Source organism: Sphingomonas trueperi (assembly GCF_011927635.1).
In the GTDB taxonomy this organism is placed as follows: domain Bacteria; phylum Pseudomonadota; class Alphaproteobacteria; order Sphingomonadales; family Sphingomonadaceae; genus Sphingomonas; species Sphingomonas trueperi.
In genome coordinates, this window is record NZ_JAATJB010000003.1 from 112022 (window position 1) to 226110 (window position 114089).

At 67.6% G+C, this 114089-nt stretch carries 100 protein-coding genes and 1 tRNA gene (2 of these 101 running past the window's edge); 57 read left to right on the forward strand and 44 right to left on the reverse strand.

From position 1 onward, the window contains the following. The 6 genes from GGR89_RS06350 to GGR89_RS06380 form a co-directional block, all read right to left on the reverse strand. Positions 1-108, reverse strand: the start of a protein-coding gene (locus GGR89_RS06350; protein ID WP_125973457.1) for a dihydroorotase. 1113 nt of this gene lie to the left of the window's left edge; the window shows 108 of its 1221 coding nt (coding positions 1-108); its start codon is at positions 106-108; its stop codon lies off the left edge, out of view. Beyond that, on the reverse strand, positions 105-1094 hold the full coding sequence (locus GGR89_RS06355) for an aspartate carbamoyltransferase catalytic subunit (protein WP_084581839.1): 990 nt from the start codon (positions 1092-1094) through the stop codon (positions 105-107). Before GGR89_RS06355 ends, GGR89_RS06350 begins: the two co-directional genes overlap by 4 nt. A 61-nt stretch (positions 1095-1155) precedes the next feature. Further along, the gene (locus GGR89_RS22615; protein WP_277600089.1) at positions 1156-2388 is read right to left on the reverse strand and encodes a flagellin; all 1233 of its coding nucleotides are present in this window, start codon (positions 2386-2388) and stop codon (positions 1156-1158) included. Between the two features lie 15 nt (positions 2389-2403). Continuing rightward, positions 2404-2544, reverse strand: coding sequence for a flagellin N-terminal helical domain-containing protein (locus tag GGR89_RS22945; protein WP_164542621.1), 141 nt, complete (start codon positions 2542-2544; stop codon positions 2404-2406). An 87-nt stretch (positions 2545-2631) separates the two neighbouring features. Further along, on the reverse strand, positions 2632-3093 hold the full coding sequence (gene ruvX / locus GGR89_RS06375) for a Holliday junction resolvase RuvX (RefSeq protein ID WP_125973453.1): 462 nt from the start codon (positions 3091-3093) through the stop codon (positions 2632-2634). A gap of 55 nt (positions 3094-3148) precedes the next feature. Continuing rightward, positions 3149-4252 (reverse strand): DUF3089 domain-containing protein, encoded by a 1104-nt coding sequence (locus GGR89_RS06380; protein ID WP_125973451.1) that lies wholly within the window; start codon positions 4250-4252, stop codon positions 3149-3151. A 148-nt stretch (positions 4253-4400) separates the two neighbouring features. On the opposite strand from GGR89_RS06380, the gene gatC reads away from it, so the two are divergent. Together gatC and gatA are read left to right on the forward strand one after the other, a co-directional pair. Continuing rightward, positions 4401-4688, forward strand: a complete 288-nt coding sequence (gene gatC, locus GGR89_RS06385; protein WP_093292944.1) for an Asp-tRNA(Asn)/Glu-tRNA(Gln) amidotransferase subunit GatC — start codon at positions 4401-4403, stop codon at positions 4686-4688. Next, positions 4685-6166 carry an Asp-tRNA(Asn)/Glu-tRNA(Gln) amidotransferase subunit GatA gene (gene gatA / locus GGR89_RS06390; protein ID WP_125973449.1) on the forward strand — a complete coding sequence of 494 codons (1482 nt, stop codon included), beginning with the start codon at positions 4685-4687 and terminating at the stop codon, positions 6164-6166. The genes gatC and gatA overlap by 4 nt, the downstream gene beginning before the upstream one ends. 149 nt (positions 6167-6315) lie before the next feature. On the opposite strand, the gene GGR89_RS06395 is transcribed toward gatA, so the two are convergent. Further along, complete coding sequence (locus tag GGR89_RS06395; protein ID WP_125973447.1) at positions 6316-7272, reverse strand: glycosyltransferase family 2 protein; 957 nt, start codon at positions 7270-7272, stop codon at positions 6316-6318. Between the two features lie 130 nt (positions 7273-7402). Here GGR89_RS06395 and gatB point away from each other — a divergent pair, with 130 nt between their 5' ends. Both gatB and GGR89_RS06405 read left to right on the forward strand, forming a co-directional pair. Further along, on the forward strand, positions 7403-8914 hold the full coding sequence (gene gatB / locus GGR89_RS06400) for an Asp-tRNA(Asn)/Glu-tRNA(Gln) amidotransferase subunit GatB (RefSeq protein ID WP_125973445.1): 1512 nt from the start codon (positions 7403-7405) through the stop codon (positions 8912-8914). Between the two features lie 13 nt (positions 8915-8927). After that, entirely contained in the window at positions 8928-9545 is a 618-nt protein-coding gene (locus GGR89_RS06405; RefSeq protein WP_125973443.1) for a peptidylprolyl isomerase, read from the forward strand. Between the two features lie 6 nt (positions 9546-9551). On the opposite strand, the gene GGR89_RS06410 is transcribed toward GGR89_RS06405, so the two are convergent. The 3 genes from GGR89_RS06410 to GGR89_RS06420 form a co-directional block, all read right to left on the reverse strand. After that, complete coding sequence (locus tag GGR89_RS06410; protein ID WP_125973441.1) at positions 9552-10271, reverse strand: Crp/Fnr family transcriptional regulator; 720 nt, start codon at positions 10269-10271, stop codon at positions 9552-9554. A gap of 81 nt (positions 10272-10352) precedes the next feature. Then, positions 10353-10541, reverse strand: coding sequence for a hypothetical protein (locus GGR89_RS06415; protein WP_125973439.1), 189 nt, complete (start codon positions 10539-10541; stop codon positions 10353-10355). A gap of 16 nt (positions 10542-10557) precedes the next feature. Continuing rightward, on the reverse strand, positions 10558-10740 hold the full coding sequence (locus tag GGR89_RS06420) for a hypothetical protein (RefSeq protein WP_125973437.1): 183 nt from the start codon (positions 10738-10740) through the stop codon (positions 10558-10560). 112 nt (positions 10741-10852) lie between these two features. Between GGR89_RS06420 and GGR89_RS06425 the strand changes: the two genes are divergently transcribed. After that, a tRNA-Leu gene (locus tag GGR89_RS06425) sits at positions 10853-10937 on the forward strand. A gap of 58 nt (positions 10938-10995) precedes the next feature. Beyond that, a complete protein-coding gene (gene tig / locus GGR89_RS06430; RefSeq protein WP_125973554.1) occupies positions 10996-12609 on the forward strand; it encodes a trigger factor in 1614 nt (537 codons plus the stop codon). Positions 12610-12709: 100 nt separating this feature from the next. Here the strand turns inward: tig and GGR89_RS06435 are convergent, their stop codons facing one another. The 3 genes from GGR89_RS06435 to GGR89_RS06445 all read right to left on the reverse strand — a co-directional run bounded on the left by GGR89_RS06435 (position 12710) and on the right by GGR89_RS06445 (position 16329). Beyond that, positions 12710-14194, reverse strand: coding sequence for a glycoside hydrolase family 30 protein (locus tag GGR89_RS06435; protein WP_125973435.1), 1485 nt, complete (start codon positions 14192-14194; stop codon positions 12710-12712). After that, positions 14191-15558 carry a glycoside hydrolase family 27 protein gene (locus GGR89_RS06440; RefSeq protein WP_125973433.1) on the reverse strand — a complete coding sequence of 456 codons (1368 nt, stop codon included), beginning with the start codon at positions 15556-15558 and terminating at the stop codon, positions 14191-14193. Before GGR89_RS06440 ends, GGR89_RS06435 begins: the two co-directional genes overlap by 4 nt. A gap of 63 nt (positions 15559-15621) precedes the next feature. Then, on the reverse strand, positions 15622-16329 hold the full coding sequence (locus GGR89_RS06445) for a FadR/GntR family transcriptional regulator (RefSeq protein WP_125973431.1): 708 nt from the start codon (positions 16327-16329) through the stop codon (positions 15622-15624). A 184-nt stretch (positions 16330-16513) separates the two neighbouring features. Between GGR89_RS06445 and GGR89_RS06450 the strand changes: the two genes are divergently transcribed. The 6 genes from GGR89_RS06450 to GGR89_RS06475 all read left to right on the forward strand — a co-directional run bounded on the left by GGR89_RS06450 (position 16514) and on the right by GGR89_RS06475 (position 27858). After that, complete coding sequence (locus tag GGR89_RS06450; protein WP_245201599.1) at positions 16514-19300, forward strand: TonB-dependent receptor; 2787 nt, start codon at positions 16514-16516, stop codon at positions 19298-19300. A gap of 103 nt (positions 19301-19403) precedes the next feature. Beyond that, positions 19404-20909, forward strand: a complete 1506-nt coding sequence (locus GGR89_RS06455; RefSeq protein ID WP_125973427.1) for a tryptophan halogenase family protein — start codon at positions 19404-19406, stop codon at positions 20907-20909. Positions 20910-20990: 81 nt separating this feature from the next. Beyond that, positions 20991-24242, forward strand: coding sequence for a glycoside hydrolase family 2 TIM barrel-domain containing protein (locus GGR89_RS06460; RefSeq protein ID WP_125973424.1), 3252 nt, complete (start codon positions 20991-20993; stop codon positions 24240-24242). Continuing rightward, a complete protein-coding gene (locus GGR89_RS06465; RefSeq protein ID WP_125973552.1) occupies positions 24242-25780 on the forward strand; it encodes an alpha-N-arabinofuranosidase in 1539 nt (512 codons plus the stop codon). The genes GGR89_RS06460 and GGR89_RS06465 overlap by 1 nt, the downstream gene beginning before the upstream one ends. Then, positions 25777-27132, forward strand: a complete 1356-nt coding sequence (locus GGR89_RS06470; RefSeq protein WP_241217828.1) for a family 43 glycosylhydrolase — start codon at positions 25777-25779, stop codon at positions 27130-27132. The genes GGR89_RS06465 and GGR89_RS06470 overlap by 4 nt, the downstream gene beginning before the upstream one ends. 102 nt (positions 27133-27234) lie before the next feature. Then, positions 27235-27858, forward strand: coding sequence for a superoxide dismutase (locus GGR89_RS06475; RefSeq protein ID WP_125973422.1), 624 nt, complete (start codon positions 27235-27237; stop codon positions 27856-27858). Positions 27859-27897: 39 nt separating this feature from the next. Here the strand turns inward: GGR89_RS06475 and GGR89_RS06480 are convergent, their stop codons facing one another. The 4 genes from GGR89_RS06480 to mtaB are packed head-to-tail and all read right to left on the reverse strand — an operon-like array spanning position 27898 to position 32407. Then, entirely contained in the window at positions 27898-29655 is a 1758-nt protein-coding gene (locus GGR89_RS06480; protein WP_125973420.1) for a chloride channel protein, read from the reverse strand. Positions 29656-29662: 7 nt separating this feature from the next. Continuing rightward, positions 29663-30286, reverse strand: coding sequence for a septation protein A (locus GGR89_RS06485; protein ID WP_125973418.1), 624 nt, complete (start codon positions 30284-30286; stop codon positions 29663-29665). Further along, the gene (gene ftsY / locus GGR89_RS06490) at positions 30279-31214 is read right to left on the reverse strand and encodes a signal recognition particle-docking protein FtsY (RefSeq protein WP_125973416.1); all 936 of its coding nucleotides are present in this window, start codon (positions 31212-31214) and stop codon (positions 30279-30281) included. The genes GGR89_RS06485 and ftsY overlap by 8 nt, the downstream gene beginning before the upstream one ends. Next, positions 31211-32407: a tRNA (N(6)-L-threonylcarbamoyladenosine(37)-C(2))-methylthiotransferase MtaB gene (gene mtaB / locus GGR89_RS06495; RefSeq protein WP_425338743.1), complete on the reverse strand. Its 1197-nt coding sequence runs from the start codon at positions 32405-32407 to the stop codon at positions 31211-31213. Before mtaB ends, ftsY begins: the two co-directional genes overlap by 4 nt. 29 nt (positions 32408-32436) lie before the next feature. Between mtaB and GGR89_RS06500 the strand changes: the two genes are divergently transcribed. Then, positions 32437-33015, forward strand: coding sequence for a DUF924 family protein (locus GGR89_RS06500; RefSeq protein ID WP_125973412.1), 579 nt, complete (start codon positions 32437-32439; stop codon positions 33013-33015). On the opposite strand, the gene GGR89_RS06505 is transcribed toward GGR89_RS06500, so the two are convergent. Continuing rightward, entirely contained in the window at positions 32990-34588 is a 1599-nt protein-coding gene (locus tag GGR89_RS06505; RefSeq protein ID WP_125973410.1) for a putative bifunctional diguanylate cyclase/phosphodiesterase, read from the reverse strand. The two genes, GGR89_RS06500 and GGR89_RS06505, sit on opposite strands and share 26 nt — an antisense overlap. 236 nt (positions 34589-34824) lie before the next feature. Between GGR89_RS06505 and ffh the strand changes: the two genes are divergently transcribed. The 3 genes from ffh (at position 34825) to rimM (ending at position 37308) form a co-directional block, all read left to right on the forward strand. Beyond that, positions 34825-36306, forward strand: coding sequence for a signal recognition particle protein (ffh, locus tag GGR89_RS06510; protein WP_125973408.1), 1482 nt, complete (start codon positions 34825-34827; stop codon positions 36304-36306). Positions 36307-36354: 48 nt separating this feature from the next. Next, the gene (gene rpsP, locus GGR89_RS06515; RefSeq protein ID WP_206431099.1) at positions 36355-36741 is read left to right on the forward strand and encodes a 30S ribosomal protein S16; all 387 of its coding nucleotides are present in this window, start codon (positions 36355-36357) and stop codon (positions 36739-36741) included. A 63-nt stretch (positions 36742-36804) separates the two neighbouring features. Then, positions 36805-37308, forward strand: a complete 504-nt coding sequence (gene rimM, locus GGR89_RS06520) for a ribosome maturation factor RimM (protein ID WP_125973406.1) — start codon at positions 36805-36807, stop codon at positions 37306-37308. Between the two features lie 27 nt (positions 37309-37335). Here the strand turns inward: rimM and GGR89_RS06525 are convergent, their stop codons facing one another. Together GGR89_RS06525 and GGR89_RS06530 are read right to left on the reverse strand one after the other, a co-directional pair. Continuing rightward, entirely contained in the window at positions 37336-37935 is a 600-nt protein-coding gene (locus GGR89_RS06525; protein ID WP_125973404.1) for a hypothetical protein, read from the reverse strand. Positions 37936-38005: 70 nt separating this feature from the next. After that, positions 38006-38908: an NAD(P)/FAD-dependent oxidoreductase gene (locus GGR89_RS06530; RefSeq protein ID WP_125973402.1), complete on the reverse strand. Its 903-nt coding sequence runs from the start codon at positions 38906-38908 to the stop codon at positions 38006-38008. Positions 38909-38963: 55 nt separating this feature from the next. Here GGR89_RS06530 and GGR89_RS06535 point away from each other — a divergent pair, with 55 nt between their 5' ends. From GGR89_RS06535 to rplS, 5 genes are read left to right on the forward strand one after another with little or no spacing between them, the layout of a single operon-like run. Continuing rightward, complete coding sequence (locus tag GGR89_RS06535) at positions 38964-39332, forward strand: type II toxin-antitoxin system VapC family toxin (protein WP_125973400.1); 369 nt, start codon at positions 38964-38966, stop codon at positions 39330-39332. Positions 39333-39388: 56 nt separating this feature from the next. Next, the gene (locus GGR89_RS06540) at positions 39389-39661 is read left to right on the forward strand and encodes an AbrB/MazE/SpoVT family DNA-binding domain-containing protein (protein ID WP_125973398.1); all 273 of its coding nucleotides are present in this window, start codon (positions 39389-39391) and stop codon (positions 39659-39661) included. After that, positions 39654-40037 carry a type II toxin-antitoxin system VapC family toxin gene (locus GGR89_RS06545; RefSeq protein WP_125973396.1) on the forward strand — a complete coding sequence of 128 codons (384 nt, stop codon included), beginning with the start codon at positions 39654-39656 and terminating at the stop codon, positions 40035-40037. Before GGR89_RS06540 ends, GGR89_RS06545 begins: the two co-directional genes overlap by 8 nt. After that, positions 40034-40768, forward strand: a complete 735-nt coding sequence (trmD, locus tag GGR89_RS06550) for a tRNA (guanosine(37)-N1)-methyltransferase TrmD (protein ID WP_125973394.1) — start codon at positions 40034-40036, stop codon at positions 40766-40768. The genes GGR89_RS06545 and trmD overlap by 4 nt, the downstream gene beginning before the upstream one ends. A 1-nt stretch (position 40769) precedes the next feature. Continuing rightward, on the forward strand, positions 40770-41156 hold the full coding sequence (gene rplS / locus GGR89_RS06555) for a 50S ribosomal protein L19 (RefSeq protein WP_064309669.1): 387 nt from the start codon (positions 40770-40772) through the stop codon (positions 41154-41156). Positions 41157-41326: 170 nt separating this feature from the next. Here rplS and GGR89_RS06560 read toward each other — a convergent pair whose 3' ends face one another. Then, positions 41327-41635, reverse strand: coding sequence for a hypothetical protein (locus GGR89_RS06560; protein WP_241217827.1), 309 nt, complete (start codon positions 41633-41635; stop codon positions 41327-41329). Positions 41636-42023: 388 nt separating this feature from the next. Between GGR89_RS06560 and GGR89_RS06565 the strand changes: the two genes are divergently transcribed. Further along, positions 42024-42416, forward strand: coding sequence for a GAF domain-containing protein (locus tag GGR89_RS06565; protein ID WP_125973390.1), 393 nt, complete (start codon positions 42024-42026; stop codon positions 42414-42416). 45 nt (positions 42417-42461) lie between these two features. Here the strand turns inward: GGR89_RS06565 and GGR89_RS06570 are convergent, their stop codons facing one another. Then, complete coding sequence (locus GGR89_RS06570) at positions 42462-42755, reverse strand: hypothetical protein (protein ID WP_125973388.1); 294 nt, start codon at positions 42753-42755, stop codon at positions 42462-42464. A gap of 322 nt (positions 42756-43077) precedes the next feature. Here GGR89_RS06570 and GGR89_RS06575 point away from each other — a divergent pair, with 322 nt between their 5' ends. The 4 genes from GGR89_RS06575 to GGR89_RS06590 all read left to right on the forward strand — a co-directional run bounded on the left by GGR89_RS06575 (position 43078) and on the right by GGR89_RS06590 (position 49975). Then, complete coding sequence (locus GGR89_RS06575; protein WP_125973386.1) at positions 43078-45309, forward strand: S9 family peptidase; 2232 nt, start codon at positions 43078-43080, stop codon at positions 45307-45309. Positions 45310-45432: 123 nt separating this feature from the next. Continuing rightward, positions 45433-47301 (forward strand): methyl-accepting chemotaxis protein, encoded by a 1869-nt coding sequence (locus GGR89_RS06580; protein WP_125973384.1) that lies wholly within the window; start codon positions 45433-45435, stop codon positions 47299-47301. A gap of 74 nt (positions 47302-47375) precedes the next feature. Beyond that, positions 47376-48725: a DUF418 domain-containing protein gene (locus GGR89_RS06585; protein ID WP_125973382.1), complete on the forward strand. Its 1350-nt coding sequence runs from the start codon at positions 47376-47378 to the stop codon at positions 48723-48725. 224 nt (positions 48726-48949) lie between these two features. Then, a complete protein-coding gene (locus GGR89_RS06590) occupies positions 48950-49975 on the forward strand; it encodes an aspartate-semialdehyde dehydrogenase (RefSeq protein ID WP_125973380.1) in 1026 nt (341 codons plus the stop codon). Positions 49976-50022: 47 nt separating this feature from the next. Here the strand turns inward: GGR89_RS06590 and dcd are convergent, their stop codons facing one another. Further along, positions 50023-50577: a dCTP deaminase gene (gene dcd, locus GGR89_RS06595; RefSeq protein ID WP_010543264.1), complete on the reverse strand. Its 555-nt coding sequence runs from the start codon at positions 50575-50577 to the stop codon at positions 50023-50025. A gap of 95 nt (positions 50578-50672) precedes the next feature. After that, positions 50673-51155, reverse strand: a complete 483-nt coding sequence (locus tag GGR89_RS06600; protein ID WP_125973378.1) for a peroxiredoxin — start codon at positions 51153-51155, stop codon at positions 50673-50675. A 114-nt stretch (positions 51156-51269) separates the two neighbouring features. Between GGR89_RS06600 and GGR89_RS06605 the strand changes: the two genes are divergently transcribed. The 7 genes from GGR89_RS06605 to GGR89_RS06635 all read left to right on the forward strand — a co-directional run bounded on the left by GGR89_RS06605 (position 51270) and on the right by GGR89_RS06635 (position 61280). After that, positions 51270-51830 (forward strand): YqgE/AlgH family protein, encoded by a 561-nt coding sequence (locus GGR89_RS06605; protein ID WP_125973376.1) that lies wholly within the window; start codon positions 51270-51272, stop codon positions 51828-51830. 120 nt (positions 51831-51950) lie between these two features. Beyond that, complete coding sequence (gene ahcY, locus GGR89_RS06610) at positions 51951-53369, forward strand: adenosylhomocysteinase (protein ID WP_125973374.1); 1419 nt, start codon at positions 51951-51953, stop codon at positions 53367-53369. Positions 53370-53629: 260 nt separating this feature from the next. Beyond that, on the forward strand, positions 53630-56659 hold the full coding sequence (locus GGR89_RS06615) for a TonB-dependent receptor plug domain-containing protein (protein WP_125973372.1): 3030 nt from the start codon (positions 53630-53632) through the stop codon (positions 56657-56659). 109 nt (positions 56660-56768) lie between these two features. Continuing rightward, positions 56769-59108, forward strand: coding sequence for a sensor histidine kinase (locus GGR89_RS06620; protein WP_125973370.1), 2340 nt, complete (start codon positions 56769-56771; stop codon positions 59106-59108). Further along, entirely contained in the window at positions 59105-59563 is a 459-nt protein-coding gene (gene tsaE / locus GGR89_RS06625; protein ID WP_125973368.1) for a tRNA (adenosine(37)-N6)-threonylcarbamoyltransferase complex ATPase subunit type 1 TsaE, read from the forward strand. Before GGR89_RS06620 ends, tsaE begins: the two co-directional genes overlap by 4 nt. Continuing rightward, positions 59560-60531 carry an aminoglycoside phosphotransferase family protein gene (locus tag GGR89_RS06630; RefSeq protein ID WP_206431098.1) on the forward strand — a complete coding sequence of 324 codons (972 nt, stop codon included), beginning with the start codon at positions 59560-59562 and terminating at the stop codon, positions 60529-60531. The genes tsaE and GGR89_RS06630 overlap by 4 nt, the downstream gene beginning before the upstream one ends. Then, positions 60528-61280: a nucleotidyltransferase family protein gene (locus GGR89_RS06635; RefSeq protein WP_125973364.1), complete on the forward strand. Its 753-nt coding sequence runs from the start codon at positions 60528-60530 to the stop codon at positions 61278-61280. Before GGR89_RS06630 ends, GGR89_RS06635 begins: the two co-directional genes overlap by 4 nt. A gap of 73 nt (positions 61281-61353) precedes the next feature. On the opposite strand, the gene GGR89_RS06640 is transcribed toward GGR89_RS06635, so the two are convergent. Continuing rightward, entirely contained in the window at positions 61354-62718 is a 1365-nt protein-coding gene (locus tag GGR89_RS06640) for an MFS transporter (RefSeq protein ID WP_241213279.1), read from the reverse strand. A 131-nt stretch (positions 62719-62849) separates the two neighbouring features. Between GGR89_RS06640 and GGR89_RS06645 the strand changes: the two genes are divergently transcribed. Together GGR89_RS06645 and GGR89_RS06650 are read left to right on the forward strand one after the other, a co-directional pair. Next, complete coding sequence (locus GGR89_RS06645; RefSeq protein ID WP_125973362.1) at positions 62850-63983, forward strand: glycosyltransferase; 1134 nt, start codon at positions 62850-62852, stop codon at positions 63981-63983. 79 nt (positions 63984-64062) lie between these two features. Next, positions 64063-65466, forward strand: a complete 1404-nt coding sequence (locus GGR89_RS06650; RefSeq protein WP_125973360.1) for an NAD(P)H-dependent flavin oxidoreductase — start codon at positions 64063-64065, stop codon at positions 65464-65466. Positions 65467-65595: 129 nt separating this feature from the next. Here the strand turns inward: GGR89_RS06650 and GGR89_RS06655 are convergent, their stop codons facing one another. Beyond that, positions 65596-66594: a 2-hydroxyacid dehydrogenase gene (locus GGR89_RS06655; RefSeq protein ID WP_125973358.1), complete on the reverse strand. Its 999-nt coding sequence runs from the start codon at positions 66592-66594 to the stop codon at positions 65596-65598. Between the two features lie 73 nt (positions 66595-66667). Here GGR89_RS06655 and GGR89_RS06660 point away from each other — a divergent pair, with 73 nt between their 5' ends. Next, positions 66668-67150, forward strand: coding sequence for an SH3 domain-containing protein (locus GGR89_RS06660; protein WP_125973356.1), 483 nt, complete (start codon positions 66668-66670; stop codon positions 67148-67150). A 136-nt stretch (positions 67151-67286) separates the two neighbouring features. Here GGR89_RS06660 and GGR89_RS06665 read toward each other — a convergent pair whose 3' ends face one another. Further along, complete coding sequence (locus GGR89_RS06665; protein ID WP_125973354.1) at positions 67287-68474, reverse strand: acetyl-CoA C-acyltransferase; 1188 nt, start codon at positions 68472-68474, stop codon at positions 67287-67289. A gap of 145 nt (positions 68475-68619) precedes the next feature. Here GGR89_RS06665 and GGR89_RS06670 point away from each other — a divergent pair, with 145 nt between their 5' ends. The 6 genes from GGR89_RS06670 (at position 68620) to GGR89_RS06695 (ending at position 80237) form a co-directional block, all read left to right on the forward strand. Further along, positions 68620-69432, forward strand: a complete 813-nt coding sequence (locus GGR89_RS06670; protein WP_206434264.1) for a prepilin peptidase — start codon at positions 68620-68622, stop codon at positions 69430-69432. 204 nt (positions 69433-69636) lie between these two features. Further along, positions 69637-70083 carry a MarR family winged helix-turn-helix transcriptional regulator gene (locus GGR89_RS06675; protein ID WP_125973352.1) on the forward strand — a complete coding sequence of 149 codons (447 nt, stop codon included), beginning with the start codon at positions 69637-69639 and terminating at the stop codon, positions 70081-70083. 162 nt (positions 70084-70245) lie between these two features. Continuing rightward, positions 70246-72201, forward strand: coding sequence for a malate synthase G (locus tag GGR89_RS06680; RefSeq protein ID WP_425338748.1), 1956 nt, complete (start codon positions 70246-70248; stop codon positions 72199-72201). A 103-nt stretch (positions 72202-72304) separates the two neighbouring features. Then, on the forward strand, positions 72305-74500 hold the full coding sequence (locus GGR89_RS06685; protein WP_241217826.1) for an autotransporter assembly complex protein TamA: 2196 nt from the start codon (positions 72305-72307) through the stop codon (positions 74498-74500). Continuing rightward, positions 74500-78717 carry a translocation/assembly module TamB domain-containing protein gene (locus GGR89_RS06690; protein WP_125973348.1) on the forward strand — a complete coding sequence of 1406 codons (4218 nt, stop codon included), beginning with the start codon at positions 74500-74502 and terminating at the stop codon, positions 78715-78717. Before GGR89_RS06685 ends, GGR89_RS06690 begins: the two co-directional genes overlap by 1 nt. A gap of 53 nt (positions 78718-78770) precedes the next feature. Next, on the forward strand, positions 78771-80237 hold the full coding sequence (locus tag GGR89_RS06695; RefSeq protein ID WP_125973346.1) for a flavin-containing monooxygenase: 1467 nt from the start codon (positions 78771-78773) through the stop codon (positions 80235-80237). Here GGR89_RS06695 and GGR89_RS06700 read toward each other — a convergent pair. The 17 genes from GGR89_RS06700 to GGR89_RS06780 all read right to left on the reverse strand — a co-directional run bounded on the left by GGR89_RS06700 (position 80234) and on the right by GGR89_RS06780 (position 99096). After that, on the reverse strand, positions 80234-81436 hold the full coding sequence (locus tag GGR89_RS06700) for a flavin monoamine oxidase family protein (RefSeq protein WP_277600088.1): 1203 nt from the start codon (positions 81434-81436) through the stop codon (positions 80234-80236). The two genes, GGR89_RS06695 and GGR89_RS06700, sit on opposite strands and share 4 nt — an antisense overlap. 32 nt (positions 81437-81468) lie before the next feature. Next, a complete protein-coding gene (locus GGR89_RS06705; RefSeq protein ID WP_125973344.1) occupies positions 81469-81918 on the reverse strand; it encodes a MaoC family dehydratase in 450 nt (149 codons plus the stop codon). Continuing rightward, positions 81919-82383: a GNAT family N-acetyltransferase gene (locus GGR89_RS06710; protein ID WP_125973342.1), complete on the reverse strand. Its 465-nt coding sequence runs from the start codon at positions 82381-82383 to the stop codon at positions 81919-81921. It abuts the gene before it with no gap. Further along, entirely contained in the window at positions 82380-84317 is a 1938-nt protein-coding gene (locus tag GGR89_RS06715; protein ID WP_125973340.1) for an acetyl/propionyl/methylcrotonyl-CoA carboxylase subunit alpha, read from the reverse strand. The genes GGR89_RS06710 and GGR89_RS06715 overlap by 4 nt, the downstream gene beginning before the upstream one ends. A 126-nt stretch (positions 84318-84443) precedes the next feature. After that, positions 84444-84755: a DUF3088 family protein gene (locus GGR89_RS06720; RefSeq protein WP_164542620.1), complete on the reverse strand. Its 312-nt coding sequence runs from the start codon at positions 84753-84755 to the stop codon at positions 84444-84446. After that, complete coding sequence (locus tag GGR89_RS06725; RefSeq protein ID WP_125973336.1) at positions 84752-85279, reverse strand: nuclear transport factor 2 family protein; 528 nt, start codon at positions 85277-85279, stop codon at positions 84752-84754. The genes GGR89_RS06720 and GGR89_RS06725 overlap by 4 nt, the downstream gene beginning before the upstream one ends. Before the next feature lie 11 nt (positions 85280-85290). Next, complete coding sequence (locus GGR89_RS06730) at positions 85291-85680, reverse strand: endonuclease domain-containing protein (protein ID WP_342449834.1); 390 nt, start codon at positions 85678-85680, stop codon at positions 85291-85293. Between the two features lie 110 nt (positions 85681-85790). After that, complete coding sequence (locus GGR89_RS06735; protein ID WP_125973332.1) at positions 85791-87392, reverse strand: carboxyl transferase domain-containing protein; 1602 nt, start codon at positions 87390-87392, stop codon at positions 85791-85793. A gap of 196 nt (positions 87393-87588) precedes the next feature. Then, entirely contained in the window at positions 87589-88746 is a 1158-nt protein-coding gene (locus tag GGR89_RS06740) for an isovaleryl-CoA dehydrogenase (protein WP_125973330.1), read from the reverse strand. Continuing rightward, positions 88743-89114: a Rieske (2Fe-2S) protein gene (locus GGR89_RS06745; protein ID WP_125973328.1), complete on the reverse strand. Its 372-nt coding sequence runs from the start codon at positions 89112-89114 to the stop codon at positions 88743-88745. The genes GGR89_RS06740 and GGR89_RS06745 overlap by 4 nt, the downstream gene beginning before the upstream one ends. Before the next feature lie 157 nt (positions 89115-89271). Then, entirely contained in the window at positions 89272-90549 is a 1278-nt protein-coding gene (hmgA, locus tag GGR89_RS06750; protein WP_125973326.1) for a homogentisate 1,2-dioxygenase, read from the reverse strand. Between the two features lie 266 nt (positions 90550-90815). Further along, positions 90816-91856, reverse strand: a complete 1041-nt coding sequence (gene hppD / locus GGR89_RS06755; RefSeq protein WP_125973324.1) for a 4-hydroxyphenylpyruvate dioxygenase — start codon at positions 91854-91856, stop codon at positions 90816-90818. A gap of 51 nt (positions 91857-91907) precedes the next feature. Beyond that, the gene (locus GGR89_RS06760; RefSeq protein WP_125973322.1) at positions 91908-93257 is read right to left on the reverse strand and encodes an FAD/NAD(P)-binding protein; all 1350 of its coding nucleotides are present in this window, start codon (positions 93255-93257) and stop codon (positions 91908-91910) included. A 146-nt stretch (positions 93258-93403) separates the two neighbouring features. Further along, complete coding sequence (locus tag GGR89_RS06765) at positions 93404-94273, reverse strand: NAD(P)-dependent oxidoreductase (RefSeq protein WP_125973320.1); 870 nt, start codon at positions 94271-94273, stop codon at positions 93404-93406. A gap of 57 nt (positions 94274-94330) precedes the next feature. Beyond that, positions 94331-96922 carry a bifunctional lysylphosphatidylglycerol flippase/synthetase MprF gene (gene mprF, locus GGR89_RS06770; RefSeq protein WP_125973318.1) on the reverse strand — a complete coding sequence of 864 codons (2592 nt, stop codon included), beginning with the start codon at positions 96920-96922 and terminating at the stop codon, positions 94331-94333. An 81-nt stretch (positions 96923-97003) separates the two neighbouring features. Continuing rightward, a complete protein-coding gene (locus tag GGR89_RS06775) occupies positions 97004-97771 on the reverse strand; it encodes an AcvB/VirJ family lysyl-phosphatidylglycerol hydrolase (RefSeq protein WP_245201602.1) in 768 nt (255 codons plus the stop codon). 242 nt (positions 97772-98013) lie between these two features. Further along, positions 98014-99096, reverse strand: coding sequence for a potassium channel family protein (locus GGR89_RS06780; RefSeq protein WP_125977015.1), 1083 nt, complete (start codon positions 99094-99096; stop codon positions 98014-98016). Between the two features lie 116 nt (positions 99097-99212). Between GGR89_RS06780 and GGR89_RS06785 the strand changes: the two genes are divergently transcribed. The 15 genes from GGR89_RS06785 to nuoH all read left to right on the forward strand — a co-directional run. Beyond that, the gene (locus GGR89_RS06785; protein ID WP_125977016.1) at positions 99213-100205 is read left to right on the forward strand and encodes a L,D-transpeptidase family protein; all 993 of its coding nucleotides are present in this window, start codon (positions 99213-99215) and stop codon (positions 100203-100205) included. 183 nt (positions 100206-100388) lie between these two features. Continuing rightward, positions 100389-100967, forward strand: a complete 579-nt coding sequence (locus GGR89_RS06790; protein ID WP_125977017.1) for a M23 family metallopeptidase — start codon at positions 100389-100391, stop codon at positions 100965-100967. Positions 100968-101007: 40 nt separating this feature from the next. Beyond that, positions 101008-101571, forward strand: coding sequence for an elongation factor P (gene efp / locus GGR89_RS06795; protein WP_125977018.1), 564 nt, complete (start codon positions 101008-101010; stop codon positions 101569-101571). A 119-nt stretch (positions 101572-101690) separates the two neighbouring features. Continuing rightward, on the forward strand, positions 101691-102506 hold the full coding sequence (locus GGR89_RS06800) for an inositol monophosphatase family protein (protein WP_125977019.1): 816 nt from the start codon (positions 101691-101693) through the stop codon (positions 102504-102506). Between the two features lie 128 nt (positions 102507-102634). Next, positions 102635-105103 carry a methyl-accepting chemotaxis protein gene (locus tag GGR89_RS06805; protein ID WP_125977020.1) on the forward strand — a complete coding sequence of 823 codons (2469 nt, stop codon included), beginning with the start codon at positions 102635-102637 and terminating at the stop codon, positions 105101-105103. 2 nt (positions 105104-105105) lie between these two features. Next, entirely contained in the window at positions 105106-106512 is a 1407-nt protein-coding gene (locus GGR89_RS06810; protein ID WP_125977021.1) for a chemotaxis protein CheW, read from the forward strand. 129 nt (positions 106513-106641) lie between these two features. Beyond that, the gene (locus tag GGR89_RS06815; protein WP_125977022.1) at positions 106642-107016 is read left to right on the forward strand and encodes an NADH-quinone oxidoreductase subunit A; all 375 of its coding nucleotides are present in this window, start codon (positions 106642-106644) and stop codon (positions 107014-107016) included. Next, a complete protein-coding gene (locus tag GGR89_RS06820) occupies positions 107007-107546 on the forward strand; it encodes a NuoB/complex I 20 kDa subunit family protein (RefSeq protein WP_019367962.1) in 540 nt (179 codons plus the stop codon). Before GGR89_RS06815 ends, GGR89_RS06820 begins: the two co-directional genes overlap by 10 nt. Then, complete coding sequence (locus GGR89_RS06825) at positions 107543-108379, forward strand: NADH-quinone oxidoreductase subunit C (protein WP_125977023.1); 837 nt, start codon at positions 107543-107545, stop codon at positions 108377-108379. Before GGR89_RS06820 ends, GGR89_RS06825 begins: the two co-directional genes overlap by 4 nt. Further along, positions 108376-109605: an NADH-quinone oxidoreductase subunit D gene (locus GGR89_RS06830; RefSeq protein WP_125977024.1), complete on the forward strand. Its 1230-nt coding sequence runs from the start codon at positions 108376-108378 to the stop codon at positions 109603-109605. The genes GGR89_RS06825 and GGR89_RS06830 overlap by 4 nt, the downstream gene beginning before the upstream one ends. Beyond that, positions 109605-110273: a complex I 24 kDa subunit family protein gene (locus GGR89_RS06835; RefSeq protein ID WP_125977025.1), complete on the forward strand. Its 669-nt coding sequence runs from the start codon at positions 109605-109607 to the stop codon at positions 110271-110273. Before GGR89_RS06830 ends, GGR89_RS06835 begins: the two co-directional genes overlap by 1 nt. Further along, entirely contained in the window at positions 110273-110440 is a 168-nt protein-coding gene (locus tag GGR89_RS06840; RefSeq protein WP_157084547.1) for a hypothetical protein, read from the forward strand. Before GGR89_RS06835 ends, GGR89_RS06840 begins: the two co-directional genes overlap by 1 nt. A 1-nt stretch (position 110441) precedes the next feature. Then, positions 110442-111746 (forward strand): NADH-quinone oxidoreductase subunit NuoF, encoded by a 1305-nt coding sequence (nuoF, locus tag GGR89_RS06845; protein WP_125977026.1) that lies wholly within the window; start codon positions 110442-110444, stop codon positions 111744-111746. Continuing rightward, positions 111746-113764: an NADH-quinone oxidoreductase subunit NuoG gene (nuoG, locus tag GGR89_RS06850; protein WP_125977027.1), complete on the forward strand. Its 2019-nt coding sequence runs from the start codon at positions 111746-111748 to the stop codon at positions 113762-113764. The genes nuoF and nuoG overlap by 1 nt, the downstream gene beginning before the upstream one ends. Next, on the forward strand, positions 113761-114089 hold the 5' end (the start) of the coding sequence (gene nuoH / locus GGR89_RS06855) for an NADH-quinone oxidoreductase subunit NuoH (protein WP_125977028.1). 721 nt of this gene lie beyond the right edge of the window; the window shows 329 of its 1050 coding nt (coding positions 1-329); the start codon lies at positions 113761-113763; its stop codon lies beyond the right edge, outside the window. The genes nuoG and nuoH overlap by 4 nt, the downstream gene beginning before the upstream one ends.

The window sequence follows — 114089 nt, forward strand, 5'->3', positions numbered from 1 at the left end:
GACCTGACCCACGGCCGCGATCGTATCGCCCTGGACGAGCAGGTCGCCTCCGGAGATCCCGCCCTCGGGGCAGACCAGCTTGGCATTGCGGAAGAGGATGCTGCTCATGCCCAGCCCTCCACCCCGCGCGACCGCCTTGTGAGCACGTCGAGGCAGGCCATGCGCACCGCCACGCCCATTTCCACCTGCTCGGTGATCGCGCTGCGCTCGGGATGGTCGGCGACGATCGAGTCGATCTCCACCCCGCGGTTCATCGGGCCCGGGTGCATCACCAGCGCGTCGGGCTTGGCCCGGGCGAGGCGTTCGGGGGTGAGGCCGTAGCGCATGTGGAACTCGCGAGTCGAAGGGATGTAGCCGCCGGCCATGCGCTCGTTCTGGACGCGGAGCATCATCACCACGTCAGCTCCTTCCAGCGCGGCATCGAAATCGGTGAAGGGGGTGACGAACATCCGGTCCATCGCCGGCGGCATCAACGTCGAGGGCGCGACCACGCGCACCTCGGCTGCCAGCGCGGTAAGGGCGAGGATGTTCGAGCGGGCGACTCGGCTGTGGAGAATGTCGCCGCAAATCACCACGCGTTGACCTGCCACCGATCCGCGGCGACGGCGGATGGTGAGCGCGTCGAGCAGCGCCTGGGTGGGATGCTCGTGCCAGCCGTCGCCGGCGTTGAGCACCGGGCAGTCGACCTTGTCCGCGATCAGCCGCACCGCGCCCGAGCTCGCATGGCGGATCACGATCACGTCGGCGCGCATCGCGTTGAGCGTGACGGCAGTGTCGATCAGCGTCTCGCCCTTCTTCACGCTGCTCTGCGCGGCGTGCATGTTGACGACATCGGCACCCAGCCGCTTGCCCGCGATCTCGAACGACAGCAGCGTGCGCGTCGAATTTTCGAAGAAGGCGTTGATCTGGGTGAGGCCTTCCAGCCTTTTGTCGCTCTTGGCGCGGCTGCGATTGGCCTCGACCCATTGTTCCGCCTCGTCGAGCAGGAACATGATCTCGTGGGGCTGGAGTCCCGAAATGCCGGTGAGGTGCCGGTGCGGGAAAACGGCGCTGCCCTGTATCTGGGCACCGGGGCGATGATCGGAGGTGTGCATTAAAGCCGCCGCCTAGAGCGGGGGCGGGCCGGGCGCAAGGCCGCGACTCCGCCCGCCCGCGTTATGCGGCCTTCTTGTCGAACAGCGACAGCAGGATCTTGGGCTGATCGTTGGCGATCGACAGGGCCTTGGCGGCGAGCTGCTGCTTGATCTGCGCCGACTGAAGCTTGGCCGATTCGACGCCAAGATCGGCATCGACGATGTTGCCCACCGCGATATCGAGCACGCCGCCGAGCTTGGTGTTGAACAGGCTGGCGATGTCGAACGAGCGCGCCTTGGTGCCGAAATGGCTGAGCGCTTCGTTGACGCGCCCCTTGGCGCCGTCGACTACGCCGATCGCGCTGCCAAGTGCGCCGAGCCAGTCGACCGAATCGAGCCCCAGACCCGTGGTGGAGAGGTCGCGCGAGCCGATGCTGATCTTCTCGCCCTTGAGACCGACCGAGACGTCATAGTTGAACGGCACGGTGCCCCTTGCCTGGCTCGTCGTGGCGCTGGTGGAAACGCTGGCGATCGGCGCCGTCTTGTCGTTGAACGCGACGCCGGTCACTGCCCATGCGGTGCCCGAGTCGGCGCCGTTTGGGTTGAAGCGGAAGCTGAGATCGCCCTTGCTCGGGTCATAGTCGAAGCTGACGATATTCTCGCCGCTCACCGCCTTGCCCGCCGAAACCGCGCCGCCGCCCGCGGCATAGCTTTGCCCGGTGGCGGCGATGCGGGTGCCGTTCTGCCAGACTTCCATCACGTCGCCGTCGCCGAACGCGTTGAACGCGACGTCCATGCGGCCGGCCTGTTGGCCGCCGGGGACGGTGTAGCTGGCGCTGGCATTCTCCGGCGGCGTGCCGAGCGCCTTGGCGGCGCGTTCGGGGTCGCCCGCGTTTGCGCTCGGGGCGTCGGTGGTGACGGTCTGGAGCGTGCTGCCGGTGCCGTTGCTGGTCAGCGTCGATGCCGGCGGCAACGCGGCCATGGTCGGCAACGTTGGCGGGGGGTAGGCGGACGGCGACAGCGTCGTCACCGTCTTGGTGGTGGTCACCGTCGCCGGACGGCCGGTCAGCAGGTTGATGCCGTTGAGATTGCTGTTCCTGGCGATCGTGTTGATCTGGTCGACCAGCGCTTTGACGTCGCGGGAGATTGAGTCCTTCGAGCCGGCGTCGTTGCCGGTGAGGCTCAGCGCCTTTTCGCGGATGCTGTTGAGGATGTTGCTGATCTGCTCCGCACCGGCAGTGGCGACATCGCGCACCGACCCGGCATTCGCCATGCTCTTGCCGATCGCGCGGCGCCCGTCGGCGTCGCTGCGCAGTTGCTGGGCGGTAGTTTATTCGGCTCTGTCGTCCTTGGTGCTGTTGACGCGCTTGCCGGTCGCGATCCGCTCCTGGTGGACCTGCACTTCGGCGGTGGCAGCGTTGAGCGCGCGGACCGCATCCGCAGCACCGGTGTTGGTCAAGATCGACAGCATCTTTCAACGTCCCCATGTTGATGGGAGGAGGTGTATCCTAGTCAGGGTGAAAGGATCGTGTCTTTCAGGCTTCGCCCGAAGAAAAAGTCACGTGTTTACCAAGCCATCGATGGCACCTTGCAGAATATAGGCGGCCGCCATCTTGTCGATCAGCTCGGCGCGTTTGGCACGGCTGGCATCCTGTTCGATCAGCGCGCGCTCGACCGCGACGGTCGACCAGCGCTCGTCCCACATCAGGATCGGAAAGCCCAAGTCCTCGAGATTGCGGGCAAAAGCGCGCGTCGACTGGGTGCGGGGGCTGTCGGTGCCGTCGAGGTTGAGCGGCAGGCCGATCACCATTCCGCGGACCTGCTGGGCGGTGATCAGCTCGACCAGCGCCGCCTTGTCCTTGGTGAACTTGCTTCGCCGGATCAGCTGGGCCGGGCTTGCGAAGCTCCAGCCGGCGTCGCACAGCGCGGTGCCGATCGTCTTGGTGCCGACGTCGAGGCCGATCAGGCGGCCGCCTTCCGGCAGCACTGCACGGAAATCGCTGGGAACGGTGGTGATCACCGCGCGGCTATAGGGGAGGCGGGGCGGGGCTGCAAAGGCCTCCCCGTCGCCATCCTCAGGGCTTGTAGGCTGCCAGCCGGCGCGCGGCATCGGCGCGGATGTTCGCCCAGAACAGGCTGTAGTCGAACACGTGATAGTTGTTCCCCGGCAGCACGTACTGGCCGAAGTCGGGCGGGGTCGCGCCGATCTTGAGGATGCCGCGCCCGTCGCAGCGCGCCGGCACCCGGCCGGCCTCGAGATGCGCCGACTGCAGGTTGAGGTCCGGGATCAGCGAGCCGAGATTGGCGCTGGCGGGTGCCGAGTCGTTCGGCTTGCCGGTCAATGGGTTGGTGCAGAGCATCCTGGTGCCCGCGCGCGGCTTGCCGGTGAAGCCGTTGCTCGCGTCGAAGGTATCGATGATCAGCGCCGGATCGGCGGGCTCGGCGAAGCTCTGCCAGGAGAGGATGCAGCCGGCCTGGTTCGGCCCGGTACAGGCGGGCAGGCCCATCTTCGGCAGGTCGGCGGTGAGCGACACGGGCCACCCCACCACATAGGCTGCAACGACCCGCTTCGCGATCGGAGTACCCGCGACTCGCTCGGCGAGTAGGCGGGAGAGGTGCAGTGCGCCTTGGCTGTGCCCCGCGAGGATGATCGGGCGGTCACCGGCCTCGTGCAGGAACTCCTCGAACGCCGCCGACACGTCGCGATAGGCATGGTCGAGCGCCTTTTGTGCCTGCGCCTTGCTGGTGAGGAAGGCGCCGAAGGTCGCCTGACGATAGCGCGGCGCCCAGATCGCGGCGCTTTCGTTGAACGCGCTCGCCTGGCCGCGCAGGAACAGCTCAGCGCGGGCATTAGCGTCCGGGTTGTCGAGCGGGGCGTTCCACTGCTTGGTGTCGAGGAACGAGGTTGGGTGGATGAAGAACAGCGCCGCGCGCGGATTGGCCGCGGGGGTGTGCCCGGCGGGGGTCCACAGCGCCGGGTTGCCCGGCTTGTCCGGCCGCGCGATCCACATCTCCGCCCTGGCATAGTCGCGCGGGGAGACCGGCGGCAGCTCCGCGGCGTCTCCGGCAGGCACCATGAACTGGCGCATCAATTGGATGCCGTAGAGCCGATAGGCGAACATGGATGCAACGCCGAGCATGATCAGGATCGCAACCGCATAAAGAAACTTTCGGGCCAATCGGCCTCTCCATTGTGCAATGCAGCATAAACGGGCGGCGACGCAATCGCGTTCCGGCCAGTGTTGCGTGCGAAGGATGCAACCGCAAGTGCCGATCGGGCGACGCAGGCGCTTGAAGGGGCGCGGCTCGGCTGATAGGCGCAGGCGCATGTCCGTAGACACCGCAACCGTGAAGAAAGTGGCGAGCCTGGCGCGTATCGCGATCAGCGACGCCGACGCCGAGCGCCTGGCGCCCGAACTCAACAACATCCTCGGCTGGATCGAGCAGCTCGGCGAGGTCGACACGAAGGATGTCGCGCCGATGACCGCCGTGATCCCGAACACACTGCGCCTGCGCGCCGACGTGATCACCGAGGGCAACCAGCGCGAAGCGGTGCTGGCGAACGCGCCGCAGGGCGAATTTGGCTTCTTCACGGTTCCGAAGGTGGTGGAATGAGCACGCTGACCGATCTGGGCGTCGCCGCTATCCGCAACGGCGTGCGCGACGGCGAATTCTCCGCGCGTGAGGTCGCCGAGGCGTTCAACGCCGCGGTGGCCGGTGCCGACGCGCTCAATGCCTTCATCGTCAAGACGCCTGAGCATGCGCTCGCCGCCGCCGATGCCGCCGACAAGGCGCGCGCCGCGGGCGAGACGCTCAAGCCGCTGGCCGGCGTGCCGATCGGCATGAAGGACCTGTTCGCCACCAAGGGCGTGCAGACCACCGCTGCCAGCCACATCCTCGAAGGCTTCAAGCCGGAGTATGAATCGACCGTTTCGCACCGGCTGTGGGAGGCCGGCGCCGGCATGCTCGGCAAGCTCAACCTCGACCAGTTCGCGATGGGCTCGTCGAACGAGACCAGCTATTTCGGCAACGTGATCTCGCCGTGGCGGCGGGGCGAGGGCGACACCACGCCGCTCGCGCCCGGCGGCTCCTCGGGCGGCAGCTCGGCGGCGATCGCGGCGCGGCTCTGCCCGGCGGCGACCGGCACCGACACCGGCGGCTCGATCCGCCAGCCCGCCGCCTTCACCGGCATCTCGGGCATCAAGCCGACCTATGGCCGCTGCTCGCGCTGGGGCGTGGTGGCGTTCGCCTCCTCGCTCGACCAGGCGGGCCCGATGGCGCGCGACGTGCGCGACTGCGCGATTATGCTTGAGGCGATGGCCGGATTCGACGTGAAGGACTCGACCTCGCTCGACATGCCGGTGCCGCACTGGGAGGCTGGCCTCTCCGCCGATCTGCGCGGCAAGCGTGTCGGCATCCCGGCCGAGTACCGGATGGACGGCACCCCGGCCGAGATCGAGGCGCTGTGGCAGCAGGGCATCGCCTGGCTGAAGGATGCAGGCGCCGAAATCGTCGAGGTCAGCCTGCCGCACACCAAATATGCGCTGCCGGCCTATTACATCATCGCGCCGGCCGAGGCCTCGTCGAACCTCGCCCGCTATGACGGCGTGCGCTACGGCCTGCGCGAGCTGGCCGAGGGCCAGAACCTGCAGGAGATGTACGCCGCCACCCGCGCCGCCGGCTTCGGCGACGAGGTGAAGCGCCGCATCCTGATCGGCACCTATGTGCTCTCGGCAGGCTTCTACGACGCCTATTATACCCAGGCGCAGAAGGTCCGCACGCTGATCGCGCGCGACTTCGACAATGCCTGGAGCCAGTGCGACCTGCTGCTCACCCCCACCGCGCCGAGCGCAGCATTCGGGCTGGGCGAGAAGGTCGATCCGCTGGCGATGTACCTCAACGACGTGTTCACCGTGCCGGCCAGCTTGGCAGGCGTGCCCGCGATGAGCGTGCCGGGCGGGCTGGATGCGGCGGGGCTGCCGCTCGGCCTGCAGATCATCGGCAAGCCGTTCGACGAGCAGGGCGTGCTCAACGCCGGGCTGGCGATCGAGCAGCGCGCGGGCTTCACCGCTCGGCCCAACGCCTGGTGGTAATCTACCAATCCTCCCCGGAACGGGGAGGTGGCAGGCCGACGGCCTGACGGAGGGGTGTCCCCGCTGGTAGGGCGGGGCGCCCCTTCGCCGTTTTCACCCCCTCTGTCGTTGCGCGATACCCCCGCCCTTTTTTGCAGGGGAGGATTTGGTCACCCCTGCACGATCGGCACGGCCAGATACGCCAGCCGTCGCACTTCGCGCCGGCCGCGCACCACCGTGTCGAGGATCAGCCCGGTAAAGAAGCTCAGGGTCGCGACGATCGACAGGCCGGTCACCAGTACCGCGGTCGGCAGGCGCGGGACCTGGCCCGTGTGCCAGTAGGTGATCCCCAGCGGCACGGCGAGCAGCACGGCGAGCAGCGCCAGCACCCCGGCGATGCTGCCGAAGAACAGGATCGGTCGCTCGATGCGGAACAGCGTCACGATCGTCCGCAGGATCCGCCAGCCGTCGCGATAGGTGGACAGCTTCGAGGTCGAGCCATCGGGCCGCGCCGCGTAGGCGGTGACGATCTCCGCCACCGGCATGCGAAGCTCCAGCGCGTGGATGCTGATCTCGGTCTCGATCTCGAACCCGGCGGAAAGCACCGGAAAGCTCTTAACGAACCGCCGCGAGAACACCCGGTACCCCGACAGAATGTCGCTGAAGCTGCGGCCGAAGAGCCGGGCGAGCATGCCGGTGAGCATCCGGTTGCCGAACCGGTGCCCGCGCCGATAGGCCAGCTCCACCTCGGACTTGCGTGCGCCCACCACCATGTCGAGCTGTTCGTCGAGCAGCCGCTCGATCAACGTCGGCGCGGCAGCGGCATCATAGGTGAGGTCGCCGTCGGAGAGGACGTACACGTCCGCCTCGATATCGGCGAACATGCGGCGGACGACATTGCCCTTGCCTTGCATCCGCTCGCTGCGCACCACTGCGCCGGCCGCTGCCGCGACTTCCATCGTCCGGTCGCGGCTGTTGTTGTCGTACACATAGACCGTGGCGCCGGGCAGGCTGGCGCGGAACGCCTCGACGGTGCGGGCGATCGCCACCTCTTCGTTGTAGCAGGGCAGCAGCACCGCCACCCGCAGACCCGCCACCCGTTCCTGAAATCCTGCCTTCACCGCCATGGTCCCCGACGCTTCCCGATCGGCGGCGCCTAATCGACTCGGGAGCGGGGCGCAATTGCCCGCTGGACCTGAACGCTGCGACGCGCGATAGGCGGAGGCACGCATATTTCCATTACCTTGTGAAGAGCACATGGCGACCAAGACTGCATCGAGCTACCGAATCCAGGGCGAGACCGGCGAATGGGAGGTCGTGATTGGCCTCGAAGTCCATGCGCAGGTGACGTCGAACGCCAAGCTGTTCTCCGGCGCGGCGACGGCGTTCGGCGCGGATCCGAACAGCCAGGTGAGCCTGATCGACGCGGCGATGCCCGGCATGCTGCCTACGCCCAACCGCGAGTGCATCCGCCAGGCGGTGCGCACCGGCATGGCGATCGGCGCGGTGATCAACAAATGGTCGCGCTTCGACCGCAAGAACTATTTCTACGCCGATCTGCCGCAGGGCTATCAGATCAGCCAGCTCTTCCACCCGCTGGTGGGTGAGGGCGAAGTGACGATCAGCCTCGACGACAAGGATCCCGAAGCCGAGGTGAAGACGATCGGCGTCGAGCGCATCCATGTCGAGCAGGATGCCGGCAAGCTGATCCACGATCAGCATCCGAATCGCTCCTATGTCGATCTCAACCGCGCTGGCGTGGCGCTGATGGAGATCGTCTCGAAGCCGGACATGCGCTCGCCAGCGGAGGCGGGGGCGTATCTGTCCAAGCTGCGCGCGATCCTGCGCTATGTCGGCAGCTGCGACGGCAATATGGACCAAGGCTCGATGCGTGCCGACGTCAACGTGTCGGTGCGCAAGCCCGGCGAGCCGTTCGGCACGCGCACGGAGACCAAGAACGTCAACTCGGTCCGCTTCGTGATGCAGGCGATCGAAGTCGAGGCGCGCCGCCAGGTCGAGGTGCTGGAGAGCGGCGGCCGCATCGTCCAGGAAACCCGCCTGTTCGATCCGGACCGCGCCGAAACGCGCTCGATGCGCTCGAAGGAAGACGCGCATGATTACCGCTACTTCCCCGATCCCGACCTGCTGCCGCTCGAACTCGACGACAGCTTCCTGGAAGAGTGCCGCCAGAGCCTGCCCGAGCTGCCCGACGCCAAGCGCCGCCGCTATGAGGAATCGCTGGGCCTGACCCCGTATAATGCCGCGGTGCTGACCGCCGAGGCGGAGACGGCGCGCTGGTTCGAGGCGCTGCTCGCCGAGAGCGCGCGGATCCAGAAGAAGGGCGAGCAGGAAGTCGCGCGTTCCGCGGCCAACTGGCTGCTCTCGGACCTGTACGGGGCGCTCAATCGCCTCGGCAAGGGCATCGAGGAAAGCCCGGTCAGCCCCGAGGCGGGCGCCGAGCTGCTCTCGCTGATCGCCGACGGGACGATCTCCAACACGCTGGGCAAGCAGGTGTTCGAGATCATGCTCGAGACCGGCGAGGCGCCGGGCAAGATCGTCGAAGAACGCGGCATGAAGCAGACCAGCGACACCGGCGCGATCGAGGCGGTGATCGCCGAGGTCCTGGCCAAGAACCCGAACCAGCTGGAGCAGTATCGCGGCGGCAAGGAAGCGCTGTTTGGCTTCTTCGTCGGCCAGACGATGAAGGCGATGGCCGGCAAGGCCAACCCGGCGGTGGTCAACGAGCTGCTCAAGAAGGCGCTGAGCTAAGGGAGGCGCGGGGATGCTGCGTAGACTGGTCGTCCTGGCCTTGTGCCTGGTTCCTCTGGCCGCCTCGGCGCAGACCGCGCCGGCGCTGGTGTCCCCGCCTGCCAACCCCAAGGTTGCGCTCGAGACCAGCGCCGGGCCTATGGTGGTCGAGGTGTATCTCGACAAGGCGCCGGTCTCCGCGCGCAACTTCCTGCGCTATGTCGACGCCAAGCGGCTCGACGGCGTGGTGTTCTACCGCACCGTCAAGCCGGCGGAGAATTTCGGCTTCGTCCAGTTCGGCATCCAGAACGCAGCGGCGAAGATGTACCCGCCGATCAAGCATGAGCCGACGACCGAAACAGGCATCAAGCATCTCGACGGCACGCTTTCCCTGCCGCGCCTGGCGCCGGGCAGCGCGCGCGGGGAATTTACCATCATGGTCGGCGACCAGCCCTCCTTCGATGCGGATCCGAGCAAGCCGGGCGACAATCTCGGCTACGCCGCCTTCGGTCGCGTGATCGAAGGCCGCGATGTGCTGCTCAAGATCTTCGACGCGCCCACGTCGCCGACCAAGACGATCATGGGAAGCTTCAAGGGCGAAGTGCCCGAGGCGCCGGTGAAGATCGTCACGGCACGCCGGATCGCCGGCTGATCCGCTTCAGAGCGGCTGCGGCGTCAGGTAGAGATAGCCTGGATCGAATTCGGCGAGTCGTCGAAGCGCCGGCAGGTCCTGGAACGAGACACGTCCGTTACGGAATTCGACGAGGCTGCGCTCGCGAAGTTCGCGGAGCACGCGGTTCACATGCACGGGTGTCAGGCCCAGACATTCGGCCAGTTCGGCCTGGCTGATCGCAAGCCCGTATCCATTCTCGTCCGCGAGCCCGACGACTCCCAGCCGAACGTGGAGTTCGCAGAACAGATGGGCGGCCCGCTGGATCGCCGAGCGGCGGCCGAGCGAAACCTCCCATTCGCGGTGGATCGCCGCGTCGACATTGGTGGAATACCACATCATCCGCGTCAGATGCGGCAGCGTCTCGGTGATCTCGCGCAGTCGCGTGTGGGATGCGCGTGCAATGGTACACGGCGTCAGCGCGAGCAGGGAGTGATCAAGTCGCTTGAGCGTGAAGCCGTGGAGGTCGGCAAAGTCTCCAGCGACATGCACATGCGTGATCTGTCGCTGGCCGTTCTTCAGATCCTTGTAACGGCCGACCAGCCCGTCGAGCAGCAGCGTGGAATAGTTCAGTTCCTCCCCGGCGCGCACGATGGTGCGGCCCGCAGCGTGTACGACGGTGTCGACGATCGTACCCCGCAGCGCAGCCTCTTCTGCCGCGTCGATCTTGTCGCGGAGCCGGAGCTTGAGCAGATGGCGTTCGATCATCGCGATGGTAATCTCCAACAGATGACAGCGGCTCTACCATGTTGGGGTGGGGCCGCTGCCATCGCAGGTTAGGGGAGGGACTTATTGCTGGTTTAGGTCCTGGTTCTTCACGACCCCGTCGGCGCCGTTTTCGCCGCCAGCGCCCAGCGGCACTGCCTTAGTTAGCGGCGTGCCTTGCTCGGCCGCGGCATCTGCGGCGTCGGAGCGGGCTTCGACCGCCTGCTGGATGTCGGGGCGGGGATCGTCGCGATCGTTGATGACGTTCGGCATGAAATGCTCTCCTGGTTCAGGCGACCGGCTGGCCGGGGGTGATGCCGGGATCGATGCTCGGCGTGGTCTCGGGTGCCGGCACGTCGATGTCGGGGCCCGGCGGATCGATCTCCGGCGGCGGGCCACCGGGCTGGCCGGGATTGGGCGCGGGCGCTTCGGGCGGCGGCGTGGTGGGCTGGATGGGGGGCTCTACCGGCATGGGACATCTCCTGATTGTTGCAGCCCCAACGCCTTGCGACACCCAATCGTTGCTTCGTGCTTGCCCCGAACCCCATGACTGCTATAGAGCCCGCCGACCGGCGGTGTCCCCTGCGGGCGTGGCGGAACTGGTAGACGCGCTGGATTTAGGTTCCAGTATCGAAAGATGTGGGGGTTCGACTCCCTTCGCCCGCACCAGTCCCTCGCGGCTGTTGTGTGGTACACCGCAATTCCGATTCTTTGAGAAAGCGTGAGAATGCAGACTGTCGAGACGTTGAACGAGGGCCTGAAGCGCGCCTTCACGCTGAAGATCACCGCCCAGGACATCGACTCGAAGGTCGATGCCGAGGTCAAGCGGGTCGCTCCGCAGATTCGCATGCCCGGGTTCCGCCCCGGCAAGGTGCCGATCAACCTGGTCCGCAAGATGCACGGCGAGGCGCTGACCCAGGACGCGCTCAACAGCTCGATCCAGGAAGGCATCCAGCAGCTGATCGCCGATCACAAGCTGCGCCCGGCGATGCAGCCGTCGGTGAGCCTCGAGGGCGAATATGCCGTCGGCGGCGACGCGGAAGTGAAGGTCGAGCTGGAAGTGCTCCCGGACGTTCCGACCCCGTCGATCGATGGCCTGAAGCTCGAGCGCCTGACCGTGCCGGTGCAGGATTCGGAAGTGCAGGAGCAGCTGAAGCAGCTCGCCGACCAGCAGAAGCGCTGGGACGACGCGGCCGAGGGCCATGCCGCGACCACGGGTGACCAGGTCGTGATGGACTTCGTCGGCAAGGTCGACGGCGTCGCCTTCGAGGGCGGCACCGGCGAGGGCATGGCCGTCGAGCTCGGCTCGGGCCGCCTGATCCCGGGCTTCGAGGAGCAGCTCGAAGGCGTGAAGGTCGGCGACGAGAAGCAGCTCAACGTCACCTTCCCGGACGATTACGGCGCCAAGGACCTGGCCGGAAAGGCCGCGACCTTCGACGTCAAGATCACCGCAGTGCAGACCGCCGGCGAGACCAAGATCGACGACGACATGGCGAAGGCGTTCGGTCTCCAGGACCTGGAGCAGCTGACCGGCCTGCTGAAGGGCCAGATCGAGCAGCAGCTCAATGGCCTGACGCGCACCCACATGAAGCGCAAGCTGCTCGACCAGCTCGCCGCCGGCCACGACTTCCCGGTGCCGCCGTCGATGGTGGAGGCCGAGTTCGACCAGATCTGGCACCAGCTGGTCCACGAGACCGAGCATGAGGAAGATCCGGCCGCAGCGCTTGCCGAGCTCGAGAGCGAGCGTGACGAATATCGTGCGATCGCCGAGCGCCGCGTGCGCCTGGGCCTGCTGCTCAGCGAGATCGGCACCGCCAACGGTGTCGAAGTGACCGCGCAGGAAATGAACCGCCTGATCGCGCAGGCCGCGCAGCAGTACGGCCCGCAGGATCGCCAGCGCTTCATCCAGTATGTCCAGCAGGAGCCGATGGCGGCTGCCCAGCTGCGCGCGCCGCTGTTCGAGGACAAGGTCGTCGACTTCCTGTTCGACAAGGCCGAGATCACCGATCGCGAAGTGACCAAGGAAGAGCTGGAAGCCGCGATCGAGAGCGACGACGGCTTCTCCTCGGGCACCCACGTCCACGATCACGACAACCACAAGCCGAAGAAGAAGGCCGCCAAGAAGGCCGACGCTTCGGACGAGGCCGGTGAAGAGAAGCCCGCCAAGAAGCCGGCTGCGAAGAAGGCCAAGCCCGAAGACGCCGAGCCGGCCGCCGAGGGCGATGCCGAGCCGGTGAAGAAGCCGGCGGCCAAGAAGGCGGCGAAGGCCGAAGGCGAGGGCGAAGACGCCGCGCCGAAGCCGAAAAAGGCAGCGGCCAAGAAGAAGGCCGACGCTGAGTGATTTGAGAAGGGGCCGGAACGAACGTTCCGGCCCCGTTTTCTTTCTGATCCCCCTCCCGCAGGCGGAAGGGGGGCGCAGGCGTCGGCCGCAGTAGTGGGTTTCAGCGCAGCGCGACGAGCAGCGTGGTGACCGCCTTGGGTTCCGCCAGCGCCTCCGCCGACATCGCCGCCGCATCGCGCGTGGCATCGGTGACGATCCGCTCCACCACGCGCGCGCCCGGCACGCCGATCGTCACCCGCCGCGGCACCACGCCGCCATTGACGTGCACCAGCACCAGCCGTTTGCCGTCCGGCGAGACCGCGCCGACCGTGTCTTCATCGTCCACCGGCACCAGCCGATAGCCCGGCCGGATGTAGCGGCTGAACTGCGCCATCGCCCAATATTTGCGGGTCACGTGGATCGGATGCTCGGCGGCGGTGGCAGGCGTGTAGGCCATCTTGACGATGCCCCAGTTGCTGCCACCGGCGCTGCCGTCGCCCTTGTCGCTGCTCTGGCGCTCCACCGCCTGCCAGAACACCCAGGCGACGGGCTCAAGGCGCTTGAGATCGTGGACGACATGCTCGGCAAAGGCGAGCGGGCTCGCCATGCCGTCGAAGCTTTCCGGATCCTTGTCGAGCGGGGTGTCGTTCTCGCTCATCCACAGGCGAATGCCGTGCGCGCGGGCGATGTCGCGGACCGCGGTCTGGTGCACCGTGCCATAGCTATGGACGTTGAGCTGGCCGATCCGCGCGCGCGTCGCCGCCGGATAGCCTTCCCAATCGCGCACGAAGAGGTGCGCGTTGGTCTCGTCGGGCGCGGCGATCACCGTCTTGAGGCCGTGCGCCTTGAGCGCGCGGTCGGACGCGTCGATCATGAGCGCCTGCCGCGCGGGGCTCCAATGGGCACCTTCCTGCGTGTTCTTGGCGAACCAGTAATCGGTGTTCGGCTCGTTGACCGGCGACAACGTGCGAAAGGTGATGCCGTGCGCCTGTTGCAGCTTGTCCACCACGATCGCCAGATACTCGGCGAAGCGCGCCTCCTGGTCGGGGCGGAGATTGTCGTCGGTGCCCTTCTCGGCGCCCGAGACCTTGCCGCTGACGGTCATGAACCAGGGCGGCGAGTTGGAGAAGGCCTCGAAGATCGGCGCCTTCACCCTGCGCTTGATCGCATCGAGCCACCAGCGCTGGTTGGCATCGGCGGACCAGTCCCACATCGCCGGATCGGCCGGGTTCCACCAGTCGGTGCCGGTCGCGCCTGCCGGGCGACGCCAGAAGCCGGGCACGTCGGCGCCGGGGCGGAGATAGGGCTTGGTCTCGGGCGCGTCGCCGCCGCCGATATTGTAGCGCGCGATCGTCCAGCCGAGCCCCCCGGGCCCGTAGAACAGGTCGGCGAGCTTCTCGCGCACGGGATCGGGATAGCCGCCGGTGACGTGCGCGAACCAGGCGAGCGCGGTGCCCCAGCCCTCGAAGGGTTGCCCGGGCCGCTGGAGATCGGGCCGCAGCGTCAGCGTCACCGCCGGCTCGGTTGCGGAGGGCGGCGCGCTGGTCTGGGCTAGCGCGGCGGGGGAGGCTGCGAGCAGCAGCGACAAGGCAAAAGTGCGGATCATGCGGGGATCACTCGGTAAAGGGCGGCGCCGTGCGGCGGCAGCGGGCGGGCGAGGCGGAGCGGGCTGGGGCCTTCGTCCTTGCCCGCCCACAGGTTCCGGACCTGCACACTGCCCGACAGGCCGAGCAGCCGCAGGTCGAACGCTGTCTCGCCCGGCTTGTCGCCGGTATTGAACAGCGCGACATAGTGGCCGCCCTTGGCCGCGCGCGCGGTCCAGATCCGGCGATCGTCGGCGACGAACCAGGGGCGGTTCTCGCTGCTCGCCTGGTTGACCGCGATCACCTCGTGGTTGGTGAGCAGCGCGCGGGTGGGCGCATCGAGGTGGCGCAGGTCGCCGCCCATGATCAGCGGCGAGCGGGCGATCGACCAGAGCGTCATCAGCGTGCGCTGCTCGTCGGGGGTGAACTTGGTGTCGCGCTGGCCGAGCGCGAGGCGGCCGAGCGGCAGCATGTCGGCATCGGGCCAGGCACCGGGGCGGGCGTGCGGGCTCCAATTCTCCAGCCGGGTGAACTGCGCCTCCAGCATCTTCCAGTCGTCCCAGAAATCGTCCGAGATGCGCCACATCTGCGCGTGGGCCGCGACATGGTCGGCGCGCGGCACCGGGGTTTCGCCTGGCGAGAGGCTCAGCAGGATCGGGCGGCTAGTGGCTCGGATCGCCTTTGCCGCGGCCTCGATCTCCGGGGCGTGGGCGTCATAGGGGCGGCTCATGTCGTCCATCTTGACGAAGTCGACGCCCCAGGAAGCGAGCAGCGCGAAGACGCTGTCATAATATGCCTGGGCGCCGGGCTTGCGCATGTCGACGCCGTACATGTCGGGGTTCCACGGGCAGATGCTCGCCGTGTCGGCGATGTCGGCGGCGCGGATGCCGTTGGTGCCGAGGACCGGCAGGTTGCGCTCCACCGCCAGCCGGGGAATGCCACGCATCAGGTGCACGCCGAACTTCATGCCGAGCGCATGGACCTTCGCCGCGATCGGCGCGAAGCCCTTGCCGTTCGCGGCCGAAGGAAAGCGGTTGGGCGCGGGGAGCAGGCGGCCATGTCCGTCCAGCGTCGGCACCGGCTTGGCGTTGTAGGTGTAGCTGCTCGCCTCGGGCTCGTACCATTGGATGTCGATGGTGAAGACGTCATAGCCGAAGGGCAGCAGCTCGCGCGCCTGGATCGCGGCGGTTTCCAGCGCCTGCGCCTCGGTGATCGTCGTGGCGAAGCTGTTCCAGCTGTTCCAGCCCATCGGCGGGGTAGGGGCGAGAAGCGGCGCCTTTGCCGCGGCGCCGGCGCGAGGGGCTGCCGCGAGGCCGCCGACGAGCGCGGCGCCCTTCAGCACGCTACGCCGGCCGATCCCTCCCTCTTGTGCGATCGTGTCAGGCATCGGCGTCTCCCTATTGTTTTGTCTGACTATAAATGAGCTGAGGATGACGTCAACGCCGGCCGCTCATGCCTTGAGCGACGACTCCGTGTCTTCCTGTGCCTGGAGAATCAGCGTGATCGTGGCGGCGCGGGCGGCCGCCGGATCGCCGTCGGTGATTGCCGCGAACAGGTCGCGATGCAGCGGGATCGAATCGCGCAGCTGTTTGGCCTTGCGGTGCTTGAACAAGGTGGTCGCGCGCACCGCCGCGCCGATACTGCCCGACAGGCTGATCAGCAGATCATTGGCCGTCGCCTCCAGGATGATGTTGTGGAATTGCTGGTCCGCCGCCTGGCCCTCGGGGCTCGACAGCCCGGCTTCCTCCATCACCTCCAGCGCATGGCCCATGCGGCCGACATGCCGGCTCGAGCGCAGACGTGCCGCCAGTTCGGCAGCAGCTGGCTCTACGATCATACGGAGTTGAAACAGACTTTCGACGAACGCCATGGGCGGCTCGCCTTCGAACATCCAGGCGAGCAGGTCTGGGTCGAGCAGGTTCCAGTCGGCGCGTGCCCGCACCCGCGTGCCGGCCTTGGGACGGCTCTCGATCAGCCCCTTGGCGGCTAGCATCCGCAATGCTTCGCGGACCACGCTGCGCGACACGCCGCGCGATTCGGCAAGATCGAGTTCGCCCGGCAGAATTGTGCCCGGCAGATATCGGCCCGTCGCAATCGCGACCCCGATCTCGCGTGCAATCGATTGGTGCGCTGGGTTGCGCTTTCGCTGTTCGGTCAATGCTTTGCCCCCATGTGGTGAGGCGATTTTGGAGCGAGTTCAGGCGCTGCGCCAGCCCCAATCACGCGCCACGAAAAGCACTTGTCTTACAAATACGACAGGATATGTTGTCGGACAACTGGTCGGCACCGCACGGAGATGCGGCATTTCCGGGCCAGCGGATTTGGGGAGGTTTGTCATGAGAATGCACCATCATACTTCGTTGCTCGGCGTCTCGGCGCTCGCGCTGGCGATTGCCGGCGGGGTCGCGCCCGCCTTCGCCCAGCAGGACGGCGCACCGGCGGGCAGCAGCGGGGACGATATCGTCGTCACCGGCGTGCGCGAGAGCTTGCGCTCTGCCGCGGCGCTGAAGCGTAACGCCGATCAGATCGTCGACTCGGTCCAGGCGCAGGACATCGGCAAGCTGCCCGACGCCAATACCACCGAAGCGCTGCAGCGGATCACCGGCGTGCAGATCCAGCGCCGCTACGGCGAAGGCGCCACCGATTTCGACCATCGCACCCAGCCGGCGATCACCGTGCGCGGCCTCACCCAGGTGCAGAATTTCCTCGACGGCCGCGCGGTCTATTCGGCTTCGGGCGGGCGTGCGTTCGACCTGGAAGGCGTGCCGCCGGAACTGCTCTCGGGCATCGATGTCTACAAGAACGCGCCGGCCAACATCATCGAGGGCGGCGTGGGCGGTGCGGTGAACCTGCGCACCCGCAAGCCGTTCGATTCCCCCGGCCAGGTGATCAGCGCCACGATCCGCGGCAATTATTACGACCGCATCGACAAGCCGGGCTATGCCGTGTCGGGCCTGTACAGCAACCGCTTCCAGGCGGGCGAGGGCGAGATCGGCGTGCTGATCAACGCGGTCTATTCCAAGAGCCAGTATCGCCAGGACGGCCTGCTCGCGGGGCCGTTCGACACGGTGGCGCCGGGCTCGATCGCGGGTGCGCCGGCCAATGCCCAGGTGCCGTACGGCTTCGAGATCTACGACGACAAGGGCGACCGCAAGCGCCTCGGCGTCGCGGGCGCGGTCCAGTGGAAGCCGAGCGACGCGCTGCTGGTCACCGCGCAGGCCCAGGTCACCAAATACTGGTTCAATCGTACCGGCGCCTATTATTACGACTACAACAATCGCTCGAACGTTCGCGATGAAACCGGCAAGGTCATCAAGTACGGTACGGCGCCGGCGCCCGGCGCGGCGTTCACCTTCAACAACGAAGGCTATGCGACCAGCGGGACGCTGTACCCGCAGACCTTCGAGACCGGCCGCTACGACCAGCAGCTGTGGAGCGCGAGCAAGAACTTCACGCTGAACGCTGCCTGGAAGCCGACCGATCGGCTGAAGGTGAATTTCGACGCCCAGTATCTGACGTCCTATTACAATGCCGATCGCAACGGCCATGTGCTGTCGCTGTACGATCGCTCCGGCCAGGACGCGCTGAGCGCACCCCACAAGCTGAGCGTCGATTTCGACCTGCGCGGCAAATATCCGCGCTGGGACGTGCGCGAGCAGGGGGTGCTCAACAATCCGGCCAACTACACCACGCCCTATGTCGCGGATGCGCTGCAGCGGAACGACGCGGACACCTATGCCCTGGCCTCGGACATCGAATATGAGGTCGAGGGCGACTTCCTGAAGAAGCTGCGCGCCGGCGTGCGCTATGCCGACAACAGCATCGACCTGCGCGGCACGTGGCACGGCGTGTGCATCACTGCGCTGGGCGCCGATCCGGGCTGCAACGCGCCGGCGGGCACCCCGCTGGTGCCGCTCAGCAAGAACCCGCAGTTGGCGATGCCGGGGCCGTCCAAGAACTGGTTCGACGGCAACACGGTCAAGGGCGGCCTGCTCTATCCGGCGTTCCCGGCAGGTGATGGTGTGTGGGCGCAGACCAAGGCGCTCTACGCGCTGCTCGGCGCGACGACGCAGGACAGCTTCAAGCCCGGCGACCTCAACAGCCAGACCGAGAAGACCTATACCGGCTGGGCGATCGCCGATTACGGCTTCGAGCTGGGCGGCATCGCGTTTGACGGCGGCGTCGGCGTCCGCGTGGTGAAGACCAAGACGACCTCGGTCGGTACCCAGTTCAACAATGACGGCACCTCATCGCCGATCAGCGTGAGCAAGGATTATACCAAGGCGCTGCCGAGCTTTAACCTTCGGGCGAAGCTTACCGACACGTTCCAGATGCGCTTCGCCTATTCGAAGGGGCTGGCGCGGCCGAACTTCGACCAGCTTTCGACCAATCTGACGCTCAACAACCCGAACCAGATCAACCCGGTCACCGGCCATCCCAGCGCCAGCTCGGGCAACCCGCTGCTCAACCCGATCCGCTCGGACAATTTCGATGTGACGGCCGAGTGGTACTTCGGGCCCACCAGCTCGCTGACTGGCGGCCTGTTCTACAAGAAGGTCAACGGCTTCCTGGCGGGCGGCATCGTCACCGGCGTGTACAACGGCGTCACCTACGACATCAGCACCCAGGTGAATTCGGGCAACGGCACGGTGAAGGGTGCCGAGATCGGCTACAACCAGTTCTTCGACTTCCTGCCCGGGCCGCTCAGCGGGCTCGGCCTGCAGGCCAACTACACCTATGTCGACTCCAGCGTAAGCAACCCGTTCGCCTCGACCGATCCGAACAGCCCGCGGCAGCTGCCGCTCGAGAAGCTGTCGAAGCACAGCTACAACATCGTCGGCCTGTACGAGAAGGGCCCGGTCACCGCGCGCGTGGCGTGGACCTGGCGGTCGAGCTATCTCGACCAGACCCAGGGCAGCGGCGCCAATGGCATCCCGCAATATGCCGCGCCCTATGCCTCGCTCGATGCCTCGATCAGCGTGAACCTGACCCAGCAGGTGGCGATCTCGGCGGACGTGGTGAACCTCAACAACCGGATGAACCGGATCTACATCGGCACGCCGGCCGCACCGCTGCGCTACGAGCTCAACGACCGGCGCTTCGGCCTGTCGCTGCGGGCGACCTATTGACCCTGTCGGCCGGGGCAAGCGACTGCTCCGGCCATGTCTTATTGGAGGGGCGGCGTAGCGTGACGGCTTTCCATCCTTTTGGTTTCCCGAAGCGGCGTGCGGCATGAGCGCGCCGCTTTCGCATGTCGCGATCATCGGCGGCGGCACCGCGGGCTGGATGGCGGCAGCCGCGCTGGGGCGGGTGCTCGATACGCGCGCGATCGCCATCACCCTGGTCGAGTCCGAGGCGATCGGCACGGTCGGCGTGGGCGAGGCGACGATCCCGCCGATCCAGGCGTTCAACGCGCTGCTCGGCATCGACGAGGGCGAGTTCCTCCGCGCGACCAAGGGCACGGCCAAGCTCGGCATCGAGTTCGTCGACTGGCGCGCGAAGGGTACGCGCTATTTCCACCCCTTCGGCATTCACGGAATCGATTTCGGCGGGATCCCGTTCGAGGCGCTGTGGCAGCGCGCGCGGCTGGCGGGCGTGGCGGCGCCGCTCGAGGCCTATTCGATCTGCGCCGAGGCGGCGCGGCTGGGCCGCTTCCAGCGCCCGGCGACCAGCGGCAAAAACCCGCTGACCCATCTCGGCTATGCCTATCATTTCGATGCGGCGCTCTATGCCGGTTTCCTTCGCGAGAAGGCCGAGCAATGGGGCGTGCGGCGGCAGGAAGGCCGGATCGTCACCGTCGAGCGGGGCGAGGACGGCGCCATCGCGGGCGTGGTGCTGGAGGACGGCACCCGCATCGCCGCCGACTTCTACATCGACTGTTCCGGCTTCCGTTCGTTGCTGCTCGGCGAGGCGCTGGGCGTAGCGTTCGAGGATTGGGCGCAGTGGCTGCCCAACGACCGCGCCGTCGCGGTGCCGTGCGCGCTCGGCCCCGAGGGGCGCTCGCCCTTCACCCGCTCGACCGCGCGCGGGGCAGGGTGGCAATGGCGCATCCCCCTCCAGCACCGGGTCGGCAACGGGCTGGTCTATGCGAGCGCGCATTGCTCGGATGCCGAGGCCGAGGCGGTGCTGCTCGGCAGCCTCGAAGGCACGCCGCTCGCCGAGCCGCGCCTGCTCCGCTTCCAGGCGGGGCGCCGCGCACGCTTCTGGGAGAAGAACTGCGTCGCGCTGGGGCTCGCCAGCGGCTTTCTCGAACCACTGGAGTCGACGAGCATCCATCTCGTCCAGGCGGGCATCGCGCGGCTGCTGGAAATGCTGCCGGTCGGCGGCGGCACGCCCGCCGACATCCGCCGCTACAACCGGCTGATGGCCACCGAGTTCGAGACGATCCGCGACTTCCTGATCCTCCACTTCCACGCCACCGCGCGTGACGACACCGACTATTGGCGGCACCTGCGCAGCATGGAACTGCCCGATACGCTGGCGGAGCGCATCGCCATCTACCGCGCCAGCGGCCGGCTCTACCGCGAGGCGGACGAGCTGTTCTCCAAGACCAGTTGGCTGGCGGTGCTGCATGGGCAGGGGATCGACCCCAGCGGCTATGACCCGATCGCCGACGGCATGCCGCGCGACGAAGCCGCCGCGCGGCTGGCGCGGATCGCCGAGGTGACCGCGCTGGCAGCGGCGCGGATGCCCACGCACGAGGCGTTCCTGCAGGAGAGCGGGGCGCTGCAACGATAAATTACACGGAAATTACTCCGAGAAATTTGACCGAAACAATCAGCCTTTGCAGTATGCCCCAATGGGGCGGGAGGAATCAGCGTGAACAAGTACGGGTTGCTGGCGGCGGTGGGGACGGTTGCGCTCGCCTCCGGCATGGGGATGGCGCAGGACGGGCCGAAGATCGGCGACGCGCCGCAGGTCCAGCCGGTACAGGTCGATCCGCGCCGCCCCGACTGGGAAAACCCGGCGGTGTTCGCGCGCGGCAAGATGCCGGCCAGCGCCACGCATTTCCCGTATGAGAGCCGCGCCGCCGCGCTCGCGGGTGATCCCGCCAGGTCGAGCCGCTACCTGCTGCTCGACGGCCAATGGTCGTTCCACTTCTCGCCCTCCTCGGACGCGGTGCCGAGCGGCTTCGAGAAGCCGGACTATGACGTCGCCAAGTGGAAGCGCATCAAGGTTCCCGCCGACTGGCAGACCGAGGGCTATGACCAGGCACGCTACAACAACATCACCTATCCGTTCCCGGCCAACCGCCCGCTGATCCCGCACGCGACCAACCCGGTCGGCTCGTACCGGCGCGACGTGCAGCTGCCGGCGAACTGGTCCGGGCAGGACGTGATCCTGCATATCGGCGCGGCGGGTTCGGCCTATCAGGTGTGGGTGAACGGCGTCGAGGCGGGCTACTCGCAGGATTCCAAGCTGCCTTCCGAGTTCGACGTGACCAGGCTGGTCCATGCCGGGCGCAACACCATCGCGATCCAGATCCATCGCTGGTCGGACGGCAGCTATCTCGAGGACCAGGATTTCTGGCGCGTCTCGGGCATCGAGCGCTCGGTCTATCTCGCGGCGGCACCCAAGGCGCGGATGGCCGACCTGTTCGTCCATGCGGGGCTCGACGCCGCGTACAAGGACGGCAAGCTCTCGACCGAGCTGACGCTGACCGATCGCACCGAGCCGCTTACCGCGCGGATGACGCTGCTCGATGGCGACAAGCAGGTGCTGGTGCGGGAGGCGCAGCTTCCTGCAGGGTCTGCGCAGAAGCTGACGCTCGCTGCCGACGTGCCGGGCGTCCGCCCCTGGACCGCCGAGACGCCCAATCTCTACACGCTGCTCGTCGAGCTGGTCGATGCCGAGGGCAAGGTGGTGCAGGCAACGCCGCAGCGGATCGGCTTCCGCACCGTCGAGATCAGGAACGGGCTGGTCAGCGTCAACGGCAAGCCGATCACGATCCGCGGCGTCAACCGCCACGAGCATGATCCGGAGACCTTCCACGTCGTCAGCCATGCGTCGATGGAGCACGACATCCAGCTGATGAAGCGTGCGAACATCAACGCGATCCGCACCTCGCACTATCCGAACGACCCGTATCTGTACGAGCTCGCCGATCGCTACGGCCTCTATGTGATGGACGAAGCGAATATCGAGAGCCATGCGTATATGGATTATGCCAACAAGCATGGCGAACTCCGCTCGCAGTTCCAGGTCGGCTTCGATCCCGCGTGGAAGGACGCGCATGTCAGCCGCGTCGTCAACATGGTCCAGCGCGACAAGAATCATCCCTCGGTGATCTTCTGGTCGCTGGGCAACGAGGCGGGCATCGGGCCGAACTTCGAGGCGGCGGCCGCGGCGGCCAAGGCGGTCGATCCGGGCCGGCTGGTCTCCTATCTCGGCTGGGGTACCTGGGACGGGATCCAGGACCACCGGCCGAACTATTATGCCGACATCTACGCGCCGATGTACGATCCGGCGGTGAAGCTGGAGGATTACGCCACCAACTGGAACTTCAAGCAGCCGGTGATCCAGTGCGAATATGCCCATATGATGGGCAATTCGGGCGGCAACCTGAAGGAATATTGGGACACCATCTACGCCCATCCGGACAAGCTGCAGGGCGGTTTCGCTTGGGACTGGGTCGACCAGTCGATGTATCGCTATACCAAGGACGGGCGGCGTTATTGGGGCGATGGCGGCGAGTACGGCCCGAACCCGGGCGGCGACATCGAGTTCGGCGACGGACTGCTCCAGGCGGATCGCACGCCCAACCCGCAGCTCTACGAGCTCCGCAAGGTCTATGCGCCGGTCCAGTTCGACGGCTTCGATGCCGCGGGCGGCACGGTGACGGTGCGCAACCGCCACGACTTCCGCGACCTGTCCGGCTTCACCTTCGACTGGGAAGTGCAGGAGAATGGCGTCGCGGTGGCCAATGGCACGCTGGCGGCGCCGGACGTGGCGGCGCACGGCGCGGGCACGATCGCGCTGCCGCTGGCGGGCATCGCGCGCAAGCCGGGTGCCGAGTATTTCGTCACGATCCGCGCCCGCGCCAAGGCCGATGCGGTGCCGCTGGTGCCCGGCGGCACGGTCATCGGCTGGGAGCAGTTCGCGCTCGATCCGGCCTATCGCATGGGCGAGGTCGCGGCGCCCAAGGGCAAGGTGACGACGCAGGACGGGCAGGGGGCGATCACCCTCTCGGCCGGCGGCGCCACGCTGGTGGTCAACCGCGCGACCGGCCTGGTCGATCGCTATGCCGCCAAGGGCCAGACGCTGCTCAGCGGCGGCGCCCCGCATTTCTGGCGCGCGGTGACCGATAACGACATCGGCATCAGCACCGACAAGCAACTCGCCGCCTGGAAGGGGATGAGCGAGACGCGCACCGTCTCCTCGGTGCAGGTGCAGGATCTGGGCGCGGACGGTGCCGAGGTGCGTGTCGTCTACACCATGGGCGCGGGTGCGGTGCGGTTCACCAGCGTGTACCGGATGGCGAGCGACGGATCGGTGGCGGTCGACGGCAAGTTCGAGCCGGTCTCGGGCCAGCTGCCGCCGCCGTTCCGCATCGGTCTGGCGTTCACCACGCCGGGCAGCCTCAAGACCGTCGAATGGTATGGCCGCGGGCCGCACGAAAGCTATGTCGACCGCAAGACCTCGGCGCCGATCGGGCTGTGGCGCGGCGCGATCGCCGAGCAGAACCATGATTACATCCGCCCGCAGGAGACCGGCAACAAGGTCGATGTCCGCTGGATGGAACTGATCGGCGGCGGCGCGGGCCTGCGCGTGGCGGGCGATACGCCGCTGATGATGAACGCGCTCGCCTTCCCCTATGCCGATCTCGACCGGCACGAACCTGGCACCTGGAAGAGCACCGATGTGGTGCCCAAGGCCCAGGGCACGCTGCTGATCGACGCTGCGCAATGGGGCGTCGGCGGCGACACCCAGTGGAGCGAGTTCGGCAAGCCGCTTCCGAAGTACCGCACCCAGTTGGTGCCGACGAGCCTGCGTTTCCGCCTTACGCCCTTCCGGGGCGAAGGCACTACACCAGCAAAAGCGCGCCCCGCGCGTGCAACGGAGAGAGAATGATGCGGACCCTTATCAGCGCGATCGCGCTTGTCGCGGCGATGCCGGCCATGGCGCAGACCGGCGGCGATGCCGTGACGGTGCATGGCGACAAGCCCGGCGCGAAATATGACCGCCGCCTGTTCGGCCAGTTCGCCGAGCATCTCGGCACCGGCATCTATGGCGGCCTCTACGTCGGCGCGGACAGCAAGATCCCGAACGTGAAGGGCTTCCGCCGCGACGTGATCGACGCGCTCAAGGCGATCAAGGTGCCGGTGATCCGCTGGCCCGGCGGCTGCTTCGCCGATGAATATCACTGGCGGGAAGGCATCGGGCCGAAGTCCAAGCGCCTGGTGAAGGTCAACACCAACTGGGGCGGCGTGACCGAGGACAATGCCGTCGGCACCAACGAGTTCATGGACTTCACCGAGGTGGTGGGCGCCGAGGCCTATGTCTCGGGCAATGTCGGCACCGCCAATCCGAGCGAGATGGCCGAGTGGGTCGAGTATATGACCTCACCCACCCAGTCCACCATCGCCAACCAGCGCCGTGCCAATGGCCGCGACAAGCCGTGGAAGCTGCCCATGTTCGGCATCGGCAACGAGCTGTGGGGCTGTGGCGGCGACATGCTGCCGGAGTACGCCGCCGACGTGACCCGTCGCTACGCCACCTTCCTCAAGGTGCCCGAGGGGCAGAAGCTGATGAAGATCGCCAGCGGCGCCAATTCGGCCGATTACAACTGGACCGACGTGATGATGCGCAAGGCCGGCGACAAGATCGACGGCATCGGCGTGCATTATTACACGGTGCCCGGGCCCTGGGAGAAGAAGGGCGCGGCGACCGGCTTCGACGAGGAAAGCTGGGCGCGCACGCTCTCCAAGACGCTCAAGATGGAAGAGCTGCTCACCGAGCACGGCAAGATCATGGACAAGTACGATCCCAAGAAGCGGGTCGCGCTGCTCGTCGATGAATGGGGCACCTGGTACGATGTCGAGCCGGGCACCAACCCGGGCTTCCTGTATCAGCAGAACAGCCTGCGCGACGCGATGGTCGCCGCGCTCAACTTCAACATCTTCGCGGCGCATGCCGACCGCGTGCGCGGCGCCAATATCGCGCAGATGGTCAATGTGCTGCAGGCGATGCTGCTGACCGACGGCGCCAGGATGGTGAAGACGCCGACCTATTGGGCGTTCGACCTGTACAAGGACTATATGGACGGCACGGTGCTGCCGGTCGACGTCCAGTCCCGCTGGTACAACAAGGACCAGTGGACGATGCGCGCGGTGAGCGCCAGCGCGGTGCGGGGTACCGACGGCGTGGTCCATGTCGGCCTGGTCAATGTCGATCCCAACCAGCCGGCGAGCGTCAGCGTGAAGCTCGACGGCGTGACCGGCACGCAGGTGACGGGGCGTATCCTCACCGGCGCGGCGATGGACGCGCATAACGACTTCAAGGCGCCCGACGTCGTGAAGCCGGCGGCGTTCACTGGCGCGACGCTTTCGGGCGGCACCCTGACGGTGCAGGTGCCGGCCAAGGCGATCGTGATGCTCGACATCAAGTGAGCAAGGCGGTCCTTCTGATGGTGGCGGCGGGCTTGCTCGCCGCCGCCGACGCGCCCGCGCCGCGCTGGGACGCGGCCGGCGACGGCAACCCGCTGCTCCCCGGCTATTTCGCCGATCCCTCGATCGTGCGCGATGGCGGGAAGTGGTACATCTATGCCACCATCGATCCCTGGGGCGCCGACACGCTGGGGATGTGGACCTCCGCCAACGGCCGCGACTGGACCTTCTCCACGCCGGCTTGGCCGACCAAGGCGGCGGCGACCAGCCCGACCTCGGGGGACTCCAAGGTCTGGGCGCCGTCGGTCGTCAAGGCGAAGAACGGGCGCTGGTACATGTATGTGTCAGTGGGGTCGGAGGTGTGGGTGGGCAGCGCCCCGTCGCCGGCCGGGCCCTGGGCCGATGCGCATGGCGGCAAGCCGCTGATCGCCAAGGGTTTCGCCCCCGCCTATCACATGATCGACGCCGAAGCGTTCGTCGACGACGACGGCACCGCCTACCTCTACTGGGGCTCGGGCCTCAACTGGACCAACGGCCACTGCTTCGTCGTCAAGCTCAAGCCGGACATGGTCAGCTTCGACGGCGAGCCCAAGGACGTCACCCCCGCCAATTACTTCGAGGGCCCGTTCCTCGTGAAGGCGGGGCGGCACTATGTCCTCACCTACAGCGACGGCAAGACGACCGAGGACACCTACAAGGTCCGCTACGCCATCGGCGACACGCCCCTCGGGCCGTTCCGCGAGGGGCCGGACAGCCCGATCCTGTCCACCGACAAGACCCGCGACGTGATCAGCCCCGGCCATCACGCGATCTTCCGCGTCGGGAGCCAGCCCTATATCCTCTACCATCGCCAGTCGCTGCCCTGGCCGCGGCCGGGCGACGATGCGACGCTGCGCCAGATCGCCGTCGATCCGCTGACGATCCATGAGGACGGCAGCATTGCGAAGGTGACGCCGAGCCATGGCAGCGCGGTGACGGGCTTCGTTGCTCGCCGCACGCGCGGCCTGCCGGTTACGCTCAAGGGCGCGGCCGTGGATGTGGTGCATGCGGCCGAACGGGCAGGGGACGACAACTATGCGACGCTCTGGCGCCCGGCGCCCGGCGCAGCGCCGTTGCTGGTCGCCGATCTCGGCAAGGTGCGCACGGTCCGCACGACACAGCTACGGATGGAATATGCCCACCGCAGCTACGACGTCGCGATTGAGGCCTCGGTCGATGGCACGCATTGGCGCCAGGTGGCGGCCAAGCCCGACGCGAGCGGCTCGCCCATCGCGCTGCCGCTGAACGTGTCCGCCCGTTATCTCCGCCTGCGCGTGCCCGCAGGTGCCGGCGTGTGGGAGTGGCAGCTCTTCTGATCGGCAGCATCGATCAGGGGCGAAACAAAAAATGTTGCGGCGCGAGGCCGTCCCATGCGTTAGGCGGGCGGACAAGCTTTCCAATTCCAAGAGGAGCATGACATGGCCTTCGAACTTCCCGAACTGCCGTACGCCAAGGACGCGCTCGCGCCGCACATGTCGGCCGAGACCTTCGACTATCACCATGGCAAGCATCACAAGGCCTATGTCGACAACTGCAACAAGCTGGTTGCCGATATTCCCGAGCTGGCCGGCGCCAAGCTCACCGACGTGATCGCCTATGCCAAGGAGAAGGGCAACAAGGGCCTGTTCAACAACAGCTCGCAGATCTGGAACCACAGCTTCTTCTGGCAGTGCCTGACGCCCAACTATGCGGCGCCCACCGGCAAGCTGGCCGAGATGATCACCCGCGACTTCGGCAGCCAGGAAGCGCTGGTCGAGAAGCTGAAGGCGGAATCGGTCGGCCACTTCGCCAGCGGCTGGGGCTGGCTGGTGCTCGACGGCGACACGCTGAAGGTCACCTCGTTCCATGACGGCGATTCGCCCGTCGCGCACGGCGTGAAGCCGCTGTTCACGATCGACGTGTGGGAACACGCCTATTACATCGACTATCGCAACGCGCGCCCGTCGTTCGTCGATACCATCCTGACCAAGCTGGCGAACTGGGAGTTCGTCGCGCAGAACCTCGACGGCGAAGGCGCCGCCCGCGCCGACCAGCAGGGCTGAGGCCTTCCGGTCCTTCCGCCCGGTATCCGGGCGGAGGGATCAACTTTCCCCGTACAAGTCGCGCTGGGCCTTTTCCAGCTCCTCGGCATAGCGGCGGCGTGCATGGCTTTCGGTGATGAGCCCCAGCACCTGCCCGTCGCTTGCAAGCACCGCCAGATCGTCCGCCACGCTCGCGTCGAAGGCTTCGAGCACTTCCGCGATCGTCATGTCCGGCGACAATGCGCGATCCGCGAACTTCGCCATGCTGCCGACGCGCTCCGCCTGATCCGCGGAGGGGCTCCACACGGCGGCGGTCTCGGCGATCCCGGCATAATGACCTTGGGCATCGAGCAGCACGACGCGCTTGGTCGAGCCCAGCGGGAAGCGCGCGCGGAAGCTCGCGATGTCGGTGTCGGCAGCGATGGTCGCCACGTCGCGGCGCATCATCCGCGCGGCGCTGAGCGCGCGGACCCAGCCCACGTCGCGGCCGCTGCGCAGCGTCTCGCCGCGCAGGTGCAGCCGCCAGGTCGAGAAGCTGTAGCCGAACAGCTCGCGCACGATCGTGCTGGCGATCAGAGTCGCGGCGATGGTGACCCCGGTGATGCTGAAGTCGTGGGTCACTTCCAGCACCAGCAGCGACATCGTCATCGGCCCCCCGACCACAGCCACCGCGAGCGCCGCCATGCCGACCACCGCCGCATCGTCAGGCGCGAGATGGTGGAGGCCGGGAATCTCGGCCAGCGTCAGCTGGTAGAAGCGCCCGATCAGCGCGCCGAGGAACAGCGAGGCGAAGAACAGCCCGCCGCGAAAGCCGAAGCCGAGCGACACCGCCGAACCGAGCAGCTTGAGCAGGATCACCACGCCGAGCGAAGCGAGCGTCGCAGATGCGGCGAGGTTGATGTCCAGCGCGCCGTGGCCGCTCGACAGCACCTGCGGGGATAGCAGGGCGAGCGGCATCATTAGCACGCCGCCGATCAGCGGCGTCCAAGGCGGCGTGATCGGGCTGCGGCGCACCGCCGCCTCGACCAGCGATACCAGCCGCATCAGCGCGATGCCGAAGCCGGCGCAGAGTACCCCGAGCACCGCGTAGAGCAGATAGTCGGCGGTGCCGATCGCATGCGCCCCGCCCGCGCTGATCACATATGGGTGGATGCCAAGCGTGCGCGCGATGGTCGCGGCGGTCAGCGAGGCGAGTACCACCGGCGCGACGATCGCAGGCGTGTAGGCGCCCAGCACGATCTCGAAGGCATAGAAGGCGCCGGTGAGCGGCGCGCCGAACGCCGCGCCCAGGCCTGCGCCCGCGCCGGCTGCCATCAGCGTGCGCAGGTCCGCGCGGCGCAGTTTCAGCCGCTGGCCAAGCAGCGAGGCGAGCCCGCCGCCCGCCTGCGCATAGGCCGCCTCCAGCCCCACCGAGGCGCCGAAGCCGTTGGAGAGCAACGTTTGGCCCACAACGGTGGCCGTATCCCGCGCCGGGATGCGGCCGCCGTGCAGCGCATTGGCCTCGACCACGTCGATGGTCTTGCGACGACGAAGCAGCCACAGCGTTAGGCCGAGCAGTGCACCGCCGATGGGCAGTGCCAGCAACCGCAAGGGCGCGATATGGCTCGCGGCGCTCAGATGCTCGCCGAGCGCCAGCCCGAACAGCACGCGCTGCATCCCGCGCGCGCTTTGTCCGATTGCAATGGCGGCAAGGCTCGCCGCCGCGCCGACGCCGATCGCCAGCAGCAGGAACAGCAGCGTGTTCGAGCGGATCTGCCGGCGCAGTCCGTTCGCCGCGCGCACCGCGTGGAAGGTGGCCGGGTGGCGCGGCAGGCCCATCGCGCGATCAGCCTTCCGGCGGGACGGGCGCGTCCTCGGGCTTCTCCAGCTGCAGGCCGTGGCGGAGCAGCATCGGAATATTGGCGATGGCGAACACCAGCGTCAGCGGGATCACCACCCAGGTCTTGAAGGTCACCCAGCGGTCCCAGTCGAGCATGTGGCGCATGACTTCGTTGAGCACGGCCATCGCGACGAAGAAGATCGTCCAGTTGATCGTCAGCAGCCGCCAGCCCTTGGCGCTGAGCCCCGGATAGGCGGATTCGAGCATCGTCTGGAGCAGCGGCTTGTTGGTGATCAGGCCATAGCCGAGGATCACCGCGAACATCGCATAGACGATGGTCGGCTTGACCTGGATGAAGGTCTGGTCGTGATAATAGAGGGTCAGCCCGCCGAACACGAGCACCAGCACGCCGGTGATCCACAGCATCGGCGAGACGTGGCGGGTCTTCCACCACGACACCGCGATTGCCGCCGCCATCGCGATCATGAAGGCGAGGGTGGCGGTGAAGATGCGCTGGAGCTGGACGCCCGGCGCGAGGCTGTTGACCGCGAAGAACACGATCAGCGGGCCGTAATCCAGCGCCATGCGCAGGCCGGCAGAGGCCTTGGGGCGGGCGGCTGAATCAGCCATGGGTCAGTTCCTCCACGCCGGCGATGATGCGGGCGACCTCGACCGGATCGAAGCCGCGCAAATCGTCGACCTTCTCGCCGACTCCGATCGCGTGGATCGGCAGGCCGTATTTCTCCGCCGCCGCGACGAGCACGCCGCCGCGCGCGGTGCCGTCGAGCTTGGTCATGACCAGGCCGGTGACGCCCGCCACTTCCTTGAACACCTCGATCTGGTTGAGCGCGTTCTGGCCGGTGGTGGCGTCGAGCACCAGCACCACGTCGTGCGGCGCAGCTGGATTGAGGCGGCCGAGCACGCGGCGGACCTTGGCCAGCTCGTCCATCAGCTCGCGCTTGTTCTGCAGGCGGCCGGCGGTGTCGACGATCAGCACGTCGGTGCCGATCTCGGTCGCGCGCTTGACCGCCTCGAACACGATGCCCGCCGCATCGCCGCCCTCTGCGCCCGAGACGATCGGCACGCCGATCCGATCGGCCCAGGTCTTGAGCTGGCCGATCGCGGCGGCGCGGAAGGTGTCGCCGGCCGCGACCATCACGCTGTAATCCTGCTCGAGCAACTGGTTGGCGAGCTTGGCGATCGTCGTCGTCTTGCCCGAACCGTTGACGCCGATGACGAGGATCACCTGCGGGCGCGGGAACGCCTCGATCTCCAGCGGCTTGGCGACCGGCTCCAGCACCTTGGCGACTTCCTCGGCGACGATCACGCGGATGCCGAGTTCTTCGAGGTTGCGCTCGAACTGCCCCTCGGCAAGCCGCGCGCGCACCTTGGCGGCGGTGGCGGGGCCGAGATCCGAGGCGATCAGCGCCTCCTCGATCTCGTCCAGCGTTGCCTCGTCCAGCCGGGCGAGCGACAGGCCGGCGAGGTTGCCGAGCAGCCGATCCGACGTCTTGCGAAAGCCGCCGAGCAGCTTTTCATGCCAGCCGGGCCCGCTCATGCGACCAGCTTTCCGTCTTCGACGCGTGCAATCGTCACGTTCACCGTTTCTCCAGTCTGCCGAGGGGCGGTCAGCCGCACCTCGGCGAAATTCTCTGCATGGCCGCGGTCGCCCGGGCGCTCGACCAGCACCTGCTGGCGGCTGCCGACCAGGGTTTCCAGCCAGCTTGCCCGCTGCTCGGCCGCCGCCGCGCGCAGCCGGGCGGCGCGGTCGCGGATCGTGGCGGGGGCCACCTGCGGCATGCGCGCGGCGGGCGTGCCGGCGCGCGGGCTATAGGGGAAGATGTGTGCATGCACCACGCCGCAATCGCCAATAAGGGCGAGGGTGTTGGCGAACATTGTCTCGTCTTCGGTCGGAAAACCTGCGATCAGATCGGCGCCGATGGCGATCTCGGGCCGTGCGGCGCGGAGACGTTCGGCCAGCACCACCGACTGCGCCCGGGCATGGCGGCGCTTCATCCGCTTGAGGATCATGTCGTCGCCCGCCTGGAGCGAGAGATGGACGTGCGGCATCACGCGCGGTTCCTGGGTAAGAAGCGCGAACAGCCGGTCGTCGACTTCGATTCCGTCGAGCGAGGAGAGCCGCAGCCGCTGAAGGCGGGGTACGTGGCGGAGGATGCGCTCGACCAGCGAGCCCAGCGTCGGGCTGCCCGGCAGGTCGTGGCCGTAGCTGGTGAGATCGACGCCGGTCAGCACGACTTCGCCATGCGCCTCGGCGAGCATCGCGATCCGGTCGATCACCGCGCCCGCCGGCACCGAGCGGCTGTTCCCGCGACCATAGGGGATCGCGCAGAAGGTGCAGCGATGGTCGCAGCCATTCTGCACCTCCACGAAGGCGCGCGCATGGGTGGAGAAGCTGGCGGCGAGGTGCGGCGCGGTCTCGCGCACGGCGAGGATATCCTGCACCTGCACCTTCGCCTCGGACGCCCAGGCTTGCGGAAGCAGCTTCTCGGCATTGCCGATCACCCGGTCCACCTCGGGCATCGCCGCAAAGGCTGCGGGGTCGATCTGCGCCGCGCAGCCGGTGACGACCAGTTCCGCCTCGGGGCGTTCGCGGCGCGCGCGGCGGATCGCCTGGCGGGTCTGCTTCACCGCTTCGTTGGTCACGGCGCAGCTGTTCACCACGATCGCGTCTCGCCCCGTCAGCAGGGCACGGATCGACTCACCTTCGGCTAGGTTCAGCCGGCAACCCATGTTAAGGATGAGAGGCGAGGAGAGGGACATTGGCCAGCGATCTAAGGACGCCGACCGCAGAAGTCCAACACCAGGCGGGCCAAGTGCTGGCCTTCTGGTTCGATGCGCTGCTGCCCGAACAATGGTTCCTGAAGTCCGAGGGCGTGGACCGCGAGATCGCCGACTTGTTCGGAGATCTTCGCGATCGCGTGCTGGCGAGCGACGCGGCGGGCTGGGGCGAGGATCCCGAAACGCTGCTCGCCGCCACCCTTCTGCTCGACCAGTTCTCGCGCAACATCCACCGCGGGCAGGCCGAGGCGTTCGCGGGCGATCCGCTCGCGCAGCAGCTGGCGTCGTCGGCGGTCGAACGCGGTTGGGATCGCCGCATGACCAAGGAGCAGCGCCAGTTCCTGTACCTGCCGTTCGAGCATGCCGAGGATGCCGAGCTCCAGGAACTCAGCCTGCGCTGCTTCGCCAGCCTCGAAGACGACACACTGATGGCCTATGCCCGCGATCATGCCGAGGTCTTTCACCGCTTCGGCCGCTTCCCGGGCCGCAACGAGGCGCTGGGGCGGATCTCCACGCCCGATGAGCTCGACTATCTCAGCCAGCCTGGAGCTGGCTGGTAGCATCGCCGCCCTCCAGCCGCGGGCCGGGCTGGAGGATCAGCCGCCGCTCGGCGAGCAGGCGGCGCGCCCCCGCGATCGACAGCGGCTTGCCGTACAGCCAGCCCTGCGCCTTGGCGCAGCCGATCGCACGCAGCCGCTCCTCGATCGCGGCGTCTTCCACCCCCTCGGCCGTAATCGGCAGGTTCAGGCTCTCGCCCAGCCGGAGGATCGTGTTGACGATCGCGGCGGAGTCCGCGCTCTGGTTGAGCGAGAGGACGAAGCTCTTGTCGATCTTGATCCGGTCGAAGGGTAGGGCGCGGAGATGGGCGAGCGAGGAATAGCCGGTGCCGAAATCGTCGAGCGCCAGCCGCACTCCCTGGTTCTTGAGGCTGCCGACGATCGACTGGGCGAGCGCGAGATTGTCGAACAGCGCGCTTTCGGTGATCTCCACTTCGAGCCGGTGGGCGGGGAAGCCGGTCTCGGTGAGCACCTTGATGATCTTCTGCGCCAGCCAGGCGTCGCGCAGCTGCACCGGCGAGATGTTGACCGAGAGGCTGAGCCCCGGATCCCAATCACGCGCGCCGTGGAAGGCCTGGCGCATGATCGACAGTGACAGGTCGCCGATCAGGCCGGCGTCCTCGGCGACGGGAATGAACCGGTCGGGCGGGATCATGCCGTGGGTCGGATGCTCCCAGCGCGCCAGCACCTCGAAGCCGTGGAGCCGGCCGCTGGCGAGATCGACCTGCTGCTCGAAATAGGGGGTGATCTCCTCGCGCGGGATCGCGACGCGCAACCCGCTTTCGAGCGCGCTGCGCACCTGTAGCGCGCGCTCCATCGCCGGATCGAACCAGGCGAAGCGGTTCTTCCCCGCCTTCTGCGCCTGGTGCATCGCGATGTCCGCAGTGCGGAGCAGCGCGTCGATGCTCGGGCAATCGAAGTCCGAGCGGGCGATGCCGAGCGAGCAGCTGATGTGCAGCACATGGCCCTCCACCTCGAAGGGCTGGGCGAGACGGGTGACGATGCGCTCGGCGATGCGCTCAACCATGGCCGCCTCGCGCGGGTCGAAGGCGAAGGCGCAGGCAAACTCGTCGACGCCCAGCCGCCCGGACAGCGCCATCTGCGGCAGCGCCTGGGCGACTTCCTGCGCCACGGTGCGGATCAGCGCGTCGCCCATGGCATGGCCGTGCAGGTCGTTGATTGCCTTGAACCGGTCGAGATCGAACACCAGCATCGCTACGGCCTGGCTGCGGCGGTGGGCGCGGGCGAGCATCGCGGCGCCTTCCTCGGTCAGGCTGTTGCGGTGGAGGAAGCCGGTCAGCGGATCGCGGCTGGCGACGCTCTGTGCGCGTTCGCCGCCGGTGCGGCGCGTGGGGGGCATGACGAGGCGGCGACCGCAGAGGAAAATGAGGACGAGGTTCACGGCCTGCGCCACGAGTAGCCAGCCGCCCGGCACGATCTGTTCGACATAGTCGAATGTCAATCCGGCGCCGATCGCGAGCGCGAGCAGCGTGGAGGCGACGCACAAGGCGTTGAAGATCGTCGCGGTGCGATCCTTCCGCCCGTTTTGCCGGTCCTGATGCTGCTGCCGCGTCATCGACGCACTACGCCCCTCGTACTAACGAAGTGGTGTTTTCCCATGCAAGGCGTGTAGATCGGGTTAAATCCGTAGAGGTTGCTTTCTGCCGCCACTGCGGTTAAGGGGACCCACCGTTCCTCCGTGGACGCGCAACATTTGCCACCCCAAGGGGTGACGCCGGCCGACGAGGTTTCGTCCGCCGGCGTGTTTTGCGTTTGGCGGGACATGGACTGATTTGGAGTGATCTGGGCATCATGTTCGAGAGTTTGAGCGATCGGCTGGGCGGCGTCTTCGAGCGCCTGCGCGGACGTGGCGCGCTCGCCGAGGCCGATGTCCGGACCGCGATGCGCGAAGTACGCGTGGCGCTGCTGGAAGCGGACGTCGCGCTGCCCGTCGCCCGCGAATTCGTCGACAAGGTAACCGAGCAGGCCGTCGGCCAGCAGGTGCTGCGTTCGGTCACGCCGGGCCAGCAGGTCGTCAAGATCGTCCATGACGCGCTGGTCGACATGCTCGGCGCCGACACCGCCGAGCTGGCGATCGACGTCACGCCGCCGGCGGTGATCATGCTCGTGGGTCTGCAGGGCTCGGGCAAGACCACCACCACCGCCAAGCTTGCCAAGCTGCTGAAGAAGCAGGGCAAGAAGGTGATGATGGCGTCGCTGGACGTGAACCGTCCGGCCGCGCAGGAACAGCTGGCGGTGCTCGGCACCCAGACCGAAGTGGCGACGCTGCCGATCGTCACCGGCCAGCAGCCGGTCGAGATCGCGCGCCGTGCGCTCCAGTCGGCGAAGCTCCAGGGCTTCGACGTGGTGATGCTCGACACCGCCGGCCGTCTCCACGTCGACCAGGCGCTGATGGACGAGATGAAGGCGGTCGCCGACATCTCGAAGCCGCAGGAAATCCTGCTCGTCGTCGACTCGCTCACCGGCCAGGACGCGGTGAACGTCGCCAGCAACTTCTCGGCGCAGGTGCCGCTGACCGGCGTGATCCTCACCCGCATGGACGGCGATGCACGCGGTGGCGCGGCGCTGTCGATGCGCGCGGTCACCGGCCAGCCGATCAAGTTCGCCGGCATGGGCGAGAAGCTCGACCAGATCGAGCCCTTCCACCCGAAGCGCGTCGCCGGCCGCATCCTCGGCATGGGCGACGTGGTCAGCCTGGTCGAGAAGGCTGCTGCGTCGATCGAGCAGGAAGACGCCGAGCGCATGGCGAACCGGCTCGCCAAGGGCCAGTTCGACATGAACGACCTGCGCGCGCAGCTGGCGCAGATGCGCAAGATGGGCGGCATCGGCGCGCTGGCGGGGATGATCCCCGGCATGAAGAAGGCGCAGGCCGCGGTCGACCAGGTCGGCGGCGACAAGGTGCTGATCCGCATGGACGCGATCATCGGCTCGATGACGCCCAAGGAGCGCGCCAAACCCGAACTGCTCAACGCCAAGCGCAAGATCCGCATCGCCAAGGGCAGCGGGCTGACCGTGCAGGACGTCAACAAGCTCATTAAGATGCATCAGGAGATGCAGACCGCGATGAAGCGCCTGAAGAAGATGGGCGGCCTGAAGGGCATGCTGGGCATGCTCGCCAAGGGCGGCCCGGGCGGCGGCATGGGCGGAATCGGCAATGCCCTGGGCGGCGCCGAGATGGGCGAGATGATGGACAAGGTGGGCGCCGGCCTGCCGGGTCTGCCGGGCGGCGCCAAGCTGCCGCCGGGCTTCGAGAATTTGCTGAAGAAGAAGTAACTTAACCCAATTTTTTTCAATCGTATCTCTAGAAGGAAGTGAAGTAGAATGGCTCTCTCCATGCGTCTGTCGCGCGGCGGCTCCAAGAAGCGCCCGTACTACCGGATCGTCGTTGCCGACGCCCGTGCGCCCCGCGACGGCAAGTTCATCGAGAAGATCGGCACCTACAACCCGCTGCTCGCCAAGGATTCGCCCGAGCGCGTGAAGCTCGACAACGAGCGCGCGACCTACTGGCTGGGCGTCGGCGCGCAGCCGACCGATCGCGTCCTCCGCTTCCTCGACGCCGCCGGCGTCAAGGAGCGTGCGGCCCGCAACAACCCGAAGAAGGCGGAGCCGGGCGAGAAGGCCAAGGAGCGCGCCGAGGAGCGTGCCGAGAAGGCCAAGGCAGCCGCCGAAGCCGCTGCCGCACCGGCCGAAGAGGCTGCCGAGGCCTGAGGCTGAACATCCCTCCCGCACGCTGGTGCGGGAGGGATGGCTCGTGCGTCGCTGCATCCCATCATGGCAGAACCTTCCGCTCCCTCGACCCGCGGCGATCGCCCGGTGACGCTTGCCGCCGTGATCGGCGCGCACGGCATCGCCGGCGAGGTGCGGCTGAAGGTGTTTGCCGAGGATCTGGCGGCGCACAAGAGCTTCAACGGCGGCAAACTGACGCTCAGGTCGGTGCGCGGGGGATCCAATGGCGTGATCGCCCGCTTCGCCGAAGTGGCCGACCGCAATGCCGCCGAGGCACTGCGCGGCACCGAACTTACCGTGCCGCGTTCCGCCCTCCCGCCGCTGGGCGAAGGCGAATATTACCATATCGACCTGCTCGACCTGCCGGTGACGGGCGAGGACGGGGAGCCGATCGGTCGTGTCGTCGCGATCGACGACTATGGCGCGGGCGACGTGATCGAAATCGAGCGCCCCGACGGCAAACGCTTCATGGTGCCGATGCGGCCCGAAGCGGTGCCTGCTTGGGATGACGAGAAGCTCGTCGTCGCGAGCACCTTCCTGGAAGTCTGACCAGGCTGATCCTGGCGATATGCATGGCTAGTATGGGCCGCGCATCTCTCCCTGCGATCCGCTGAGCGTCGCATTCACTCCCTGAATCGGGGAAATCGTCACCGATATCATGTCGTGCAGCCGGCCCGGCGCACGCTGTTCCACGCCGCGCGGCACATACCAATGCTGGGTGGTGACCGCTCCATGCGCCGTCTCGTCCGGCCGGCCGAACCGCTGCGCCATCGCGGCGGCGAAGCGCCGTCCTTGCGCCAGGTTGCGGTCGCGATTGGCAAGCGGGGATGACCGGTCGTTCAACGCCATCCAGCCCAAGGTCCGGTGCGGCTGCCTGCCGTCGAACTGGAGCATCACCATCCAGCGATCGTGCCGCAGATAGCAGAGGAGGGCGGAAGGGTCTTCGCTTCGGGTATCCTCGGCATCGCTCGCCGTGGTGCATGTCGTCCGCTGGTACCCACGCCGCACCAGCGCCGCGTCGACCGCCGCCTCGGGCATGCGCGGGGCGATACCCTCGATCGCATAGCCACCCCATTCCGCGGCCGAGCCGTGGATCTGCCCGTGGCTGGGATCGGCCGCGCGCGTGTTGCATCCTCCCAGCAGGAGCAGCGGCAAGGCGAGGCAGGGCAGCTTCATCGGCGTCCGGCGCTATCGCACGAAGAGTAGTTCGGCGAGCATAACGCGACCAAGGGCAGTCGGCGAACGATCAACGCCAGAGCGGTGCTTCGGCGTTCAGCATATTCCGGATCGTCGTCGCGGCGACGCCGGCTTCGCCCATCGCATGGCTGATCTGGTCGAGGCCCTTGGCGACATCGCCGGCGGCGAAAAGGGCGGGGAGCGAGGTGCGCTGGTGGTCGTCCACTTCCAGGCATCCGCTGGCGTCGGCGCGGGCACCCGCCTCGACGGCAAGCTCCGAGCGGATGTGGGAGCCGAGCGCGGGATAGAGGCTGTCGAAAGCAAGGTGACCCGCCGCCGTTGACAGCGCAAGCTGCTCGCCATCGATTGCCCAATCGCGCGCCGGGCCGTCGACCAGCGCGATGTCGGCTGCGGTGAGCTGGGCGAGTTGCTCCGGCGGCAGGTCGTGGCGATCGGGGGCGATCAGTGTCACGTCCCTGGTGAAGCTGCGGATGAAGAGTGCCTCGCGTGCGCCATGCTCGCCGGTGCCGTAGACCGCGACGCGCTTGTCGGTGACCTCGTAGCCGTCGCATACGGGGCAGTAGCGGATCTGCCCGTTCGCCAGCGCCGCGTCGTGCAACGCGTCGGGCATCGGTGGGCGATGGTTGATCACGCCGGTGGCCAGCAGCACCGATCGGGCGCGCACCTCGCGCTCGCCGATCCGCGCCGCGAACCCGCCTTCGATCGAGCGCAGGCTCGTTACCTTCGCCGCCTCGCGCACCGTGCCGTATTTCTCGGCCTGGGCGCGCATCGCGGCGAGCAGGTCGAGGCCGGAAATGCCTTGGGGGTAGCCTGCATGGTTGTGCGTGCAGGGGATCAGCGCAGCACGGCTCGATCCGCAATCGAACAAGCGGATCTTCAGATGGTAGCGGCTGAGATAGATGGCCGCGGTGAGCCCCGCCGGGCCGCCGCCGATGATGATGCAATCGTCCATCGCGCGCCAGCGCGTCAGGGCGCGACAGGTTCCGCCGCCCATTGTAGGGCAGGGCATGACCACGCCCGACTTTCTGCTCGATACCTGCGTCTGCATCCGCCTGTTGCGGGGCGGCGGGGCGCCGGTCGCGCGGCGGATTGCGGCGGCCGAGCCCGGCGCCATTGCGATTTCGGTGATCAGCCTCGCCGAACTGATGGAAGGAGCCGGGCAGGGCAGCGCTGCGCTGGACTCATTGCTCGAGACGATCCCCGTGCTGGGCTTCGATGTGGAGGCTGCACGTGCGTTTCCCGCGGCGCGCCCCGCACGCGGTCGCCACGATCGGCTGATCGCGGCGCATGCGCTCGCGCTGAGTGCGACGCTGGTCACCCATAATGGCCGCGACTTTCGCGCGGTGCCGGGGTTGCGGATCGAAGACTGGTTCTGAGCGCGTTGTGTTTCAGCGCCGAATGTATATACATCCCGTATATACGGAGGCGACGCATGGGCGAGGAATATCGCGCCAGGATCTTCAAGTCGGGCAATTCGCTGGCGCTGCGCCTGCCCAAGGCGCTGGGTCTGAAGGAAGGCGCCGAAGTGGTGTTGCGCGAGGAACGTCGCGGCTTCTCGGTAGAGCCGCTGGACGGCGAGGAGAAGATCGACCTTGGCGGCATCGCCGGCGCGCTGCCGTGGCTGAAGCCGATCCCTCCGGAGGATCGCGAGATCGAGGAGCGCGAGCTCGATTGGGAAGGGCGCAGGCTGCGGGACGATGGCTGAGCCCCGCTTTCTTCTCGACACGAACATCTGCATCTACATCCTCAGCGACGCGCACGCACCGGCTGCGCTCGCGGTGGAGGCGCAGGCCAAGGGCAGCGTGGTCAGTTCCACGATCGTGCTAGCGGAGGTGCTGAGAGGGGTGCCCGAGAGCCATGCGGACGGACGGCTGGTTGTCGAGCGGTTCTTTCGGCTCGTCGAGCCGCTTCCGTTCGACGCCGCCGCCGCCGAAGCCTATGCCCGGCTGCCCTTCCGCCGCGCGCGGCTGGATCGGCTGATCGCGGCGCAGGCGCTGGCGGCCGGACTGACGCTGATCACCAACAACGAACGGGATTTCACCGACATCCCGGACCTCAAGCTCGAGAACTGGACGCTGTGACCTTCGCTGCAACCATCCTGACGCTGTACCCCGAGATGTTTCCCGGGCCGCTGGGCATCTCGCTGGCCGGACGCGGTCTGCGCGAGGGGCTGTGGTCGCTGGAAACGGTGCAGATCCGCGACTTCGCCACCGACAAGCATCGCTCGGTGGACGATACGCCGGCCGGGGGCGGGGCAGGGATGGTGCTGCGCGCCGATGTGCTGGCAGCGGCAATCGACAGCGTTGCCCGCGAAGGGCGCCCGCTCCTGGCCATGACGCCGCGCGGGCGGACGCTGACGCAGGACCGCGTGCGCGAGCTCGCGACAGGTCCAGGTGCGATCGTGCTGTGCGGCCGTTTCGAAGGTTTCGACGAACGCATCTTTGAAGCGCGCAACATCGAGGAAGTCTCGATCGGCGATTACATCCTCTCCGGCGGTGAAATGGCGGCGCTGACATTGCTCGATGCTTGCATTCGGCTCGTTCCCGGCGTAATGGGCGCGGCTTCTAGCGGCATGGACGAGAGCTTCGAAACGGGGCTGCTCGAATATCCGCAATATACCCGACCTGTCGAATGGGAAGGGCGCACGATCCCCGAAGTGCTGCGATCGGGGGATCATGCGAGGATCGAAGCCTGGCGACGCGCCATGGCGGAGACCGATACACGGCTAAGGAGGCCAGACCTTTGGGAACGCCATGAGGGCGTTCGGGTCCAGTCTCCCTCTGGCGCGCGGCGAAAACATGGGACTGACTGAGATGAACCTCATCCAGACGCTCGAAGCCGAGCAGATTGCCAAGTTCAACGAAGCCAAGAAGATTCCGGAATTCCGCCCGGGCGACACCGTCCGTATCGGCGTGAAGGTCGTCGAAGGCGAGCGTACCCGCGTGCAGAACTTCGAAGGCGTGTGCATCGCGCGCGCCAACAAGGGCATGGGTTCGAACTTCACCGTCCGCAAGATCTCGTTCGGTGAAGGCGTGGAGCGCGTATTCCCGCTCTATTCGCCGAACATCGATTCGATCGAGGTCGTGCGTCGCGGTGTCGTGCGTCGTGCGAAGCTCTACTATCTGCGTGGTCGTACCGGCAAGTCGGCGCGTATCGCCGAGCGCCGCGACACCCGCACCGAGGCGCAGGCCGCCGAGTAAGGCTGGCCTTCCCAGAACGCGAAAGGCGTGCGGACCCCTGCGGTTCGCACGCCTTTTTCGTGTTCGGCACCTTGTGCGACGCGCGGCTTTCTCAAGACAAGTGATACAAAAAAGGCGCCGCGGACGGATTTTGTCGCGGCGCCCCCGACTTCGGCGATGGATCGCGCGGATCAGGCGGCGGCGCGGAAGCCGTCGTTCTGGAGGAGCGCCCGGCCGCGCGCGGTGAGCGCCGCATCGCGCACCTCGGGCCCGCCGATGCCGATCAGCAATGCCTCATAGGCGAGCAGGCCGCGATCGCACAGGCCCTGCACGGCGGCGACGAAGGCGTGATGACGGTCGAGCGATGCTCCGAGGTCGAGCGCCGTCGGGGTCAGCGTGGCGCTGCCCGGCCAGCTGCGCTGCAGCGCATCGGCGATCGCGACAATGCAGCGCGAATCGAGGGCGCCCAGCGCCTCACGATTTTCCCCGCTCATCGACATCAGGTCCTCCTCAGCAACATGGTCCGCATGCCTTTGTGCAACCCGAGGGGCCGTAGCGAACCCACCGAACTCGTGCTCAAAATTGCATTATCAGAACCACGCCATCGACCCTCGGCCGGTTCCGCAACATTCCTATGCACACATACGCCGAATCGGTTTTTTCCGTTCCCGGAGTCGTGCTGTGACGCAGCATTTACGCCACTAGGCAATTTCTGCCTAGACGTGGATTGCATCCGAAACGAATTTACCAGTTGATAACTCCTATCTTCGTCTCGTTCTGAAACATCGACCAAGGCGCTGCCCGGTAGATGTGCCGCTGGTAAAACTCCGTACTGCCCGGAACTGCGCGAGTCGCCTACGATACAACCGTTTTCATCAGGGTGTGGTCATGTCGGATTGGGGCGTTGCAGCGTTGGGACTGGAGAGTCGATTCGGACAGGGTATCGCAGGCGAGATGATGCCCGAGGAAAGCCGGATCGTGCGCGCAGCGGTGCTGTTGCTCCGCGGCGAGGTTGCGGTTCTCCGGACCGGATCGCGGGCCGTGCTTGCAGCCGCGGACGGCGTCGAGGCCGTCGATTCCGCGCGGCGACTGTCCGATCCCCTCGAAGCAATGGTGCTCGGCTATCGCAGCCAGTTATCGGTGCCCTTGTGGCGGGACGGTCGCCGCGTCGGGGCGCTTGCCGTGCTCGGTCGCGACGAGCGCCGTTTCGGGGACGCGGACATCGCGTTGCTGCAGGCGCTTGCCAGTCGCATGGACCGCGCGCATCGCAGCATCCACTGATCGGCGGCGCTACAGAGTCGGCGCGCCGTCGGGAAGGAAGCGCGCTCAGTTTGCCCGGTTTGCCTCGCTTGCCAGCATGGCGCGCCCGCGCGCGGTGAGGGTGGCATCGACCAGCATCGGGCCGTCGCTGTTGAACACCAGCGCTTCATAGGCGAGGAACCCGGCGTCGCTGAGTGACTCAACCATGCCCAGAAATTCGGCGACCGCAGTTTCCCGGTCGCCCAGTCCGATATCGGCGGGCGTGAGAAGCGTCGAACGCGGCCAGTTCTTCTCCAGCAAGCGCGTGGCGCATTCTACCGAAACATCCGAACCTATCCTGCCAAGACGGTCCACCGACATGCGGTTCTACTCCTGATCGATCGAACGCGCCCCGCTTCGCGGCTCCACCGCGGCTGCCGTGTTCCCGGCAACTTGTGTGATCCAGACTTTACCATAATCCGCTCGCGCGTCGAGTATATTCATTCCGAAAATTGAATATGTTTAATTGTGTTTGCCTTTCACTAGCCTTCTAAACGACTTGTTCATGACTTTGCGGACGTGCGCGAACGTTGGCGCAGGCGTGGCAAGGGGGGCGGCTCGGGTCTGTTGCCTCTTTACGCCTCGGCCCGGGTCGATACACCAGCCGCCGCCGGCCATCGGGTGCCGGCAGGCGGAGTGTTGGATGCGCAAATGGATGCTGGGCGTTGCCGGGATGGCGATCGCGATGGGGGTGAGCATGGCTGATGCCGCGGCGCAGGCGCAAACGGGCCAGTCGCTGACGTTGCAACGGATTTTCGGCAGTCCTTCGCTGGACGGCCCGGCACCGCGCGCCGTACAGCTCTCGCCCGACGGCAGGTATCTCACCCTGCTGCGCAACCGCGACGACGATCGCGAGCGCTACGACCTGTGGGCGCTGGATACCGCCAAGGGCCAGTGGCGGATGCTGGTCGATTCGAAGACGCTCGGCTCGGGCGCCGAACTGTCCGAAGCCGAGAAGATGCAGCGCGAACGCGCCCGCATTGGCGGCACCAAGGGCATCGTTTCCTATGACTGGGCGCCCGACGGCCAGTCGATCCTGGTGCCGCTGGATGGCGAGTTGTTCCGAGCGCGCCTGAACGGTCGGGTCGACAAGCTGCCCGCCGCGGCCGGCGCGAAGCTCAACGCGGCACTGAGCCCGGCGGGCCGGTTCGCCAGCTATGTGCAGGACCAGAATCTGGTCGTCATGGACCTGGCCAGCGGCAAGGCCATCCGCGTCACACAGGACGGCGCGGGGACGGTGCATTGGGGCGAGGCCGAATTCGTCGCGCAGGAGGAAATGGCGCGCCGCGACGGCTATTGGTGGGCGCCTAACGACGCCTATGTCGCGGTCGAGCGCTTCGACGAGGCACCCGTCGGCATCGTCACCCGCGCCGCGATCGGTGCCGAGGGGACCAGCATCGTCCAGCAACGCTATCCCAAGGCCGGCACCGCCAATGCGCTGGTCGCGCTCTATGTGCTCGATCCCATGGGGCAGAAACGGGTGAAGGTGGATCTCGGCCCGGATTCCGACATCTATCTTGCCCGCGTCGACTGGGCGGCGGACGGCAAGACGCTCTACGTCCAGCGCCAGAATCGCGCGCAGACCCAGCTCGACCTGCTCGCCGTCGACCCCGTCACCGGCGCCACGCGCGTGCTGTTCAGCGAGCAGGCGGCGCCGAAGAGCTGGATCAACCTCAGCTTCGGCCTCAAGCCGCTCGACGATGGCAGTCTGATCTGGTGGTCCGAGCGCGACGGCCACGGCCATCTCTATCGCTGGCAGGCGGGCACCTTCACCCAGCTGACCAAGGGCGCATGGGAAGTGGCGCCGGACGGGATCAGCGTCGACCAGAAGCGCGGGCGCCTCTACTTCCAGGGCAACAAGGACGATCCGCTCGAACGGCATCTCTACTGGATCGACTATCGCAAGCCTGCCGCGATCACCCGGCTGACCGAGCGCGGCTGGTGGAACGCCGCCAGCATGGATGCCAGCGGCACCCGCGCGATCGTCAGCCGATCGAACCCCAGCCAGCCGCGCCAGGTCTATCTCGCCGATGCCGATGGCAAGCGGATCGCCTGGGTGCAGGAAAACGCGGTCGGCGATGCCGGCCACCCCTACCATCCATACCTCGCGGCGCATCGCGAGCGGACCTTCGGCACGATCAAGGGCCCGGACGGCACCGAGCTGCACTGGGAGATGATCACCCCCAAGCTGGAGCCCGGCAAGCGCTACCCGGTATTCTTCCAGCATTATGGCGGCCCGCATGTGCAGACGGTCAGCCGCGCCTGGGGCGGTTCGCTCCAGCAATATCTGGTGCAGCGCGGCTATATCTGGTTCCAGATCGACAATCGCGGCTCGGCCAATCGCGGCGTCGCCTTCGAAAGTGCGATCTGGCAGGCGATGGGCAGCGTCGAAGTCCAGGACCAGCTGGCGGGTGCCGCCTATCTGAAGTCGCTGCCCTTCGTCGATCCGAAGCGCATCGCCACCTATGGCTGGTCCTATGGCGGCTACATGACGCTGAAGATGCTGGAGGCCGCGCCCGGCACTTTCGCGGCAGGCGTCTCGGGTGCACCGGTGACCAAGTGGGAGCTCTACGACACCCATTATACCGAGCGCTACATGGGCGATCCGCGCCAGGTGCCGAAGGCGTACAAGGCCGCCAGCACCTTGGGCGACGCGGCGAAGATCGCCGATCCGCTGCTGATGATCCACGGCATGTCGGACGACAATGTCGTACTGGAGAACGGCACTGCAATGTACGCTGCGCTCCAGCAGCAAAAAGTGCCGTTCGAGATGATGCTCTATCCTGGACAGACCCACCGCGTCGGCGGGGCGGGGATCAGCGAGCATCTGTGGAATACTATCCTGAACTTCCTTGATCGCGCGTTGACCAAGTAACAATCCAATAATACAATAGGATACGTAAAACTCCGGGGGCGGGTCGCGGCAATGCGGCACGCCCCACCTTCTATAATGCGCAGGTGGGATATCTGCGCGCCTCCGGGCCGCGCCTTGGAGGAAATGAGCGTGCAATTCCTGGCAAATCTCAAAATACAGTTCAAGATCATGATGATGCTTGGCTTGCTTGGCATCGTTACCCTGGGCGTCGCCTGGTATGGCGGGCGAGTCATGCAGTCGATCGACAATGGCTATTCGCAGCTGACCGACGTGAAGATGCCGGACACCGCCAAGCTGATCCGCGTCAATCGCCTCGGCTTCGCGATGATGTACAGCGGCTACAAGACGCTCGCCTATGACGGCGCCTCGTCGCAGGCGAAGAAGGCGGCAGCGGACGAGCTCGACGCGTACAAGCAGGCGAAACAGTATCTGAACGAAGTGGCCGCCACCGAAAAAGATGCAGCCGCCGACGTTCAGGCGATCGAAGCGGTGCTGGACGAGCTCCAGTCGCAGGTCTTGCCGGCCGTCGAGATGGGCCTTGCCAACAACAACGCGGCTGCGCAGGTGCAGCTCGCCAAGGCCGATCGTCTGGCGGAAGCGCTCACCAACAAAACGCGGGCGTACAATGATCGCCGCGTTGCGGACGGCAAGGCGCAGTCCGATGCCATGAGCGCGACCGTTGCCGGTGCGGTGTGGATGCTGCTGGGCGTCGCCCTGGTCGCGGTCCTCGGCGCGATGGGTCTGGCGGTCTTCGTGACCCGAGGGCAGATCTCGGGTCCGCTGGAGCGGCTGCAGGACTCGATGCGGGGTCTTGCAGGCGGCAACAATCATGTCGAGGTGCCCGGCACCGAGCGCGGCGACGAGGTCGGCAGGATGGCCAAGTCGGTGCTCGTCTTCAAGGAAGCCGCGCTGCGCCAGGAAGAGCTGGCCGAGGCCAAGAAGCGTGCCGATGCCGCGCAGCAGATCGTCGTCGAGACGCTCGAGGATCGCCTGGGCAAGCTCGCCGGCGGCGACCTGACCGCGTCGATCGAAACGCGCTTCGATCCCGAATATGAAGGGCTGAAGCAGAACTTCAACGCCGCCGTCAACTCGCTGCGCGAACTGATCACCGCAGTGATCGAGAGCGCCGAGACGATCTCGACCGGTTCGGCCGAGATCGCCCAGGCCAGCGAGGATCTCGCGCGTCGTACCGAAGGTGCTGCGGCCAGCCTCGAGGAAACTTCGGCCGCCGTCCACGAGATGGACCAGCGCATCAAGGCAACCGCCGCCGCCTCGACCAAGACCGTCGAGCGCGCCACCGGTGCGATCGGCGTGGTCGACTCCGGCCGCAGCGTGGCGGACGAGGCGATGCAGGCAATGAGCCGCGTGTCGGAAAGCGCCAAGGGCATCGACAACGTCATCGAAGGCCTCGACAAGATCGCCTTCCAGACCCGCGTTCTCGCGATGAACGCGGCGGTGGAAGCCGGCCGGGCAGGCGAAGCGGGCCGCGGCTTCGCGGTCGTCGCCGACCTCGTCTCCGCCCTGGCGATGCGTGCCGAGGAGGAAGCCGGCCGCGCCCGCGACCAGCTGACCGCGACGCAGACCGACATCAATGCGGCGGTCGACATGGTTCGCCGTGTGGACAGCGCGCTCGGCGCGATCGTCGGCGACGTCAACGAGGTCCACTCGCTGCTCGAGACCATGGCCCAGGACAACCAGGTCCAGGCCACCGCGGTCACTCAGGTGGCGACAGCGGTCAACAGCATCGACCAGACCACCCAGCAGAACGCCGCGATGGTGGAAGAGACCTCGGCTGCCGCGCGCAACCTCAGCTCGGAAGTCCGCTCGCTGACCGAGCAGGCCTCGCGCTTCAATGCGGGTGACCGCAGCCACCGCAAGCCGGTCCGCTCGAAGGTACATGCGCTGCCGGTGGCTTCCAACCCGGCGCATGCCGCAAGCGTCACCACCGTGCGCTCGACCGGCGCCGAAGTGGAGGAGTGGGCGAGCTTCTAAGCCTCCCTTCTTTGCACTCGACGCGCAGTTGACCACAGTCTAGGCTCGCTTTCGTCTTGGGACGGGGGCGAGCCATGGCGTTGGAGGGGGTGGCGCAACTCGCGCCCGTACAGGGCGGGGCGCGGATCGACGTGCTCGATATCTTGCGTGGACTCGCCATCCTCGGCATCTTTTTCATGAACATTCCATTCGAAGGCCAGACGGCGGTGACGATGCTGCTCGGCCCGCAGATCATCGGCTGGACGCCGCTCGACCGATGGAGCTGGACCTTCGTCGAGGTGGTGCTGGAGGGCACCCAGCGCGGGGTGCTCGAGATCCTGTTCGGCTGCGGCCTGATGGTGCTGGCGGCGCGGGCGATGCGGCCGGACGGGCCGGTGGCGGTGGCCGACCTCTATTGGCGGCGCAACCTGTGGCTGCTCGGCTTCGGGTTGCTCGACATCTTCGTGTTCCTGTGGACCGGCGACATCCTCCACATCTACGCGCTGGCCGCCTTGTTCCTCTTCCCGTTCCGCCTGCTGGGGCCGCGCGTGCTGCTGGCGCTGGGATCGCTGTTCGCGCTGGGCATGGCGGTGACCGGCGCGTCAACCTATGCCGAGCGGGCCGCACTGGTCGCGGCGGTGCCGGTCATCGAGCAGAAGCTGGCCGCCCACCAGCCGCTGACCCAGGACGAGCAGGCCAAGCGGAAGGATTGGCAGACGCTGCTCGCGCGGCGGGCGACCGATGGCGAAGAGGTCAAGAAGGTTCGGGAGATGGAGAAGCAGGGCCATGGCGGCGGCTTCCTCGCCTACGCCGCGATGAACATCGGCTTTTATGTCGAGTTCATGCTGCCCGAGCTGGGGCTGGCGATTGCCGAGGCCTTTTGCATGATGCTGATCGGCATCGCGCTGTGGAAGTGGCGGGTGGTGCAGGGCGGTCGCAGCACGCGCTTCTATGCGATCCTGATGCTGTGTTGCTACGTGCCGGGCATGCTCGCACGCGGGATCGGGGCGCAGGAGATGCTGTCGCCGGTGCCGATCGTCCACACAGCCTGGATCACCGAGGAGCCGGCGCGGATCCTGGCGTCGATCGGCCATGTCGCGCTGGTCAATCTGATCGTGCGCAGCGGGGTGGGGCAGGCGGTGCTCGCGCCGTTCAAGGCGGTGGGCCGGACGGCCTTCTCGCTCTATTTCCTCCAGCAGTTCATCGCCATCTACATCCTGTTCGCGCCCTGGGGGCCGGGGCTGTTCGGCAAGCTCGGCTGGAGCGGCCTGTACGGCGTGGCGCTGGCGGTGCTGGCGTTCGAGGTGGTGCTCGCCAATCTCTGGCTGCGCACCTTCGCGATGGGGCCGATGGAATGGGCGTGGCGGTCGCTTGCCTATGTCCAGCGGCAGCCCTTCCGCCGGCCGCGCCCGGGGGCGGGGGATGGCGTGCTCGCCGCGGCATGAAGTTGCGCGAAATTGGGCTCGCCACGCAGCTTTCTTTCTGCTAGCGGAAGCCGCGATGCTTCGAAAACGCGCCAAATCCACGCGAATTACACCGCGCCCGTAATCCGGGCGCGATAGCTGCGCTTTATGCAGCGAAGCAGCGGAATGCTGGTGCATTCCACCCTCCATCCCCACTAAAGAGCCTCCACGCCGCAGGTGTCGGCGCGGGCAAGAAAGAGGTACAAATGGGTTACCGTGTCGTCGTCGCAGGCGCCACCGGCAATGTCGGTCGCGAAATGCTCAACATCCTGGCCGAGCGGGAATTCCCGATCGACGAGCTCGCCGTGCTGGCGTCGTCGCGCTCGACCGGCGACATGGTCGACTATGGCGAGACCGGCAAACAGTATAAGGTCCAGAACATCGAGCATTTCGATCCCACCGGCTGGGACATGGCGCTGTTCGCGATCGGCTCCGAAGGCAGCGCCAAGTACGCGCCGAAGTTCGCCGCCGCCGGCTGCACGGTGATCGACAATGCCTCGCTCTACCGCATGGACCCGGACGTGCCGCTGATCGTGCCCGAGGTGAACCCTGAGGCGATCGACGGCTACAAGGCGCGCAACATCATCGCCAACCCGAACTGCTCGACCGCGCAGATGGTGGTGGCGCTCAAGCCGCTGCACGACGCTGCCAAGATCAAGCGCGTGGTGGTCGCGACCTATCAGTCGGTCTCGGGCGCGGGCAAGGCGGGGATGGACGAGCTGTTCAACCAGAGCCGCGCGATCTTCGTCGGCGACCAGGTGGAGCCGGCCAAGTTCACCAAGCAGATCGCGTTCAACGTGATCCCGCACATCGACAGCTTCCTCGACGACGGCTCGACCAAGGAAGAGTGGAAGATGGTGGTCGAGACCAAGAAGATCCTCGATCCCAAGATCAAGGTGACCGCCACCTGCGTGCGCGTGCCGGTGTTCGTCGGCCATTCGGAAGCGATCAACCTCGAGTTCGAGGGCGAGCTGTCGGCGGAGGACGCGCAGAAGATCCTGCGCGAGGCGCCGGGCATCATGCTGGTCGATAAGCGCGAGAATGGCGGCTATGTCACGCCGATCGAAAGCGTCGGCGAGTACGCCACCTATGTCAGCCGTGTGCGCGAGGATTCGACCGTGGAGAACGGCCTGTCGCTGTGGTGCGTGTCGGACAATCTCCGCAAGGGCGCGGCGCTGAACGCGGTGCAGATCGCGGAACTGCTCGGCCGGCGGCACCTGCAGAAGGCCTGATCTTTAGCGTTTCCTCCCCCGCTTGCGCGGGGGAGGAAACGCTCAGTTCAAAGCCGCGGCAGGGTTACCCCGCGCTGGCCCATGTACTTGCCCGCCCGGTCGGCATAGCTCGTCTCGCAGGGCTGCTCGCCCTTGAGGAACAGGAACTGGCAGGCGCCTTCATTGGCGTAGATCTTGGCCGGCAGCGGGGTGGTGTTGGAGAACTCCAGCGTCACATGGCCCTCCCATTCGGGCTCCAAGGGCGTGACGTTCACGATGATCCCGCAGCGCGCATAGGTCGACTTGCCGAGGCAGATCACCAGCGTGTCGCGCGGTACCCGGAAATACTCCACCGTCCGCGCCAGCGCGAAGCTGTTGGGCGGGATCACGCAGACATCGGTCTTACGGTCGACGAAGCTGTTCGCGTCGAAATTCTTCGGGTCGACCACCGCGCTGTCGACATTGGTGAAGATCTTGAACTCGTCGGCGACGCGGGCGTCATAGCCATAGGAGGAGAGGCCGTAGCTGATGCAGCCTTCGCGGCGCTGGCTCTCGACGAAGGGCTCGATCATGCCGTGGTTGAGCGCCTGCTCGCGAATCCAGCGGTCGGATAATATGGACATGGGCGCGGGTAGTGCGGGGCGGGGCGGCCCCCGTCAAGCGGACCGCCGCGCAAACCGGTTCTCCTCCCCGCTGCCGCAGGGCGGGGAGGGATCGATCAGAGTTTGCTCAGCACATATTCCGCCGAGCTGACCTCGAACGCGCCCGGCGCCTCGACGAACAACTGCTCGACGACGCCGTCGTTGACGATCATCGCGAAGCGCTGGCCGCGCGTGCCCAGGCCGAAGGCCGAGCCGTCCAGCGTGAGGCCCAGCGCCTCGGCGAAGGCGCCATTGCCGTCGGCGAGCATCGTCACCTTGTCGGCCACGCCATTGGCCTCGCCCCAGGCCTTCATTACGAAGAAGTCGTTGACTGCGGTGCAGGCGATCTCGTCGACGCCCTTGGCCTTGATCGCCTCGGCCTTTTCGACGAAGCCCGGCAGGTGCTTGGCCGAGCAGGTGGGGGTGAAGGCACCGGGCACCGAGAACAGCGCGACCTTGCGGCCGGCGAAATAGGCGGGGGCCTGGACCTGGTCCGGACCCTCGGCGGTGACCTTGACGAGCGTGGCGTCGGGGATGCGATCGCCGGTCTGGATCGTCATGCTGTTCTCTCCTTGTACGAATCCTGCGACCGCACGGCCGCGCCGCCTCCATCGCATCCCGCGCAACAAATTCAAGCGTGGCCCGTAGGGAGGGCGAACGATATGGTGGATAGCATGGATTCGACGCCTTCCCTTACCGGCCAGTTCCTGCTGGCCATGCCCGGCATTGGCGACCTGCGCTTCGAGCGCGCGGTGATCGCGATGTGCGCCCATGATACCGAGGGCGCGCTGGGCATCGGCATCGGCGCGACGATCGAGGGGCTGGGGCTGCACGATCTGCTCGAACAGTTCGAGATCGATCCGGGCGACGTGCCCGACGTGCCGGTGCATTTCGGCGGCCCGGTCGAGCCGCGCCGCGGCTTCGTGCTCCACTCGGCCGATTGGAGCGGGCAGGACACGATCGACGTCGCGGGGCGCTGGCAGCTCTCCGGCACGATCGACGTGCTGCGCGCCATCGCCGAAGGAAAGGGCCCCAGCCGCTGGCTGGTCGCGCTCGGCTATGCCGGCTGGGGCGAGGGGCAGCTGGAGACCGAGCTGACCCGCCATGGCTGGTTCAACACGCCCGCCAATCTGGCGCTGCTCTACGACACCGATGTGTACGAGCGCTGGGCCGAAGGCTTTGTCGGCGCGGGCATCGATCCGCGGCTGCTGGCAAATAGCACGGGTACCGCTTGAATTTGGCCGAACGGCATATAAAGATATCTTTATATTAACATTGCGCGCCTGACCCGAAGGGGCTAGGGGGCGCACCCATGCGGCCGGGAGGAATCCCGGTGCGCCAGCATTTGCCTGCAACTGGAGAAGCAGCCCGTGGCTAAGAACGACTATGTCATCAAGGACATCGCCCTCGCCGATTTCGGCCGCGCCGAAATCAACATCGCCGAGACCGAGATGCCCGGCCTGATGGCGCTCCGCAAGGAATTCGGCGCATCGCAGCCGCTCAAGGGCGCGCGCATCACGGGTTCGCTGCACATGACGATCCAGACCGCCGTGCTGATCGAGACGCTGACCGCGCTCGGCGCGCAGGTCCGCTGGGCCACCTGCAACATCTTCTCGACGCAGGACCACGCCGCCGCCGCGATCGCCGCGACCGGCGTTCCGGTGTTCGCAGTGAAGGGCGAGAGCCTGGCCGACTATTGGGACTATGTCGGCGACATCTTCAACTGGGGCGCCGATGGTGACGGTACCACCGCCAACATCATCCTCGACGACGGCGGCGACGCCACCATGTTCGCGCTGTGGGGCGCCAAGCTCGAAGCCGGCGCGACGCTGGGCGAGCCGGAGAATGACGAGGAAGTCGAGTTCCAGCGCGCGCTCAAGGCCTTCGTCGCCAAGTATCCGGGCTATCTCACCAAGACCGTGCAGAACCTGAAGGGCGTCTCGGAAGAGACCACCACCGGCGTGCACCGCCTGTACGAGATCGCCAAGAAGGGCGAACTGCCGTTCCCGGCGATCAACGTCAACGACAGCGTCACCAAGTCGAAGTTCGACAACCTCTATGGCTGCAAGGAATCGCTCGTCGACGCGATCCGTCGCGCCACGGACGTGATGCTCGCCGGCAAGGTTGCCGCGGTCGCCGGCTTCGGTGACGTGGGCAAGGGCTCGGCCCAGTCGCTGCGCAACGGCGGCGCCCGCGTGCTCGTGACCGAAATCGATCCGATCTGCGCGCTGCAGGCGGCGATGGAAGGCTTCGAGGTCGTCACCATGGACGAGGCCGTCAAGCGCGCCGACATCTTCGTGACCGCCACCGGCAACGCCGACGTGATCACCGCCGATCACATGAAGGCGATGAAGCCGATGTCGATCGTCTGCAACATCGGCCACTTCGACAGCGAGATCCAGATCTCGGCGCTGTCGAACTACAAGTGGACCGAAGTGAAGCCCGGCACCGACCTGGTCGAGTTCCCGGACGGCAAGCAGATAATCGTGCTCGCCAAGGGCCGCCTGGTGAACCTGGGCTGCGCCACCGGCCACCCGAGCTTCGTGATGTCGGCCAGCTTCACCAACCAGACGCTGGCGCAGATCGAGCTCTGGACCAAGGGCGAGAACTACAAGAACCAAGTCTACGTCCTGCCGAAGCACCTCGACGAGAAGGTCGCCGCGCTCCACCTCGAGAAGCTGGGCGTGCACCTGTCGAAGCTGAGCGAGAAGCAGGCGGCGTATATCGGCGTGCCGGTCGAAGGCCCGTTCAAGCCGGACCATTACCGCTACTGATCGACGCGAAAGCGCCGCTTTTCCGGAAGGTCGTTCCCGCAAGGGAGCGGCCTTTCGCCGTTCCAGGGGTGTTACAATTGTGTGGCAGAACGGCAACGCTATCCGGAGAACCGTGCATATTGTGTCCGTGGCGGCCACGGACGGGGGGAGTTGCGCGTTGCTGGAAATGATTCTGCAAAATCGGTAATATCCCAGATGCTTCGATGGGCTGGACCGGCAGCAGAACCGTACCAAAGTGTACTGGGAAAAGGGGTTCGTTCATGCGTTTCAAGGTTTTCGGCCGGAGTCTCGGCCTGCGTCTCACCGCTTCCGTCGCCGCGATTACGCTCGCGCAGCTTGCCACCCCCGCGCTCGCGCAGACCGATGCGCCTGCCGGCCAGGACGACAGCGGCGCCCAGGCGCAGGAGCCGGCCGAGATCGTCGTCACCGGCTCGCGCATCGCGCGTCCAGAGTTCGATACGGTCCAGCCTACCCAGGTGGTCGGCGCCGCGCAGATCGAATCGCGCGGCTACACTAATGTCGGGCAGGCGCTGCGCGAGATCCCCGCCTTCGGCCCGCCTGGCAACAGCTCGGTCGGCGCGCAGTCGTCGTTCGGCCCGTCGCAGACCTTCGTCGACTTCTTCGGTCTCGGCAGCCAGCGTACGCTGGTGCTGGTGAACGGCCGCCGCTTCGTCTCGTCGAACACCGCCAGCATCTTCGGCCCGGTGAACCCGGGTACCCAGGTCGACCTCAACAACATCCCGACGACGCTGGTCCAGCGCATCGAGACCGTGGCGATCGGCGGCGCGCCGATTTACGGCTCGGATGCGATCGCGGGCACCGTCAACATCATCCTCAAGAAGGATTATCAGGGCCTGGAGGTCGGCGGCCAGTATGGCGTGTCCGAGCGCGGCGACGCGCCCGAAGCACGGCTGAACTTCCTAGCCGGCAAGAACTTCGCCGAGGGCCGTGGCAACATCGTGGTGTCGGGCGAATACAACCACACCAGCGGCCTAGTCGCCAATGATCGCGCGATCACCGCGCGCGGTAATTTCTTCGGTACGCCGCCGGCGTCGGCTGGCTCGCCGTTCGCGCGCCTGCTCTACCCGCAGCAGCGCTATTCGGCGTTCACCTCGGGCGGCGTGCCTTTCGTGGATGACGACTATTCGGTGCAGCGCTCCGGCCTCCAGAACGCCGCTGGCCAGTATCTGCAGTTCGGCCCCAACGGCACGCTGGTGCCGCTCGACCTCGGCACCGTGCTGCGCCAGGGTTACATCAGCAGCGGCGGCAATGGCTTCAACCTGCCGGCGCAGAACAACCTGCTGACCAGCTCGGAACGCTACATCGCCAGCGCCCAGCTCAACTATGCCTTCACCGATCATATCCGCTTCTTCGGCGAAGGCTGGTACACGCACACCAAGGGCGTGAACCTGATCGATCAGCCCAACTATAACACGGCGCTGTTCGACGCTGCCGGTACCCCCGACGGCAACCTGATCGTCTCGCTCGACAATCCGTATCTGAACGCCGCGGACCGAGCGACGATCGCCTCGCAGCTGCCGGCTGGCCAGAACGAGTTCTATGTCGGCCGTGCGCTGAACGACCTCACCACCGGTCGCGCGGAAGCGCGGATCGAGACCTATCGCTTTGTCGGTGGCCTCGCGGGCGACTTCGGTATCGGCGACCGCAACTTCACCTGGGAAGCGTCGGTCAACTATGGCCGTTCGCAGACCCGCGGCCGTAACTACGAGCTCGACAACCAAAACTTCTTCAACGCGATCGACGCGGTCGCGGACGCCAGCGGCAACATCACCTGCCGCCCCGGCGTGACCAACTCCACTGCCGACACCATCAGCAAGACCTGCGCGCCGCTGAACGTCCTGGGCTCGGGCCAGGCGAGCCAGGCCGCGCGCGACTATATCTTCGCGATCGCGCGTCCGGTCTCGACCAACGAGCAGCTGGTGTTCAACGCCAACGTGACCGGCGCCGTGGCCAAGCTGTTCGGCAACGACGTGAGCATCTCGGCGGGCTATGAGCATCGCCGCGAGAAGACCTCGTTCGATCCGGGCAGCTTCTATTACGGCCAGGACAATGGCGACGGCACCCGCACCCAATATGGGCGCAGCATCCCGATCGACCCGATCAGCGGCCGCTTCCACACCAACGAAGCGTTCGGCGAGCTCGTCGTTCCGTTCGTCACCGCACAGAACGGGATCAACTGGCTGAAGACCGTCGAGTTCGACGGCGCGGCGCGCTATGTCGACAACTCGCTGTCCGGCGGCGACTGGGCCTGGACCGCAGGCGGCCGTCTCGGCTTCATCTCGGACCTGACCTTCCGCGGCAACTACACGCGCTCGATCCGCTCGCCCGCGATCACCGAGGCGTTCAACCCGACCTCGCGTGCGTTCGACAACGGTCGCGATCCGTGCGACGCGAATTATTCGACCAGCGGCCCGAACCCGTCGGTGCGCCAGGCAAACTGCCGCGCCGCCGGCATCGACCCGACCACCTTCGTGTCGAACTACAGCAACTTCACCATTCCGGTGACGGTGTCGGGCAATCCCGGGCTGCGCAACGAAGTGGCGAACAGCTGGACCGTCGGCGCGATCGTGCAGCCGCGCTTCGCAAAGAGCCTGACGGTGGCGGTCGACTGGATCAACATCAAGCTGAAGGACGCGATCGTCTCGCTGGGCGGTGACGACATCCTCAACGCCTGTTATGATTCATCCTCCTATCCGAACAGCTTCTGCGGCCTCGTCACGCGTGACGTGAACGGCCAGATCACCGGCATCCAGGAAGGCTATTACAACGCGTCGTCTTACGAGACGACGGGCCTGACGGTCACGGCCGCCTATCGCCTGCCGCTGTCGCGGCTCGGCATGTCGAGCAACGGCGTCGCCGGGCTGTCGGTGAACTATTTCTACCGCGACAAGCTGCAGCAGCGCGTCGGCATCGGCGACATCAACCATCTCGCGGGCGAGATCGGCTATCCGCATCATTCGGGTACCGCCAACCTCACCTATGAAGGCGATCGGTTCAACGGCCTGATCCAAGCCCAGTACATCGGCAAGGGCGCCTATGACGTCGACGAGGCGGCGAACGCCCGCAATATCATGGGCGTGAGCGACTGGTGGGTGTTCAACGCGACGTTGGGCGTGCGCGTGAACCAGCAGTTCGGCATGAAGCTGATCGTCGACAATGTGTTCGACGTGAAGCCGCCGTTCCCGGCGCCGGCCGGTGCCGGCACGACCACCTACTTCTCGGGCATCCTCGGTCGCTACGCGCGTGTGGCGGCGAGCGTGAAGTTCTGAGTCACGGCCAGAAAACAGGTGCAGAAGGGGTCCGGCATCGCCGGGCCCCTTTTCGTATGGGGGTGCGATCGCCTAAGGGTGGAACGATGGCTTGCCGGCGTCTTCCCCGATGATCGTAGTTTCGCAGAGTGGCGCGGCCATCGTCGGCGCGGTGCTGGCGTTCGTGCTGATCGCGGCGGTGTGGGCGCTCTACGCCGGGCTCGCGGCCCGCGCCGCAGCACGCACCGCCTATGAGCAGAACCGCCGGCTGCTGCGCTTCTCCCGCACCTCGCCGGCGCTGCCCATGCTCATTCGCGCCGATGGCCGCATTGAAATGTCGCCACGCCTCGCCGCCTGGCTCGGACTTGAGAGGCCGGTCGAATCGCTCGCACGGCTGTCGCAGAAGGATGCGGGGCTCGATCCCGAGGATGTCGCCTTGCTCGGCGAGCAGGTGGAGGCGGCGCAGCGCGCGGGACAATCCTTCCGCCTGTCGCTGCCGGTGCGCGGCTCCGAGCGGATGCTGCTGGTGCTCGGCGAGCGCGCCTCCGAAGCGGTGGAGACACCGGGCAGCGTGCTGCTCTGGGTGCTCGATGCGACCGACAGCCAGGCCGAGGTCGGATCCCTCGAACGCGAGGCCGATCGGCTGCGCGCCGCCTTCGACGCGCTGACTGCGCTGATCGAGGCCGCGCCGATGCCGATGTGGTATCGCGGGCCCGATCTGCGGCTGCTGATGGTCAACACCGCCTATGTCCGCGCGGTCGAGGGCCGCGACGCCGAGGACGTGGTGTCGCGCGGGGTGGAACTGGTCGATGGCGCGGGGCTGGGCGGGCCGCTCGCCAACGCCGCGATCGCGCGCGATACGCAGGAGCCGCAATCGGCGGCGATGCCCGCGACGATCGCCGGCGCGCGGCGGATGCTCCGCCTCCACGACGTGCCGCTGCCGACCGGCGGCATCGCCGGCTTCGCGGTCGACATCGAGGAGCTGGAGCGCGCCCGCGGCGGCCTCAAGCGCTTCGCCGAGGCGCAGCGGGCGATGCTCGACCGCATGTCCGCCGGCGTCGCCCAGTTCGGCTCGGACCGCAGCCTGGTCTTCTGCAACCAGCCCTTCCGCCGCCTGTTCGCGATGAAGAACGAGTGGCTGGCCGATCGCCCCGAATTCGACCGCGTGCTCGAGCGGATGCGCGAGGCGCGCAAGCTGCCCGATGTGCGCGACTTCCCGCACTGGAAGGCCGAGCGCCGCGAATGGTTCACGTCGCCCGAGGCGGTGGAGGAAAGCTGGAGCATCGGGACCACCCATCTGCGCGTCGTCGCGCAGCCGCTGCCCGAGGGCGGGCTGCTGCTGATCTTCGAGGATCAGACCCAGCAGCTCGAACTCCAGCGCGAGCATGGCGAGATGCAGCAGGTCCGCACCGCGACGCTGGACAGCCTGGCCGAGGCGGTCGCGGTGTTCGGCAAGGGGCGGCTGCAGCTGTGGAACCGCAAGTTCCGCCAGGTCTGGGGCTTCGAGGACGGCTTTCTCGACGGCCACCCGCAGATCGCCACGATCGTCAAGGCGGCGGGCGGCAAGCTGGTCAACGCGGCGCGGGCGGAGATCATCGGCGACCTGATCCGGCTCGCCGCCAAGGACCGCCAGCAGCGCGGCTCCAGCATCACCTTCGCCAATGGCCGCCATTTCGACATCGCCGCGGTGCCGCTGCCCGACGGCAATGCGCTGGTGACGATGCTCGACACCACCGATCGCCAGCGGGTGGAGCGCGCGCTGCGCGACCGCAACGAGGCACTGGAGGCCGCCGACCGCGTCCGCACCGCCTTCGTCGCGAACATGAGCTATGAGCTGCGCACGCCGCTCACCTCGATCAAGGGGTTCGGCGAAATGCTGCAGGGCGGGTTCGCCGGCAAGCTGAGCGCCGACGGCAAGGAATATGTCGAGGCCATCCTGATGTCGGTCGATCGGCTGGGCGGGCTGATCGACGACGTGCTCGACCTGACGCAAAGCGAAGGCCAGCCGATCGAACGCGAGACGGTGGATGTGGAACTGGCGGCGACCAGCGCGGCGGACGTCATCGCGCCGCTTGCCAAGGGCAAGGCGATCGAGCTGGTAATCGAGGATGCCGGCACCGCCGGCGTGGTGCAGGGCGATGCGCGCCGCATCCGCCAGACCGTCGAGCATCTGCTGCGCCATGCCGTCTCGCACACGCCCGAGGGCGGCCGAGTGCTGCTCCATCTCGACGGCAATGCACGGGTGGCGCGGGTGATCGTCAGCGATGACGGTCCCGGCATGGCCCCGGAGGCGGTGGCGCGGGCGTTCGATCGGTTCGCACAGGTCGGTACCTCGCGCGGGGGCGACCGTGCGCTCGGGCTGGGGCTGCCGCTCGCGAAGCAGTTCGTCGAGGCGCATGGCGGGCGGATCGAGCTGATCTCCGAGCCGGGGCAGGGGACGCTCGTCACGGTGGAGTTGCCGCGCGGATGACCAAGAACAGGATCGTGCTCGCCTCGCTGGAGGAGGCGCTGGCACTGGGCGCCAGGCTGGCGGCGGTAGCGGGCCCGGGCGACGTCATTGCCCTGTCCGGCCCCCTGGGCGCCGGCAAGACGAGCATCGCGCGTGGGCTGCTCGCGGCACTGGGGCTGGAGGGCGAGGCGCCGTCGCCGAGCTTCGCGATCGTCCAGCCCTATGACGTGCCCGAGGTGCGGCTGCCGGTGCTGCACGTCGATCTCTACCGGATCGAGGACCCGGACGAGGCCGAAGAATTGGGGCTCGACGATGCGCGCACCGACTCGCTACTGCTGGTCGAATGGCCCGAGCGGCTGCCCGCATCGGCATGGCACGATGCCCTGTGGCTGACGCTCGCGGTCGCGGCGGACGGCACCCGCGCCTTGACAGCGCGCGTGCCGGCGGCATGGGAAGGCCGATGGCCGTTGACATGACTCCGCCGCCTGCGGCGCCCGCTTTTCTCGCTTCTGCCGGTTGGGCAGGGGCCGACATCCTCCCCGTCGCCGGCGATGCCTCGTTCCGCCGCTATTTCCGCGTGGTCGAGGGGCACCGCAGCGCGATCCTGATGGATGCACCGCCCCCGCACGAGGACCCGCGTCCGTTCCTGGCGGTGGCGCGTTGGCTGACCGAGCATGGCTTTGCCGCGCCTGCGATCCTGCACGAGGATCTGGCGCAGGGCCTGGTGCTGCTCGAGGATTTCGGCGACGTCCGGCTGCGCGAGACCGTCGATGCCGAGCCCGCGCGTGAGCTTGGCCTCTACGGCGCCGCGGTGGATCTGCTGGTGCGGCTCCACGATACGCCGGCCGGCGTGGAGGCGCCCTATGATCTCGCCGTCTACCAGCGCGAGGCGGCGCTGTTCGTCGAATGGTATTGCCCGGCCGTCGGGCTGGAGGTCGATGCCGCGGGCTATCGCGACGCCTGGGATGCGGTGCTGGCACCGCTGCTCGATGGTCATCGCCCCGTCACGGTGCTGCGCGACTACCATGCCGAGAATCTGATGCTGATCGATGGTGGCGAAGGCTTGGGACTGCTCGACTTCCAAGATGCGCTGGCCGGGCACCCCGCCTACGACCTCGTCTCGCTGCTTCAGGACGCGCGCCGTGACGTGCCGCAAGCGACCGAGGCGGCGATGCTGGCCCGCTACCGCGACGCGACCGGCGCGGGGGAGGCGTTCGACATCGCCTATCACGTGCTCGGCGCGCAGCGGAACGCCAAGATCCTCGGCATCTTCACCCGGCTGTGGAAGCGCGATGGCAAGCCGCGCTACCCAACGCTCTGCCCCCGCGTCTGGGCCTATCTCGACCGCGACCTCGCCCATCCGGCGCTCAAGCCCGTGGCCGACTGGTTCGCGGCCAACGTCCCGCCCGAGAAGCGCGGCGATCCGATGCAGGTGGCGGCATGACGATCTATTCGCTCCGCCCGCAACCGGCGGCGCCCGTGCCCAAGACCGCGATGGTGATGGCCGCCGGCCTCGGCAAGCGGATGCGCCCGCTCACGGTCACCCGGCCCAAGCCGCTGATCGACGTGGCCGGCAAGCCGCTGATCGACCATGTCTTCGATCGCCTCTCGGCCGCGGGGGTCGAGCGGGCGGTGGTCAACGTCCATTACCTCGCCGACCAGCTCGAGGCACATCTGCGCGCACGGGTGAAGGGCATCGAGCTCACGATCTCGGACGAGCGCAAGCAGTTGCTGGAGACCGGCGGCGGCCTCGTCCAGGCGCGCGCGATGCTGGGCGATGCGCCCTTCCTGTGCGTCAACAGCGACAATCTGTGGGTCGACGGCCCCAGCGACGCGATCCGTCTGCTCGCATCGCAATGGGACGATGCCAAGATGGACGCGCTGCTGCTGCTGGTGCCGCTGGCACGCGCGACCTGCCATCGGGGGCAGGGCGACTTCCGGCTCGATGCCTTCGGACGGATCACCGAGCGGCGCAAGCCCGGCCGGCTGGCGCCCTTCGTGTTCACCGGGATCCAGATCCTGTCGCCGCGCGTGATCCGCGACTGGCCCGAGGGGCCGTTCTCGACCAATTTGTTCTGGAATCGCGCGATGGAAGCCGGGCGGCTCTGGGGCGCGGTGCATCAGGGGCTGTGGTTCGACGTCGGTTCCCCCAAGGCGATTCGCGCGACCGAGCTGGCGCTCGCCGAGCTTTGAGGCCGCCATCGCCACCTCCGCCCCGGGGGCGGTGACGGGCTCCCCGTCGCGGCTGGTCAGGTTCGGCGGCGCTTCACGGCTCGAGCGTCAGGAGCGCCGTCACTCCCGCCGCGACCGCCAGCCCCGCGCACACCAGCGCCGCGACGTGGAAGCCGCCGACCAGCGCCGCGCCGGTCTGCGACAGCACCGCACCAGCCAGCGCGGTCGCGACCAGCCCGCCGGTGCGCGCGATCGCGCTGTTGAAGCCCGAGGCGGTCCCCGTGAAGCGATCGTCGACCGAGGCGAGGACTGCCGTGGTCAGCGGCGCCACCGCGCCCGCCATGCCCAGCGAGAGCACCAGCATGCCCGGCAGGATGCTCGTCCAATAGCTTGCCTGCGGATCGGCACCCGAGAGTAGCCAGAATCCGAGGCCGGTAACGATCGGCCCGATCGAGAGCGGCCAGCGCCCGCCGATCCGCGCCGCCAGCCGCCCGGCGAAGCGCGAGGAGACGCCGATCACGATCGAGAAGGGGAGCAGCGCGAGCCCCGCCTGCGCGGGCGGATAGCCGCCGCCGACGATCAGCAGATAGGGCAGCAGCAGGATAAGCCCGCCCAGCGCGCCGTAGAGCAGCAGCGTCAGCACGGTCAAACCGACGAAGGGCAGCGATCCGAACAGCGCCAGCGGCATCATCGCCCGCTCGCCCAGCCGGTGCTGGTGGAGCACGAAGCCGCCGAGCAGCGCCACGCCGCCGATGAGGCCGACGGTCGACGGGGTGGAGACCGCATGGCTGCTCGACCAGAGGGTGAGCGCCCAGGTCAGGCTGCCCAGCCCGGCGGTGGCCAGCGCGGCGCCCAGCCAGTCGAGCCCGCCCTTGCCACGCTGGCTCTCCGGCACGAAGCGCCAGGCGATGGCGATCGCAGCGGCCGCGACGGGCAGGTTGAGGTAGAAGATCGCGCGCCAGCCGACCGCGTCGACCAGCCAGCCGCCGAGCGGCGGGCCGACGGCGGAGGCGATCGCCCCGGCCGAGGCCCAGGTGCCGATCGCGCGTCCGCGTGCCTCGCCGTGGAAGCTGCTGCCGAGCAACCCGAGGCTGTTGGGCATCAGGATTGCCGCGCCGATCCCCTGCAGTGCTCGGGAAGCGAGCAGCAGGTCGGTGCCGCTCGACAGCGCGCAGCCGAGCGAGGCCAGGGCGAAGATCGCGACGCCCAGGATCAGCATCCGTCGCCGGCCGAAATAGTCGCCGGTCGCGCCCCCGAACAGCAGCAGCGCGGAGAGCGGCAGGAGATAGGCGTTGATGATCCAGGGCAAGGTCGCCGCGTCGGCGGCGAGCGTCCTGCCGATCGTCGGCAGCGCGACATTGGTCACCGATCCGTCGAGAAAGGCGAGGCTGGAGGCGCACATGCACGCCGCGATGATCCAGCCGCCATTACGCGGGGCGGGCGGGGCGGTGTCGCTCATCGGCGGGTCTGGCGCTGCATGGCGCCGGCTCTAGCGGGGCAGGCGGGCGAGGGCCAGCCGGGCCGACGGTCTCGTGCCCTCGCATGCTAACGGATGACGCCGCCGCAATCGCCCGCTACACCCCGGCCCCCATGTCGATCCACATCCTCCATCTTCATTCGACCTTCGCGCTCGGCGGCAAGGAAGCGCGGGCGGTGCAATTGATGAACGCCTTTGGGGACCGCGCCCGGCACACCATCGTCTCGGCGATGCCCGACCAGCTCGGCGCCCGCGAGGCGATCGACCGCCACATCAAGTATGAAATCGCGCTCGATCCACCGCCGCTCGCCGGCAAGCCCTCGGTCAAGCGCTACGAGCAGATCGCGCGCTTCATGCGCCGCTTCGACCTGGTGCTCACCTATAACTGGGGGGCGATCGACGGGGTGATGGCGGCGCGGGTGTTCGGCAAGGGCCTGCCGCCGATCATCCACCATGAGGACGGGTTCAACGCCGACGAGGCCGAGAAGCTGAGCACCGTGCGCAACATGTATCGCCGCATGGCGCTGCCCGCCGCCAATGCGCTGGTGGTGCCCTCCGAAAAGCTCGAGCAGGTCGCGACCAAGTTCTGGAAACAGCCGGCCGAGCGGCTGGTGCGCATCGCCAATGGCGTGCCGACTGGGCGCTACACCGGCCAGCTCGACTCGTCGCTGCTGCCGATGCTGGACAAGCGCCGCAAGGGCGAAGTGTTCATCGGCTGTCTCGCCGGGCTGCGGCCGGTGAAGGACCTGCCGATGCTGGTCCGCGCCGCGGCGGGGATGTCGTCGCGCTTCAAGCTGGTGATTCTGGGCGAGGGCCCCGAGCGCCAGGCGATCCTCGATCAGGCAGAGGCGATGGCGATCGAGGACCAGGTCTTCCTGCCCGGCTTCATCGCCAATCCGCATCGCTATCTGGGGCTGTTCGACATCTTCGCGCTGTCGTCGAAAAGCGAGCAGGCGCCGGTTTCGGTGCTGGAGGCGATGGCGGCGGGGCTGCCGATTGTCGCGCCGCAGCTAGGGGATATTGCGGCAATGGTGTCCGAACCCAATCACAAGTATCTTTCGGTCGACCGCACCGAAGTGTCGCTGCGCGATCGGCTCGACATCCTGGCGCAGCATCCCGACGAACGGAAGCGGCTGGGCGAGGCGAACCGACTGCGGGCTGCGGCGTTGTACGACGAGGCCGAGATGGTTGCGGCCTATGCGCGGCTCTATTCCCAGGCGATGGGGCGGCCGGGCACGCTGGGCTGAGACGGGGCGGGGTTGATTTGTTACTCGCTTGTCGCAGCCAATCCGGCTAGCGTCGCGCGGCAATTTTTGTGGAGGCAATGTGTTCAAGGGTCTTTCGCCCATCAACTACAACGGTCGTGAAGTATGGCCGCTGGTCGAGGGCGGGAAGGGCGTCGCAGCGACCAACCATGCGAGCGCGGGGGCCTGGGCGGCCGCCGGCGGCATCGGCACGGTCAGCGCGGTCAACGCCGACAGCTATGATGCGGATGGCAAGATCATCCCGCAGATCTATCGTGCCCTCACACGCCGCGAGCGCCATGAAGAGCTGATCCAATACGCGATCGAAGGCGCCGTCCAGCAGGTCAAGCGCGCCTTCGAGATCGCCGGCGGCAAGGGCGCGATCAACATCAACGTGCTCTGGGAAATGGGCGGCGCGCAGCGCGTCCTCCAGGGCGTGCTGGAGCGGACCAAGGGCATGGTGGCGGGCGTCACCTGCGGCGCCGGTATGCCCTACAAGCTCAGCGAGATCGCGGCGCACCACGAGGTTAGCTACCTGCCGATCGTCAGCTCGGGCCGTGCCTTCCGCGCGTTGTGGAAGCGGGCCTATTCGAAGGCGCAGGAATGGCTGGCGGCGGTGGTCTATGAGGATCCCTGGCTCGCTGGCGGGCATAACGGCCTGTCCAACGCCGAGGACCCGCGCGCGCCGCAGGATCCCTATCCGCGCGTCAAGGCGCTGCGCGAGGTGATGCGCGAAGGCGGCCTGCCGGACAGCGTACCGATCGTGATGGCCGGCGGCGTCTGGTATCTGCGCGACTGGAACGACTGGATCGACAATCCCGAGCTGGGCGCGATCGCCTTCCAGTTCGGCACGCGCCCGCTGCTCACCCGGGAAAGCCCGATTCCCGATGGCTGGAAGGCCAAGCTGATGGAGATCGAGGAAGGCGACGTGCTACTGCACCGCTTCTCGCCGACCGGCTTCTATTCGAGCGCGGTGCGCAACCCGTTTCTGCGTCACCTGGAAGCGCGCTCGGAGCGCCAGATTCCCTATTCGACCGAGGCTGCGGGGGATCACACCTTCCAGCTCGACGTCGGCGTGAAGGGCAAGAATTTCTGGGTGACGCGCAACGACCTGCTGCGCGCGCGCGAATGGTTCGGCCTCGGCTTCACCAGCGCGCTCAAGACGCCGGACAACACGCTGGTGTTCGTAACCCCCGAGGACCAGCAGGTGATCCGCAAGGATCAGGCCGACTGCATGGGCTGCCTCAGCCAGTGCCAGTTCTCGTCCTGGGCGGATACCGAGACCAACTCGACCGGCCGCCTGGCAGATCCGCGTAGCTTCTGCATCCAGAAGACGCTGCAGGACATCGCTCATGGCGGCGATACCGACAAGAACCTGATGTTCGCCGGCCACGCCGCGTACAACTTCAAGCGCGATCCGTTCTATTCGAACGGGTTCGTGCCGACGGTGAAGCAGCTGGTGGACCGGATCCTAACCGGGGATTGAGGAAAGCACGTCTACCCCCTCCTCCTTGGACGGGGGGTGGGGTGGAGGGATTCCGGAACGCCTGTTGGTCTCTGTGAGACACAGCCCCACCCCAACCCCTCCCCTGAAGGGGAGGGGCTAAAGTTCAGGTCAAAGCCACCCTTCGAACACTTGGTCCGGCGGGCGGTGCCCGTCGGCCCAGCTGCGGATATTGGCGATGACCTTCATCCCCATCGCCTCGCGTGCCTCGAAGGTCGCCGAGCCGAGGTGCGGCAACAGCACGACATTTTCCAGCGCGATCAGCCGTGGATCGACCCTGGGCTCGTCGACATAGACGTCGAGCCCGGCCCCGGCGATCCGGCGTTCCTGCAGTGCCGTCACCAGCGCGTCTGGCTCGACGATCTCGCCGCGCGCGGTGTTGACCAGCCAGCCATCAGGCCCGAGCAGGTCCAGCCGCCGCGCGCCGATCAGCCCGTTGGTGGTCGCGGTGTGCGGGGTGTGGATGGTCAGGATGTCGACCGCTTCCAGCATCGCGTCGAGATCGTCGTGATAGGTGGCGCCGAGCTGATGCTCGAGCACCTCGTGCACGCGGTGCCGCCCGTGATAATGGATCTGCAGCCCGAAGGCGCGGGCGCGCTGCGCCACTGCCTGGCCGATCCGGCCCATGCCGAGGATGCCGAGCTTGCGCCCGCCGATGCGGTGGCCGCGCATGCTGGTCGGGCTCCAGCCGTTCCAGCCGCCGGAGCGTACCAGCTTGTCGCCCTCAACCAGCCGGCGCGGCACGGCGAGGATCAGCGCCATCGCCATGTCGGCGGTGTCGTCGGTCAGCACGCCGGGGGTGTTGGTGACAACGATGCCGCGGGCGCGCGCGGCCTTGAGATCGATATGGCCGACGCCCGCGCCGTAATTGGCGATGAGGCGGAGACGGTCGGGCGCGGCGGCGAGCAGGTCGGCGGTAATGCGGTCAGTGACGGTGGGGACCAGCACGTCCGCATCGGCCATGGCGGCGGCGAGCGCGGAAGCTTCCATCGGCGCGTCGTCGGGGTTTGGGACCGAGTCGAACAGCGCCGCCATCCGCGCTTCGCTGGCGTGCGGCAGCGCGCGGGTGAGGATCACCCGGGGGCGGGACGGTCGCTTGGGATCGGCCATGGCAAAGGATTGGCCGGTGGCGCGGATACAGTCAACGGTTGAAGCGCAGGGCCGGCTGGTCGATAGACGCGGCATGCAGCAGCGGCGTTTCTCGATCGGTATCGCAGCCCTGGCGCTCGTCGCCCTGGCCACCCCCGCACATGCGGAGCGCAAGCCGCCTTATTATGCCTCGCTCAAGGCTAGCAAGGCGCGGATGCGCAGCGGGCCGGGGCGCAACTATCCCACCAACTGGTTCTACCAGCGGCGCGGCCTGCCGGTGAAGGTGCTCGCGAGCTATGGCGCCTGGGTGAAGGTGCGCGATCCTGATGGCGCGGAAGGCTGGATGCAGGCCAATCTGCTCGACGACAAGCGTACGGCGATCGTCGCGGGCGGGATCGCCGAGCTGCACAGCAGCCCGTCCGGCGACTCGCACATCAGCTGGCGCGCAGCGCCGGGCGTGGTCGGCAAGATCAGTGCGTGCAGCGGCGGCTGGTGCTGGTTCGATGCCGCAGGACGTGCCGGCTATGTCGAGCAGGCGCGGATCTGGGGGACCGAGCCGGGCGAAACGGTGCGGTAAATTACGACTCTTAAAGTCCCTCCCCTTCAGGGGAGGGGTTGGGGTGGGGCTGTGCCTCACCGAGACCCATGCACGTTCTGGAATCCCTCCACCCCCAAACCCCTCCTCCCAGGAGGAGGGGCTCAGGAAGAGTGGCTCAATCCATCAGCTCCACCGCCACCGCGGTCGCCTCGCCGCCGCCGATGCACAGCGAGGCGAGGCCGCGCTTTTGGCCCTTGGTTTCCAGCGCGGACAGCAACGTCGCCAACACCCGCGCGCCGCTGGCGCCGATCGGATGGCCGAGCGCACAGGCGCCGCCATGGATGTTCACGGCGTCGTGGCTGAGGCCCAGTTCCTGCATCGCGATCATCGTCACGCAGGCAAAGGCCTCGTTGACCTCGAACAGGTCGACGTTGCCGGTTTCCCAGCCCGCCTTTTCCAGCGCCTTGCGCATCGCGAACACCGGCGCGGTGGTGAAACGCGCGGGTGCGTGGGCATGGGCGGCATGGGAGACGATCCGAGCGATCGGCGTCAGCCCCAGTTTCTCCGCCACCGAGGCGCGGGCCAGCACCAGCGCCGCTGCGCCGTCCGAGATCGACGAGGCATTGGCCGCGGTGATCGTGCCGTCCTTGGCAAAGGCGGGCTTGAGCGTCGGGATCTTGGCCGGATCGGCCTTGGTCGGCTGCTCATCGAGGGCCACCGTCACCACACCCTTGCGCCCCTGCAGCTCGACCGGGACGATCTCGCGGTCGAAGGCGCCGCCGGTCTGCGCCGCCCTGGCGCGCTCGAGGCTGGCGATGGCGAAGGCATCCTGCGCCTCGCGGGTGAACTGATATTCCTTGGCCGTCTCCTCGGCGAAGCTGCCCATCAGGCGGCCGGGCTCATAGGCGTCCTCCAGCCCGTCGAGGAACATGTGGTCCTTGAGCACGTCATGCCCGATCCGCGCGCCGCTTCGGTGGCGCATCGAGAGATAGGGGGCGTTGGTCATGCTCTCCATGCCGCCGGCGATCAGCAGGTCGACCGAGCCCGCAGCGAGCGCCTCGGCGGCCATGATCGTCGCCTGCATGCCCGATCCGCACATCTTGTTGACCGTGGTCGCTTCGATGTGCTGGGGCAGCCCGGCCTTGAGCGCGGCCTGGCGGGCAGGGGCCTGGCCGAGCCCGGCGGGGAGCACGCAGCCCATATAGATGCGCTCGATCGCCTCACCTTTCAGCCCGGCGCGCTCGACCGCGGCGCCCACCGCGGTGGCGCCGAGATCGGTGGCGGACGCCTCGGCGAGGCTCCCCTGGAAGCTCCCCATCGGCGTGCGGGCATATGACAGGATGACGATGGGATCGGCGGACATGCAGGTTCCTCTCAGAGTGTTTGGCGCCGATCTAGGGCCTCGGCGGCAGGTTTGCAAAAGCCCGGGCGTTCCCGCAGGAAGGCCCCGTGCGTACCGATTGCCGACCCCTTCAGACGCGACGCGCCGACAGGCGCTGGGCCGCCGCATGACACCGATGGAACTATGGGGATGGCCGATCCTGCTCGGCGTGCTGGGCGCGGTGTTCGGCAGCTTCATCGCCACGATCGCGATCCGCTGGCCGGAGGGGCGGGGCGTCGCCCGCGGGCGCTCGGCCTGCGATTCCTGCGGCATCCCCCTGGGCGCAGCCGAACTGGTGCCGGTGCTCAGCTATCTCGTGCAGCGGGGACGGTGCCGCCATTGCGCGGCGCGCATCGCGCCGAGCCACTGGTGGACCGAGGTCGTGGGGCTGGCGATCGGCGGGATCGCGGGGCTCGCCGCGCCGGGCGTCGAGGGGGCTGCAGGGGCGGTGTTCGGGTGGCTGCTGCTGGCGCTGGCGGCGCTGGATCTTGCGGCCTTCTGGCTGCCGAACGGGCTCAATGCGGCGCTCGCCGTCGTCGGGCTTGGCGTCGGCGCGGCGGGCATTGGCGCGCCGCTGGCCGAGCGCGTGCTCGGCGGGGTTGCCGGCTTTGCGGTGCTGTGGCTGGTGGCGCGAGGCTACAGGGCGCTGCGCGGTCGGCAGGGACTGGGCGGAGGAGACCCCAAGCTGTTCGGGGCGATCGGCTGCTGGCTCGGCTGGGAAAATCTGCCGATGGTGCTGCTCGCCGCCAGCCTGATCGGGCTGGCGGCGGTGCTGGCGATGCTGGTGGTGGGGCGGCGGGTCCGGGCAAGCGACCGGCTCCCCTTCGGCGTGATGCTGGCGCTGGGGGCCTGGATGGTGTGGCTTGTCCCGCAGCTGCTGCCGCAGCCGGCCCCGCCGGGGGAGGTGATGACATGGCAGCTCGCGCCGATCGACCATTGATCACCGGCCTGCTCCAGGCCAAAAAAAAGGCCGCCCCGGAGGACGGCCTTTGAAAGTCTTAGGAGAGGATGCCTGAAAGGCCCGATCTTTCTGCATCGCGGGGGCATCTGCTGCAAGTGCGAACTGTTACCGGTATCATTGCAAAATTTGCAACCTGCCAGCGTTGTCACATGCGTAAAGGTTAATCACACCTTAGGGGGCTAGATGACTGCATTGAAATTGAACGACTTTCTTCCGTATCGAATGTCGATTGCCTCCAATGCGGTGTCGGATGCGGTGGCCACCGCCTATCGGAACCTCTTCGGCTTGCGCATTCCCGAATGGCGTCTCGTCGCAGTGCTGGCCGAGGGCGGGGCGATGAGCCAGCAGGCGCTGTGCGGCCGAACCCGCATGGACAAGGTGACGGTGAGTCGCGCCGCGATCGGCCTGGTCGAGCGGGGGCTGATCGCACGTGCGGCAAATCCGATCGACCAGCGCTCGCATCTGGTCGCGCTCACACCCGAGGGCTGGCAGCTGTACGAGCAGGTCGCGCCCAAGGCGCTCGAGCTGGAGCGGCGCCTCTTCGCCAGCTTCTCCGAGGAGGAGAAGACGCAGCTGGCGGCGATGCTCGCGCGGATCGAAGACGCGGCTACGGCATTCGACGGGGGTTGATCGCGCCGCCCGGCCTCGCGTAAGCAGGGAGGGCCCTCCCCAGGCGTGTAGCGAAGAACCGCAAGGAGGACTCCGTTGACTGACTATGCCGATCGCGCCGGACTGCAGGTTGCCACGACGCTGGCGCGTTTCGTCGAGGACGCGGTGCTGCCGCCGCTCGGCATGGATGCGGACGGGTTCTGGGCCGGCGCCGCGAAGATCTTCGCCGAGCATGCACCGGTAAACCGCAACCTGCTGGCCAGGCGCGACGCGCTGCAGGCCGCGATCGATGCGCGGTTGGCGAGCGGCGCGGCGGCCGACGAGGCGTTCCTGCGGGAGATCGGCTATCTGGTTCCTGAACCGGTGCCGTTCGCCATCGCGACCGAGCATGTCGATGCGGAGATCGCGACGCTGGCCGGGCCGCAGTTGGTGGTGCCGGCGCTCAATGCCCGCTTCGTGCTCAACGCGGCCAATGCGCGCTGGGGCAGCCTGTACGACGCGCTGTACGGCACCGATGCGATCCCGGGCACGGCAGGCCCCGGCGGCTATGATGCGGCGCGCGGCGCGCAGGTGATCGCCTGGGCACGGGCATTCCTCGACCAGGTGCTGCTGCCCTCCGCCACCGAGATCGGCAGCACGGCGGAAGGCGCGCGACAGACCATCTATTATCGCGGCGCCAACGGCCTGCACTTCGCGATCGTGCGCGATTCCGGCCACCCGATCGGTCGCGACGATCCCGAGCATGTCGCCGATGTCCTGCTCGAATCGGCGCTGACCGCGATCGTCGATCTCGAGGATTCGGTCGCCGCGGTCGACGCCGAGGACAAGGTTCAGGGCTATGCCAATTGGCTGGGGCTGATGCGCGGCGATCTGGCCGAGACGTTCGCGAAGAACGGCCGCAGCCTCACCCGCACGCTGGCGCCCGATCGGGAACTGGCCGAAGGCATCACGCTGCCCGGGCGCGCGGTGCTGCTCGTCCGCAATGTCGGTCATCTGATGACGACGCCGGCGGTGCTGCTGCCCGATGGCAGCGAGGCGCCCGAGGGCATTCTCGACGCGATCGTCACCGGCGCGATCGGACTACATGACCTCAGGGGCCTGGGCCGCTTCCGCAACAGTCGGGCGGGCTCGATCTATGTCGTCAAGCCGAAGATGCACGGGCCGGAGGAATGCGCCTTTGCCGACCGGCTGTACGGTGCCGTGGAGGCGCTGCTCGGCCTCGCGCCCAACACGATCAAGATCGGCCTGATGGACGAGGAGCGGCGCACCTCGGCCAATCTCGCCGCCTGCATCCACGCGCTGAAGGACCGCCTGTTCTTCATCAACACGGGCTTCCTCGATCGCACCGGCGACGAGATCCACACCAGCATGCGCGCGGGTGCGATGGTGCCCAAAGGCGAGATGAAGGCTGCGCGCTGGATCGCCGCCTATGAGGCACGCAATGTCCGCATCGGTCTCGACTGCGGGCTGGCCGGGCGGGCGCAGATCGGCAAGGGCATGTGGGCGGCCCCCGATCGCATGGCCGACATGCTCGCGCAAAAGATCGCGCACCCGAAGAGCGGCGCCACCACCGCCTGGGTGCCGAGCCCCACCGCCGCGACGCTGCACGCGACGCATTACCATCAGGTCGACGTCGCCGCCTGCCAGCGGGCGCTTGCGTCCGAGGTGCCGCCGCTCGCCGATCTGCTGACGGTACCGCTTGCCGAAGGCCGCAACTGGAGCGCCGAAGAAATCGAGCGCGAGCTGGACAACAATGCCCAGGGCATCCTCGGCTATGTCGTGCGCTGGATCGACCACGGCGTCGGCTGCTCCAAGGTGCCCGACATCCATGATGTCGGGCTGATGGAGGATCGCGCGACGCTGCGCATCTCCTCGCAGCACATTGCCAACTGGCTGCTTCACGGTGTCGCCACGCCCGAGCAGGTCGACGCGGCGCTGCATCGCATGGCGGCGAAGGTAGATGCGCAGAATGCCGGCGATCCGTTGTACCAGCCGATGGCTGGGCGGGAGGCGCAGCGCCTCGCCTTCCAGGCGGCGCGGGCGCTGATCTTCGAGGGCGTCGACCAGCCGAGCGGCTATACCGAGCCGTTGCTGCACCGCTATCGGGCACGCGCCAAGGCGCTCGAACCTTGCGTTTGATCGCAAGCGTTGCTTGGAACGACGGAAGCGGGGAGCCAAATCGGCAACGGACCGTTACGGAAGCGGGAGGGCCGGATGCAGTCGCGGCTCCCGAAGGAGGCGCGTGGGTAAAGGGGTTCGGGTGGTTTGGGTCGCGGCGCTGGCCGGGGCGGGGTTCGTGCCAGCAGTTGCGCATGCCCAGCTGAACGATCCCAAGCCGGGGCAGGGTGCGCCGCAATCTGCTCCGCAAGCCCCGCAGGATGCGACCGCCAGCGATCCGCAGCAGGCTGCGCCGATCGTCACCGACAAGGCGTTCGAGGAAGCCCTGCCCAAGCTGAGCGACGACATCAACGCGCCGCTGGAGCCGCTCGGCGGTTTCCAGAAGCCGGCGGCGACGCCGAATGCCGCCCCCTCCGCCGCGCCGACCGCGCCCGCCACCCCGGTGCTGCAGGCTCCGGCGGTCGTCGATGAGCAGGGCTTTGCCGCGGCAGGCCCCGAGGCGCCCGAAATGGCCGCACCCTTGCCGCCCCTCGCAGAATTCAAGGTGGCGCCGGTCGCCGACACCGCCGACGACAGCGACAAGGCGCCCACCATCCGCTACACCACCGAAGTCGACGGCCTCGCCGAACTGCGGCTCGACGACGAGTTCCGTAGCCTTTCCGCGCTCCAGCACGGCAAGGGCAAGGCGGCCAATGCGGCGATGGTCTCGGCCCGCGCCCGCGAAGACGAGAAGCTGGCGCTGCGGCTGATGAAGTCGCTCGGCTATTATGACGGCACCGCATCGTCCTCGATCGCGCAGAACCCGCCCAACTCGGGCAACCTCCGCGCGACGATCGTCGCCTCGCCCGGCAAGCTCTACCGCCTGGGATCGGTGCGGATCGAGAGCGATCCGACGAATCCGCCGGGGCTGCTCGACCGCGAGCTCAACCTCAACCCGGGTGACCCGATCCAGGCCGATCGCGTGCTCGGCGCCGAGGCCAATGTGTCGCTGCGGATGCCGCAACAGGGCTATCCGTTCATCGAGCTGGGCCAGCGCGACATCGTGCTCGACGATGCCACCCACACGGGGGACTATACGCTACCGGTGACGCTGGGCCCGCGTGCGAGCTTCGGCGAGATCCAGACGGCGGGGCGCCGGCAGGTGTTCACGCCCGAGCACATCAACATCTTCCGCCGCTATCGCGAGGGTCAGATCTACGACAGCCGCAAAATCGACGACCTGCGCCAGGCGCTGATCGCGACGGGGCTGTTTTCCACCGTCTCGGTCGAGCCGCAGCGCACCGGCAAGCCGGGTCCGGACGGTACCGAGCAGGTCGACCTGCTGGTGCGCCAGGTTGCGGGCAAGGCCCGCACGCTGGCGGGCGAACTGGGCTACAGCACCGGCCAGGGCATCAAGGCCCAGGCGAGCTGGGCGCACCGCAACCTGTTCCCACCCGAAGGCGCGCTCACCGTCAGCAGCATCCTCGGCACGCAGGAACAGGCGCTGACCACCACCTTCCGTCGCTCCAATGCCGGCAAGCGCGACCGCACCTTCCTGCTCACCGCGTCGCTCAACCACCAGGATTACGACGCGTTCGAGGCCTTCACCACCACGCTATCGGCCCGCATCTCGCGCGATTCCACGCCGATCTGGCAGAAGCGCTGGACCTATTATTACGGCGCCGAGCTCGTCGGCTCGAACGAAGACCGCTACAATTACAGCCTCGGCAAGCGCGATCGCGGAACCTGGCTGATCGCGGCGATCCCGACCTTCCTCGGCTATGACACCTCGGACGACCTGCTCAACCCGACGCGGGGCTATCGCATCAAGGCCAATCTGAGCGCGGAGACCTCGGTGCGCGGATCGGTGCGCCCCTATGCGCGGGGGATGCTGGAGGTGGACGGCTATTACCCGGTCACCAGCAGCATCGTGCTTGCCGGCCGAGTCCGCGCCGGATCGATCACCGGCGTGTCGCGCGACGACCTGCCGCCTTCGCGGCGCTATTATGGCGGTGGCGGCGGCTCGGTGCGCGGCTTCGGCTATCAGGAACTCGGGCCCCGATCGCCCGACGACAAGCCGGTCGGCGGCCGTTCGTTCAACGAGTTCGGGATCGAGGCGCGCTACCGCTTCGGCAATTACGGCATCGTGCCGTTCCTCGACGCCGGCCAGGTCTATGAGGGCACCATGCCCACGGGCCGCAACCTGCGCTTCGGCGCGGGCATCGGCGGCCGGCTCTACACCAATTTCGGGCCGCTACGCATCGACGTGGCGACCCCGATCGCGCGCAAGCCGGGTGAATCCAAGATCGCGCTCTATATTTCGATCGGACAGGCATTCTGATGGTGGACGACTTGCCTGAAACCGAGACCGTCACGGTCGTGCGCGCCGGCAAGCCGCTCTGGGTGAAGATCGCCCAGTGGGTGGCGCTGGGGCTGGTGTCGCTTGCGGCGCTGGCGGGGTTGGCGGTGCTGGGGCTCGATACCCAGCCGGGGCGGCGACTGATCGCCGACCAGCTCGCCCGGCTCAAGCTCGAGTCCGGCCTCGGCTTCCGCATCGGTCGGATCGACGGCTCGATCTACGGCGGCATGGTGCTGCGCGACGTACGCGTGAGCGACACCAGGGGCGTGTTCGCCACTGCCCAGGAGATCAGGCTCGACTGGCGGCCGCTCTCCTATCTCAACAACCGGATCGACATCCGCAACCTGGAGAGCCCGGAAATCCGGCTCGCGCGGCTGCCCGAACTCAAGCCTTCGGGTGATCCGAACGCACCGCTGCTGCCCGATCTCAACATCGACGTCGCGCGGCTGAACGTCGCGCGGATCGACATCGCGCCGGCGGTGGACGGCCAGCGGCACATCGCGCGGCTCAGCGGATCGGCGCATCTGTCGGACGGGCGTGCGCAGTTGGTCGCTGATGCGGGCACGATCGCGGCGCGCGGCGTGGCCGGCGGCGACCGCGTGACGCTCAAGCTCGACGCGGTGCCGGCAGCCAATCGGCTCGACATCGACCTGCGGCTGCATGCCCCCAAGGGCGGCCTCGTCGCCGCTCTCGCCAAGCTGCGGGCGCCGCTGGTGGCGACCGTCCAGGGCGCGGGCGACTGGAAGCATTGGGCCGGCAAGGGCGTCGCGACGCTCGGCGGCGGCAGTCTCGCCGATCTCGACGTGACCGCCGATAGCGGCCGCTTCCAGATCCGCGGCATGACGCATCCCGGCCTGTACCTGCAGGGCCCGGTCGAGCGCCTGACTGCGCCGGGGCTGCGGCTCGACACCGACTTCCGCTGGGCCGACCGCAAGGCCGACGGCGTGATCAAGCTCAAGTCCGATGCGCTGTCCGCGCAGGCCCAGGGCCTGGTCGATCTCGGCAACAACCGGTTCCGCGGCGTGCATGTCGACGCACTGCTGCTCAAGCCGGGGACGATCGCACCCAAGCTCGTCGGCCGCTCGGTGCGCGCCTCGCTGGCACTGGAAGGCGCCTTCGCGACCCCGATGGTCGACTACAAGCTCTCCGCCGGCGCGATCGGCTTCGGCGAGACGGTGGTCGAGCAGCTCTATGCCGAAGGCCGCGCGCGGGTGGATTCGGATCGCATCCTGGTGCCTGTGCGCGCCAGGGCGGCGCGGGTGTCGGGGCTCAACGCCGCGGCGGGAGGTCTCGTCACCAACGTTACGGTGAACGGTGACATAGCGATTTCGGGCAGCCGCATCCTCTCCGACAACCTCCGGCTGAAGTCGGACAAGATCGACGCGACCGCCATCGTCGCCGCCGACATGGCCACCGGCCGATACACCGGCGCGCTGAAGGGACGCATCAACGATTACACCATTGCCGGGGTCGGCGTGGTCGACCTCAACACCGATGCCGAGCTCTACACCGCCCCTGGCGGCGGTTGGGGCATTCGTGGCAAGGTCGCGGGGCGGTCGCGCAAGCTGTTCAACGACGGCGTCCGCAAATTCCTGGGCGGCAACACCGTCGCCTCGGCGCGATTGAACCTCGATCCCAAGGGCGTGATCGGCATCGCCGATGTCCGCCTGAAGGCGCCGCAGTTCCGCGTGTTGCGCGGGCAGGGGACCTATGATCCCGCGGGCGCGATCCGGCTCACGGCGGACGCCGTCTCCGATCAGTACGGCCCGCTCAGCGCCCGCGTGACCGGCACGCTCAACGCGCCGCAGCTGCTGCTGCGTGCCGAAAAGCCTGGGCTGGGCGTGGGGCTCGCCAAGGTCGAGGCCAAGGTCGTCGGCCGCGGTGACGCCTATGCGGTGACCGCCACCGGCGAGAGCAATTACGGGCCGTTCAACGCCGATGTGCTGGTCCGCACCGGCACGGCACTGGCGATCCAGGTCAATGCCGCGCGCTTCGCCGGCATGGATATTGCCGGCCAGCTTCAGCAGACCTCGGCCGGGCCCTTCGCTGGCCAGCTGACCTTCCGCGGATCGGGCGTGAACGGCCTCGCCACGCTGGGCGCCGAGGGCAAGTTCCAGCGCGCCGACGTGCGGGCGACCGCGGCCAATGCCGCGATCCCCGGCGTCGCCGAGCTGACCATCGGCCGGGCCATCGCCAATGCCAGCATCGTGCTGGCGGACCAGCCGCAGGTCGTCGCAGACGTGCAGATCGCCAACCTCAAGCGCGGCGAGTTCCTGCTGCGCACCGCGCGCGCCAAGATCGACTATCGCGGCGGCAATGGCACCGTGCAGGCGGTTGCCAGCGGCTCGTCGGGCGTGGCGTTCGACGTCGCGCTCAACGGACGGATGACCCCGGCGCTGTGGACGGCCGCGCTCCAAGGCCAGGCGAGCGGGGTCAAGTTCCGGACGCTGCAGGCTGCACGGATCGCGATCGAGAACGGCACCTATCGCCTGCTGCCGACCCAGATCGATTTCGACCAGGGCAGCCTGCGCCTTGCCGGCCGCTATGGCGACGGCACGGTGCTGCAGGCGCGGCTCGACAAGCTCGACTTGGCGATCATCAACGCCTTCGTGCCTGATCTCGGCATCGGCGGGACTGCCACCGGCAGCCTCGACTTCGCCCAGACCTCGGCGGACGCGTTCCCCAGCGCCGACATGCGGCTGGAGATCGACGATCTGACCCGCTCCAGCCTCGTCCGCGTCTCGGCGCCGGCGCATATCAGCATGGTCGGCAAGCTGCTCCCCGACGGTGGCGACCTGCGCGCGCTGATCCGGCGGGGCGACGCGACGATCGGTCGCGTTGTCACGACGTTGCGCCCGCTGGGACCGGGTGCGGGCAGCTGGACCGAGCGGCTGATGGCGGCCCCGCTTTCCGGCGGCATTCGCTATAACGGCCCGGCAGCCTTGCCTTTCGCCTTTGCAGGGTTGCCCAACCAGCAGCTCACCGGCGCGATCGGCATGGCGGCGGACTTCACCGGCCGGGTCGATCGCCCGCAGCTCAACGGCGTCGTCCGCGCCGACAACCTGACCTATGACAATGAAGGTACCGGCACCCGCCTGACCAACCTCAAGATCGACGGCCAGTTCTCCAACGACGCCTTCGTGCTCAATCAGGCGAACGCGCGCGCCGGTGACGGCAGCGTGAGCGCCAGCGGGCGGGTCGGTCTCTCCTCGGCGGACGGCTTCCCGATGGCGATCACCGTCAAGCTCGACAACGCCCGACTGGCGCGCAGCGAGGCGTTGGGCGCGACGGCGAGCGGCACGCTCACCATCACCAAGAGCGTCGACGTCCAGAAGATCGAGGGGCAGATCAACATCCCCGAGGCGAACTATCAGATCATCCGCCAGGGCGCGGCCGAGATCCCGGAGCTCAGCGGCGTGCGGCGCAAGGGCGATATCGATCCGAACCAGCAGGCGCAGGCGAAGAAGCCGGCGCGCGCCTTCGGCAATTTCGACCTCGCGATCCGCGTGCGAGCCGACAATCGCCTGATGGTGAGCGGCATGGGGCTCGAGTCCGAATGGCAGGCGAACATCACCATCGGCGGTACGACGCTCGCCCCGCAGATCCGCGGCACGATGGAAGTGGTGCGCGGCACCTACAGCTTCGCCAGCCGCCGCTTCGAGCTGACCAAGGGCATCATCAGCTTCCAGGGCGCGGAGCTGACCAACCCGACGATCGACATCTCGGCGAACACCACGGCGGAGGGCGTGGCGGCGATCCTCAACATCACCGGCACCGCGCAGAAGCCGCAGATCGCCTTCACCTCCAACCCGGCGCTGCCGCAGGACGAGGTGCTGTCGCGGCTGTTCTTCGGCACCAACGTGACCAACCTGTCCGCCACCGAGGCGATCCAGCTGGCCGCGGCGCTCAACTCGCTGCGCGCCACCGGCGGCGGGCTCAACCCGCTCGGGCAGCTCAAGTCCGCAACGGGCATCGATCGGCTGCGCGTACTTGGCGCCGACGATACCACCGGGCGGGGGACCTCGCTCGCGGCGGGCAAGTACATCACGAACAACATCTATATCGAGATCATCACCGACGCTCGGGGCTTCACCGCAACGCAGCTGGAGGTGTCGCTGTCGCGGGCGCTGAGCGTGCTTTCGCAGACGAGTTCGTTCGGCGGATCGGGTGCGACGCTGCGCTACTCGCGGGATTATTGAGGTGGCGCGGGCCCGATAGTCGTGCAACCATGCCTCGCGGAGAGGCAGAAAAGATGCGCGAACATTTCGACGTGCTCGTCGTCGGCGCGGGGATATCGGGGATCGGCGCGGGCTATCACCTGCAGACGCAGAGCCCCGGCCGCACCTATGCGATCCTCGAGGCGCGCGAGCGGATGGGGGGCACCTGGGACCTGTTCCGCTACCCCGGCATCCGTTCGGATTCCGACATGTACACGCTCGGCTTTCCGTTCCGGCCTTGGACCGATGCCAAGGCGATCGCCGATGGCGACGCGATCCTGCGCTACCTGGTCGACACCGCCCGTGAATTTGGGATCGATCGGCATGTTCGCTATCGCCACAGGGTCGTCGGTGCCGCCTGGTCGAGCGTGGAGGCGCTGTGGACGGTCACCGTCGAGGCGGGCGGGCAGACCCGCCTGTTCAGCTGCAGCTTCCTGTTCCTCTGCGCGGGCTATTACAACTACGAGCGCGGCCATCTGCCGGACTTCCCAGGGCGCGAGGCGTTTCACGGTCGTATCGTTCATCCGCAATTCTGGACGCCCGATATCGATTATGCGGGCAAGCGCGTCGTCGTGATCGGTAGCGGGGCGACGGCGATGACGCTGGTCCCAGAACTCGCGCGGGAGGCGGCGCATGTCACCATGCTGCAGCGCTCGCCCAGTTACGTCGTGGCGCGGCCCTCGCAGGACCGCATCGCAAACTGGCTGCGGCGTATCCTTCCTGCCAAGGCGGCCTATGGTCTGACGCGATGGAAAAACGTACTGATCGGCCAGTATTTCTATGGGCTGGCGCGCAAGCATCCGGCCAAGGCGAAGGCGCGGCTGGTCGAGATGGTCCGTGGTGAGCTCGACCCAGGCTATGATGTCGCCACCCACTTCACGCCCAGCTACGATCCGTGGGACCAGCGGCTGTGCTTGGTCCCCGACGCCGACCTTTTCGCCGCAATCCGCAAGGGCAAAGCCGATGTCGTCACCGATCGGATCGATCGGTTCACTGCCGACGGGCTCAAGCTGCAATCCGGTCGCGAACTGCCTGCCGATCTCGTGGTCACCGCGACGGGGTTGGAAGTTCAGCTGATGGGCGGCGTGCCGGTGACGGTGGACGGCACGGCGGTCGATTGGTCGCAGCGGCTGACCTACAAGGGGATGATGTTCGCCGGCGTGCCGAACTTCGCCATCGCTTTCGGGTACACCAATGCCAGCTGGACGCTGAAGGCCGACCTCACTGCGCGCTATGTCACCCGCCTGCTGGCCGCGATGGCGAAGCGCGGCATGCGGCAGGTGACCCCGCAGCCTTCCGCGCCGGTAGAGCCGCAGCCCTTCCTCGATTTCACCTCGGGCTATGTCCAGCGCGCGATCCACCTGCTGCCACGCCAGGGCCATCGCAAGCCTTGGCGGGTGCACCAGAGTTACACTCGTGACCTGCTGGCGCTAAAATATGGCGGGATCGACGACGACATGGTCTTCTCCAACCCCGAGCCTGCCAAGCGCAGCGCTGCCTAGCCGAGCAGCGCGCGGGCGGCGGCGACGCCGGTCTTGTAGGCGCCGTGCGCGGTGGAGAACTCGGTAGCCGAGCACGCCTCGCCCGCGAAGCGAATGCGCGGATCGATCGGGGTGCTGAGCACCTGCCGGGCCGAGGCGCGGCCGGGGAGGGCATGGCTGTAGCTGCCGCGGATATGCGTCTCGCGACTCCATGCCGAGCCCGCGAGCAGCCGCAGCCGCTTCCGCCACTGGCCGCCGAGCAACGCGCACAATTCCTCGATCGCGAAGTCGGCAGCGCCCTGCAGCCCGCGCGCGGCCAGTTCGCGCGCACCCTCGCCACCGAACATCGCCTCGACGATCGGGCGTCCGAAGGGACGAAGTGTGTAGGTGCCGGTGATGACGCTGCGCGGATCGCCGAGCAGATGCGCATTGGCCTCCAGCTCGTCGGCACCCTGGTCGATCGCGAGGAACAGCTTGTCGGCCAGCCCCAGCGGCAGCGCGGCCGCGGCATGGAGCAGGTCGTCATGGCCCGCGAGCATGATGTCGCCGCGCGCCAGGATGTCGGTGGAGACGGTGACGATGACCTGCGCCGCCTCCAGCGTGCCGCGCGGCGTCTGCAGCTTGAGGCGGATGCTCGAACGGTCGATCGCGGTGATCGGCGTGGCGAGCGCGGTACGCAGGAATCCCGCCTGTGCGGTCACCAGCGCGCCATAGCCGGCGGGCACGCGCCAGTCGGTTTCGGTCGCGGCATCCTCATAGGCGAGATAGTCGGCGATCGAGAGCTTGGCGGTATCGACGCCGTTGACGAAGCCGCTGATCGCATCGATCCAGGCGCTCCAGGGACTATCCGGCACCAGCGCTGCGCCCGCGCGATCGCCCGGCGGCGGATCCTTGCGCAGCCGGGTCTCGAACGCGGTATAGGCCCTGGCGGCGTCGCGCTGCTCGGCCTGCGAGAAGCCGAGCGCGCGCCATTGCTCGCGCCAGCGCGGCAGCGTCTGGTCGAGTTCAAAGCCGTGCAGCGCGGCGATCTCGACCCAGGGGTTGTGCTCGGCCGAATGGAGCCAGCCCGCCCCCAGGTCGAGCGCCATGCCGTCGACATGCTCGGTCCGCGCCCGCCCGCCGAGGCGGGTGTCGGCCTCGACCAGCAGCACCTCCTTGCCGGCATCGGCCAGGGTGCGGGCGGCCCCAATGCCGGCGGCGCCGCCGCCGACTACGATCACGTCAAACTGTTGCATCCCCTGCCGAACGCGCGTCAGGCCGAACGGCTGCGCAGCAAGGCCGATCGCAGGCATTCACAGACCAGTTCGTCACGCTGGTTGTGCATCTGGTGCCGCCAAGTGACGATGCCCTGGCCTGGGCGCGACTTGCTGGCACGCAGTTCGACCACCTCGGAACTGGCGCGCAGCGTGTCGCCCAGGAACACCGGCTTGGGCATGACCAGCTTGTCATAGCCGAGATTGGCGACCAGCGAGCCTGCGGTGGTGTCCGCCACGGTGACGCCGACCATCAGGCTGAACGTATAGGTGCCGTTGACCAGGATCTGGCCGAACTCGGAGGCGCGCGCTGCCTCGGCATCGAGGTGGAGCGGCTGGGTATTGTGGGTGAGGGCGGTGAACAGGAGATTGTCGGTCTCCGTCACCGTGCGGCGCAGGGCATGCTCGATGCGGTCGCCCAGCTGCCATTCGTCGAAAAAGCGTGCCATTCAGCCTTCGTCCTGATCGAGCTTGAGCTTGAAGCCGAAATGGCTCTTGGTCCAGCCGAGCTTCTCGTAGAAGCGGTGCGCATCCACGCGGTCGCGCATCGAGGTGAGCTGAACCAGCTCGCACCCGCGGGCGCGGCATTCTGTTACCGCCCAGTCTATCATTTGCGCACCAAGCCCTTGACCACGCACGGAAGAGGCGATGCGCACCGCCTCGATCTGGCCGCGCCAGGCGCCGCGAAAGGCGATGCCGGGGAGATAGCTCAGCTGCATCGTGCCGATGACTTCGCCCTCGCGTTCGGCAACGATCAGCCGCTGGTTGGGATCGCGATCGATATCGGTGAACGCCATCTCGTAGCGCGGGTTGAGCGGCAGCGAGGCGTCCTCGCGGCCACGGCTGAGCGCGTCATCGTCGAGCATCGCGACGATGGCGGGGAGGTCGGCGAGCGTGGCGTCGCGGAAGATCATGCCGCCTTCTCCACCCGCACGAGCAGCGAGCCTTCGGTGACCTGCCCGCCGGCGGCGACGGGGAGTTCGGCAACGGTGCCGTCGAACGGCGCGGTGAGGGCATGCTCCATCTTCATCGCCTCCAGCGTGACGAGCCGCTGGCCCTTGGTGACCTGCGCGCCGGCCGCGACGTCCACCGCGGTGATGCGGCCCGGCATGGGGGCGAGCAGGGCGCCGTCGCCAACCGTGCCGGAAGCGCCACCCGAATATCGATCGCGTTCAAATAGGAAGCTCTGGCCCATGTCAGCCACCAGCACCTTGTCGTCCTTTACAATCGTGCTGAGTTGCGCCGGTTTTTCGACGAGATGATCGAGCGTGTAGCGCTCATTCTCATGCCGAAGTGCAATGTGGATGCGGGGCGCCGCATTCAGGCGGAAGCCGACAATGTCTCTCCATGTTGCGCCAGCCACGGGCTGCGGCTCCCGTCGGCTTTCGTGGCGCCATAGCTGTACGGCTTCGCCATCGCCCATCTCGTCGTGAAGGACCGCCATTGCGGCGGCTTCGATCACGGCCTGACTGGGCGAGGAAGACCCGATCAGATCGGCTTCATTCCTTGCGATGAACCCGGTGTCGAGCGTGCCCTCGATGAAGTCCTTGTGCCGAAGGCACCGCCAGAGGAACGCCGCGTTCGTCTTCACAGGCGCCACGATCGTGTTGTGACACGCCGCGGCGAGCTGTGATCGCGCCCGCTCGCGGGTCGACCCCGAGCTGACCACCTTCGCGATCATCGGATCGTAGAAGGGGGAGATGCTGGTCCCGAGACCGACCCCGGTTTCGATCCGGACGATGTGGCTTTCTCCAATGCCGAAGAAGTCCAGCCTCCCCACGCTGGGCAGGAACCCCTTGGCCGGATCCTCCGCATAGAGCCGCGCCTCCATCGCCCAGCCGTTGATGGAGAGCTCCTCCTGCCGCCTGGGCAGCGGCTCGCCGCTCGCGACGCGGAGCTGCCACTCCACGAGATCCTGCCCGGTGATCTCCTCGGTCACCGGATGCTCGACCTGGAGCCGGGTGTTCATTTCCATGAACCAGATCCGGTCGGCGCGCAGGCCTTCGCTGGCGTCGGCGATGAACTCGATCGTGCCTGCGCCGACATAGTCGACCGCCTTGGCCGCGCGCACAGCCGCCGCGCAGATCGCTTCGCGCGTCTCGGCGTCCATGCCGGGGGCGGGGGCTTCCTCGATCACCTTCTGGTGGCGGCGCTGGAGCGAGCAGTCGCGTTCGAAGAGGTGGACGACATTGCCGTGCGTGTCGCCGAACACCTGCACTTCGATGTGCCGGGGGCTGAGGATGTACTTTTCCAGCAGCACCCGATCGTCGCCGAACGAGGAGGCGGCCTCGCGCTTGCAGCTGGCGAGTGCGTCGGCGAACTCGGCGGCGCTCTCGACCCGCCGCATGCCCTTGCCGCCGCCGCCGGCAACCGCCTTGATCAGGACCGGATAGCCGATCGCATCGGCCTCGGCCCGGAGCCGCTCGGGCAACTGGTCCTCGCCGAGATAGCCGGGCGTGACCGGCACCCCCGCCGCGATCATCCGCGCCTTGGCGGCGTCCTTGAGGCCCATCGCGCGGATGCTCTCCGGCTTCGGCCCGACCCAGACCAGCCCGGCAGCGATCACCGCCTCGGCGAAGTCGGCATTCTCGGAAAGGAAGCCATAGCCGGGATGGATCGCCTCGGCGCCGGTTGCCTTGGCCGCGGCGATGATCTTCTCAGCCACCAAATAGCTTTCGCGCGCCGGCGAGGGGCCGATATGCACGGCCTCGTCGGCCTGGCGGACGTGGAGTGCGTTCGAGTCGGCGTCCGAATAGACCGCGATCGTGCGCAAACCCATCGCGCGGGCGGTGCGGATGATCCGGCAGGCAATTTCGCCGCGATTGGCGATGAGCAGCGATTTCAGCATGATAGGCGCTCCCGAACCGCACGAACTTCACGAAGTTCGCGCATGTCGATCAAGAAAATACGGGCAAGGTGCGGTTCGCTGGCCATGGCCGAGCCTAGGCAGATTCCGCGCGTGTAGGACAGCCCCTCACGGGTGGCGCTCCGGAAAGCCGTGGCGGGTGTGGAGCGCGGCGAGCACGCCCTCGATGTCGTTCGCGAAGCCGCCCTCCGCAAAGGCGAGCGCGGGGAGGTTCTGGTTTTCCTCGCCCAGCCGCGCCACCACCGCCGTGCGGGGGCGGGGCCAGGGGACGCGCACTACCTCGATGTTCGCAGCGCGCTCCGGGAAGGCGGCGAGCAGGCCCTCCACGGTGATGCAGTCCTTGCAGTAGAAGCGGCGCGTGCCGCCATAGGCCGGGTCGGCCCAGTCGGTGTCGAGGACGAACAGCGTGTCGCGGCTCATGCCGGGCATCCCGTGGTGCGCGAGGTCCAGGCGAGGCTGGCGATCTTCCAGGCGCCGTTTTCACGGACGAGGCTGAAATGATCGGTGCCGCAGTGATGCACCTTGCCGTTCAGCCGGAACACATAGGGCGCCCACACCATCGCAAGGTCGCCGTCGATCTCGACCGCGGGGCCGGAAATGCGCTCGTCGAACGTCTCCGGGCCCGGCCGGAAGCGGGCGAGCAGTTCGGCGTTGGTCAGAGTGCGGACCGTCGTGGCGCCGTTCTCCGCTTCCGTGACGACGGTGGCGCCGCCCTCCGCGCGCAGAGTTGCGCCGATCGCCGCGGCATCGCGCGTGTTGATCCCGCCCAGCAGCTTGTCGACCGTTGCCAGCACCGCGCGCTCGTCGCTTCCGTCGGGCGGCGCGAGCGGTTTGGCCGGCGGCAGCTTGCTCGGCGATGGTACGCTGCGCGGCGGGTTGGCAGCGGGCGGGGGGAGGCCGGCGGTCTGCGGGGCGAGGGAAAGAGCGAGGAGGGGGAGGAGCATCGGGTTCAGCCTTAAAATTCCTCCCCGGAACGGGGAGGGGGACCGCCGGCCGAAGGCCGGGGGTGGAGGGGAAGCCGCGCCCGGCAGGCGCGAACGATGTGGACCAGGACAGCGTCGAGGTCGCGCAGGATCTCGCTCGCGGGGACGCGAAGCGTTGCGAAGCCGCGTTGTTCGAGGCGACGATCCCGGCGAGCGTCACGCTCCGGCCGGTCGCCACGTTCATGGGCCTCCCCGTCTACTTCGATCGCGAGCCGCGCCTCCAGGCAGGCGAAGTCGATCCGATAGCCGAGCTGCGGGTTCTGGCGGCGAAACTTGAACCCGCCGGGGCGCTTGCGCAGCTGTTGCCAGAGCAGAACCTCCGGCAGTTCAAGCTTGGCGCGATCCTTGCGTGCCTGTTCCACCGCCCGGCGGGGCGTGCGGAGAATTTCGGGCATTTCCCCTCCACCACGCGGCTTCGCCGCGCGGTCCCCCTCCCCGTTCCGGGGAGGAATTGGAGGGGCCGCTTCGCCGCTCACATCCGGAACACGCCGAATTGCGGTCGCTCCGGGATCGGCGCGTTGAGCGTCGCCGCCAGCGCGAGGCCCAGCACGTCGCGGGTCTGCGCCGGATCGATGATGCCGTCGTCCCACAGCCGCGCGGTGGCGTGCCAGGGATTGCCCTCGTCCTCGTATTTCTGGCGGATCGGCGCCTTGAACGCCTCGGCTTCCTCCGGGGACCAGCTCGCGGCATCCCGGTGGACCGTCGCCAGCACGCTCGCCGCCTGCTCGCCGCCCATCACGCTGATGCGGGCATTGGGCCAGCTGAACAGGAAGCGCGGCGAATAGGCGCGGCCGCACATGCCGTAATTGCCCGCGCCGAAGCTGCCGCCGATCAGGATGGTGAGCTTGGGCACGCTTGCAGTCGCCACCGCGGTCACCAGCTTGGCGCCGTGCTTCGCGATGCCCTCCGCCTCGTACTTGCCGCCGACCATGAAGCCCGAGATGTTCTGGAGGAACAGCAGCGGAATGCGCCGCTGGCAGGCGAGCTCGATGAAATGCGCGCCCTTCTGCGCGCTTTCGGAGAACAGCACGCCGTTGTTGGCAAGGATCGCGACCGGCATCCCCCAGATATGCGCGAAACCGCAGACCAGCGAGCTGCCGTACAGCGCCTTGAATTCGTGGAATTCCGAGCCGTCGACCAGCCGCGCGATCACCTCGTGCACGTCATAGGGCGCGCGGACGTCGGCGGGGAGGATGCCGTACAGCTCCTCGGCCGCATATTTGGGCGGGCGCGGGTCCTTCAGCGCCACGTCGGGTACACGGTCGGCGGGGAGGTGGCTGACGATGTCGCGGACGATGGTCAGCGCATGTTCGTCATTCTCGGCCAGGTGATCGACCACGCCCGAGCGGCGGGCGTGGAGGTCGCCGCCGCCGAGATCCTCGGCGCTGATCTCCTCGCCGGTCGCCGCCTTCACCAGCGGCGGGCCGGCGAGGAAGATCGTGCCCTGGTTGCGGACGATCACGCTCTCGTCGGACATGGCGGGCACGTACGCGCCGCCCGCGGTGCAGCTGCCCATCACGCAAGCGATCTGCGGGATGCCCTGGGCGGACATGTTGGCCTGGTTGAAGAAGATGCGGCCGAAATGCTCCTTGTCCGGGAACACCTCGGCCTGGTGCGGCAGGTTGGCGCCGCCGCTGTCGACGAGGTAGATGCAGGGCAGGCGGTTGGCCTCGGCGATCTCCTGCGCGCGGAGATGCTTCTTTACCGTCATCGGGTAGTAGGTGCCGCCCTTCACCGTGGCGTCGTTGCAGACGATCATCACCATCCGGCCGGAGACGCGGCCGATGCCGGCGATCACGCCCGCGCCGGGGACTTCGCCGTCATAGAGGTCGCAGGCCGCAAGCTGGCCGATTTCGAGGAAGGGGCTGCCCGGATCGAGCAGCCGCTCGACCCGCTCGCGGGGGAGGAGCTTGCCGCGCGCGACATGCTTGGCGCGGGCGGACTCGCTGCCGCCGAGCGCGGCCTGCGCGACATCGGCGCGGAGCTTCTCGGCCAGCGCGCGGTGGTGGGCAGCCTGGGTGCGGAACTGGTCGCTGTCGGGGTTGACGGCGGTGGGGAGGATGGGGGCGGTCATGCGGCTACTTTCATTCCTCCCCGGTACGGGGAGGGGGACCATGTGCGCAGCACATGGTGGAGGGGCCGCCGCGGCACGCGGCGGGATCCTGCCCTTCGAACGAGTTCCGCGCCTCGCGGCGCGGCCCCTCCACCACGCGCCTGCGGCGCGCGGTCCCCCTCCCCGAGCTTCGCCCGGGGAGGAATTTGGGTCCGGCTCACGCCGCCGCCCCCAGCAGTTCGCGGCCGATCAGCATGCGGCGGATTTCGTTGGTGCCCGCGCCGATGTCGAGCAGCTTGGCGTCGCGCAGGAAGCGTTCGACCGGCCAGTCCTTGGTGTAGCCGGCCCCGCCCAGCGCCTGCACCGCCTCGCCAGCCACGCGGAAGGCGTTCTCGCTCGCCAGCAGGATCGCGCCGGCCGCGTCGAAGCGCGTCGTCTTGCCCGCATCGCAGCTGCGCGCCACGGCATAGACATAGGCCCGCGCCGAGTTGAGCGCGACATACATGTCTGCGATCTTGGCCTGCATCAGCTGGAAGCCGCCGATCGCCTGGCCGAACTGCTTGCGCTCGCGCAAGTACGGCAGCACCACGTCGAGGCAGGCCTGCATGATGCCGAGCTGGATGCCGGCGAGCACCGTGCGTTCATAATCCAGCCCGCTCATCAGCACCGCGACGCCGCCGTTGAGCGGCCCCATCACGTTGACCTCGGGCACCTCGCAATCGGTGAACACCAGTTCGGAGGTGGGCGAGCCGCGCATGCCCATCTTGTCGATCTTCTGGCCGATCGCGAAGCCGGGCATGTCCTTCTCGATCAGGAATGTCGTGATGCCGCGCGAGCCCTCGCCGGTCTTGGCGTAGACGACGAGGGTGTCGGCGTATGCCGCGTTGGTGATCCAGAACTTGGTGCCGTTGAGCACATAGCCGCCCTGGACCTTCTCGGCCTTGAGCTTCATCGAGACGACGTCGGAGCCCGCGCCCGCCTCGGACATCGCCAGGCTGCCGACATGCTCGCCCGAGATCAGCTTGGGGAGGTACTTGGCCTTCTGCTCTTCATTGCCCCAGCGGGCGATCTGGTTGACGCAGAGGTTGGAGTGGGCGCCGTAGCTGAGCCCGATCGAGGCCGAGGCGCGCGCGACTTCCTCGCAGGCGATGACATGTTCGAGATAGCCCAGGCCGAGCCCGCCATCGGCTTCGGGGACGGTGATGCCGTGGAGGCCCAGCTCGCCCATCGCGGCCCAGAGCTGGTCGCGCGGAAACCAGTCCTCGGCGTCGATCCGCGCGGCGAGCGGGGCGATCCTGTCGCGGGCGAAGCGCGCGGTGGTGTCGCGGATCATGTCGGCGGAATCGCCGAGGGCGAAGTCGAAGTCCGGGGTCATGCTTTGTCCTCTCCAACGGTCACGATCATGCCGTCGATTGTCGTTACGGGCCATGGAAGCAGTCGCGCGCCGACGCAAGGGCCGCCGACGCACCGGCCCTCCTCCACGGTGTAGAGCGCGCCGTGCCAGCTGCACTGGATATGGCTGGCGTCGGGGGTGAGATAGGCGTCGAGCTGCTGGGTCAGCGGCACCGGCATGTGCGCGCAGCGATCGACATAGCCATAGACCTGCGTGCCGCGGCGGACGACGAAGCCGTGGAAGCGGCCGGCGCGCATCTCCAGCACGAAGTTGCGGGCGGTGCCGTCGGGGATCAGCTCAAGCGGACCGAGCTGCACGCCGGCGGGGGTGCTTGTCAGTCGCTCGGTCATGCGGGGCGGTAAACTTCCAAGTCTGCGTTCCCCTCCCGCTTGCGGGAGGGGCTAGGGGAGGGGCTGGACCTTATCAGCACTGCAACCAGGTCAGTCCCTCCCCCGACCCCTCCCGCGAGCGGGAGGGGAGCGCAGGTTGCGGCGGCTGGGCAGTGCTTCACGGCAGCTGCGCCTTGGGGAAGCCTTCCCATACCGCGTCATAGTCCGGCTGGGCGTGCGCCAGCGCGTGCTCGGTCGGGCGATAGGGCCAGCAGGTCTCGACCATGAACGCCATCGTGCCCTCGATCTTGTGCGGCTTGAGGGTCGCCTCGGTCGCTCCGCGCCAGCTGGCGACGTCGGGGCCGTGGCCCGCCATCAGATTGTGGAGCGACAGCCCGCCGGGCGCAAAGCCCTCGGCCTTGGCGTCGTACGCGCCGTGGATCAGTCCCATCGCCTCGCTCATCACGTTGCGGTGGAACCAGGGCGGGCGGAACGTGTCCTCGGCGACCATCCAGCGCGGCGGGAAGATCACGAAATCGGCGTTGGCGCGGCCTGCCACGGTGCTCGGCGAGGTGAGCACGGTGAAGATCGAGGGGTCAGGATGGTCGAAGCTCACCGTGTTGATCGTGTTGAACCGGGCGAGATCGTAGCGATAGGGCGCGAGATTGCCGTGCCATGCCACCACGTCGAGCGGACTGTAGGGCAGGGTGGTTATCCACAGATTTGCCAACGACTTCTGCACAAGCTGAGACGCCTCGTCCCGATCTTCGAACCAGGCGGCGGGGGTCTCGAAATCGCGCGGGTTGGCGAGGCCGTTGGCGCCGATCGGGCCAAGATCGGGCAGGCGGAAGGGCGCGCCGTAATTCTCGGCGACATAGCCGGTGGCGCTGCCCTCGGGGAGCAGCACGCGGAAGCGGACGCCGCGCGGGATCACGGCGATCTGGCCGGGGGCGATGTCGATCCGGCCAAGCTCGGTCAGCAGCGCCAGCGCGCCGGCCTGCGGGATGAAGAGCAGCTCGCCGTCCGCGTCGACGAAGGCGCGATTGTCCATGTCGCGATTGGCGGCGTAGCGGTGGACGACCACGCCCTCCAGATCGGCGGGATCGCGCGTGGCGAGCATCGTCTCCATGCCGTCGATCCAGTCGACCGGGCCGGCGGGAGCGGGGATGGGGCCCCAGCGCAGGCGGTTCGGCGCGAGCGGCTTGGCCGGGGTGTGGGGCGAGAACAGCGGGGCGCCCTCATAGGGCCGGTAGGGCGGGTGCTCGGCGCTGGGGCGCAGCCGGTAGAGCCAGGAGCGGCGGTTCTCGGCGCGCGGCGCGGTGAAGGCGGTGCCGGAGAGCTGCTCGGCATAGAGGCCATAGGGGGGGCGCTGCGGGCTGTTGCGGCCGATCGGCAGCGCGCCGGGCACGGCCTCGGTGGAGACATGATTGCCGAAGCCGGGGAAATAGTGGGTCATCCTGCTCCTCCTCCTCCCTCAGGAGGCTATCGCCGCTCGGGGGCTTGTTGGCCCATTTTCGTCATTCCCGCGAAGGCGGGAATCCATTTGCCAGGACGCTCGGGGCAGGAACCGCAGCTTCAGCGCCAATGGATCCCCGCCTTCGCGGGTATGACGGATGTCGTGGGGCTGCGGTTGGCCGGTCCGAAAGGGGAAGGGGAATGGGGCCGGGGTATGCCATGCTGTTCCTGCGGCGGCACCCCCGGCTCTCTCCCTCTCCAAACGGGTCAGGCGTCGACCTTGATGACGCCGCGGCGGATCTGGTCGAGCTCGATGCTCTCGAACAGTGCCTGGAAATTGCCGTTGCCGAAGCCCTCATTGCCTTTGCGCTGGATGATCTCGAAGAAGATCGGGCCGAACATCGTCTCGGTGAAGATCTGGAGCAGGATGCCCTCGCCCGTCTCTACCGAGCCGTCGATCAGGATGCGGTTCTTGCGCAGCCGCTCGACATCCTCGCCGTGCCCGGGGACGCGCTTGTCGATCAGCTCGTAATAGGTCTCGATCGTATCCTGCAGCCGCACGCCGCGGGCGCGCAGGCGCTCGACCGTGTCGTAGATGTCGTCGGTGGTCAGCGCGAGGTGCTGGATGCCTTCGCCGTTATACTCGCGGAGGAATTCCTCGATCTGGCTGTTGTCGTCCTGGCTTTCGTTCAGCGGGATGCGGATCGCCTTGTCCGGCGCGATCATCGCCTGGCTGAACAAGCCGGTCGCCTTGCCCTTGATGTCGAAATATTTCTGCTCCTCGAAGCCGAAGAGCGTGCGGTAGAACTCGCTCCACACCCGCATCTGGCCGCGGCGGACATTGTGGGTGAGGTGGTCGAGCAGGTCGAGCCCGACGCTGTTCTCGGCCTCCGCCTCGCGCCAGCCCGGGAACTCGGCCCAGTCGGCATAGAGGTCATGGCCGTCCTGGATGAAATAGAGGTAGGAACCGCCGATGCCTTGGATGACGGTGTCGTCCTCATCCGTCGGCTTGCCGCCATGGGCGAGCGCCCATTCCATCGCCTTTTTGGGGTCCGCGACGCGGAAGGCCATCGCGCTGGCCGAGGGGCCGTGCTCGCCGCGGAAGGCGGCGACGCGGCCGGCATCGTCGCGGTTGAGCATCAGGTTGATGCGGCCCTGCTTGTAGCGGGTGATGTTCTTGCGCGGGTGGCGATGGGTGGGGACGAAGCCCAGCTGCTCGAACTGGCGCGCCATCGCGTCCGGATCGGGCGAGGTGAACTCGACGAACTCGAAGCCGTTGAGGCCGAGCGGATTGGCGGTATCGGTCATGGACGACCTGATACCGCATTATCGGATTTAGTGTCAAATGTTACCAGTTCGTCATAGTCCCTCGCCGCCGACCCAATGCGCGTTGGAGAGGCGGCGCGCGACCGCCCAGGTCTGGGTGCGGATATCGGGCACCGCGACGATCTCCCAGAAGGCGCCGCGGGTCATCGGGCCGAGGGCGTAGAGATTGGCGTTGGCGGTGCCGTCGGCGGCGATGGTCTGGCCCTGGTTGTCGACGTCGATGCCGATATGGGCGGTGTCCGGACGGATCACGCCGCGGGCGGCGAGGCGCTGGAGCAGCGGCTCGCGGCTGCGGGCGAGGTCGCCGAGCGGGCCGGTGCAGTTGACGATGCGCTGGGCGAGGATCGTCTCGGGCGCGTCCTGCCCGCGCGGGCGCAGCGTGACGGCGATGCCCTCCGGGCCTTCGGCGAAACCCAGCGTCTTGGCTGCGCGCACCGCCAGCTGGCCGCGATCGATCAGCGCCTGGAGCCGGGCATGGACCTCGGGCGCGAGGCGGTGGCGGTGGACGTCCCACCAGGGGCGCAAGTGGCGGAGGAAGCGGGCGCGCTCGTCCTCGCTGGCATTGGCCCATATCGGCTGGGTGAAGGGGCGAAGCTCGTCGACCGCGTTGCGCCAGCCGATCTGCTCGGCCCGCGCGCGCACCGTGCGTACCAGTTCGGATGCCTTGGTGCGCGGGCGTTCGCGGATCTTGTCCCAGTCCTGTCCCGCGGCGTGGGGGCGAGGGAGCAGGCCGCGGCGGGAGACGGCGACGATCCTGCCGCCGAAGCCGCGCGCCTCCAGCAGCAGCGCCACGTCGACCATGGTGAGGCCGGTGCCGATCACCAGCACCGTATCGCCGTCGGACAGGCCTTCGGGGACGCTCGGGTCCCAGGGATCGCCCTTGTAGCGCGCGCTCGAAAGCGTCGCGGGATCGAGCCCCGGCGGATCGTGCGGCGGCAGGTTGCCGACGGCGAGCACCGCGGCATCGGCGCGCAGCGTGCCGTCCGACAGCTGGAGCGTTGCGCCGTCGGCGTCGAAGGTCACGTCCTCGACTTCGCCGCGGACGAGGCGCAGGCGATCGGGATAGCGGGCGAGCGCTTCGCCCAGCATCTCGCGCAGATATTCGCCATAGACGCGGCGCGGCACGAAGCTGGCGGCGGCATGCTCCACCCCGCGCGCCTCCAGCCAGCGGACGAGATGGCTGGGATCGTCCGGGAAGGCGCTCATGTTCGCGGCGCGGACGTTGAGCAGGTGCGAGGGGTGGGCAGCGCCATAGGCGAGCCCGGTGCCCGCCACCGGCGCACGCTCGATCAGCGTCGCGCGCGGACCTTCGTGGCGGATCAGGTTGATTGCCTGGAGCGTGCCCGAAAAGCCCGCGCCGATAATGGCGACGTGTTCGATCATGGGTGCGGCTCCCCCGATGCCGGCGTCAGATTTGGTAGTCGAGCTGCCACCCGGGCCGGCGGAAGGCGGGGGCTGAAACTTCACAGCGCTTCTTACACGTCATCCCCTCCCCCGACCCCTCCCGCAAGCGGGAGGGGAGCGCGAGATCACAGCTTGGCGATCGTCTCGGCCAGCGCGGTCACGTCGACGTCGCTGCCTTCGGTCTTCACGGTCTCGGTGAGGTGCGCGCGGACCAGGTCGAGCAGCGGCAGCTTCGCGCCGACCGCCTCCGCTGCTTCCCCGGCGAGGCGCATGTCCTTGAGGCCGAGCGGCGCGGCGAAGCCGGCGGGGCGGTGGCGGCGCTCGGCGATCGGCGGGCCATAGACCTTGTGGATCGCGCCGTCGAAGATCGTGCCCGAGAACACCTCCAGCATCTTCTCGCGCGCCACGCCGCCCTTCTCGCCGAGCGACATCGCCTCGCCATAGGCCTCGACCGTCGCCATGATCATGAAGTTGCCGGCGAGCTTCACCAGGTTCGCGGCCGAGGGCTTGTCGCCCATCGGGAAGGTGACGCGGCCGAGCGCGTCGAGGATCGGCGCAGCGGCCTCCATCGCCTCGGGCGACCCTGCGGCGACGATGGCGAGCTTGCCCTGCGCGGCGACCGGCGGGCGGCCGAACACGGGTGCCGAGACGAAGCGGTGGCCTGCCGCTGCATGGCGTTCCGCCAGCTTGTCGGCGGTGGCGACGGCGATGGTGCTGTGCGAGAGATGCAGCGCGCCCGGCGCCATGCCGGCGAGGATGCCGTCCGCGCCCTCGAGGATCGCCTCCAGCGCCGCGTCGTCCGCCACCATGGTCAGCACGGCCTGCGCGCCGTCGGCGGCTTCGCGGGGCGTGCGGGCGAGGCGGGCGCCGCGTGTCGTGAGCGGTTCGGCCTTGTCGGGCGAGCGGTTCCAGACGGTGAGCGTGTGCCCGGCATCGAGCAATGCGCCCGCCATGCCGATCCCCATCTGTCCGAGCCCGAGAAATGCGAGGTCCATGCGTGTCTCCCTGGTTACGCCGCCGCATGTGGGGTGCGGGGCCTGGAACCCAAGGGGTTATCCGCCGATCAGTATGGTCGCATCGATCAGCGCCCGTGGGACGGAAACGCCCGGCGTGGTGCCGATATAGCGCGGGATCCAGCTCGGCCCGAATTTCTGCTTGAACGCGCGTAGTCCGGAAAAGCCGTAGATCCGCTCGCCATGGCCGTAGACCGCCGCCCCCAGCCGCGACCAGATCGGCGCGAGCGGGCCGGGCTTGAGGCCGGAGAGCGGCGCCATGCCGAGGTTGAAGCGCTGAAACCCCTGTGCCGCGCCATATTGCAGCAGCCGCACGAACAGCAGGTCCATCGCGCCATAGGGCGTGTCCGGCCGGTGGCGCATCAGGTCGACCGAGATTTCCTCGCGGTTGGGCGTCTCCCACAGATTGGCGAAGGCGACGACCGCGCCCTCCAGCCGCAGCACCGCGCAGTCGAAATGCGCAAGATAGTCGGCATCGAAGCGGCCGAGGCTGAAGCGCTTCTCCGCACCCGGCTTGTCCGCCAGCCAGGCATCGGAGACGCGCTGGAGTTCGGGGAGGAGGGCAGGCACCTGCGCGGCGGGCACCACCTCGAACACCAGCCCCTCGCTGGTCGCCCGCTTCACCGAATAGCGCAGCGACTTGAACTGGCCGCCCTTGAGGTCATAGCCCTGGCGGAGATCGACGACCGCCTCCTCGCCATATTTGAGCGGCTGGAGGCCGAGCTCGACGACCAAAGGCAGCATCGCCGCGCTGACCTGGAACAGGCAGAGCCGCCCCCGCGCGGCGTCGCAGCGGCGGCGGATTTCCCAGATCAGCTCGGACCAGGCTTCCTCGGGGCCGACGGGATCGCCCATCACGATCCAGGTGCGGCCCTGCACGCGGTACATCAGGAAGGCGTCGCCCGCGGTGGAGACGAGGAAGTCCTTGTCGCCGGTATAGGCCAGCATCGCGTCGGCGCGGCTGGTGGCGGCGATCGCCCGCGCGGCGACCTGCGGGTCGAGCGCCTGGTGCTCGCGGACCCGCGGGGCGGCGGACATCAGCCGCCAGAAGGCCCAGCCGACCAGCAGCATCGTCGCGCCCAGCGTCGCGCGCAGGAAGCGAGGCGCGTTGCCGCGCCAGGCGAAGTCCCACCACAGGTCGTCGCTGTACGGCACGCGCTTGTAGGCGAAGAAGCCGGCCCAGGCGCTCAAGAGCAGCGCGATCAGCGCCGCCGCCCACCACCAGCGCGCGACCGGGGCGGAGCCGATTCCGGCGCTGCGATAGAAGCCGGGGCGGGCATATTGGAGGAGCCCGGCGACGATCAGCAGCACCGTCGCTTCCTCGTAATCGATGCCCTTGGCGATCGAGAACACCGCACCCGCCACCAGCAGTAGCCGCGCGGCATGGAAGCCGCTCTTGAGCCGCGCCTGCACCGCCGGGGCAATCAGCAGCAGCGCGGTGCCGACCAGGCTCGCGGCGAAGTGCGAGCCCTCGACGAAGGGCAGCGGCAGGATGTCGTGCAAGGGGTGCATCCGGCCATGCGCCGGCGGCAGCGCGCCCGAGACGAGCAGCACCAGCCCGCCGCCGAACACCAGCAGCGCGAGCAGCGGCGGTACCAGCGCCTGGCCGATCCGGTGCGCGACGCTCAGCCCCGTCGCGATCGGACGGCGCAGCCGTCGTCCCTCGATGCCGACCAGCAGCGCGCCGGCGACGAGCAACGGGAGGAGGTAGTAGACCAATCGGTAGAGCAGCAGCGCCGCGAACAGGTCGCTGCGGCCGATCGGCACCAGCGCCAGCATCACCGCCTCGAACACGCCGATCCCGCCCGGCACATGGGTGACCAGCGCGATCACGATGGCGAGCGCATAGGCGAGGAAGAAGCTGCCGATCAGCGCCGGATCGGCATGGGGGATCAGCACGAACAGCGCGCCCGAGGCGCAGGCGAGGTCGAGCGCGGCGGTGCCGATCTGGCCGGCCATCAGCGGTGCGCGCGGCAGCGGCAGGCTGGCGGCGCCGAGGCGCAGCTCGGCCAATCCGCGGGCGCGGGCCACGAACAGCGCGGCGAAGGCGAGCAGCACCGCCAGCCCCGCGCCGTGGAGCAGCGACATCGGTAGCGTCTGGCCGAAGAGCGTGAGCGGCTGCGGCGCGGCGAGCAGCGCGATGGCGGTCACTGCGAACACGCCGCTCCAGAAGGTGGCGCCTGCGATCAGCGTGATGCGCGCGACGTCGGCGAAGTCGAGCCCCGCCGCGCCGTACGCCCGCAGCCGCGCCGTGCCGGCGGTGAGCAGCGACAGGCCGAGATTATGGCTGATCGTGTAGCTGGTGAACGAGGCCAGCGCTGCGGTCCGCCACGGCAGCCGCTGGCCGATCGCCCGCACGGCGAACCAGTCGTAGAGGGTGAGTGCAAGATAGGAGGCGGCGGTGAGCGCCAGCGCGGCCGCCAGTCGGGCGGGTTCGATCCGGTGCAGCGCATGCCGCACGTCGCGGAGGTGCACCTCGGCGAGGATCGCGCGCACCGCCTCGAACCCCAAAGCCGCCAGCGCCAGCGTGACCAGGATCAGCAGCGGCCGGCGATGGCGCGCGAGCCAGGCCAGCGGACCCGGTGCGGTCGACGGCTCGTCCTCCGGCGCGTCGATTTCGGCGATCTGCATCCAACTCCCCCAACGGCGCCTTTCCCTTGCGCCCGCCCGCCTTACTCCGCCCGAGCGGCGCCGGGCAATCGACGCGGCCGATTATGGCGCAGGCACGTCCAAATGCGTGCCGAGCACCGGGGCGAGCGCCGCGAACACGGTGCGGACCAGCAGGTCATGGTCCATCCGCAGGAAATGGCCGCCGGGCAGGGTGATGCGGCGGACATTGGGGGCGAGCAGCGTGGGGCACAGGCTGTCGGTCTCGTCTTGCCCCCGGATGCAGGTGACCGGCAGCCAGTCGAGCGCGCGCGCCGAGGCGGCATCGGCATCGGGCGCGCCGACATAGGCGAAGCCGAGCGGGTCCGCGCGGAAATAGGCGTCGGTGCCGGGCACGACGAGCACCAGCGCGGCGACCTGGGCCCGGAGCGCGGGGGGGAGCGAGGCCAGGGCAACACGGGCCATATCGGCGCCGAAGGACTGGCCGATGACGATCACCCTGGTCGCGCCCGAGCGGCGCTGCGCTTCGCGGATCGCGTGGATCAGCAGCGCCTGCACCTCGGCATGGGTCTTGCGCTGGGCAAAGGCAGTCGAGCTCGCCACCGCATAGACCGGCACCCCGGCCTCGGCGAGCGCCTCGACGACGTAGGAGCCCATGCCGTAGCGAAGCCCCATGTCCCCGGAAAGGAACACCGCGGCGACCGGTGCGGTGCCGGGGCGTTCGGGCATGCCGTAGAGATGGACCGGATCGCGATCGAGGAAGCCGGCACTCCAATAGACCCCGAAGGCAATCGCGGCGAGCAGCGCGACGAAGGCGGCCGCCCAGCGCTTCCAGGCGAGACGGCGGGTGCGGGGGGAGGGTGTCGCCATCATTGCGCCTTAGGCTGGTGGAGATGAAGGGAGGCTGAAGGGAGGGGAATACACTTTTAGCCCCTCCTCCTTGGAGGAGGGGTTGGGGGCGGAGGGATTCCAGAACGTCGGTTGGTCTCTGCGAGACACGGCCCCACCCCAACCCAGCGTCAGGTCGGTCCGCCTCCCAGGCGGACCTGAACCGCGCGGGGCGCGGTTCATCTGCCGCTCCTGAAGGGGAGGGGCTTGAGCGCTGCCCCACCCCCTCAAAACTTGTTCCGCCCGGCCCGGATCTCCGCCCGCGACGTGAACAGCGCCCGCGCGCCGGCGGCGACGTCGCGCATCACTACCACCGCCTTGTCGCCCGCCTCCAGCCGCTCGTCGCGGGCGGGGCGGGGGATCGAGCGGCCGTCGGCGCGGTCGATCTGTACGATGAACACGCTGCCTTCGGCGCGGCGCTCGGCTTCCTCGATGCTCAGCCCGTCCATGGTCGCCCCCCTTGCGACCTCGATCAGCTCGACCTCGAGCCCCAGCGCGCCGAGCTCGCGCCGCAGCCGGGCGAGCTCGGCATCGCCCTGCACCTGCTGGCTGTGCGGGTAGAGGATCATCCGCGCCATCGCCTCGGCGCCGATATGGGTGGGGAAGACGACGCGGTCGGCGCCGGCATGGATCAGCTTGCGTTCGGTGGTCGGCGCCTCGCCGCGGGCGATGATCTCCAGTCCGGCGTTGAGGTTGCGTGCGCTCAGCGTGATGAACACATTCGCGGCATCGTCGGGCAGCACCGTCGCCAGTGCCCGGGCGCGCTGGATGCCGGCGGCGATCAGCACCTCCTCCTCGGTCGCGTCGCCGGCGAGGGTGCATAGCCCCGCCGCCTCCGCCTCGGCGCGCTTTTCCGGGCCGCGCTCGATCACCACCACCGGCACGGCGGCGCGGGAGAGATCGCGGGCGAGCATCAGCCCGATCCGGCCATAGCCGCAGATCACGACATGGTCGGCGAGCTTGTCGATGCGGCTCTGCATGCGGGTTGCTCCGAAAATACTCTGCAATTGCAGCACGGTGAAGAACTGGACGAGCGCGCTGGTGAGCAGGATCATGCCGGTGCAGCCCAGCACCATCGTCCCCATGGTCAGCGCGTGGAGATAGGGGGTGTCGATCGGCCGGATCTCGCCATAGCCGACGGTGTAGATGGTCAGCACGACCATGTAGCTCGCGTCGACGAAGCTCCAGCCCGCCGCCATGTAGCCGATCGTCGCCAGCACCGCGACCGCGAGGACGAACAGCAGGATCGAAACCAGGTTGCGTGTCGGCGAGCCGAGCACTTGTTCCGCTTCTGAAAGAATCCCCCGCATCGCGTCGATAAGGGCATGCGAAACGCGGCTTGTCCATCGGGGTTGGCCCGCAGCGGCAACCGCAAGGCGCATGCGAACGTTTAGCCTGGATCAGGTGAAGGATCGGGAGAGGCTGCATGCGGAAATGGGTGTTCGGAGTTGCCGCGTTGTTCGCCGCGCCCGCCATGGCGCAAGCCCCGAGCCCCAAGCCGCCGGTCGACCGCAACATCCTCCATGCGCAGGTGATTCTCGAGCATCTCGGCTTCGGGCCGGGCATTCTCGACGGGCGCGCGGGCCAGTCGCTGACCGCGGCGGTGCGCGGGCTGCAGGAAGCGCGGGGGCTGAAGGTGACCGGGGTGATCGATCCGGCGACGCTGGCGGTGCTCCACCAGTATCGCGCGCTGCGGCCGGTGCGGACGCTCGCGGTCGGCGCGACGACGATGCAGGGGCCGTTCGTCGATCCGATCCCCAAGGACCTGCCCAAGCAGGGCAAGCTGAAGACGCTCGGCTATCGCAATCCGCTCGAGAAACTGGCGGAGATGTTTCACACCACGCCGGAGGTCATCACCGCGCTCAATCCCGGCGTGACGACGATCAAGACCGGCACGATGCTGCGCCTGCCCAACGCGCTGCCGGGTTCGCGGGACTACCCCGCCGACTGGAAGCCCGAATGGCGCCAGACCCTCAACATGCTTAACGTCGATCCGCGCCAGCCCCAGGCGGATCATGTCGTCGTCGACAAGTCCGAGGGCGTGTTGAAGATCTACGGCAGCGGCAACCGGCTGGTCGCGCAGTTCAGCGCCACAATGGGAAGCGAGCATGATCCGCTGCCGATCGGTCGGTGGAAAATCAACGGTGTGGATACCAATCCCAAGTTCCATTATAATCCGAAGCTGTTCTGGGATGCCAAGAAGGACGACGATCCGGCGATGCTGCCGCCGGGGCCGAACGGGCCGGTCGGGGTGGTGTGGATCGACCTGTCCAAGGAGCATTACGGCATCCACGGCACGCCCGAGCCGCAGACGATCGGCCGCACCGAAAGCCATGGCTGCATCCGCCTGACCAACTGGGATGCCGCCCGTGTCGCGCTGATGGTGAAGCCGGGCACCCCGGCGATCTTCCAGGAATAGCGCCGTGCATGTCGCGGATTTCTTGACCGCTTCTCGATCGTCATCCCGGCGAAAGCCGGGATCCATTCGCCTGTCGGGTGAGGCTGGAGCTGCAGCGGTGACCCCAATGGATCCCGGCTTCCGGCGGGATGACGGTATTGGGGAGGGCGGTGCGTTTCTGCCGCTAGCGTTCGGAGCAAGAGCATGCGGCGCTTCGGCCTGATCGCGGGGCTGGTGGCGGTGGCGCTGCTCGCGCTGCTGGTGTCGCGCGTGCGGTTCCTGCCGGCGGGGCAGACGCCACGCGTCCCGGCAGCGGCCCCCAAGCCCGCAGCCGCGCCGGGCGCCTCCGGGCTGGTCATCCCCGTGCAGGGCGTGCCCGCCACGGCGCTCAGCGACGATTGGGGCGAGCCGCGCGGCGACGGCACCCGCGCGCATCACGCGATCGACATCCTCGCGGCCAAGGGCACGCCGGTGCTTGCCGCCGCTTCCGGCACGGTCGAGAAGCGGTTCGAGAGCGATCTCGGCGGCCATACGCTCTACGTCCGGACGTCCGATGGCGGGACTGTGCATTATTATGCGCATCTCGATACGATCGGCGTGGCAGAGGGCGCAACCGTCCGCCGGGGCCAGCCGATCGCCACCGTGGGCGACAGCGGCAGCGCCGATGGCGGGGCACCGCACCTCCATTTCGAGCTCAAGCGGATGGCGCCAGGCGAGGGCTGGTGGCAGGGCACCAATATCGACCCCTATCCGCTGCTTGCGGGAAAGCCCGGGCGGAGCTAAAGGGCGCCGCTCAGCTCTTTCTCACATACAGGCACGATCCATGAAGATCAGCGGCGTGGACATCCGTCCCGGCAACATCATCGAATATGAGGGCGGCATCTGGCGCGCCGTCAAGATCCAGCACACCCAGCCCGGCAAGGGCGGTGCCTATATGCAGGTCGAACTCAAGAACCTGCGCGACGGCCGCAAGAACAACGTCCGCTTCCGCTCGGCCGAGACCGTGGAGCGCGTGCGCCTCGACACCAAGGATTTCCAGTTCCTGTATCCGGAAGGCGACATGCTCGTGTTCATGGACAAGGAAACCTACGACCAGACGACGCTGCCGCGCGACCTGCTCGGCGACGCCGCGGCCTTCCTGCAGGACGGCATGGACGTGCTGATGGAGCTCTATGACGAAGAGCCGATCAGCGTGCAGCTGCCCGACACGATCGAAGCGACGATCGTCGAGGCGGATGCGGTGGTGAAGGGCCAGACGGCCTCATCCTCGTACAAGCCGGCCGTGCTCGACAATGGCGTGCGCATCATGGTGCCGCCGCACATCGCATCGGGTACGCGCATCGTCGTCGACGTGTACGAGCAGACCTACGTCCGCCGCGCGGACTGATCTGCCGGCTTCGGCCGAACATGCTAAGGGAAGGGGACGGCAGGCCTGCGTCCCCTTTTCCCGTTTTCGGGTCAGGCCTTCCTTAGTCCCCCGCAACAGCGGCAGGGAGAGAGATTGATATGGCAGCGCATTCCGGCCTTCTCACCGTCATGGACCGTGCCGCACGCAAGGCGGCACCGCGCCTGCGTCGCGACTTCAACGAGGTCACGCACCTGCAGGTCAGCCGCAAGGGCCCGGCCGACTTCGTGAGCATGGCCGACAAGCGCGCCGAGCAGACACTGATCGAGGAACTGCGCAAGGCGCGTCCCGACTGGCGCATCCTCGCCGAAGAAGGCGGCGAGCTGCCGGGCGATCCGGACAAGCCGCGCTTCATCGTCGACCCGCTGGACGGCACCACCAACTTCCTCCACGGAATCCCGCACTTCTCGATCGTCATTGCCGTCGAGGATCCGAACGGTGCCCAAGGCAAGCCGGAGATCACCCACGGCCTGGTCTACCAGCCGCTGACCGACGAGAGCTTCTGGGCCGAGAAGGGCCGTGGCGCCTGGCTGCAGGACCAGCGGCTGCGGGTTTCCGCGCGGCGCGACCTTTCGGAGTCGCTGATAGCCACCGGCATCCCGTTCATGGGCCATGGCAATTTCGCCGAGTGGAGCCGCATCTTCGGCGCGGTGGCGCCCGAAGTGGCGGGCATTCGCCGGCTCGGCTCGGCGGCGCTCGACCTCGCCTGGGTCGCGGCGGGGCGCTTCGACGGCTATTGGGAATCGGACCTGAAGCCCTGGGACGTCGCGGCGGGCGTGCTTCTCGTCAGGGAAGCCGGCGGCTTCGTCACCGACTATCGCGGCCAGGACATGGCGATGCAGCGCAACCAGTTCCTCGCCGCCAATGACGGGCTGCACTCGAAGCTCCACAAGCTGGTCGCCAACGCGCTGCGCTGACGCTTTCCGTACGACTACGGAGCCGGGAAATTAACTTTATTTCCCGCCCGTTTCCGAGGATTTGCGCCCTATAAGTTCCTTAAAACGCCTTCGGCCATCAAGCCGGGGCGAACTGGGACGAACGGCGCATGAACATGGAAGTGGGCGGCCTCGGCAAGGGGCGTCGGGGAGAGGCATCGGACGAGGCGTTCTGCCATGACGTGGGCTCCGTGCTCGATCGCCTCTACGCGGTTGCCGAGTTCAGCCCCGACGGGATCCTGACCCGCGCCAACCAGCATTTCCTCGACGCGATGGGCTGCGTGCTCGAAACCGTGGTCGGCGAGCACCATCGTTACTTCTGCGACGACGACTATGCCGCCAGCCCGGCCTATGCCGCCTTCTGGGAGCGGTTGCGCGCCGGCGAGACGATCGAGGAAACCGCCCGCCGCAACGGCTGCGAGGGCAAGGATGCCTGGCTTGCCGGCCATTATGCGCCGATCAAAGGCGAAAAGGGGGCGGTGAAGAGCGTCGTCCTGATCGCCCGCGACGTGCGCGGCGCGCAGATCGAGGCGGCGCTGAACCGCAGCGTGCTCAACGCCTTCAGCCGTGCGACCGCGATGATCGAGTTCGATCTTTCGGGCCGCGTGCTCAGCGCCAACGAGAATTTCTGTGACCTGCTCGGCTACAAGGCCGAGGAGCTGATCGGCCAGCACCATCGCATCTTCTGTACGGCCGAACATGCCCGTTCGCCTGCCTATCGCCAGTTCTGGGAGCGGCTGGGCCGCGGTGAGTTCGACGGCGGCCTGTACAAGCGTGTGGCCAAGGACGGCAGCGATCGCTGGATCCAGGCGACCTATAACCCGATCCTCGACCATCAGGGGCTGCCGGTGAAGATCGTCAAGTTCGCGATGGATGTGACCAAGTCGCAGACCGAGAGCGCCGAAGCGGCAGGCAAGCTTGCGGCGCTCGACCGATCGACAGCCGTGATCGAGTTCGACACCAGCGGCCATGTCGTTGCCGCCAACGACATGTTCCTCCAGATGATGGGCTATGAGCGCAGCGAGCTGATCGGCAAGCACCACCGCACCTGCTGCGATCCGGACTATGTGAAGACCGAGGACTATGCCAATTTCTGGCGTGCGCTGTCGGCGGGCGAGTTCCAGGCCGGCATTTTTCCGCGGATCGGAAAGGACGGTCGCCGGGTGTGGATCCGGGCGACCTACAACCCGATCGTCGACGTCGATGGCAAGCTGATCAAGGTGGTGAAATACGCCTATGACATCACCGAGCAGACGCAGCGTGCTGCCGACGCCGAGGGCAAGGTCGCCGCGATCAACCGCGCCCAGGCGGTGATCGAATTCACCCCCGAGGGCATGGTCCTCGAGGCGAACGACAATTTCCTGAATGCGACGGGCTATCGTCGCGAGGACGTGGTGGGCAAGCACCACAAGATGTTCTGCGACGCCGAGCTGGTGCATTCGCAGGAATATGCGCGCTTCTGGACCGATCTGGCGCATGGCGAATATATCGCCGGGGACTTCCGCCGCCGCAACAAGGCCGGCGAGGAGATCTGGCTCAACGCGACCTACAATCCGATCTTCGATGGCCTCGGCAACGTCGTGAAGGTGGTCAAGTTCGCGCACGACATCACCGAACGCAAGAAGGCGGCGATCGAGGGCAAGAGCCGCGCCCAGGCGGTCGACCGCAGCCTCGCCACGATCGAATTCAGCCTCGAGGGCGAGATCCTCACCGCAAACGAGAATTTCCTCTCGACCATGGGCTATACCCTGCGCGAGATCCAGGGGCGGCACCATTCGATGTTCGTCGATCCCGCGCATCTCAAGTCAAAGGAATATGGCGATTTCTGGCGCTCGCTGGGGCGCGGCGAGGGGCAATCGGGCCGCTTCCACCGGATCGGCAAATATGACCGCGACGTGTTCATCCAGGCGAGCTACTCGCCGGTGTTCGACCTGCAGGGCAATCCGTCGCGGGTGATCAAATATGCCTATGACGTCACCGACCAGGTGATGCTCGAGCGCAAGATCGCCGCCAAGACCGAGCAGATGCAGGGCGTCGTCGGCGATCTCTCCGAGGCGATCAAGACGATCAGCGAAGGCGCCTGCAGCGCCACCGGCCTCGCCAGCGAGACCCAGGCGGCGGCCGATCGCGGCACCAGCGCGATCGAGGGCACGATCGAATCGATGGAACTGATGGCGGCCTCGTCGAAGAAGATCTCCAGCATCGTCGACGTGATCGGCGACCTTGCCGGCCAGACCAACCTGCTCGCCTTCAACGCCGCGATCGAGGCGGCGCGCGCCGGCGAGCACGGTGTCGGCTTCTCGATCGTCGCCGAAGAGGTGCGCAAGCTCGCCGAGCGCAGCGCCTCGGCGGCGGAGGAGATCACCCGGCTGATCGGCGAGTCGAGCGAGCGCGTCACCCAGGGCACCGAACGCTCGCGCTCGGCGCGCGAAGCCTTCGAGGCGATTGCCGGCTGTGTCGACAAGACCACCGGCGCGATCTCGGGCATCGCCCAGTCGGTCGGCGCGCAGCGCGAGACCTCGCGCCAGGTGGTGGCGATGATCGACGAACTCGCGGCCTCCACCCACAGCAAGATCTGATCATGGCCATGGGGACCGAACTCACCGCACCGGTGGGGGAGGCGGGGCGGCGCCATATCGACGTCGGCCTGCTCCGGCTGTGCGGGATCGAACTGGCGGTGCCGGTGGACTGGGTGCGCGAGGTCGTGCCGTGTCCGGCGGCGATGGGGCCTTGCTTCGGCAGCCATCCCGCGCTGATCGGCTCGATCGGGGTGCGCGGCGACGTCATCCCGGTGGTCGACGTCACCCTGTTGCTCGGCTTCGGCGAGCGGACGGGGACGGGCGGGACGATCGTAGTGCTGCGCAAGGACGATGTGCTGCTCGGGCTCCGGATCGATACGGTCTCCGGCCTGTACCGCATCCCCGTCTCGGCAGTGCGCGAACTCGTCGACTCGGGCGGGGCCGCGCGGCTCGTCGACCGCGCCTTTGTCCGCGAGGCGCATCTCGTCGGCATTCTTGATCCCGAGGCGCTGTTCGCGATGCCCAATCTGCCGCTGGTGCGCTGCCATGCGCGCGAGGCCGACAGTGCGGCGCTGGCCCGCGCTCGGCCGTTCGTGCTGGTGACGGTGGCCGGCGTCGACATCGCGATCGACAGCCATCTGGTGGAGAGCACCGCGCCGGCGATCAGTCTGCGGCGCTGCGCGGTTCCGGCCCCCGGCTGGGCGCGCAACGTCAACTATCTCGGCCGCGACGTCCGCGTCTTCGACCAACTCGCGACGCTGGGCCTCGACGGCGCAACTCCGGAGGAGTCGCCGGGCCCGGTCATCCTGTTGCGCATCGCGCCCGACAAGCTGGTCGGCTGGCATGTCGAGAGCGTGCGCAGCGTCGCCCGAATCCCGGACGACAAGTTCGGGCCGGTTCCGGCGGGGCTTGCCGCGCGCAGCGCGCTGTTCGCGGGCATCGCCACCGATCCGGCGGGCGGCCAGAATCTGGTGCTGGACACCGACGCGGTACGCGCCGATCCGGCGATCAAGGCAATGGCGGCCTTGTGCCGTGCGCCCGCCCAGGCGGAGGGCCGCGCGACCATCGCGGCGCGCGAGGGTGCTGCCTCCACCAACGCCTTCCTGATCTTCGATACCGGCGCGCGACTGCTCGCCACGCCGCTCGACGCGATCCGCGAAGTGGTGCCGTTCCGCGGGCTTTCCTCGCGAGTCGAGGACTATTCGGGGCTGTGCGGGCTCGCCGATCATCGCGGTGCGCCGATCTCGGTCTATGGCGTCGAGCCGGGCGTCGAGCCCGAGGACGCAAAGCTGCTGATCATCGCGCGCGACCAGGAAGGGCAGGGCGCGCGCGGCTTCCTCGCCCAGCGGCTGGCGACGATCCTCAACGCCCCCGCGCTCCCTGTACCGGGGGGAAGCCCGGGTGCCCTGTTCGTCCCCGCAACGATCGACGGAACGGCGCATTCCATCCGAATTCATACGCTTGGCTGAAGCCGCGCCGGACGCGTTCAGCGCGGCTTAACAATTGCGAATGATTCTCAGCGGTTCCAGGCCTTGCCGCACCGGGATCATGGTCCTAGAAGCCGCTCAAGATTCCGCAGTCGCGAGAAGAGAAGGCCATTGGTCGACCTGTCACAATATCTCCCGATCCTGATATTTCTGGGGATCGCCTTGTTGCTCTCGGGCACGTTCGTGTTCCTGCCGATGCTCGTCTCGCGCCTCACCGGCACGAACAAGCCGACGCCGGAAAAGCTCACCGAATATGAGTGCGGCTTCCCCGCCTTCGAGGATTCGCGCAGCCAGTTCGACGTGCGCTTCTACCTCGTCGCGATCCTGTTCATCGTGTTCGATCTCGAAGCGGCGTTCCTCTACCCCTGGGCGGTGAGCGTGTTCACCCTGGGCTGGACCGCCTGGATCTCGATGATGATCTTTGTCGCCGAGCTGGCGCTCGGCCTAATCTATGCGTGGAAGAAGGGAGCCCTGGAATGGGAGTAGAGCTTTCGGCGCCGCCCCCGCCGGGAACCCTCCCGGACGTCGGCTTCCTGAACGACATCAATGCCGAGATTTCGGACAAGGGTTTCCTGGTCACCTCCACCGAGGAGCTGTTCCAGTGGGCCCGTACCGGCTCGCTGTGGTGGATGACCTTCGGCCTGGCATGCTGCGCGGTGGAGATGATCCACGTCAACATGCCGCGCTACGACATGGAGCGCTTCGGCGCCGCCCCGCGCGCGTCGCCGCGCCAGTCGGACGTGATGATCGTCGCGGGCACGCTGTGCAACAAGATGGCCCCGGCGCTGCGCCGGGTCTATGACCAGATGTCGGAACCGAAATACGTGATTTCGATGGGCAGCTGCGCCAATGGCGGCGGCTATTACCACTATAGCTACAGCGTCGTGCGCGGCTGCGACCGCGTGGTGCCCGTGGACATCTACGTCCCCGGCTGCCCGCCGACCGCCGAGGCGCTGCTCTACGGCGTGATGCAGCTGCAGCGGAAGATCCGCCGCATCGGGAGCCTGGACCGGTGAGGGCGCCGGCTCCCCGCTATGCCGCCAACGACGGCGTGATCGAGGCGGCCAAGGCCGCGCTCGGCGACATGCTGGTCGAGGCGAAGGATGCCGTGGGCGAAGTGTCGCTCACCGTCGTCCGCGAGAATCTGTGCGACGCGATGCTCGCGCTGCGCGACACGCCGGGCCTGGAATATCAGCAGCTCAGCGAGATCGCCGGTGTCGACTATCCGCAGCGCGCGGAGCGTTTCGATGTCGTCTACCAGCTGCTGTCGTTCACCCGGAACCACCGTATCCGCGTCCGCGTCACCACCGACGAGGAAAAGCCGGTGCCGAGCGTGACCAACATCTGGCCGGTCGCCGGCTGGCTCGAGCGCGAGACGTACGACATGTACGGCGTGCTGTTCGAAGGCAATGACGATCTCCGCCGCATCCTGACCGATTACGGCTTCCAGGGCCATCCGCTGCGCAAGGACTTCCCGATGACCGGGTATGTCGAGGTGCGCTACTCGGAAGAGGCGAAGCGCGTGGTCTATGAGCCGGTCAGCCTGGCGCAGGACTTCCGCAACTTCGACTTCATGAGCCCGTGGGAAGGCGCCAAATACGTCCTCCCCGGCGACGAGAAGGCGCCGCAGCCCGAAGCCAAGGGCGCACCGACGCCGGCTACCGCCGCGCAGGTCGCCAAGGCCGACGCGACGCCGGCCGCGAGCCAGGCTGCGCAGGGCAAGGACACCAAGACCACCGACAGCCCGGCCCAGACCGGCGCCGGTCAGCCGCACCCGGGCAACCAGCCCGGCGAGAAGCCCAAGGATCCGGACGTCGTCCCGACCAAGGGCGAAGGGCAGAACAAATGAGCGATACCGTCGACAAGATCATGGAGCGCGATATCGACCCGGCGACGGGTGATACCTCGATCGCGAACTACACGATCAACTTCGGCCCGCAGCATCCCGCGGCGCACGGCGTGCTCCGTCTCGTCACCGAACTGGACGGCGAGATCATCGAGCGCATCGATCCGCATGTCGGTCTGCTCCACCGCGGCACCGAGAAGCTGATCGAGTACAAGACCTACACCCAGGCGCTGCCGTACTTCGATCGCTTCGATTACTGCTCGCCGCTGGCGATGGAGCACAGCTATGTGCTCGCGGTCGAGAAGCTGCTCGACCTCGAGGTGCCGCTGCGCGGCCAGTATCTGCGCGTGCTGTTCGCCGAGCTGACCCGCATCTGCAACCACATGCTGAACCTGGGCAGCCACGTCATGGACGTCGGCGCGATGACGCCGAACCTGTGGATGTTCGAGATCCGCGAGGACTGCCTGAACTTCTTCGAGCGGGCGTCGGGTGCGCGCATGCACTCGAACTATTACCGCGTCGGCGGGGTGCGTCAGGACGTTCCGGTCAAGCTGCTGAACGACATCGCGGAATGGCTCGACACACGCCTGCCGCAGCTGTTCGGCGACGCGATCAGCCTGGTCGCCGAGAACCGCATCTTCAAGCAGCGCAACGTCGACATCGCGACGGTGAGCCGTGAGGACGCGATCAAGTGGGGCTTCTCCGGCCCGATGATCCGCGCCGCCGGCATCCCCTGGGATATCCGCCGTTCGCAGCCCTATGACGTGTACGACCGCGTCGACTTCGAGATCCCGGTCGGTACCCGCGGCGATTGCTATGATCGCTTCATGGTCCGCGTCGAGGAAGTCTACCAGTCGGCCCGCATCATCAAGCAGTGCATCCAGGACATGCCGGAAGGCCCGGTCCTGACGCTCGACCGCAAGGTCGGTGCGCCGAAGCGCGGCGAGATGAAGCAGTCGATGGAAGCGCTGATCCATCACTTCAAGCTCTTCACCGAAGGCTACCATGTGCCGGCGGGCGAAGTGTATGTCGCGACCGAGAGCCCCAAGGGCGAATTCGGCGTGTATCTGGTGTCCGACGGCACCAACAAACCCTATCGCTGCAAGGTGCGCCCGACCGCGTTCAGCCACCTGCAGGCGATGGACTTCATGTCCAAGGGGCACATGCTGGCGGACATCACCGCCATCCTGGGCGCCATGGATATCGTTTTCGGTGAATGTGACCGCTGATGGCTGACGCTCCTCAACTCCCCGACGAAGCCGAAGTGCGCGCGCGCTGGGGCGCTTTCGCCTGGACGCCGGCCAATGCCGAGAAGGCGCGCGAGATCATGGCGCGCTATCCGGCGGGTCGCCAGATGTCGTGCACCATCCCGTTCCTCGACCTGGCGCAGCGCCAGGTGGGTGCCGAGACGAACACGCAAGGCTGGCTTCCGGTTCCGGTGATCGAGTTCGTCGCCCGCGAACTGGACATGCCCTATATCCGCGTGTTCGAGGTCGCGACCTTCTACACCATGTTCAACCTGGTGCCGGTCGGCCGCTACCATGTGCAGGTCTGCGGCACGACGCCGTGCATGCTGCGTGGGAGCGATGACGTGATGGCCGCGTGCAAGTCGCGCGGGCTGAAGAAGGGCCACACCACCGCGGACGGGCTGTTCACGCTCACCGAGGTCGAGTGCATGGGCAATTGTTCGTCGGCGCCGATGGTGCAGATCAACGACGACAATTTCGAAGACCTCGATTATGATCGCACCCTCGCGATCCTGGACGCGCTGGCCAAGGGCGAGAGCCCCAAGACCGGCACGCAGGAGCCGGGACGCCACACCGTCGAGCCGCTGGGCGGTCCGACGACGCTCACCGCGATGGTGAGCGAGAACCATGACTATCGGGGCGAATGGTGATGCGGGGCAACAGCCTCATCGTCACCATCCTGGCCATCATCGGCGGCATCGTCGTGCTCGGCTGGGTGCTCAAGCTTGCATTTAACTTGATCGGGACGCTCGTCCTGATCGGTCTGGCCGTAGTCTTCTATCTGTTCGTACAGAAGCTGGTCGGGAAGGGACGCTAAGGTGCTTCAGGACAAGGACCGCATCTTCACCAATCTCTACGGCTACCAGTCGTGGCACCTCGACGCCGCCCGTGCGCGCGGCGCGTGGGACAACACCAAGGCGCTGCTGGAGCTGGGCCCGGACACCATCATCGACCGCATCAAGGCCTCGGGCCTGCGCGGGCGGGGCGGCGCCGGCTTCCCGACGGGCATGAAGTGGAGCTTCATGCCGAAGAACCCGACGCCCGAGCGTCCGAGCTTCCTCGTCATCAACGCCGACGAGTCCGAGCCCGGCTCGTGCAAGGACCGCGAGATCATCCGCCACGATCCGCACCTGCTGATCGAAGGCGCGCTGGTCGCGGGCTTCGCGATGCGCGCGCGGGCGGCGTACATCTACATCCGCGGCGAATATATCCGCGAGGCCGAGACGCTGTTCGCGGCGGTCGCCGAGGCCTATGCCGCGGGCCTGCTGGGCAAGAATGCTTGCGGTTCGGGCTATGACTTCGACGTCTTCGTCCATCGCGGCGCCGGCGCGTACATCTGCGGCGAAGAAACCGCGATGATCGAGAGCCTGGAAGGCAAGAAGGGCCAGCCGCGCCTCAAGCCGCCCTTCCCGGCGGGTGCGGGCCTCTATGGCTGCCCGACCACGGTCAACAACGTCGAATCGATCGCGGTCGCCCCGACGATCCTGCGTCGCGGCCCCGAATGGTTCGCCAGCTTTGGCAACGAGAACAACAAGGGCACCAAGCTCTTCCAGATCTCGGGCCATGTGAACAAGCCGTGCGTGGTCGAAGAGGCCATGTCGATCCCGTTCCGCGAGCTGATCGAGAAGCATTGCGGCGGCATTCGCGGCGGCTGGGACAATCTGCTCGCGGTGATCCCGGGCGGTTCGTCGGTGCCGCTGGTGCCGGCAGCCCAGATCATGGACTGCCCGATGGATTTCGACGGTCTGCGCGCGCTCGGCTCGGGCCTCGGCACCGCCGCCGTGATCGTGATGGACAAGTCGACCGACATCGTCCGCGCGATCAGCCGGCTCTCCTACTTCTACAAGCATGAGAGCTGCGGCCAGTGCACCCCGTGCCGCGAAGGCACCGGCTGGATGTGGCGCGTGATGGAGCGGCTGCGCACCGGCGACGCCGACATCAGCGAGATCGACACGCTGCAGCAGGTGACCAAGCAGGTCGAAGGCCACACCATCTGCGCCCTGGGCGACGCGGCCGCCTGGCCGATCCAGGGCCTGATCCGCCATTTCCGCCCCGAGATCGAGCGCCGGATCACCGAGCGCAAGTCGGGCGGCATCGAAACCATGCAAGAGGCGGCAGAGTAATGCCCAAGCTCAAGGTTGACGGAATCGAAGTCGAGGTGCCGCAGGGCGCCACCGTGCTCCAGGCCTGCGAGGCCGCGGGCAAGGAGATTCCGCGTTTCTGCTATCATGAACGGCTGAGCATCGCCGGCAATTGCCGCATGTGCCTGGTCGAGGTGAAGCCCGGACCGCCCAAGCCCCAGGCTTCGTGCGCGCTGCCGGCCGCCGACAATCAGGAAGTCCGCACCGACAGCCCGATGGTGAAGGCTGCGCGCGAAGGCGTGATGGAATTCCTGCTGATCAACCACCCGCTCGATTGCCCGATCTGCGATCAGGGCGGCGAGTGCGATCTGCAGGACCAGTCGGTCGCCTATGGTCGCGGCCAGTCGCGCTATGAGGAAAACAAGCGCGCGGTCACCGAGAAATATATGGGCCCCATCATCAAGACGGTGATGACCCGCTGCATCCAGTGCACCCGCTGCGTCCGCTTCGGCGAGGAAGTGGCCGGCGTGGAGGATATCGGCGCGATCTATCGCGGCGAGAACATGCAGATCACGACCTATCTCGAAAAGGCGTTCAAGAGCGAGCTTTCGGGCAATGTCGCGGACCTGTGCCCGGTCGGCGCGCTGACCCACAAGCCGGTCGCGTTCGAATATCGCCCCTGGGAGCTCAAGCGGAACCTGTCGATCGACGTGATGGACGCGGTCGGCACCAACATCCGCCTCGACAGCCGCGGCCGTCAGGTGATGCGCGTCCTGCCGCGCATCAACGAGGACGTGAACGAGGAGTGGGCGCACGACAAGACCCGCTACCATGTCGATGCGCTGGTCCGCCGCCGTCTCGACCGCCCGTTCGTCCGCAAGGACGGCAAGCTGGTCCCGGCGACGTGGGAAGAGGCGTTCGACGCGATTGCGGGCGTGGCCGCCAATGCCGGCTCGAGCGTCGCGGCGATCGCCGGCGACCTGCTCGATGCCGAGACCATGTATGCCGCCAAGGCGCTGGTGAAGGCGTTCGGTTCGGACCTGCTCGAAGGCCGCCAGACCGGCATGGCCTATGACACGTCGAGCCTGTCGGCGGTGGCGTTCAACACCACCATCGCGGCGCTCGAAGAGGCCGATGCGATCCTGCTGGTCGGCACCAACCTGCGCTGGGAAGCGCCGCTGGTGAACACCCGCGTGCGCAAGGCGATCAAGCGCGGCGCCAAGGTGTTCGCGATCGGCCCGCAGGTGGATCTCACCTACAAGGTCGAGTGGCTCGGCGACGATCTGGGGCTGCTCAACAGCCTGCCGGAGAACCTCGCCCAGGCGATCGACAATGCCAAGAAGCCGGCGCTGATCCTCGGCCCCGGCGCGCTCAAGAACGGCCATGGCGCCGCGCTCGCGATCGCGGGTGCGTTTCAGCGCGCCGCGACCGAGACCGAGGCGGCCTGGAACGGCTTCAACGTCGTCCACACCGCGGCGGCGCGGATGGCCGGCCTGATGCTCGGCTACGCGCAGAAGGGCGGCATTGCCGACATCGTCGCGGCATCGCCGAAGCTCGCCTTCTTCCTGGGCGCCGACGAGGTGGACTTCTCGAAGTTCGCTGGCAGCTTCAAGGTCTATATCGGCCATCATGGCGACCAGGGAGCGCATCATGCCGATGTGATCCTGCCGGGCGCCACCTATGCCGAGAAGCCGGGTACCTATGTGAACCTGGAAGGCCGCGTGCAGCGCGCCGATCGCGCGGTGTTCGCACCGGGCGAGGCGCGCGAGGACTGGACGATCCTGCGTGCGCTCTCCGAAAAGCTCGGCCGCACGCTGCCGTTCGACAGCTTCGACGAGCTGCGCGCCGCGATGGCGAGCGAGGTTCCGGCGCTCGGCCAGGAAGGTCTGGCCGAGTTCGCGTGGAACCCGCCGTCGCTTGCCAGCCAGGCTTCGGGTCCGGTGACCTATCCGGTCGCCGACTTCTATCTCACCAACGCCATCTGCCGTGCGTCGCCGACGATGCAGCGCTGCTCGGCCGAACTGCTCCATGGCGAAGACTTCGCAGAGGCCGCAGAATGACCTCCTGGTTCACCTATCTCGGCCTGCCGTACGAGCTGGCCTGGACCGTCGCCACGGTCATCGACATCCTCGTCATCGCGCTGCCGGTGATGCTGGCCGTCGCGATGATCATCTATGCCGATCGCAAGATCTGGGCGGCGATGGCGCTGCGCCGCGGCCCGAACGTCGTCGGCCCGCTCGGCCTGATGCAGTCCTTCGCCGACGGCCTCAAGGTGTTCCTGCAGGAAACCATCGTGCCGTCGGGCGCGAACAAGGGCCTGTTCCTGCTCGCGCCGATCATCACCTTCACGGTGGCGCTGATCGTGTGGGCGGTGGTGCCGTTCCA

Excerpts from the sequence above, each read along its gene's own strand:
- GGR89_RS06355 (WP_084581839.1), bottom strand. The coding sequence starts at position 1,094 with ATGCACACCTCCGATCATCGCCCCGGTGCCCAGATACAGGGCAGCGCC.
- GGR89_RS22945 (WP_164542621.1), bottom strand. The coding sequence starts at position 2,544 with ATGCTGTCGATCTTGACCAACACCGGTGCTGCGGATGCGGTCCGCGCG.
- gatC (WP_093292944.1), top strand. The coding sequence starts at position 4,401 with ATGTCCGTAGACACCGCAACCGTGAAGAAAGTGGCGAGCCTGGCGCGT.
- gatA (WP_125973449.1), top strand. The coding sequence starts at position 4,685 with ATGAGCACGCTGACCGATCTGGGCGTCGCCGCTATCCGCAACGGCGTG.
- GGR89_RS06395 (WP_125973447.1), bottom strand. The coding sequence starts at position 7,272 with ATGGCGGTGAAGGCAGGATTTCAGGAACGGGTGGCGGGTCTGCGGGTG.
- gatB (WP_125973445.1), top strand. The coding sequence starts at position 7,403 with ATGGCGACCAAGACTGCATCGAGCTACCGAATCCAGGGCGAGACCGGC.
- GGR89_RS06405 (WP_125973443.1), top strand. The coding sequence starts at position 8,928 with ATGCTGCGTAGACTGGTCGTCCTGGCCTTGTGCCTGGTTCCTCTGGCC.
- GGR89_RS06410 (WP_125973441.1), bottom strand. The coding sequence starts at position 10,271 with ATGATCGAACGCCATCTGCTCAAGCTCCGGCTCCGCGACAAGATCGAC.
- GGR89_RS06415 (WP_125973439.1), bottom strand. The coding sequence starts at position 10,541 with ATGCCGAACGTCATCAACGATCGCGACGATCCCCGCCCCGACATCCAG.
- GGR89_RS06420 (WP_125973437.1), bottom strand. The coding sequence starts at position 10,740 with ATGCCGGTAGAGCCCCCCATCCAGCCCACCACGCCGCCGCCCGAAGCG.
- tig (WP_125973554.1), top strand. The coding sequence starts at position 10,996 with ATGCAGACTGTCGAGACGTTGAACGAGGGCCTGAAGCGCGCCTTCACG.
- GGR89_RS06435 (WP_125973435.1), bottom strand. The coding sequence starts at position 14,194 with ATGATCCGCACTTTTGCCTTGTCGCTGCTGCTCGCAGCCTCCCCCGCC.
- GGR89_RS06440 (WP_125973433.1), bottom strand. The coding sequence starts at position 15,558 with ATGCCTGACACGATCGCACAAGAGGGAGGGATCGGCCGGCGTAGCGTG.
- GGR89_RS06450 (WP_245201599.1), top strand. The coding sequence starts at position 16,514 with ATGCACCATCATACTTCGTTGCTCGGCGTCTCGGCGCTCGCGCTGGCG.
- GGR89_RS06455 (WP_125973427.1), top strand. The coding sequence starts at position 19,404 with ATGAGCGCGCCGCTTTCGCATGTCGCGATCATCGGCGGCGGCACCGCG.
- GGR89_RS06465 (WP_125973552.1), top strand. The coding sequence starts at position 24,242 with ATGCGGACCCTTATCAGCGCGATCGCGCTTGTCGCGGCGATGCCGGCC.
- GGR89_RS06475 (WP_125973422.1), top strand. The coding sequence starts at position 27,235 with ATGGCCTTCGAACTTCCCGAACTGCCGTACGCCAAGGACGCGCTCGCG.
- GGR89_RS06480 (WP_125973420.1), bottom strand. The coding sequence starts at position 29,655 with ATGGGCCTGCCGCGCCACCCGGCCACCTTCCACGCGGTGCGCGCGGCG.
- GGR89_RS06485 (WP_125973418.1), bottom strand. The coding sequence starts at position 30,286 with ATGGCTGATTCAGCCGCCCGCCCCAAGGCCTCTGCCGGCCTGCGCATG.
- ftsY (WP_125973416.1), bottom strand. The coding sequence starts at position 31,214 with ATGAGCGGGCCCGGCTGGCATGAAAAGCTGCTCGGCGGCTTTCGCAAG.
- mtaB (WP_425338743.1), bottom strand. The coding sequence starts at position 32,407 with ATGGGTTGCCGGCTGAACCTAGCCGAAGGTGAGTCGATCCGTGCCCTG.
- GGR89_RS06505 (WP_125973410.1), bottom strand. The coding sequence starts at position 34,588 with ATGACGCGGCAGCAGCATCAGGACCGGCAAAACGGGCGGAAGGATCGC.
- ffh (WP_125973408.1), top strand. The coding sequence starts at position 34,825 with ATGTTCGAGAGTTTGAGCGATCGGCTGGGCGGCGTCTTCGAGCGCCTG.
- rpsP (WP_206431099.1), top strand. The coding sequence starts at position 36,355 with ATGGCTCTCTCCATGCGTCTGTCGCGCGGCGGCTCCAAGAAGCGCCCG.
- rimM (WP_125973406.1), top strand. The coding sequence starts at position 36,805 with ATGGCAGAACCTTCCGCTCCCTCGACCCGCGGCGATCGCCCGGTGACG.
- GGR89_RS06525 (WP_125973404.1), bottom strand. The coding sequence starts at position 37,935 with ATGAAGCTGCCCTGCCTCGCCTTGCCGCTGCTCCTGCTGGGAGGATGC.
- GGR89_RS06530 (WP_125973402.1), bottom strand. The coding sequence starts at position 38,908 with ATGGACGATTGCATCATCATCGGCGGCGGCCCGGCGGGGCTCACCGCG.
- GGR89_RS06535 (WP_125973400.1), top strand. The coding sequence starts at position 38,964 with ATGACCACGCCCGACTTTCTGCTCGATACCTGCGTCTGCATCCGCCTG.
- GGR89_RS06540 (WP_125973398.1), top strand. The coding sequence starts at position 39,389 with ATGGGCGAGGAATATCGCGCCAGGATCTTCAAGTCGGGCAATTCGCTG.
- GGR89_RS06545 (WP_125973396.1), top strand. The coding sequence starts at position 39,654 with ATGGCTGAGCCCCGCTTTCTTCTCGACACGAACATCTGCATCTACATC.
- rplS (WP_064309669.1), top strand. The coding sequence starts at position 40,770 with ATGAACCTCATCCAGACGCTCGAAGCCGAGCAGATTGCCAAGTTCAAC.
- GGR89_RS06560 (WP_241217827.1), bottom strand. The coding sequence starts at position 41,635 with ATGTCGATGAGCGGGGAAAATCGTGAGGCGCTGGGCGCCCTCGATTCG.
- GGR89_RS06565 (WP_125973390.1), top strand. The coding sequence starts at position 42,024 with ATGTCGGATTGGGGCGTTGCAGCGTTGGGACTGGAGAGTCGATTCGGA.
- GGR89_RS06570 (WP_125973388.1), bottom strand. The coding sequence starts at position 42,755 with ATGTCGGTGGACCGTCTTGGCAGGATAGGTTCGGATGTTTCGGTAGAA.
- GGR89_RS06575 (WP_125973386.1), top strand. The coding sequence starts at position 43,078 with ATGCGCAAATGGATGCTGGGCGTTGCCGGGATGGCGATCGCGATGGGG.
- GGR89_RS06580 (WP_125973384.1), top strand. The coding sequence starts at position 45,433 with ATGAGCGTGCAATTCCTGGCAAATCTCAAAATACAGTTCAAGATCATG.
- GGR89_RS06585 (WP_125973382.1), top strand. The coding sequence starts at position 47,376 with ATGGCGTTGGAGGGGGTGGCGCAACTCGCGCCCGTACAGGGCGGGGCG.
- GGR89_RS06590 (WP_125973380.1), top strand. The coding sequence starts at position 48,950 with ATGGGTTACCGTGTCGTCGTCGCAGGCGCCACCGGCAATGTCGGTCGC.
- dcd (WP_010543264.1), bottom strand. The coding sequence starts at position 50,577 with ATGTCCATATTATCCGACCGCTGGATTCGCGAGCAGGCGCTCAACCAC.
- GGR89_RS06600 (WP_125973378.1), bottom strand. The coding sequence starts at position 51,155 with ATGACGATCCAGACCGGCGATCGCATCCCCGACGCCACGCTCGTCAAG.
- GGR89_RS06605 (WP_125973376.1), top strand. The coding sequence starts at position 51,270 with ATGGATTCGACGCCTTCCCTTACCGGCCAGTTCCTGCTGGCCATGCCC.
- GGR89_RS06615 (WP_125973372.1), top strand. The coding sequence starts at position 53,630 with ATGCGTTTCAAGGTTTTCGGCCGGAGTCTCGGCCTGCGTCTCACCGCT.
- GGR89_RS06620 (WP_125973370.1), top strand. The coding sequence starts at position 56,769 with ATGATCGTAGTTTCGCAGAGTGGCGCGGCCATCGTCGGCGCGGTGCTG.
- tsaE (WP_125973368.1), top strand. The coding sequence starts at position 59,105 with ATGACCAAGAACAGGATCGTGCTCGCCTCGCTGGAGGAGGCGCTGGCA.
- GGR89_RS06630 (WP_206431098.1), top strand. The coding sequence starts at position 59,560 with ATGACTCCGCCGCCTGCGGCGCCCGCTTTTCTCGCTTCTGCCGGTTGG.
- GGR89_RS06635 (WP_125973364.1), top strand. The coding sequence starts at position 60,528 with ATGACGATCTATTCGCTCCGCCCGCAACCGGCGGCGCCCGTGCCCAAG.
- GGR89_RS06640 (WP_241213279.1), bottom strand. The coding sequence starts at position 62,718 with ATGAGCGACACCGCCCCGCCCGCCCCGCGTAATGGCGGCTGGATCATC.
- GGR89_RS06645 (WP_125973362.1), top strand. The coding sequence starts at position 62,850 with ATGTCGATCCACATCCTCCATCTTCATTCGACCTTCGCGCTCGGCGGC.
- GGR89_RS06655 (WP_125973358.1), bottom strand. The coding sequence starts at position 66,594 with ATGGCCGATCCCAAGCGACCGTCCCGCCCCCGGGTGATCCTCACCCGC.
- GGR89_RS06660 (WP_125973356.1), top strand. The coding sequence starts at position 66,668 with ATGCAGCAGCGGCGTTTCTCGATCGGTATCGCAGCCCTGGCGCTCGTC.
- GGR89_RS06665 (WP_125973354.1), bottom strand. The coding sequence starts at position 68,474 with ATGTCCGCCGATCCCATCGTCATCCTGTCATATGCCCGCACGCCGATG.
- GGR89_RS06670 (WP_206434264.1), top strand. The coding sequence starts at position 68,620 with ATGACACCGATGGAACTATGGGGATGGCCGATCCTGCTCGGCGTGCTG.
- GGR89_RS06675 (WP_125973352.1), top strand. The coding sequence starts at position 69,637 with ATGACTGCATTGAAATTGAACGACTTTCTTCCGTATCGAATGTCGATT.
- GGR89_RS06680 (WP_425338748.1), top strand. The coding sequence starts at position 70,246 with ATGGATGCGGACGGGTTCTGGGCCGGCGCCGCGAAGATCTTCGCCGAG.
- GGR89_RS06690 (WP_125973348.1), top strand. The coding sequence starts at position 74,500 with ATGGTGGACGACTTGCCTGAAACCGAGACCGTCACGGTCGTGCGCGCC.
- GGR89_RS06695 (WP_125973346.1), top strand. The coding sequence starts at position 78,771 with ATGCGCGAACATTTCGACGTGCTCGTCGTCGGCGCGGGGATATCGGGG.
- GGR89_RS06705 (WP_125973344.1), bottom strand. The coding sequence starts at position 81,918 with ATGGCACGCTTTTTCGACGAATGGCAGCTGGGCGACCGCATCGAGCAT.
- GGR89_RS06710 (WP_125973342.1), bottom strand. The coding sequence starts at position 82,383 with ATGATCTTCCGCGACGCCACGCTCGCCGACCTCCCCGCCATCGTCGCG.
- GGR89_RS06715 (WP_125973340.1), bottom strand. The coding sequence starts at position 84,317 with ATGCTGAAATCGCTGCTCATCGCCAATCGCGGCGAAATTGCCTGCCGG.
- GGR89_RS06720 (WP_164542620.1), bottom strand. The coding sequence starts at position 84,755 with ATGAGCCGCGACACGCTGTTCGTCCTCGACACCGACTGGGCCGACCCG.
- GGR89_RS06725 (WP_125973336.1), bottom strand. The coding sequence starts at position 85,279 with ATGCTCCTCCCCCTCCTCGCTCTTTCCCTCGCCCCGCAGACCGCCGGC.
- GGR89_RS06735 (WP_125973332.1), bottom strand. The coding sequence starts at position 87,392 with ATGACCGCCCCCATCCTCCCCACCGCCGTCAACCCCGACAGCGACCAG.
- GGR89_RS06740 (WP_125973330.1), bottom strand. The coding sequence starts at position 88,746 with ATGACCCCGGACTTCGACTTCGCCCTCGGCGATTCCGCCGACATGATC.
- GGR89_RS06745 (WP_125973328.1), bottom strand. The coding sequence starts at position 89,114 with ATGACCGAGCGACTGACAAGCACCCCCGCCGGCGTGCAGCTCGGTCCG.
- hmgA (WP_125973326.1), bottom strand. The coding sequence starts at position 90,549 with ATGACCCACTATTTCCCCGGCTTCGGCAATCATGTCTCCACCGAGGCC.
- hppD (WP_125973324.1), bottom strand. The coding sequence starts at position 91,856 with ATGACCGATACCGCCAATCCGCTCGGCCTCAACGGCTTCGAGTTCGTC.
- GGR89_RS06760 (WP_125973322.1), bottom strand. The coding sequence starts at position 93,257 with ATGATCGAACACGTCGCCATTATCGGCGCGGGCTTTTCGGGCACGCTC.
- GGR89_RS06765 (WP_125973320.1), bottom strand. The coding sequence starts at position 94,273 with ATGGACCTCGCATTTCTCGGGCTCGGACAGATGGGGATCGGCATGGCG.
- mprF (WP_125973318.1), bottom strand. The coding sequence starts at position 96,922 with ATGCAGATCGCCGAAATCGACGCGCCGGAGGACGAGCCGTCGACCGCA.
- GGR89_RS06775 (WP_245201602.1), bottom strand. The coding sequence starts at position 97,771 with ATGATGGCGACACCCTCCCCCCGCACCCGCCGTCTCGCCTGGAAGCGC.
- GGR89_RS06780 (WP_125977015.1), bottom strand. The coding sequence starts at position 99,096 with ATGCGGGGGATTCTTTCAGAAGCGGAACAAGTGCTCGGCTCGCCGACA.
- GGR89_RS06785 (WP_125977016.1), top strand. The coding sequence starts at position 99,213 with ATGCGGAAATGGGTGTTCGGAGTTGCCGCGTTGTTCGCCGCGCCCGCC.
- GGR89_RS06790 (WP_125977017.1), top strand. The coding sequence starts at position 100,389 with ATGCGGCGCTTCGGCCTGATCGCGGGGCTGGTGGCGGTGGCGCTGCTC.
- efp (WP_125977018.1), top strand. The coding sequence starts at position 101,008 with ATGAAGATCAGCGGCGTGGACATCCGTCCCGGCAACATCATCGAATAT.
- GGR89_RS06800 (WP_125977019.1), top strand. The coding sequence starts at position 101,691 with ATGGCAGCGCATTCCGGCCTTCTCACCGTCATGGACCGTGCCGCACGC.
- GGR89_RS06805 (WP_125977020.1), top strand. The coding sequence starts at position 102,635 with ATGAACATGGAAGTGGGCGGCCTCGGCAAGGGGCGTCGGGGAGAGGCA.
- GGR89_RS06810 (WP_125977021.1), top strand. The coding sequence starts at position 105,106 with ATGGCCATGGGGACCGAACTCACCGCACCGGTGGGGGAGGCGGGGCGG.
- GGR89_RS06820 (WP_019367962.1), top strand. The coding sequence starts at position 107,007 with ATGGGAGTAGAGCTTTCGGCGCCGCCCCCGCCGGGAACCCTCCCGGAC.
- GGR89_RS06830 (WP_125977024.1), top strand. The coding sequence starts at position 108,376 with ATGAGCGATACCGTCGACAAGATCATGGAGCGCGATATCGACCCGGCG.
- GGR89_RS06835 (WP_125977025.1), top strand. The coding sequence starts at position 109,605 with ATGGCTGACGCTCCTCAACTCCCCGACGAAGCCGAAGTGCGCGCGCGC.
- GGR89_RS06840 (WP_157084547.1), top strand. The coding sequence starts at position 110,273 with ATGCGGGGCAACAGCCTCATCGTCACCATCCTGGCCATCATCGGCGGC.
- nuoG (WP_125977027.1), top strand. The coding sequence starts at position 111,746 with ATGCCCAAGCTCAAGGTTGACGGAATCGAAGTCGAGGTGCCGCAGGGC.